The organism is Variovorax paradoxus (assembly GCF_030811855.1).
In the GTDB taxonomy this organism is placed as follows: domain Bacteria; phylum Pseudomonadota; class Gammaproteobacteria; order Burkholderiales; family Burkholderiaceae_C; genus Variovorax; species Variovorax paradoxus_L.
The window spans coordinates 1-114861 of sequence record NZ_JAUSRN010000006.1 but is presented as its reverse complement, the minus strand read 5'-3'; the positions used below and the strand labels follow the sequence as shown (position 1 = coordinate 114861).

Sequence of the window (114861 nt, the reverse complement as noted above, 5' to 3'; positions counted from 1 at the left end):
TCGGCACCAGCGCGGTGTAGACCACGCCGGGGCGGCGGGCGATGCGCTGCATCACCTCTTCGCCGTCGCGCAGCGCCGGTATCGCCTTGGCCGAAGTGAACGAGGTCACCTCGATCTTCGCGTAGCCCAGCATGCTCAGACGGTCGACAAGCGCGATCTTGTCGTCGGTCGGAATGAAGCGGCTTTCCATCTGGAAGCCGTCGCGCGTGGCAACTTCGTTGATGAAGAGCCGCTTGCCCTTGCCTTCTTTCATACGGCCTCTCTTTCCTGGGCGCGGCGCACCGGCCAGCCCGCGCCCCGCAGGTCGCCGGTGTGTTCGCCGAGCCGCGGCGCGGGATGCGCGATGCGTCCCGGCGTGGCGCTGAGCTTGGGCACGACGCCGGGCACCTTGAGCGTTTCTCCATCGGCGGTGGTCGCCTCGACAATCATCTGCCGCGCCAGGTATTGCGGATCGGTGGCGATGTCGGCCACCGTGTAGATGCGCCCGACCGGCACGCCGGCCGCATCGAGCACCGCCAGCACCTCGTCGCGGCTGCGCTGCAGCGTCCAGGCCTCGATGGCGGCGTCGATCTCTTCCACGCGCCGCACGCGGCCATCGTTGTGCACCAGCTCCGGGTCGTTCTCCAGGTCCGTGCGCTCGATGGCCCGCATCAACCGGCGGAAGATGCTGTCGCCGTTGCCGGCCACCAGCACGTAATGTCCGTCATTGCACTTGTAGGCATTGGTGGGTGCGATGCCCGGCAGCGCACTGCCAGCCCGCTCACGCACCGCGCCGAACGCGTCGTACTCGGGCAGCAAGCTTTCCATCACATTGAAGACAGACTCGTAGAGCGCCACGTCGATGAACTGCCCTTGCCCGCCATGCGCCGTGCGGTGGTGCAGCGCCGTCAGCACGCCGATCACGCCATGCAGCGCGGCCAACGTGTCGCCGAGCGAAACGCCCACGCGCACCGGCACCCGCCCCGGTTCGCCGCTCAGGTAGCGCAGCCCACCCATCGATTCGCCGAGAACGCCGAAGCCCGGCTTGTCGCGGTAGGGGCCCGTCTGCCCATAGCCCGAGATGCGCAGCATGATGAGCCGGGGGTTGAGCGCGTGCAGCTGCTCCCAACCCAGGCCCCAGCCTTCGAGCGTGCCGGGTTTGAAGTTCTCGATCAGCACGTCGGCCTCGAGCGCCAGCGCGCGCACCGCCTCCTGGCCTTCGGCGCTGCGCAGGTCCAGGCACACCGAGCGCTTGTTGCGCGACTGCACCTCCCACCACACCGAGGTGCCTTCGCGCAGCAGCCGCCACTTGCGGAGTGGGTCGCCCACGCCCGCGGGCTCGACCTTGATCACGTCGGCGCCGAACTCCGCCAGCGTCTTGCCGGCGAACGGCCCGGCAATGAGCTGGCCGAGCTCCAGTACCTTGAGGCCTTCGAGTGCGTTCATGTCTGCATGTCTCCTGTGGAATGCCTCAACTCTATGAACGAAGAACGAAGATCGGAATTGCTTTGATCGCAGGGGGCCTTCGCAAAACGCGAAGGCTTTCTAGAATGGGTGGATGGCCGTCTCCATCAACCCCGCCCGCATCGACTTCGTCACGCTGCGCCTCTTCTGCGCCGTGGCCCAGTCGGGCAGCATCACCAAGGGCGCGGAGGCCTGCCATCTGGCGCTCTCGGCGGCGAGCCGGCGGCTGTCGGACTTCGAGGCGGCAACCGGATCGAGGCTGCTCGAACGTAGCTCGCAAGGCATCGCTCTCACGCCCGCCGGCCACGTGGCGATGCAGCATGCGATGCGGCTCTTCCAGGGCTTCGAGCAGTTCAGCAACGAGCTTGGCGATTACTCGAGCGGGGTGCGCGGACACGTGCGGCTGTGGGCCAACATGTCGGCGCTGACCGAGTTCCTGCCTGCCACGCTGGCGACCTTTCTCGGACAGCACCCGGACATCCGCATCGAGGTCGAAGAGCAGTTGAGCGGCGACATCGTGCGCGCGCTGGTCGACGGCCTGGCCGACGTGGGCGTGTTCGCCGAGAACACGCCGGCCTACGGGCTGGACGTGGCGCCGTTCCAGACCGACGAGCTGGTGGTGCTGTGCGCCCGGCAGCACCCGCTTGCGCGCACGCGCCGGACGGCTTTCAAGACCTGCCTCGCGCACGAGTTCGTGGGCTTGAACCGCAGCAGCTCGCTGCTCGAACTCACCTCGCGCGCGGCCGAGCAGGCCGGCATTCCGATGCGCCTGCGCGTGCAGGTGCGCAGCTTCGATGCGATGTGCAACATGATCGCGGCCAACCTCGGCATTGGTGTGGTGCCGCTTGCAGCCTGCAAGGCACAGGTGAGCGCGCTCGACCTGAAGGTGGTGCGGCTCAAGGACGCCTGGGCCGTTCGCCGGCTGCTGATGGCCACCAAGACTGGCGAGACTCTGTCGCCAGCGGCGCAGCTGCTGGTGGCGCAGCTGCTCGCGTCGTCGACCTGAAGCGAAGCCTGGGTCAGGCCATCCGCTTCACCGAGCCGATCCACTTCTCGAACGACTTCATCTGGTCGCCGACGAACTTGCGGGTGGTCTCGTCGGTGCAGTTTCCTTGTGCATCGAACTTGCCGCCCGCACCGCCGATGAAGATCTCGGGCTTGACCAGCACCATGGCGTTCACGAACAGCATCACGCGGCGCAGGTCGTACTGAACGCGCGCGCCGCCCAGCGGGCCCGGCGTGGCCGAGAGAATGGCCACGGGCTTGTTCGCGAAAGGCTGGTCTTCGCCGCGGCTGACCCAATCGATCACGTTCTTGAACACGCCGGGGATCGAGAAGTTGTATTCGGGCGTGGCAATCAGCAGCGCGTCGGCGCGGCGGATCCGTTCGCGCAGCGCCTGCACCGGCGCGGGGTATCCGTGGGCCAGCAGGTCGGCGTCGAACGGCGGCACCTCGCGCCATTCGACGACCTCCATGCGCATGGAATCAGGCATCAGCGAACCGGCGAGATTCAGTGCCGCGCGGTTGATGGAACCGCTTCGAAGGCTGCCGCAGAGGCCGACGATGTCGAGTGTGCTCATTGCTTTCCTTGTCCTGTATTCGTTCGCGTGTGTTAAGTGGAGCCGGGGCGCCTGGCGCTACGGCAATTGGAATCCGGCCTTGAGAGTGTCCCTCAAGTGGCTCACGAACAGGTTCACCGCGCGCGGAATGTGCAGCGAGTATGGGCGTATGGCGTAGATCTGGTCCGCGAAGGCGCCCGTCGGTTGCCAGTCGGGCAGCACTTCGACCAGCTTGCCTGCCTGCAGCGCAGACTGAGCGCTGAAGTCGGGCAGCAGCGCGATGCCAAGCCCGGCCTGGGCCGCATCGCGCAATGCCTCGCTGTTGTTTGCCGCCAGCGGACCGGCAATGGGCACGGTGACCCGTTCGCCAAGGCGCGTGCGACCCGAGCGACGCTCGAACGACCAGACATTGGTTTCCTGCCCGCGCGGATAGTGCAGGCAGTCGTGGTCGGCCAGCATGGGCGGCGCCAGCGGCGTGCCCTTGCGGCGCAGGTAAGCACGGCTGGCCACAAGCACCGATCTGGTGTCGCAAAGCCGCCAGGCCACGTGCGTGTCGGGCGGTGAAGCCGCGTGCCGCACCGCGAGGTCGAAGCCCTCTGTGGCGAGCGAACTCAGCCGGTCGGAGAGCTCCATCTCGACGCGGATAGACGGATGCGCCAGAAGAAAGTCGGCCAGCCGGGGCAGCAACTGCTGCCGCCCCAGCGCGACCGGCGCGGTGACGCGTATCAGGCCGCGCGGTTCGCCGGCCTGGTCCTGCGCCTGCAGGAAGCTGTGGGCGATCTGCTCGAAAGGGTCGCGGGTCTGATCGACCAGCTGCTGCCCGGCCTCAGTCAGCCGCATGCTGCGGGTGGTGCGGCGCACGAGGGTGACGCCCACCGCCCGCTCCAGCTCGGCAATGCGCTGGCTCATGGCGGCCTTGCTCACGCCCAGGCGCGCCGCGGCGGCGGTATAGCTGCCCTGCTGGCCGAGCACGATCAGCCAGTGCAGGTGGGCCCAAAGAGATTCGGCTTTTTGCAGATCCATGGCTGGATTGTTCACCATAGCGAACAAACAGTTCAACTTCCGGGTCTAGGCAGCCGCCCTTCACTTTTCTAGACTACGCCTCACTTCATTCTTGGCGGACCCAATGACCCAGCAGATTGCCCATTTCATCGGCGGCCAACACGCCGCCGGCGGCTCCACCCGCACGCAGGACGTCACCAACCCAGCGACCGGCAAGGTCACGGGCAAGGTGGTGCTCGCCGCCCAGGCCGATGTCGATGCCGCTGTGGCCGCCGCGCAGGCCGCCTTTCCCAAGTGGGCCGACACGCCGCCGATCCGCCGAGCCCGCGTGATGTTCAAGTTTCTGGAGCTGCTCAACCTGCACAAGGACGAGCTGGCGCACATGATCACCGCCGAGCACGGCAAGGTGTTCACCGACGCACAGGGCGAGGTCTCTCGCGGCATCGACATCGTCGAGTTCGCCTGCGGCATTCCGCAGCTGCTCAAGGGCGACTTCACCGACCAGGTTTCCACCGGCATCGACAACTGGACGCTGCGTCAGCCGCTCGGCGTGGTAGCGGGCATCACGCCCTTCAACTTTCCGGTGATGGTGCCGATGTGGATGTTCCCGGTGGCCATTGCCGCCGGCAACACCTTCATTCTCAAGCCCAGCCCGACCGACCCGACCCCTTCGCTGCGCATGGCCGAGCTGCTCAAGGAAGCGGGCCTCCCCGATGGCGTGTTCAACGTGGTTCAGGGCGACAAGGCCGCGGTCGACGCGCTGCTCGAGCACCCCGACGTCAAGGCCGTGAGCTTCGTCGGCTCCACGCCCATTGCCAACTACATCTATGAAACCGGCGCGCGCAATGGCAAGCGCGTGCAGGCGCTCGGCGGCGCGAAGAACCACATGGTGGTCATGCCCGATGCCGACATCGACCAGACGGTGGATGCGCTGATCGGCGCCGGCTACGGCTCGGCCGGCGAACGCTGCATGGCCATCAGCGTGGCGGTGCTGGTGGGCGACGTGGCCGACAAGATCATTCCCAAGCTCGTCGAACGCACGAAGACGCTCCAGGTGCTCGACGGCGAGAACCTTGCGGCCGAGATGGGCCCGATCGTCACGCGCGCGGCGCACGAACGCATCACGGGCTACATTGCCCAGGGCGAGAAGGAAGGCGCAAAGCTGCTGGTCGACGGCCGCCAGTTCGACGGCAGCAAGGCCGGCGCCGGCTGCGGCGACGGCTTCTGGATGGGCGGCACGCTGTTCGACCATGTCACGCCCGAGATGCGCATCTACAAGGAAGAGATCTTCGGCCCCGTGCTCTCTTGCGTGCGCGTGGCCAACTTCAAGGACGCGGTCGACCTGGTCAACGACCACGAGTTCGGCAACGGCGTGAGCTGCTTCACGCGCGACGGCAACGTGGCGCGCGAGTTCAGCCGCCGCATCCAGGTGGGCATGGTCGGCATCAACGTGCCGATCCCGGTGCCGATGGCCTGGCACGGCTTCGGCGGCTGGAAGCGTTCGCTCTTCGGCGACATGCATGCCTACGGCGAGGAAGGCGTGCGCTTCTACACCAAGCAGAAGTCGATCATGCAGCGCTGGCCCGAGAGCATCGGCAAGGGTGCCGAGTTCGTGATGCCGACCGCGAAGTAGGCGGCGATTCCTGGTGGCGGCGAGCGCCGCCAAAGAACATGGACGCATTCAGGGTTAACGAAAAGCTGACTTGCCCCCCGGCCGGGGAGCAGCCAGACTTGCGCATGCCCCTGTGCCAGCGTCCATGACAACAAACAAGAAGCCCGCGCGAAGCCTGTCGGCCGTTCCTTCCACACTTCGGATTCCCCTCGCCGCGCGCGCATCGGGCGATGCGATGTTTCCGCAACTGGCAGTACGGGACGCCTATGCCGCATCCATCCTCGAAAAGATCCGCGACGACGGGCAGGCCCTTCCCGAAGACCGGACGACCATCTACGGCATCCTGAACCGCACGCGGCGCTTTCGCAGCCTGGCGCAAGAGTTCCTCAAGCAGCACCCCGGCGCACGCGTGGTGAACATGGGATGCGGGCTCAGCCATTACTTTCAATGGCTGGATGACGGAAAGTGCCGCATGACCGATGCGGACCTGCCCGAGGTGCTCGCGCTGCGCCGCGATCTCATTCCCGACACCAATACGCGCCACGATGCGCGCGCGCTCGACCTCACTTCGCCGCATTGGTGGGACCACCTCGACCTGCCGCGCAAGCGCGAAGGGCAGCCGGTGTTCCTGTTTGCCGAAGGCGTGCTGATGTATCTGGAGCCGCCGCAGGTGCAGGCCGTGCTCGCGACCTTCAATGAGCGCGCGCCAGCAGGCTCGGTGCTGGCCTTCGATGCGATGTGCTGGCTCGGGGTGGGCCGCGCGGCACAGCATCCGTCGGTGCGGGCCACCGGCGCGGAGTTTCGATGGGGCCTGCGCAGCGCCGCCGAGTTGACGCAAGGCCATCCGCGCCTGCACCTCGACTCGAGCTACCGGGTGCTGGAAGGTTTCGGCCTGCCCTACACCTTGTTCGCGCCGCTCATCTTGATGCTGCTTGGCGTGTCGCTCTATGCCGTCTATGCGCTGCGCGCGACAGACGAGGCCGATACATAAACGCACAAATTTCCCGTCCAAGACTCAATTCCCGGCCTTGTCCGGCTCGGGCAGCGCAGGTTGGCTGACGCGAACCGGCCTTCAGCCAAGGCATGCTCGGCGCTCCCAGCCGCGGAAATCCTGGCGCGGGCTGCGCTAGGATAGTTTTCTTCTGAAGCAAGCGACCGGCACCCTCCACCAAATGCCGCGTTGTCCCCGTCCATTGCTTGCATTTTTCCAACGTATTTCCAAGAACTCGCAACCCTCAAGAAACACATGCTTGATCGCCGATCCTTCCTTGCCGCAGGTGGTGCCGCCGCCGCACTCGCCGCCCTTGGACTGCCTGAAGAAGCGTTGGCCGCCAATGGCCTGCAGCTGAGCCAGCCTTCGCCCTTCTCTTTCGACCGCCTCGTGGCACAGGCCAAGCGCCTGGCTTCGCAGCCGTATGCCGCCGCCGCGCCGCTCGCGCCCGACGTGCTGGAGCGCATCGACTACGACGCCCATGGCAAGATCAAGTTCGACCCCGCCAACGCGCTCTTTCGCGATGGTCCCGGCGCCTTTCCCGTCACCTTCTTTCACCTCGGCCGCTTCTTCCAAACGCCGGTGCGCATGCACGTGCTCGAGAACTCCGACGGCGATGCCTTTGCGCGCGAGGTGCTCTATAGCCCCTCTTATTTCTCCATGCCGCCCGACAGCCCTGCGCGCGCCCTGCCGCCCGGCGCGGGCTTTGCGGGCTTCCGCCTGCAGGAGAGCCGCCTCGGCGACCAGGGCAAGCTCGACTGGCAGAAGAACGACTGGGTCGCGTTCCTCGGCGCCTCGTACTTCCGCGCCATCGGCGAGCTGTACCAGTACGGCCTGTCGGCACGCGGCCTTGCGCTCGACGTGGCGGTGCCCGACAAGCCTGAAGAGTTTCCGACCTTCACGCGCTACTACTTCGAAACGCCGGCCGCCAACAACACCACCTCGATGACGGTGTACGCGCTGCTCGAGGGGCCGAGCGTCACGGGCGTGTTCAAGTTCGTGATGCAGCGCGGCAAGGCCGTGATCATGGACATCGACGCGCGCCTGTTCCTGCGCCGCGACGTGTCGCGCCTCGGGCTGGTGCCGCTCACTTCGATGTACTGGTATTCGGAAACCATCAAGCCCACCGCCATCGATTGGCGGCCGGAGGTGCACGACTCCGATGGCCTCGCGATCTGGAACGGCGCGGGCGAGCGCATCTGGCGCCCGCTCAACAACCCCACGCAAACGCGCGCCTCGGCCTTTGCCGATACACGGCCGCGCGGCTTCGGTTTGCTGCAGCGCGACCGGGCCTTCGACCACTACCAGGACGGCGTCAATTACGAGAAACGCCCCAGCCTCTGGATCGAGCCGCTGGGCGACTGGGGCGAAGGCTCGGTGCAGCTGATCGAGATTCCGACCGACGACGAGATCCACGACAACATCGTCGCCTTCTGGGTGCCCAAGGCCGATGCGAAGGCGGGCGCGAGCTACAGCCTGCAATACCGCCTGCACTGGACCGACCAAGAGCCCTTTCCCTCGCCGCTCGCACGGTGCGTGGCCACGCGCATCGGGCGCGGCGGGCAGCCGGGCCAGCCGCGCCCGCCGGGCGTGCGCAAATTCATGGTCGAATTCATCGGCCAGCCGCTCACCACCGTGCCCTTCGGCGTGAAGCCAGAGCTGGTGCTGACTGCGCCGCGCGGCAAGTTCTCCTATGTCTTTGCCGAAGCCGTGCCCAACGGCGTGCCCGGCCACTGGCGCGCGCAGTTCGACTTCACGCCCGAAGGCAACGAGCCCATCGACATGCGGCTCTACCTGAAGACCGGTGACAAGACGCTCACTGAAACCTGGCTGTTCCAGTACCAGCCAGGTTGAGCTTCACTCGGACACGCTGGGCGATCAGCGCTTCTTGACGGACACCAGCTCGACTTCGAAGTTGAGCGTGGCGTTCGGCGGAATCACCCCGCCCGCGCCGCGCGCACCGTAGGCAATGGCCGGCGGGCAGGTCAGCTTGGCCTTGCCGCCCGGCTTCATCTTCTGCACGCCCTCGGTCCAGCAAGGGATCACGCCGTTGAGCGGAAACTCGGTCGGCTCGCCGCGGCTGTAGGAGCTGTCGAATTCCTTGCCGCTGTCGGGGAAGGTGCCGCGGTAGTGCACCTTGACCACGTCGGTCGCCGCAGGCGATGCGCCGGTGCCCTCTTTCAGCGACTGGTAGACGAGGCCGCTTGGCGTGGTGACGGGCGCGGACTGAGCCCACGCGGTGGACACGGCGCACACGGACAAGAAAGCAGCGCAGAAGATCGACGAAGAAGAAAAGGACTTCACTGGAATACCTCGGAAGAATGGGGGAAAGCATGATTATGGCCAGCGGTGGAACAGCCCTTGCTTTGCTGCATGTGCACTGTCAACATCCGCCAAAAGAGAGGAAGCCCCATGCAGTCCATCGAAGCGACACCGGCCGCCATCGCTGCTCCGGCCGGCACCGGTCACCTGAAGAAAGTGCTCGGCCCGGTCCAGCTCTGGGGCATTGCGGTGGGCCTGGTCATATCGGGTGAGTACTTTGGTTGGAGCTACGGCTGGAACACGGCCGGCACGCTCGGCTTCCTGGTCGCCACGGTGCTGGTGGCCACGATGTACACCACCTTCATCTTCAGCTTCACCGAGCTGTCCACCGCCATTCCGCATGCGGGCGGCCCCTTTGCCTATGCACGACGCGCCTTCGGGCCGACCGGCGGCTTCGTGGCGGGCTTTGCGACGCTGGTCGAGTTCGTATTTGCACCGCCGGCGATTGCGCTCGCAATCGGCGCGTACCTCAACGTGCAGTTCCCCGGCATCAACCCGAAGTGGTTCGCGCTGGGTGCCTACATGATCTTCATCGGGCTCAACTGGATCGGGGTGGGCATTGCGGCGGCGTTCGAACTCTTCGTGACGGTGCTCGCGATCTTCGAGCTGTTCGTGTTCATGGGCGTGGTCACGCCGGGCTGGTCGATGGCCAACTTCGTCGCCAACGGTTGGGCCGGCGGCAACGTGCTCAACGGCGCGGCCATTTCGGGCATCTTCGCATCGATCCCCTTCGCGATCTGGTTCTTCCTGGCCATCGAGGGCGCGGCCATGGCGGCGGAGGAAGCGCGCGATCCGCACCGCACCATTCCCATCGCCTACACCACGGGCATCATCACGCTGGTGGTGCTGGCCTTCGGCGTGATGATCTTCGCCGGCGGCGTGGGCGACTGGCGCAAGCTCGCCAACATCAACGACCCGCTGCCGCAGGCCATGAAGGCCGTGGTGGGCGACAACAGCGGCTGGCTGCACATGCTGGTGTGGATCGGCCTCTTCGGGCTGATTGCCTCGTTCCACGGCATCATCATGGGCTACTCGCGCCAGATCTTCGCGCTGGCGCGCGCGGGCTACCTGCCGCGCTACTTCGCGGGCCTGAGCCCGCGCTTCGACACACCGCATCGCGCCTTGCTGGCCGGCGGCGTGATCGGCGTGGTGGCCATCTTCAGCGACGAATGGGTGCAGTTCGGCGGCCAGACGCTCACCGCCAACATCGTGACCATGGCGGTTCTCGGCGCCATCGTGATGTACCTGATCTCGATGGCGGCGCTCTTCAAGCTGCGCAGGAGCGAGCCCGACCTGCTGCGCACCTACCGCGCGCCGTTCTATCCGGTGTTTCCGGCCATTGCGCTCGGGCTCGGCGTGGTCTGCCTCGGCGCCATGGTGTGGTTCAACGCCATGCTCACGCTGCTGTTCCTGGTGCTGATGGCGGCCGCCTACGGCTACTTTCTCTTGACCTCTGCACAACGCAAGGCGGCGGCGCCTGACGAGATGCTTTCCTCGCCTCCGGTCGCCTGAAAGAACGATGCGCTATCGCACCACCATCGCCGGCCAGGTCTTCGCCTTCGACGACCTGAAGCAGGTCATGGCCGTGGCCAGCCCGGCGCGCTCGGGCGACTACCTCGCGGAGATCGGTGCGGCCACGGCGCAGCAGCGCATGGCGGCGCGCCACGTGCTGGCCGAGACGCCGCTCAAGCAGTTCCTGACGGAAGCGCTGATTCCCTACGAGAGCGACAACATCACGCGCCTCATCATCGACAGCCACGACGCACAGGCTTTTGCGCCGGTGTCGCACCTCACGGTGGGCGACTTCCGCAACTGGCTGCTGTCGGAGCAGGCCACTACCGAGACGCTGACGGCGCTGGCGCCTGGCCTTACGCCCGAAATGGTGGCGGCCGTGTCCAAGCTCATGCGCAACCAGGACCTCGTGTCGGTCGCCAAAAAGTGCAGTGTGGTCACGCGGTTTCGCGACACCATCGGCCTGCCCGGCCACTTGGCCGTGCGCCTGCAGCCCAACCACCCGACCGACGATCTGCGCGGCGTGGCGGCCTCCACGCTCGACGGGCTGCTCTATGGCGCGGGCGACGCGGTGATCGGCCTCAACCCGGTGTCAGACAGCATGCAGGTGCTGGGCCGGCTGCTGCACATGCTGGACGAAGTGATCCAGCGCTTCGAGATTCCCACGCAAAGCTGCGTGCTCACGCACGTGACCAACACGCTCAAGCTCGCCGAAGCGGGCGCGCCGATCGACCTGGTGTTTCAGTCGATCGCGGGCACCGAAAAGGCAAACCTCTCTTTCGGCATCACGCCCGAGCTGCTCGACGAGGCCTATGCCGCGGCGCTGGCACTGAACCGGGGCACCGTTGGCAACAACGTCATGTATTTCGAGACCGGCCAGGGTAGCGCGCTGTCGGCGAACGCCAACTTCGGTGTCGACCAGCAGACCTGCGAGGTACGCGCCTATGCGCTGGCCCGCCGCTACAAGCCGCTGCTCATCAACACCGTAGTCGGCTTCATCGGGCCCGAATATCTTTTCGACGGCAAGCAGATCATCCGTGCCGGGCTCGAAGACCACTGCTGCGGCAAGCTGCTGGGCCTGCCCCTCGGTTGCGACATCTGCTACACCAACCATGCCGAAGCCGACCAAGACGACATGGACAACCTGCTCGTGCTGCTCGGCACCGCGGGCATCAACTTCATCATGGGCGTCCCGGGCGCCGACGACGTGATGCTCAACTACCAGAGCACCTCGTTCCACGACGCGCTGTTCTTGCGGCAGACGCTGGGCCTGAAGCGCGCACCCGAATTCGAGGCCTGGCTGCAGCGCATGCAGATCACCGGTGCGGCGGGGCAGCTTGCGCCGCCCTCGGCCAACCGCCTGCTGGCGGACATGAGCGGGCTGACCGCACTCGGGCAATGAGCAGCGACAACAACCCCGTCACGCCGAACCCTTGGGCGCAGTGGCGTGCGGCCACTCCCGCACGGCTGGCGCTGGGCCGCGCCGGTGCGGGCATGCCGACCGACGAGACGCTGCGCTTCGGCTGGGCGCATGCCATGGCGCGCGACGCCATTCATGCGGCACTCGACGTCGACGCGCTCGAGGCCGCGCTGCAAGCACAGAATTGGCAGGTGATGCGGGCGCGCAGCCGCGCCGAGGACCGCACTACTTACCTGCGGCGCCCCGACCTTGGCCGCCAACTCGACCCCGCCGACGCGGAGCGCCTGCGAGCGATTGGGAGCCCCGGTTGCGACGTCTGCCTCGTCATCAGCGATGGCCTGTCCTCGCTGGCCGTGGCACGCCATGCCGCACCCCTGCTGGCTGCGCTGCGCTCGCATCTGCCGGCCGAGACGCGCTTTGCCCCCGTCGTCATCGCCACGCAGGCGCGTGTAGCGTTGGCCGACGAGGTGGGCGAACTGTTCGGCGCCGCTCTCTCGGTCATGCTGATCGGCGAACGCCCGGGGCTCAGCTCGCCCGACAGCCTCGGCATCTACCTGACCCATTCGCCCAAGCGTGGCCGGCACGATGCCGAGCGCAACTGCATCTCCAACGTGCGCCCCGAAGGCCTGCCCTGCGAAGCCGCCGCGTTCAAGCTGGCTTGGCTGATGCGGGAGGCACTGCAAAGGGGGCTGACCGGCGTCGAGCTCAAGGACGAGAGCGATCTCGCGGTGCTCGAGACGGGCCGCCCGGCGTCCTCCTTGCCAGGGTAGCTGGCTTTCCTTTCGCGGAATTAGTCAATAGAATGGTTATTAACCCGTTTAATAGCAATTTTATTGATGCCAAGAAGCGGCAACAGCCTTTCCGCCCTGCCCCAGCAGACCACTGAGCCGTTGAGAAATCTCGGCTTACGCCTTCGTGCGCACCGCGTTCATCGCGGCTGGACGATTGCAGAAGCTGCCGAACGCCTGCTGTGCTCGCCGACCACCTTGCGCTCGCTCGAATCGGGCAGGCCCGGCACCAGCATCGGCTTGCTCGCCCACGCACTGTGGCTCTTCGGCGAGATTGATTCGCTTGACGCATTGGCGCCAGCACCCGCGGGCCTGGCAGCCGGGCGCCGTGTCCGCAGGTCCGCTGCCCGGCCACCGGCCGGGGTGATCGCGGAGGACGAGCGTGAATTCTGACGAGTCTCCGAACGAACGCCGCATCTATGTCGGGCTCGCGCGCCACACAGGCGACGATGTGCAGGCCGCAGGCCTGATGAAGCTGGTTCGCCGCGGCGTCGTGGAATCGGGCGAATTCGCCTACGGCAGACGCTACCTCGACGACTCCGCGGCTTTGCCGCTCAACCCCGAGCACCTGCCGCTGCGCGACGCCGCCTTCGTGCTTGCGGAGCAGCGCATCCGGGACGGCGGCGCCATGCCACTCACGCTGCGCGATGCCCTGCCCGACAGCTGGGGGCGCAAGGTCCTCGAAATCCGCCACGGCAGGCCGCTGTCCGACATCGACGCGCTGCTGTTGACCAACGAGGACCGCATCGGCGCGATGGTGTTCGCCGAGGCCCTGCCCATCCGGAGCGAGGAACCGCCCTCCATGCTCTGGTCGCTCGAGGAACTCGCCGAAGCGTCCCACCGTGTCGAAGCGGGCATGGAGATTGGGCCCGACATGCACCGGCTGCTGCGCGGCGGCAGCCTGGGCGGCGCACGCCCCAAGGCGGCGTTTGCGCACGAGGGCCGGCGCTTTATCGCCAAATTTTCGTCCCGCGGCGACGACCACGATGTGGAGGTGATCGAGGCGGCCACCCTCTGGCTGGCCAGCGCCTGCGGCATTCACGTGCCTGCGTTCCTGCTGCAACCCCTGGCATCCGGCCACGCCTTGCTGGTGGAGCGTTTCGACCGCACCGGCCCCGTGAACGACGAGCAGCGCCTTCACTACCTCTCGGCCTCGGCGCTGCTCGATGTGCCGTATGACTCCAGCCGCGGCAGCTACGTCGAACTGGCGCAGCTGCTGCGGCGCATCTCGGCGCGGCCGCAGGAAGACCTGGCCGAACTGTTTCACCGCCTGGTGTTCAACCTGGCCGTGGGCAACAGCGACGACCACGTCAAGAACCACGGCGCCTTGCGGCAGGCAGACGGCCGCTGGCGTTTGGCGCCGGCCTTCGATCTGGTCATGCAGCTAGGCGGCCACACGGGCTACCAGGAGCTCGCCGTCTTTCCGGGGCAGCATGCGTCGAGCCTCGAACTCGCGCGAAGGGCGGCGCCTCATTTCGGCTTGGCGGCCGCAGAGGCGGACGAAATCATCCGCCGAATCGAAGAGACGGTTTCCGTGCAGGCCACCGCCAGCGTCGAAGCGTCCGGCGGCGGGCGTGAACTCGTGCGCCGCGTGGCGGCCTTCATCGAACAGCAGTACGAACGCATCCGTGCCTAGGGCTTGGGCAGCCCGATGCCGGGGCTGGCATGGCTGATGCGTAGGTCCCTCTCGAAGTGTCACGAGCGCTCTTTACGCTCTGCTTTCCATCAACGCGCACAACAACAGGAAACCCATGCAACGACGCCTGCTTCTTCTCACGCCGCTCGCCGCCGCACTTGCCGCCACGGGCTGCGCCAGCCTGGCTCCCACCGCGTCCACCACGCTGTCGCCCGGCCACTGGGACGCGTTCAACCGGGCACAGATCGAAGGCCTGATTGCCAGCCTCGGCAAGACGAGCCCCGGCTACAGCTCCGCGAAGCCGCCTTACGTGGTGTTCGACTGGGACAACACCAGCGTGTTCCTCGACATCGAGGAAGCCTCGCTGATCTACCAGCTCGAGAACCTGGTGTTCGGCGCCACGCCCGCGCAGCTCGAAGTGGCGCTGCGCAAGAACATCCCGAAGAAGGACTTCCTGCCCGCGCACAACAACGCAGCCGGCAAGCCCGTCAACATCGACCTCCTGGTGCCCGACATCGTGGCCAGCTACACCTGGCTCTACCAAAACTACAGCGGCCTCAAGGGCAGCCAGCCCCTGGCCGCGGTGAAGCTGAACCCGCACTACATCGCCTTCACCACCAAGGTGCGCTACCTCTACGAAGCGATCGGCGACACCTTCGACCACGACACGGCCTACCCCTGGGTGACCTACCTCTTTGTCGGCATGACCGAGGCGCAGGTGCGCAAGCTCACGGCCGAGACGGTGGCGTGGCAATTGAAGGAGCCCGTGGCCAAGGTCAAGTGGACCTCGCCGGCCGCGCTGCCGGGCCAGGCGGGCGTGGTTTCGGTCAGTTGGAAGAACGGCCTTCGCCTGCAGCCCGAAATGCAGGAGCTTTATGCCGTCTTCCGCAACGCGGGCTTCGACGTGTGGGTGTGCTCGGCGTCCTTCGTCGACGTGATTAAGGAAATCTCGTCGAACCCCGCCTTCGGCTACAACAACCCGCCCGAACGCGTGCTGGCCATGGAACTGGAGCGCGACGCCAACGGCGTGATCCAGCCCGAGTTTCGCCGTGGCTATGACCAGACCCAAGGCCCCGGCAAGACCAAGAACATCCAGCGCTTCCTGGTCAGCAAATACGGCTACGGCCCGAGCTTCATTGCCGGCGACAGCGAAGGCGACCAGAACATGATGGCCGACTTTGCCGACACGAAGAAGGTGCTGATCGTGAACCGCCTGCGCGACCCGAAGACCGACATCGGCAAGTTCTCGGCCATGGCGGTGCAGAACTACGGCAAGCCCGACACGCGCTACCTGCTGCAGGGTCGCGACGACAACGCGGGGCAGTGGGTGGCTTCGCAGCTGCACACCCCCCTGGGTGCGGCGCAAGGCAAGGCGCTGAAGTAGGCGCAGAAGCCCTGGCGCAGGGCCAGGGACTGCGGTTGCCTATGATCGTTTCTGGCATTCCACCCAGGAGACGAAAAATGGCCGACCGCTACCCTCTTGCCGAACTGAAAGACCTGCCGGAAGACATCCGCACCGCGATTCTTGCGGTGCAGGAAAAAGCCGGCTTCGTGCCCAACGTTTTTCTTGCGCTCGCGCGCCGCCCGGCCGAGTGGCGCGCCTTCTTCGCGTACCACGACGCGCTGATGCTGAAAGAGGAAGGTTCGCTCACCAAGGGCGACCGCGAGATGATCGTGACGACCACGAGCGCGGCCAACCAGTGCCTCTACTGCGTGGTGGCGCATGGCGCGCTGCTGCGCATCTACGAGAAGAAGCCGCTGGTGGCCGACCAGGTGGCGGTGAACTACCGCAAGGCCGACATCACGCCACGCCAGCGCGCGATGCTCGACTTTGCAATGAAGGTCTGCGACCGCTCGCACGAGATCGACGATGCGGACTTCACCGCATTGCATGTCCACGGCTTCGACGATGAAGACGTCTGGGACATTGCCTCGATCACCGCCTTCTTCGGCCTCAGCAACCGGCTTGCGAGCTTCAGCGGCATGCAACCGAACCCAGAGTTCTTTCTGATGGGACGGCTGCCCCGCGAGAAGAAGTAGAGGACGGCCGCGGCTTCAGGTCTTGTTGCGGCAGGACGCGAGCGCGTCCAGCGCGGGCTTGTAGGTGGAATTGCCCACGTCCATCAACCCCAGCACGGTGTGAAAGAGGTTGTCGTGCGTTAGCGGCGTATCGAGCCCCGCCTCCATGCACGGGCGCGAGAGCTTGCGGCGCTGGCTCATGCCGTCGCTGAACCAGGTGACCATGGGCACGTGCTTCTGCGCCTCCGGTGCAAAGCTGTAGGGCACGCCGTGCAGAAACAGGCCGTACTCGCCAAGCGATTCGCCGTGGTCGCTCACGTAGAGCAAGGCCGGGTCGTACTGGTTCGACTGTGCCTTGAGCCAGTCGATGGTCTGGGCCAGGAAACGGTCGGTCTGGGCAATCGAGTTGTCATACACGTTCTGCAGCTCCGCATGGCCGCATTCGGCCAGCGCGTTGGTCTTGCACTCGGGCAGGAAGCGCTTCACGTCAGGCGCAGAACGCTTGTAGTAGGCCGGCCCGTGGCTGCCCATCTGGTGCATGACCAGCACCACGCCCTTGGCGCGGCGCTCGGCCGGCAGCGCCGCAATGCGCTCGTCGAGTCCCTTGAGCATCACGTCGTCCAGGCATTCCTCGCCGTCGCACAGTGCGCTCTTCTGCGCCGGTGAAAGGGTATCGAATGCAGAGGCATTCGGAATGCGCGTGCAGACGTCCTTGCAGCCGGCCTGGTTGTCGAGCCATAGCACCGCCAACCCCGCAGCCTGGAGCACGTCGACCAGGTTCTCGTAGTCGTCCTTGCGCGATTCGTAGCCCTGCTTGCCGAGGGGCGAGAACATGCAAGGCACGGAGGCCAGCGTATTGGTGCCGCACGAATGCACGTCACGGTAGCTCAGCACGCCGCGCGCGGCCAGCTCGGGCGTGGTGTCGCGCGCATAGCCGTTGAGGCCGAAGTGGTCGGCCCGGGCCGTCTCGCCTACCACCATGACGAACATCGGCGGACGCGCTTGGCCGGCATAGCTTGCGCCCAGCGTGGTTCCGGCGGTGATGGGAATCAGCTTGCGGCTGCGCTTGAACATCGGCTTGATGAGCACGGAGCCGGCCGAATACAGGCTGGCCACCGGGTTCATCATGTAGCGCAGGTGAATGTTGTTGCGCATGAGCGGCGCAAGCTGCCGGTTCATCGACACGGCGGCCACCAGAGCAACGGCCAGGGCCAGCAAGAGCAGCGCGGCATTGCGCCAGAGCTTGGCGACGAAGCGCATCGGCATGATGCGCATTCGCCAGAGCGCCAGGGCCGGGAGCAGCATCACCAGCAGCACGTGAAAGGCCATGCGCCAGCTCATCAGATCGCGCGCCTCGTTCGGGTCGGTCTGCAGCACGTTGGCGATCATGGTCGGGTCCATCACCACGCGGTACTCGAGCATGTAATGCTGCACAAAGGCCGCCAGCAGCACCACCGCGAACCACAGCGGCTTCATCCAGCGCGACCAGGCGGTGAAGGACAGCAGCGCCACCGTGGCGCACACCATGAGCACCGCCATGGCCGCGATGGTGGGCAAGTAGGTGCTGGGCGCGCCGCCGATGCGCGCCAGCTCGTTCCACAGCGGCCAGTTGGCGGCCGCGGCCATGTAGATGGCCAGCCAGACGACGATCTTTTGAGCCGAGCGCGGCTGCGTGAGCCACAGGTCGAAACGCGCCCAGAGCGCGCGCGCAGGCTCCAGATACGGCAGACTGGCCGCCGACGGACCCATGCGGCGCGCGGGCGCGGGTTCGATTCGCGAAAATGACATGCGCCTACTGTAGGAAGCGCAACTGAAGGAAGCCTGAATTGCGCGTTCAGCCGGCGTTCAGGCTCGCGCCCTTCTTGCCCTCAGCCTGGGCCGCATGTAGGCCCTGAGCGCCAGGTTCAGCGGCCGGCTGACGCCGCGCTCCACCATGATGGAGACCACGGCGGCGAGCATGGCGCCAACGACCACGTCGAATGGAAAGTGCAGCCCCAGGAGCACCCGGCTCCATCCGACCACCGCAGCCAGCACCAGCGCCGCGCGCATCGGTGTGCGCCAGGGCAGGCACCACAGCGAGAACGCCGCCGCGAAGGTGCACGCGGCATGCAGGCTGGGGAAGCCCGGCCGGGCGCCCTGCGGCGCCCACTGGATGCCCAGGCCGTAGAACGCGGGCCGGTGAAACGGCATGACCGAGCGAAACACGTTCACGAAGAGCCAGACGGCAATCACGCTCACCAGCGCTGTGAAGCAGGCATAGCGCAGGCGCCGGTCGATCAGGCCGCCGCAGAGAATGGCCGCGCCCAACAGGGCGGGCAGCACATCGGAGACAAAGCGCGCGAAATGAATGCTCCACGCCGGCGCCGCGGCGCTTGCGTTGATCAGTTCGAACAGCGCGACATCAAGGGCCTGCATGCTGGGCAGCAGGTCGGGCCGCTGGCAAACCGGAGGCGCGCGGTGCGGCAACCAGATCGATGGCAAAGCCCGCCACCCAGCAGATCCACGCCGTCCAAAGCGTGTGGCTCATGTAGTGCGCGCCGCGCAGCTGCTGCGACAGCCCCAGCGCCAGGCCCGCAGCCAGCGATACGCCGAGCCACACGAGCGCGGCGCGCGGCGCCACCCGGCGCAGCACAAAATAGCCGCCCGCATAGGCGAACGCGGCCGAGGCGTGGCCGGCCGGAAAACACCCGCCCGCGCCGCCGTCGTAGACCTTCCACGCCCAATGCGACACGTGGCTTGCCACGCCGCCGAATTCCTTCAGGTCCCACGGGCAGCTCGTGTGGCTCGCATGCTTGAGCACGCTGACCGCAAGCACCGAGAGCAGTACGGTGAAGGCCAGCTGCACCCGTCCGCGCACCGGCAGCCGCCGCAACACGCCCAGCGGCCAGCGAATGCCGGCGAACAGCGCAATCACGAACAGCCAGCTCAGGTTCTTGGCGCTTTCATGCATCACATGGACCAGAAAAGCGTTGTCGCGCCAGGGAAAGCCCATGGGCGTACCCGCGAGCCGCGCCAGGGCGAGGTCGCCGCCGGTGGCGTCCCACGCCAGCAGGAGCACCAAGGCCAGGAGGGTCAGCGCCCCCAGGCGAAGATTCGAAGCAACCGGCAGATTCGGGACACGCGTCATGGGCGGGAAACAGGCGGAAATACAAGTCTGGGAAACCTCGCGAGCCTACTTTCCTGGGCTGAACCAAGCCTGAAGCGGGCCTGAACGAAAGCTGACGTGCTCCCGGACCGCCCTGCCGTCGGCGCTAGACTCGGTTTTTTGAAGAAAGATGACCTCGCGTGCGCATATTGCTCGTCGAAGATGACAGTGCGTTGGCAGACGCCGTCTGCAGCTATCTGCTTGCGAAGGCTTTCGTTGTCGACGTGGCGTCCAGCCTCGCCGAGGCCCGGGGTGCCCTGCATGCGGTGCAGTACGCCGCCGTGCTGCTCGACCTGCACCTGGGTGACGGCGACGGCCTCTCGCTGCTGCCGCAGGTGCGCGCGCTGCGCGAGCCCCCCATCGTCATCGTGCTGACCGCGCGCGACCAGGTCACCGACCGCATCCGCGGGCTCGACGCTGGCGCCGACGACTACCTCATCAAGCCCTATGACCCGGCCGAGCTGCTGGCGCGGCTGCGAGCGGTCGAGCGGCGGCGCAGCGCCGGCACTGCGCCGGTGCTGCAACTCGGCACGCTGGAGATCGACCTGGCTCATGACCAGGTCCGCAAGGACGGGAACCCGGTGGTCCTGACCCAGAAAGAATGGGCCCTGCTGCGCGTCATGGCCACGCGGCCCGAGCGCATCCACACCCGCGAGAACCTGGCCGACGCGCTCTACGGCTTCGGCGACGAGGCCGACAGCAACACGCTCGAGGTGTTCATCAGCCGGCTGCGGCGCAAGCTGGGCAAGAGCCACATTCAGACATTGCGCGGCCTCGGCTATCGCCTGTCGACTTCGGCAGACGACGACGAATGAGTGCAGTTTTCGCAAAACAGACCGGCCCCGACACCCTGGCCGGCCGCCTGACTCGCACGCTGATCGTCTGGGTCGGAGGCGTGTGGATGCTGTGCGTGCTGGCCGTGGTCTGGTATGTGGACCGCGAAATCAACCACAACTTCGACAACGAACTGGCCGAGGTGTCGCACCGCATGTTCGACATGGCGGTGCAGGAACTCGACAAGCTGCAGCAGAACGGCACGCCTTCGGCCCTGCCGATGGTCGCGCCCAAGCAGCTGTTCTCGGAAGACGCCGTGAACTACCAGATCGTGGACATCCACGAGCATGTGCTGCTGCGCTCGGCCGAGGCATCCAACGGGGCCTTCGACGTGCCGCTGGCCTCCGGCTTTGCCAACAACCAGACCTGGCGCGTCTACACCGTGCGGCACCCCGTGCGCGGCCTCTACTTCCAGGTGGCCGATCCGCTCGACGAGCGGCGCACCGCGCTCAATCGCACGCTCTATGGCCTGATCATTCCACTGGGCGCAGTGCTGCCTCTCCTCGCGCTGGTGCTGCGCAACGTGGCGCGCACCGAACTGCGCGTGCTGCAAGAGCTTGCGGGCGAAATCCAGAAGCGCAGCGGCACCGACCTGCGGCCCATCACGCTGCCCGGCCTGCCGCGCGAGCTGCGCTCGGTGGGCGACCACGTCAACAGCCTGCTGGAGCGCCTGTCGCAGTCACTGGACGTGGAGCGCGCGCTGGCCGCCAACGCGGCCCACGAACTGCGAACGCCACTGGCCGCGGCACGGCTGCGGCTGCAGACGGCGCTCGAGCACGACCTGCGGCGCAACGACGTGCAGGCCGCCCTCGACGCGCTGCAGATTCTCAGCCACCGCACCGAGAAGCTGCTCCAGCTCTCGCGTGCCGAATCGGGTGCGTCGCTTGCGCGCTCGCAGGTCAATCTGGTGCAGCTTGCGGGTGCGGTGGTGCAAGAATTCTGGAAAGACCCGGAGATCAGCGAGCGCCTGGCGCTCAAGGTGCCCGACGCCGTCGCGCCAGTGGCATCGGGCGACGTCGATGCGCTGGCCATCGCGTTGCGCAACCTGGTGGAAAACGCCCTGCACTACGGCGGCAGCGGCCGCGTGGTGATCGAGGTGATGGCGCCCTGCACGCTCGCCGTGCGCGACTTCGGCCCCGGTGTCAGCGCGGAGCAGCTCGCCACGCTGCAGCAGCGCCACGTGCGGCACAGCTCCGACCGAGCGGGCTACGGACTCGGCCTGTCGATCGTGGGCACCATCGTCGAAAAGCACAACGCGAAACTCGAACTGGCCTCGCCGCCGGCAGGGGCCGCCAGCGGGTTCGAGGCGCGCATCGTGCTGCGGCCTGCCTGAAACGCCGCGCCCGGACCTAGGCGCGGGCAGCTCAGTCGCTCACCAGCGTTCGCAGCCAGTCGGGCAAGGCCAGCGCCTTCTGCTTCGGAAAATCGACCCAGATCGTGGTCGCTCCACCCGCCGCGCAGACGACGTCGGGTGCATCGGCACGCGCCATGGTGGCCCAGCTCTCGAAGGTGGTGCGGCCCGGGTCGCTCACGTACTTCTTGAGCAGCACGTCGCCCGGATATTCGATCTGGCGATAGAAATTGCAGAAGGCATTGACGATCACCATGCCTTCGCCGCCGGGCTCGGGCTCGAAGCCAATGGAGTGCATCCAGTCGATGCGCGCGGTTTCCAGGTAGCGAAAGTAGGTGCCGTTGTTGAGATGGCCCATGGCATCCATGTCGCCCCAGCGGATGGGGATGGACATTTCGTACACGAGCTTCTTCTTTTCGGGGATTTCGATTCGCATCGGTGGGTCTGCTGAGATGGAAAGATCAAAGCGCGAAGCCGTCATCCGCGGCAATCACCGCGCCGTTCACGAAATGGCTCTGCCCGCTGGCCAGCAACACAATCAGGCCGTCCAGGTCTTCGGGCTTGCCCACGCGCTTGCGCGGCAGCATGTTCACGAGCTTGGCGCCCCCTTCGGAAAGCCAGTGGTCCTCGTTGAGTTCGGTCGTGATGTAGCCGGGGCACAGCGCGTTCACATTGATGCCGAAGCGGCCCCACTCGAGTGCCATGGCCTTGGTCATCTGCACCACCGCAGCCTTGCTCATGCAATAGGTGCCAATCTGCGGCATGACCTTGAGCGCCGCCACCGAGGCAATGTTGATGATGCGTCCGCCGATGTAGGTGCCCGGCGCCGAGCCGTCGGCGCGCGCCAGCATGCGCTTGCCCACCTCTTGCGCGACGAAGAAGGAGCCCTTCACGTTGGTGTCGAAGATGTAGTCGTAATCGTCGGGCGTGACGTCCTGCAGGCGCTGGGTGGTGCTCACGCCCGAGTTGTTGACCAGGACGTCGATCGGGCCCACCTCGGTCTCGGCGCGCGCCACGGCGGCCCTGATGCTGCCGATGTCGGTCACGTCGAGCTCGACCACGTGAGCATCGCCGCCCTCGCCCTCGATGCGTGCGCGCAGCTCCTTGAGTTTTTCGACCCGGCGGCTCGCCAGCACCACCGCGGCGCCTGCGCGCGCCAGCGTCTTGGCAAACTGAGCGCCCAGCCCGCTGGAAGCGCCGGTGACGAAGGCCACGCGGCCCGAAAGGTCGATGCTGTAAGCCATGAAAGAGGGTCCTGTTGAGCCGTTGCGGAGTCGCCGAGGCGACGTCCCGCACTCCACATAAAATGTTTCGCGCCCTCGAAGCGTCCGAGCCTCAAATCATTATCGACGAGACCCACATGACCCACGACGAAATCCTCGCCCAGTTCGGCCCCCGCGAATCCATGGAATATGACGTGGTGGTCGTCGGCGGCGGCCCGGCCGGCCTCTCGACCGCCATCCGGCTCAAGCAGCTGGCCGCCCACCACGGAAAGGAAATCTCGGTCGTGGTGCTCGAGAAGGGCTCCGAGCCCGGCGCGCACATTCTCTCGGGCGCCATCATGGACCCGCGCGCCCTCAACGAGCTGCTGCCCGACTGGAAGGAACAGGGCGCCCCGCTGAACCAGCCCGTTACCGATGACGCGATGGTGTTCCTCGGCGAGAAGTCGGGCCTGCGCACCCCCAACGCCTTTTTGCCGGCCTGCTTCCAGAACCACGGCAACTACATCATCAGCCTGAGCGACTTCACCAAGTGGCTGGCGCAGCAGGCCGAGAACCTGGGCGTGGAGATCTTCCCCGGCTTCCCGGCGGCCGAAGTGCTCTACAACGAGAACGGCTCGGTGCGCGGCGTTGCCACCGGCAACCTGGGCGTTGGCAAGGACGGCGAACCCACCGAGAACTTCCAGCTCGGCATGGAGCTCTTGGGCAAGTACACCGTGTTTGCCGAGGGCGCGCGCGGCCACCTGGGCCGCCAGCTGATCGCCAGGTTCAAGCTGGACGCAGGCAAGGACCCCCAGACCTATGGCCTGGGCGTGAAGGAAGTGTGGGAAATCGACCCCAAGCGGCACCAGCCCGGCTTCGTGCTGCATACCGCCGGCTGGCCGATGAAGAGCGACACCTACGGCGGCGCTTTTCTCTATCACATGGAAGACAACAAGATTTCCATGGGCTTCATCACCGGCCTGGACTACAGCAACCCGTACCTGAGCCCGTTCGAGGAAATGCAGCGCTGGAAGCTGCATCCCAACATCCGCTGGTACCTGGAAGGCGACGAAGCCAAGGGTATCAAGCCGGCCAAGCGCATCGGCTATGGCGCGCGCGCCATCACGGCCGGCGGCCTGATGTCGTTGCCCAAGACGGTGTTCCCGGGCGGCGCGCTGGTTGGCTGCGAAGCCGGCTATCTCAACGTGAGCCGCATCAAGGGCAGCCACGCCGCCATCAAGACCGGCATGCTGGCCGCCGAAGCCGCGTACGACGCCGTGCAGGCCGGACGCCAGCACGACGAGCTCACGGCCTACCCGGCCGCCTTCGAAAAGAGCTGGCTCTACACGGAGCTGAACAAGGCACGCAACTTCAAGGCCTGGTTCAAGAAGGGCCTGGGCGTTGCCACCTTCATGAACGGCATCGAGCAGTGGCTGCTCAAGGGCCACATTCCATGGACCCTGCACCGCCACAAGCCCGACCACCTGTACCTCAAGCCCGCGGCGGAGTGCAAGCCCATCGTCTATCCGAAGCCGGACGGCAAGCTCACCTTCGACCGGCTGTCGAGCGTGTTCATCAGCAACACCAACCACGAGGAGCAGCAGCCGGCCCACCTGACGCTCAAGGATCCGACGGTTCCGGTGAACATCAACCTGTCGAAGTTTGCGGGGCCTGAAAGCCGCTACTGCCCAGCCGGTGTGTACGAGTTCGTCGCCACCGAAGGCGGCAAGGAGCGCCTGCAGATCAATGCGCAGAACTGCGTGCACTGCAAGACCTGCGACATCAAGGACCCGACGCAGAACATCGTGTGGGTTACGCCTGAAGGGGGCGGCGGGCCTAACTACGTGGGGATGTAAGCCACGGTCTGTGCGCTTGCTCAGGGCGCTGTTGTTCAGGGCGCGGTCGTTGTACTGGCTGATCAACCAGTGCTCTGAACAACGATCCCGCTGGCGGGGTGCCTTGCGCAGCGAAATAAAGGAGGAGCCCGAAGGGCGGGGGACATTCGCGGAGAAAGGCACCCCGTCGGCGGGATCGCGCCCTGAACGACAGGGACTAAAGATCAGCCCACGCTCTCGCCCCACCCTCCCCCACCGGGTGTCTCGATCACAAACACGTCGCCCGGCTGCATCTGCACCTGTCCGATGTGCTCCAACGACTCCACCGTGCCGTCAGACCGCTCTACGCGGTTGATCCCCACTGCACCGGCCTCGCCACCCGCGCCGCCGAACGCACCGTAGAGCCGGCCATTGCTGAGAATCGATGCCGTCATCGGCGCCAGGAAGCGAACACGCCGCACGCCGCCGTCGCCTCCACGCCAGCGCCCTGCCCCACCCGAACCTGTGCGCAGGCGATAGCTGTCGAGCCGCACCGGGTAGCGGAACTCGAGCACCTCAGGGTCGGTCAGGCGCGAGTTGGTCATGTGCGTCTGCACCACGCTCGTGCCGTCGAAACCGGGGCCGGCGCCAGAGCCGCCCGAGATGGTTTCGTAGTACTGGTGCTCGCCGTCGCCGAAGGTGAAGTTATTCATCGTGCACTGGCTGGCAGCCATGACGCCCAATGCGCCATAGAGTGCATTGGTCACGCAACTCGACGTCTCGACGTTGCCCGCCACCACCGCGGCCGGCGGCAGCGGGTTGAGCATGCAGCCATTCGGCACGATCACCTCGATCGGCTTCAGGCAGCCCGCGTTGAGCGGAATGTCGTCGTCCACCAGCGTGCGGAACACGTACAGCACGGCCGCCATGGTGATCGCGCGCGGCGCGTTGAAGTTGTTGGCCAGCTGCGCGCTGGTGCCGGTGAAATCGACCTTGGCCGAGCGCGCGACTGTATCGACCGTGACCCGCACGCGGATCTGCGCGCCATTGTCCAGCGGCAGCGTGAACTCGCCGTTCTTCAATGCCGTGATCACGCGCCGCACCGACTCCTCGGCGTTGTCCTGCACGTGGCCCATATAGGCGGCCACGGTCTCGCGGCCGAACTGCGCCACCATGGCCTGCAGTTCCTGCACGCCCTTCTCGTTGGCAGCGATCTGCGCGCGCAGATCGGCCAGGTTCTGCTCGATGTTGCGCGACGGATGCGCGCCACTTCCCAGCAGCGCGCGCAGCTCCGCCTCGCGCAGGCGGCCGCCCTCCACCAGCTTGAAGTTGTCGATCAGCACGCCCTCGTCGCCGATGGTGCTGGAGAACGGCGGCATCGAACCCGGCGTGATGCCGCCCACGTCGGCATGGTGGCCGCGCGACGCCACGTAGAACGAAGGCCGCGCATCGCTTGCGTCCAGGTAGACCGGCGTCACCACCGTGATGTCGGGCAGGTGCGTGCCGCCGTGGTAGGGGTCGTTCAGCACGAAGACGTCGCCAGGCTTCATGCCGGGGTTGCCATCGATCACGGTCTTGATCGACTCGCTCATCGAACCCAGGTGCACCGGCATGTGCGGTGCGTTGGCAATCAGGTTGCCCTGCACGTCGAACAGCGCGCAAGAAAAGTCGAGCCGCTCCTTGATGTTGACCGAGTAGGCCGTGTTCTGCAGCCGCAGGCCCATCTGCTCGGCGATGTTCATGAAGAGGTTGTTGAACACCTCGAGCATCACCGGGTCGGCGCTGGTGCCCATGGCCTGCGTGGCCACGCGCGGACGCACCCGGTGCAGCTCGATGCCGGCAGCGGTGGTGCGTGCCTGCCAGCCGGGCTCGATCACCGTGGTGGCATTGCGGCCCGCGAGGATGGCCGGGCCGTCGATGGCCGCGCCGGGCGTGAGGGCCGCCTCGTCGAACAGCTCGGCGTCGCGCCAGCCTGCGGCTTTTTCGTCGGCTTCGCAATACATCCGCACGGCCGCCAGCGGCTCGGGTGAACTAAGGGAAACGTCGGCCTGCGCGGCCGGTGGCGCGCCACGCTCGCCGGCCCCCACGGCTTCGACCGTCACCGCCTCGATCACCAGTGCGCGCTCGGCCATCAGGAAGGCGAAGCGGCGGCGGTAGCCAGTTTCGAATTCGTCGCGCATCGCGGCGATGGCTTGGTTGACCGTGCCCGCCATGGGGAGCGTGCAGGCCAGTGCGGTGTCGGTGCCTTCGTAGCGAAGCTGCACGCGGTGCACCACGGCGATGACCGCATCCGCCACGCCCTGCTCGCGGAGCTCGCCTTTTGCCTGCAATGCGAGGGCGCCGGCGGCATCGCGCGCCGCGGCCAGCCCTTCCGCGTCGAGCCTGCGCTCCAGCGCCAGCTCGCGCATCGCCAGCTGGTCGGCCAGCCCCATGCCGAAGGCCGAGAGCACGCCCGCCAGCGGATGCAGGTAGATGCTGCCCATGCCCAGCGCATCGGCCACCAGGCAGGCGTGCTGGCCGCCCGCGCCACCGAAGCACTGCAGCGTGTACTGCGTGACGTCGTAGCCGCGCGCCACCGAAATGCGCTTGATGGCATTGGCCATGCTGGCGACGGCGATGCGCAGCGCGCCGCTCGCCACTTCTTCCGCGCTCACGCGGCGGCTCGTCGCTTCCGACATGCGGCGCGCCATGGCGTCGAAGCCGCTCCGTGCCGCTGCCAGGTCGAGCGGCTCGTCGGCGTTCGGACCGAACACACGTGGAAAATGCGAAGGCTGGATCTTGCCGAGCAGTACGTTCGCATCGGTGGTGGTGAGCGGGCCGCCACGCCGGTAGCTCGCCGGCCCCGGGTTGGCGCCGGCCGACTCCGGCCCCACGCGCAGCCGCGCGCCGTCGAAGGCGATGACCGAGCCGCCGCCCGCGGCCACCGTGTGGATGCTCATCATCGGCGCGCGCATGCGCACGCCGGCCACCTGGGTCTCGAACGAACGCTCGAACTCGCCGGCGTAGTGCGACACGTCGGTGGAGGTGCCGCCCATGTCGAAGCCGATCACGCGCGCATGGCCGGCATCCAGCGCGGTGCGCACCATGCCGACGATGCCGCCCGCCGGGCCGGAAAGGATTGCGTCCTTGCCCTGGAAGCGGTCGGCCTGCGTGAGCCCACCCGAGCTCTGCATGAAGAACAGCGGCACGCCCGGCATCTGCCGCGACACCTGTTCCACGTAGCGCCGCAAAATCGGGCTCAGGTAGGCATCGACCACCGTGGTGTCCCCGCGCGGCACCAGCTTCATGAGCGGACTGGTCTTGTGCGACACCGACACTTGCGTGAAACCGATGGCCCGTGCGATGCGCTCGGCTGCGAGCTCGTGCGCGGTGTAGCGCCAGCCATGCATGAAGACGATGGCGCAGGCGCGCAGGCCGGCATCGAAGGCTTCTTGCAGCGCGATGCGCAGTGCGGCTTCGTCCAGCGGCTGCACGACGCCGCCTTGCGCGTCCATGCGCTCGCCGGCCTCGATCACGCGTTCGTAGAGCAGCTCGGGCAGCACGATGCGGCGGTCGAACAGCCGCGGCCGGGCCTGCGTGGCGATGCGCAGCGCATCGCGGAAGCCCGCCGTGGTGACCAGCACCGTGGGCTCGCCCTTGCGCTCCAGGAGCGCGTTAGTCGCCACCGTGGTGCCCATCTTCACGCACTCGACACGCTCGGGAGTGACGGGCTCGCCGGGCTTGAGCTTGAGCAGGCGACGAATGCCTTCGACGGCGGCGTCCTTGTATTGTTCGGGGTTCTCGGACAGCAGCTTGAGCGTGTGCAGCTTGCCCTCGGGGTCGCGGCCGACCAGGTCGGTGAATGTGCCGCCGCGGTCGATCCAGAACTGCCAGCGCGGGGGGGAGATGTTGTCTTGCATGGTGTTTCAGCTTGTGATGTTGAATGAATGCCTCCTTGTCCGGGCCGGCCGGGCAAGGCACTGGGATGGCAACTAGCGTTGGAAGTAATACGGTACGAAGATGAGGTTGGCTTCATTGCCGACCGAGCGCACCCATTCACGAGAGAAGCGCTCGCCCAGTCGCTTAAGCTCGGCTTCAAAGCCGGGCGCAATGCGGTCGACCTGCATGCCCTCGGCCTTGAGCTTGCGGGTGGAGCCGGCGGCCTCATCCTGGCTCATGGCCCAGCCACGCAGCTCGGCCTCCCCGGCGGCATTCAGCACCGCCTGTTTGACGGCGGGCTGAAGTGCATCGAACGCCTGCAGGTTGACGAACACGATGTTCTTCGGGAACCAGGCATTGATCTCGTGGTAATGCCGGAACTGGCCCCAGACCTGGTTCTCCACACCGGTCACGGCCGAAGTGATCATGCTGTCCAGCTGGCCGCCGGCCAATGCCTTTTTGACGTCCACCATCGGCACATCCACGGGCGTGGCGCCCAGCATCTCGGCGATGCGCACGGTGGCCTGGTTGTAGGTGCGCATGCGCATACCCTTGAAGTCGGCCGCCGATCGCATTGGCGCGACTGTGTACAACCCCTGCGGCGGCCAAGGCACGGCGTACAGCGCTTTCAATCCTCGCGCTGCAAAGTGCTTGTCGATCAGCGGGCGCTGCAGGTCCCACAGCCGCTTCGCATCGGCATAGTTGCTCACCACGAAGGGAATGGCGTCGGCGCCGGCGATCGGAATCGCCTCGACCAGGCTGCTCATGATGGTCTCGCCCGCCTGCACCTGGCCTGCCTGCACCGCCTGGCGAATGTCGCCCAGCTTGAACAGCGTGTTGTTCGGCCGCACCTCGATGCGCAGCGCACCTGCCGTGGTCCGTTCCACCTCTCCTGCGAACCACACGATGTTCTGCGTGTGGAACGACTCGGCGCGGTAGCCGGTGGCCAGTTGCCAGCGCGTCTGGGCGTGCGTCACCGTCGCTGCGAACAAGGCAGCAATCAATAGCAATTTCATGAGGATTTCCTTGCGTCGGTACGAGCGCTCGTTTCCGCTCGTTCCCGCTTGGATCAGTTCTGGCGCAGGTCGCGTCCACGCGTCTCTGGAAGACAGAGCGCCACCACCACCACCATCGCATAGGCCACCGCCGCGCAAATGCCGATGGCGGTTCCCAGCGGAAGGTGCATGCGGTCGCTCAGGACACCGACCAGCGCCGGAAAGGTGGCGCCGATGCCGCGCCCGAAGTTGTAGCAAAAGCCCTGTCCGGAGCCGCGCAGTTCATTGGGGAAAAGCTCCGCGAGGAAAGCACCCGCGCCGCTGAAGATGCCCGACATGAAGAAGCCGAGCGGAAAGCCGAGCAGCAGCATCAATCCATCGGTGATGGGCAGCAGCGTGTAGGCGTAGACCAGCGATCCGGCGCCCACGGCAAAGAGCATGAACGCGCGGCGGCGGCCGAGGCGGTCCGACAGGTAGGCGCCGCACAGGTAGCCGATGAAAGCCCCGGCAATGAACATGAACTGATAACCGCCCGAGCCCAGCACCGTGAGATGGCGTTCGTTCTTCAAAAAGGTCGGCAGCCAGACGCCGATCGCGTAGTAGCCGCCCTGCATGCCGGTGAACAGCAGGCTCGCGAGCACGGTGGTGCGCAACATGCCCGGCTTGAAGATCGCAAGAAAGTTACCGCTGCGCTCGCCGCGTTCAACGGCAGCGCGGCTTTGCACATAGATCTCCGGGTCGCGAATCGAGCGGCGGATGAAGACGATCAGCAGCGCCGGCAACAGACCCAGCATGAACATCACGCGCCATGAATACTCCGGCGGCAGGAAGGAGAACAGCGCCAACGACACCAGCACCGCAGCCCCCCACCCTATGGCCCAACTGCTCTGCACCAGGCCCACCGCCTTGCCACGGTAGGCCGGTCGGATCATCTCGGCGATGAGCACCGAGCCCACGGCCCATTCGCCGCCGAAGCCCAGGCCTTGCAGCGTACGGGCGACCATCAACTGCCCCGGCGTTTGCGCCAGCCCGCATGCGAAGGTGAAGATCGCGAACACCAGGATGGTGAGCTGCAGGATGCGCACGCGGCCGTACCTGTCGGCCAGGATGCCCGCTATCCAACCGCCGAAGGCGGACGCCACCAGCGTGGCAGTGCCGATCAGCCCCACCTCGGTCTTGCTCATGCCCCACAGCGACAGCAGGATGGGCGTGACCAGCGGCAGCGTGTAGTAGTCGAAGGCGTCGACCGCATAGCCGCTGAACGATGCGGTGAGCGTGCGCTTCTCGTTGGGGTTGAGCGTGCGCAGCCAGCTTCCTTCAGCCTGTGCGCCGTCGCCCGCCTGCGTGGCGTCGATGGTGGTCTTCATGGTTGTCTCCAGGTATTGAAATGGGGGTTTCGGAAATCGGCGGGCTAGAACGCAGCCAGGCTGTGATGCAACAGGTCGGTCACCAGCATCGAGCCCGGCGCATGCGTGATGGCGAACGGCAGCTTGGCGGCAGCCAGCGCGGCCTGGGGCGTGACGCCGCAGGCCCAGAACACGGGAAGTTCGTCAGGCATGACCTCGACCGCGTCGCCGTAGTCGGGATCGGCGAGCGAGCGGATGCCGATCAGCGCCGGATCGCCGATGTGCACCGGCGCGCCGTGCACGGCCGGAAAACGCGACGAGATCTGCACCGCGCGAATGGCATTGGCCGCGCGCAGCGGTCGCATCGTCACCACCATTGGACCGCGGAAAGGACCGGCCGGCGCGGTGGCCACCGAGGTGCGGAACATCGCCACGTTGCGGCCCTGTGCCACATGGCGCAGCGCGATGCCCTCGGCCATCAGTGCATGCTCGAAAGTGAAGGAACAGCCGATCACGAAGCTCACCAGGTCGTCGCTCCACAGGTCGCGCACGTCGGTGGGTTCGTCCACCAGTTCGCCGCCCTGCCACACGCGGTAGCGCGGCAGGTCGGTGCGGATGTCGATGTCCTTGCCGAGTGCCGGCAGCGCCGGGTCACCGGGCTCCGACACGCCGAGCAGCGGACATGGCTTGGGGTTGGCCTGGCAGAAGCGCAGGAAATCGGCGGCGTGCACCCGCGGCAGGATCACGAGATTGCCCTGAGCGTGGGCGCTCGCGAGCCCGCTGGTGTGGGTGCGGAGCGCACCGCTGCGGCAGGCCTGGCGCACAGCCTGCGCGCTGCTGCCAGGGCCCGGCTGTTCTTCGAAGGATGGAGAGTTCGACATTTGGCGTTTCCGATGCCCGATGCATCGCTGTGGTGTGATGCGCCGGATTGTGGGAATCCGCGCTCACAAACGCCAACGCAAAGTTTCTTTCTCAACTCATCGATTTTTTCGATGAACCCGGGCGGTGCGACGCATGCACCACGGCGGAGCTCAGCGCGGCCTCCGGCAGCGGGGACGACGGGTCGTCGCGGTAGCTCGCGTAGATGGGCAAGGGCTCCAGCGTGTCGTCGCAGGGCAGCACGCGCAGCGGCAGGCGCCGCGCCAGCGGCTCGACCACCGCGCGCGGCAGCGTGGCCACGCCGAAGCCCGCCTCCACCAGCTGCGCCATCGCCGAAATCGACGAGATCGCATGCACGCGCGGCGGCGGGCTGCCGGCTTCGCGGAACAGCTCGAGCAGCGCCACGTGCGGCTGCGAGCCGCGCTGAAAGGTCAGCAGGTCGAGCGAGAGCAGGTCCGGCAGGCGGTAGCGCCGCTTAAGGTGCAGCTCGCGGTGGCCGACGAAACACATGGGCATCGGCGGCACGGCCCGCGTGCGCACCCCGTCGCCGGCGGCAGGCAGCGCGGCAAACACCAGGTCCTGCTTGCCTCGCTGGAGTTGGTCGACCAGCACTGGCGTGGTTTCGACGGTGAGCTCCAGCTCGAAGTCCGGGTGCGTCGCCTGCATGTGCTTGAGCCAGCCGGTGAGCCAGCTGTGCACCACCGATTCGATGGCGCCCACGCGCAGCACGGCCTCACGCACCGCGCCCGAACCCATCTCGGCCTTGATGTGCATCTGCATTTCGAGCAGCTTCTGCGCAAAGGCATGAAAGCGCTGCCCCGCCACCGTGAGGCGGAACTGCTTGTCGCGCCGGTCGAGCAGCAGCACGCCCAACTCACGCTCGAGCGCGGCAATGCGGCTGGAGAGCGCCGACTGCGTGATGTGCAGCTTCTCGGCCGCACGGGTGACGCTCTTGAGCGCCACGGCCCAGTGAAAGGCTTCAACGAATCGCAGGTTCATCGTTTTCCGGTCGTCCGGTTCCTTGATTTCGCGAGCCGCGAGTGTCGCCTGAGCCGGGTTGTGCTGCGCTATCCTCGTTGCAGAAGGAGACAAGACACATGCAGATCGTCATCACTGGCGGCGCCGGCTTTGTGGGCGCACGCCTTGCCCGAACGCTGCTGAAGCAGGGACAGCTTTCGCTCGCGGGTGCACCGCCCCGGGCCATTTCGCGCATCACGCTGGTCGACCGCGCCCTGCCGCCGTCAGATCTTGCGGCCGACGCACGCGTTGCCAGCGCACTCGGCGACCTGAACGAACAACTGGCAGCGCCCGATGCGGCGCTCTGGCGCGAAGCCGACGCCATCTTTCATCTGGCCGCAGCGGTGAGCGGCGAATGCGAGGCCGACTTCGACCTGGGCATGCGTAGCAACTTTGCCGCCACGCAGGCGCTGCTCGAAAAGGCGCGCGCCGTGGGCACGCGGCCGCTGGTGGTGTTTGCCAGCTCGCTCGCAGTGTTCGGCCATTCGCCCGAACAGCCGTTGCCGCCGGTGATCGAAGACCACACGCTGCCGACGCCGCAGACGAGCTATGGCATCCAGAAATTCATCGGCGAGCAACTGGTTGCCGACTACACGCGCAAAGGCTTCATCCGCGGCCGCAGCGTGCGGCTGATGACGGTGAGCGTGCGTCCCGGCAAGCCCAACGGCGCGGCATCGGGCTTTTTCAGCGGAATGATCCGCGAGCCTCTCGCGGGCATTCGCGCCGCCTGCCCGGTGCCCGACGAAACGCCCGTGGCCATTGCATCGCCGGCTCGCACTGTCGAAAGCATTCTCCGCGCCGCAGAGGCCAGCGACGCCGAATGGGGCCCGCGCACGGCGCTCAATCTGCCTTCGCTTTCGACCACGGTTGGCGAAATGGCCGCCGCGCTCGAGCGCGTGGCCGGCAAGGCCGCCACCGACCTGCTCGACCGCACGCCCGATCCCGCCATTCAGCGCATCGTGAAAACCTGGCCCGGGCGCATCGAAACCGCGCGCGCCAAACGCCTGGGGCTTTCGGCAGATGCCGATTTCGAGACGGTTATTCGCGAATACGTCCGTGAAAATCCCGACGCCGTGAAGCTTCCGGTTACGGCATAGTCAAGCGGCTATCCGCGGGGGTGCCTTTTTTGGCTTTTGCTTCGCGCCTTCTTTTCTCTGGAGACAACACAATGAAATTGACCCGACTGGCCGCTGGCCTGGTTCTGGGCATGGGCATGGCCTGCGCCGCTTTTGCGCAGACCACCATGAAGATCAGCATTTCGACCGCGCAGAACTCGCACCAGGGCGTCGCGATCGACGTCTTTGCCAAGGAAGTCGAGAAGCGCACCGGCGGCCGCTACAAGGTCCAGACCTTCTACAACGGCGCGCTGGGCGGCGAGCGCGAGTCGATCGAGGCCGTGCAGCTCGGCACCCAGGAGCTGGCGCTCTCTTCCACCGGACCGGTGCCCAACTTCGTGCCGGAGACGAAGATCCTCGACGTGCCGTTCCTGTTCCGCGACAAGGCACACGCACGTGCCGTGCTCGACGGCCCCATCGGCCAGGACCTGTTGACCAAGTTCGACGCCAAGGGATTCAAGGCGCTGGCCTGGGCGGAAAACGGCTTCCGCCACATGACCAACAGCAAGCGCGACGTGAAGGGCCCCGAAGACCTCAAGGGCCTGAAGATGCGCACCATGGAAAACCCGGTGCATATCGCGGCCTACAAGAGCTTCGGCATCGTCACCACGCCGATGGCCTTCCCCGAAGTGTTCACCGCATTGCAGCAAGGCACGGTCGACGGCCAGGAAAATCCGCTCTCCGTCATCATCGCAGCCAAGTTCGACCAGGTGCAAAAGCACCTGTCGCTCACCGGCCACGTCTACTCGCCCTGCATCTTCCTGATGAACAAGGCGTCGTTCGACAAGCTCAGCGCCGCCGACAAGCAGGCCTTCCTCGAGGCCGCAAAAGAAGGCACCAAGGCCAACCGCGCCCGCGTGGATGAAGACGATGCCAAGGGCGTCGCCGACCTGCGCGCCAAGGGCATGACCGTGATCGACAACGTTGATAAGTCGAAGTTCGTGGCTGCGCTGGCACCGGTGAACGCGCAGTTCGAAAAGGACTTCGGCAAAGCCAACCTCGACAAGATCCGCGAGTACAAGTGAACCGGCTGCCGTCCCTTTGACGGCACGCTCCCGCCCGCCCGGATTGGTCCGGCGGGCTTTTTTTGTTTTGAAGACAGGTGCAGATGAAAGAAAAATTTCTCGGCATCGAGCGCTGGACCACCGGCTTCTCGATGATCGCCGCCTGCGTGATGCTGGTCATTGCCTCCGGTCTGGGCGTGTTCCAGATCGTCACGCGGTTCGTGCTCGAACAACCCGCTGAGTGGAGCGAGATCCTGATCCGCATGAGCCTGATCTGGATGGTGTTCCTCGGCATTCCGATGGCCTTCAGACAGGGCGCGATGGTGAGCGTTGACGTGCTCTACCGTTGGAGCCCGCCCAGCATCAAGCGCGTGCTCGACGCCGTGGTCAGCATTGCAGCGCTGGCACTGATGCTGGTCATTCTGTGGTGGGGTTGGGACTATGCGATGCGCGGCCGCGTGCAGTCGATGGCCGGACTCGAAAGCCTGTCGATGATGTGGTCTTACCTGGCGCTGCCGGTCGGCGCTGTCTTCTGCCTGTTCGGCATCGTTGGTAATTTTCTCGATCCGAAGCGGCTCGAACTGGAGACCGCGCAATGAGCGCCGCGCCGGGCCGCCCCAAGCAAGCGAACGGCCCCCTTGGGGGGCAGCGAGGACACGAAGTGCCGAACGTGGGGGCTACATCATGACACCAGTCATGGTTGCAACGATGGTGCTGTGTTTTGCACTGTCGGTTTCGGTGGCCGTGTCCATCGGACTCGCGTCGATCCTGGGTATCCAGGTGGCCAACGTCAACATGCTCATTTCCGTGAAGGAGATGTTCAACTCGATCAACAAGTTTCCGCTGGCGGCGATTCCGTTTTTCATCCTGGCCGGCAACCTGATGGAAACCGGCGGCATCTCTCGCCGCCTGGTCGAGTTTGCCAAGAGCATCGTGGGCGGCGTGCAGGGCGGCCTGCCCATGACCTGCGTGCTTACCTGCATGATCTTTGCGGCGGTGTCGGGCTCGTCGGTGGCAACCACCTTTGCCATTGGCGCCATTCTGATTCCGGCGCTCATCAAGCACGGCTATCCCACCGCATACGCGGCAGCGCTGCAGGCCACGAGCGCCGAGCTGGGCGTGATCATCCCGCCCTCGATCCCGATGATCCTGTACGGCGTGAGCGCCGAGGTTTCGATCGGCGAGCTCTTCATTGCGGGCTTCGGCCCCGGCATTCTCATCAGCCTGGCGCTGATGCTGTTCGTCTGGGTCTACTGCAAGTGGCGGGGCTGGGGCAAGAACGACGGCGAGGGCCGCATGCCTTTCGGCAAAGCGGCGTGGCAGGCGGGCTGGGCACTGCTCATGCCGGTCATCATTTTGGGCGGCATCTACGGCGGCATCTTCACGCCGACCGAAGCCTCGGCGGTGGCGGTGTTCTATGCGTTGGTGGTGGGCGTGGTGATCTACCGCGAGATCAAGCCGAAAGATCTGTACCTGATCCTTCGCAAGTCGGTGCTGTCGTCGGCGGTGATCATGTTCATCATCGCCAACGCGGGCCTCTTCGCGTTCCTGATCACGCGTGCGGGTGTGCCCGACGCCATCGGCCACTGGCTGCAAGAAGTGCTGAAATCGCCCGCGATGTTCCTTTTGGGCGTGAACGCGGCGCTGTTCATCATCGGCATGTTCATCGAAACCAGCGCGGCCATCATCGTGCTCGCGCCCATCCTCGCACCGGTGGCCGTGCACTTCGGCATCGACCCGGTGCACTTCGGGCTCATCATGGTGGTGAACCTCGCGCTCGGCATGATCACTCCGCCCTTCGGCGTGAACCTGTTCGCGGCCTGCACGGTGGCGCGCATTTCGCTCGACCGGATCGTGACGTACCTGGTGCCGTTCGTGCTAGTGATCCTGGCCTGCCTGATGGTGATCACCTACGTGCCGTGGATATCGCTGGCACTGCGCGACCTGGTTTACGCCAAGTAGACGGCGCGGTATCGACAAGACAGCGGGCAGCCTTCACCAGGCTGCCCGCTTTTTTGTTTACCGGTCTGTAATGCAAAGGTTTCACGAAAATGTCACCTCTTGCAACGATGCTGCAGCTCTCGATTTTCCGAAAAGCTGTTGCGCCATGTTTCCCACCAAGACCGACAAGGCACGCGACGAACTCCAAAGCGGCCAACGCACGCTCAGCCAGCGCGAACGCGCGTTGCTGCTGATGGCCGACGGCCGGCGCTCGCTGACCGATTTCAGCCCGCTGTTCGCAAACCGCAGCGAAGCCGAGCAGGCATTGCAGGCCTTGATGAGCCGCGGCTACCTGCACTATCCCCAAGCCACCCCCGCGCCCACTCCCGTGCCAACCGCCCAGGCGGCGGCCATGGACCGCGCGGCCGAACCGGCCCAGGCCGCGACCGCCGCCGACCATTTCGACGGCAAGCGCTCCCTGGCCACCACGCGCATGTTCCTGTTCGACATTTGCGAACGCATGTTCGTGCGGCGCGACCCCAGGTTTGCGATGCAGATGCGCGACGCACTGCGCGAAGCCCGCGACCGCGACGCCATGCTGACGATTGCCGCGCTGATGCTCACCGAGGTCGAGAAAACCGCCGGCGCCGAACGGGCCGAATCGCTGCGCGAGCGTATCGAGAGGTTACTTCCGCTCGCCTCCGAAACCGTCCACTGAGCCCGCAACGCTCGTCGCGGGGGACCGGGGCGCCGCGATCCACTACACTCGCCAGGGTCAGGAGAGAGCTTCGCCATGCGAGGCCGCCGAAGGCGCAGGGGTTTCCCGAACGCTCAGGCAAAAGGACTGACAAGGCGCTGGCGGATGCCGGCGTTTCCTTGCTGGAGAGAGGCTGTCGCCCGCATCAACGCGATGCGGCAGCCCACCGAAGGAGCAAACCCCGATCGTGGGGCGAATCTCTCAGGTAAAGCGGACAGCAGGGGTGGCCCATGGCTTGCGCCATGGAATTCGACTGCCCCTTTGGAGTGCCCCGTGGCCGCTTCCGCTTCATCATCCGACGCCCAATTGCTCAAGACGCCCCTGCACGACCTGCACGTGGAGCTGGGCGCCCGCATGGTGCCGTTTGCCGGCTATTCGATGCCGGTGCAGTACCCCGCCGGCCTCATGGCCGAGCACAAGCACACGCGCGATGCCGCCGGGTTGTTCGACATTTCGCACATGGGCCAGCTGCGCCTGGTGGGCCCAGACGCCGCGGCCGCCTTCGAAACCCTGATGCCCGTCGACGTGATCGACCTCGCGCCCGGCAAGCAGCGCTACGGCCTGCTGCTGAATGACGAAGGCGGCATCCTCGACGACCTGATGTTCTTCAACGAAGGGCACGGGTCGATCTTCGTGATCGTCAACGGCGCCTGCAAGGTGGCCGACCTGGCCCACATCCAGCAGAAGATCGGCGCGCGCTGCGATGTGCAGCCCATGCCCGACCACGCGCTGCTCGCGCTGCAGGGGCCGCAGGCGGCCACGGTGCTGGCTCGGCTGTCACCCGGCATCGAGCGCTTCGTCTTCATGACCGGCGGCGCGGTGCAGATCGGCGGCATCCCCGCCTTTGCCACCCGCAGCGGCTACACCGGCGAAGACGGCTTCGAGATCTCGGTGGCCGGCAAGGATGCCGACGCGCTCGCCCGCCTGCTGCTGGCCCAGCCTGAGGTCAAGCCCGTCGGCCTGGGCGCGCGCAATTCGCTGCGCCTGGAAGCCGGGCTCTGCCTCTACGGCAACGACATCGACACCACCACCACGCCCGTCGAGGCCTCGCTCAACTGGGCCATCCAGAAGGTGCGCCGCACCGGCGGCGCGCGCGAAGGCGGATTTCCGGGTGCGGCCAAGGTTTTGGCCCAGCTCGCGGCCGCCACGGCCGGCGCTGCGGGCCGCACCGACCACGACACGCTGAAGCGCCGGCGCGTGGGCCTCGTGGCACTGGAGCGCATTCCGGTGCGCGACGGCACGGTGCTGCAGTCGTTCGAAGGCCACGACATCGGCTTTGTCACGAGCGGCCTGCTCGGCCCCACGGCCGACCGACCGATCGCCATGGGCTACGTGGCCACCGCATTTTCAGAAGCCGGTACGCGCGTGCAGGCCATCGTGCGCGGCAAGCCGGTTCCGATGGAAGTCTCGACCCTGCCCTTCGTGCCCACCCGCTACTACCGCGGCTAGCCCCTGCGCCATCATCAATTTTTTCCACGAGGAGTTTTTTCATGAGCATCAAGTACACCAAGGACCACGAGTGGGTCTCGGCCGAAGGCAGTGCAGCGACTGTCGGCATCACCGTGCATGCGCAGGACGCGCTGGGCGACGTGGTGTTCGTCGACCTGCCTGAGGTGGGCAAGACCTTTGCCCAGGGCGAAGTGGCAGGTGTCGTCGAATCGGTCAAGGCCGCGGCCGATGTGTTCATGCCCGTGTCCGGCGAAATCACCGAAGTGAACGAAGCCCTGCGCGCCGATCCTTCGCTCGCCAACACCGACCCGCTGGCCGCCGGCTGGTTCTTCAAGGTCAAGCTCAGCGAACCCGCGCAGCTCGATGCATTGCTGGACGCCGCCAGCTACGACAAGTTCGCTGCCGAGTCCTGATCCACCGAGTTCGCAAGCTGCCCTTCCTCATTCCCGATCCTTCACCGCCATGCCGATTTCCGCCTTTCCCTCCTTGCAACAACTGGAGAACGCCGAAGAATTCCTCGCCCGCCACATCGGCATCGATGCGGCGGACGAGGCGCGCATGCTGCCGGTGATCGGTTCGGAAACGCGCGCGGAACTCATCGACGGCATCGTGCCTGCGGCCATTCGCCGCGCCAAGCCGATGCGGCTGCCGGCCGCCATCACCGAGGCCGATGCGCTGGCCGAGCTGAAGGCCATCGCGGCCAAGAACAAGGTGTTCAAGAGCTTCATCGGCCAGGGCTACTACGGCACGCACACGCCGGGCGTGATCTTGCGCAACGTGCTCGAGAACCCCGCCTGGTACACGGCCTACACGCCCTACCAGGCCGAGATTTCGCAGGGCCGCATGGAAGCCCTGCTCAACTTCCAGACCATGGTGTGCGACCTCACGGGCATGGCCATCGCGAACGCATCGATGCTCGACGAAGCCACGGCCGCGGCCGAGGCCATGACGCTTGCCAAGCGCAGCGTGAAAAGCAAGAGCAACGTGTTCCTGGTGTCGGGCGACTGCCATCCGCAGACCATCGAAGTCATCAAGACGCGCGCCGCGCCCCTGGGCATCGAGGTCAAGGTCAGCACCGTCTCCGAGACGCTGCCGCACCTGATGACGAGCTGCGAATTCTTCGGCGTGCTCGCGCAGTACCCCGCCACCACCGGCCACGTGCACGACTTGCGCCCGCTAGCGGGCCATGCGCACCAATGCGACGCTGCCTTCTGCGTGGCCGCCGACCTGCTGGCGCTGACGCTGCTCGCCCCACCCGGCGAATGGGACGCCGACATCGTCTGCGGCACCACGCAGCGCTTCGGCATGCCGCTGTGCAACGGCGGTCCGCACGCGGCCTACCTGGCCTGCCGCGACGAGTTCAAGCGTTCGCTGCCAGGCCGCCTGGTCGGCGTGAGCGTCGACACCCACGGCCAGCCCGCCTACCGCCTTGCGCTGCAGACGCGCGAACAGCACATCCGCCGCGAGAAGGCCACCTCCAACATCTGTACCGCGCAAGTGCTGCCGGCCGTCGTGGCCAGCATGTACGCCGTGTACCACGGCCCCGATGGCCTCACGCGCATCGCGCAGCGCGTGGCTGCACTCACGGCCATCCTGGCGCAAGGCCTTGCGCAAATGGGCCGCGAGCCGATCAACGGCACGGCCTTCGATTCGCTGACCATCCGCACCGGCGAAGACACGCCGAAAATCATCGAGCGCGCGCAGGCCGCGGGTGTCAACCTGCGCCAGCGGCTGCAGCAGCACCTGGGCATTTCGCTCGACGAAACCACTACACGCGCCGACATCGAGACGCTGTGGGCGCTGTTCGTCCCCACCGGTACGCCAATGCCACGCTTCGACGACCTGGCCAACACCGCGCCGCGCCTGCCCGAAGACCTGCGCCGCACCAGCGCGTTTCTCACGCATCCGGTGTTCAACACGCACAAGAGCGAGACGGCCATGCTGCGCTACATCCGCAGCTTGTCGGATAAGGACCTGGCGCTCGACCGCAGCATGATTCCGCTCGGCAGCTGCACGATGAAGCTCAACGCGACCAGCGAGATGATTCCGATCACCTGGCCCGAGTTCGCGAATATCCATCCCTTTGCGCCGGCCGAGCAGCTGGTGGGCTACGCGCAGCTCGATGCGCAGCTGCGCGCCTGGCTCTGCGAAGCCACGGGCTATGCGGGCATCAGCCTGCAGCCCAACGCGGGTTCGCAGGGCGAATACGCGGGCCTGCTGGCCATCAAGTCCTTCCACGAAGCCAATGGCCAGGGCCATCGCAACATCTGCCTCATTCCATCGTCGGCGCACGGCACCAACCCGGCCAGCGCGCAGATGGTGGGACTGCAGGTCGTGGTGACGGCCTGCGACGCGCAGGGCAACGTCGACATGGACGACCTGAAGTTCGCCTGTGAGAAGCACAGCGACAAGCTCGCGGCCGTGATGATCACCTACCCGAGCACGCATGGCGTGTTCGAAACCCGCGTGAAGGAACTCTGCGAACTGGTGCATGAGCATGGCGGGCGCGTGTACGTCGATGGCGCCAACATGAACGCGCTGGTCGGCGTGGCCGCGCCGGGCGAGTTCGGTGGCGACGTGAGCCACCTGAACCTGCACAAGACCTTCTGCATTCCGCACGGCGGCGGCGGCCCGGGCGTGGGCCCGGTGTGCGTGGTCGAAGACCTCGTGCCCTACCTGCCTGGCCATGCGACGGGCGGCATTGCATCGAACGGCGTTGGCGCTGTCTCGGCCGCACCGCTGGGCAATGCGGCCGTGCTGCCGATCAGCTGGATGTACTGCCGCATGATGGGCGCCAAGGGCCTGCAGGCGGCGACCGAAATCGCGATCCTGAGTGCCAACTACATCAGCGCCCGCCTCAAGGACCACTACCCCACGCTGTACGCGAGCCCCAACGGCCACGTCGCGCACGAGTGCATCCTCGACCTGCGCCCACTCAAGGACACGAGCGGCGTCACCGCCGAAGACGTGGCCAAGCGCCTGATCGACTACGGCTTTCATGCGCCCACGCTGAGCTTCCCGGTGCCCGGCACGCTGATGGTCGAGCCGACCGAGAGCGAGCCGCTGGCCGAGCTCGATCGATTCATCGACGCGATGATTGCCATTCGCGGCGAAATCCGCCGCGTGGAAGAAGGCGTCTGGCCGAAAGACGACAACCCGCTGAAGCATGCGCCGCACACGGCGGCCAGCCTGCTCGGAACGGAATGGGCTCATCCCTATTCACGCGAGCTGGGTGCCTTCCCGCTGGCTGAACTCAAGCAAGCCAAGTACTGGCCGCCGATCGGCCGTGTCGACAACGTGTATGGCGACCGCAACCTGTTCTGCAGCTGCGTGCCCGTGGGCGACTACACGGAAACCGAAGAGGCCTGAAGCGCCTCTGAGAACGGGCCGCTGCGCGCCGCCCTGCTACGCACCGTTTGTCGCTTAGGTTTCGCGGCGATACATCGACCACTTGGTGGTCAGGATGTCCGCTGCGATCTTGGCGGCATTGGCTCCGGCGTAATTTTCCGACGGGTCGAACTCGAAGGCCTCCCGGTATTTGACGACTTGCGCGTAGTCCTGGTCGAAGGTCATCGGCCCCATGAGCTCGGTGGGATCGGTGCCCGTTGGAAGCGCCAGGAATTTGGTTGGGTCAGTGGCACTCTGGTAGAGATCGACGCTCATCAGGTTCATACGGGTGTCCTCGATGTCTTTGGGGGATCGCTCTGTCGGGTCGGCAGATCATCCACGCCATCCGCGCCGCACGCAATCGGCCCGCGCCTACAAGGCGCAGGCACAGGAGGGGGTGGATCAGCGCTGCTGCTGCCTCTTCTTCAGCATCTCGCCGGTGGCGATCTGCTCGCGGAAGCCGCGCAAGCTGGCCTTCATCCTTCGCTCGTTCTCCAGCCCCATGCGCACCATGATCTTCTGGCCGGACGAGAGCGCTTCGAGCTGCGGATCGGCGTACTCGTAGCGCACCCACGGCCGCTGCGGCGACACCTTGCCCTTCACCTCGACGAGGCGAACCTGCACCGGGCCGCTCGGCTCGGGCGCCTGCAGCAGATGGTCGATCACGGCAATGAGCCGGTCATTGAAGTAGCGCCCCGGAAAGCCGAGCTCTTCATAAGATTTCTGAAACAGCGGATACAGCTGCGCGTAGGTCTTGGCCGCCTTGGCCGGATTGATCGATTCGGCCAGCTGCACGATAGGCGTGTAGCGCGCGGCATTGGCGGGCGCGATGGTCTGCGCCTCGCCCTTGCCTGCGGTGGTGAAGCGCTGCCGGGTGGGCTGCACGGGCCATGTGCTCGCGGGCGACTGCTCCCGCGGCATGTTGTCGACGGTGGCAACGGTGCGGCGCACGATGCCTTCGAACTGCAGGAAGTCGGCTACGTTCTTGCTGCCCATCAGGTCGACCAGCGCCTTCATCACGCGCGTATCCGAATCCGCGACCGTGGGCAACCCCGAAGCGGGCAGCGCGATCGCATCGATCGGGTTCTGCGGCTCCAGCGATTCGGGCACTGGCGGCGGCACCGGTGCTGGCGCAGGCCCGTCGTTGGGCGCGGTGGTGGCCACGGGTGGTACCGGCTCCACGTGCAGTCGTTGTTGCTGCTGGTACCAGCGCCAGCCAAGGAATGCGGCGGCAATCGCCAGCAGCACGATGACGATGAGGGTTCCGGTCGACGACTCGCGGCGCGGCCTGTTGTACGTGGGTGCATCGCGCAGCTCGGGCACTTCGCGGATTTCGGGCGTGTCTCTGTCGGACATGGAGGCAGTTTCCTTTTGGGAGGATTGCAATGGGAGGCGAGCAGCTATGGTGCATCAACAGTGCCCGCACCACGGCCACGTCCTCGTAACGCCCTGTGACGCGCCAACTACGAGAAAAGTTCAGCCCCTACGGCGCGCCCGCTGTAAGCGAATGCAGCCAGGCCATCGCGCCCTGCAGCTCCACCGGCCGGATCTCGTGCCCGCCCGGAAAATCTCCGCCGGAGAGCGCCAGCGGCAGGCCGCGCGCCAGCTCGCGGGTGGCTTGCGCAGCGCTCGGCGGAATCACGTTGTCCGCGCTGCCATGGCTCACCCATAGCGCCTTGCCTTCGAAGGCTTCGGCCGGTGCGATGTGCGGCACCACCTGCGGCAGCAGCCGGCTGTGCCACACCATTGCGGCGCGCACCTTGGCGGGCTGGGTGAGCAACAGCGACAGTGCCATGATGCCGCCCTGGCTGAAGCCGCCGACCACCACGCGCTCCGGCGGCACACCCAGCTGCTGCGCCGCCAAGACGATCATCTCGCCGACCAGGAAGCGGCTTTCGCGCTCCTGCTCTTCATTGATGCGCCGCTCGCCATCGGCCAGCACCTGGAATTCGAACCACGCATAGGCATCGGGCGAAAGCACATACGGCGCACGCAGGCTCAATACGTGAAACTGCGGCGGCATGAGCCGAGCGAGGCCGAACAGGTCCTGTTCGTTGCTGCCCACGCCATGCATGAGCACCAGCAGCCACGGCTCTCGGACATCGGCCTGGGCGCCGTGCGCCTGGAATTTGAATGGCAGGTGGAGTTGGGTCATGGGTGATTCACAGGGATGCTTGAAAGCCCTGCGCGAGCGCCTGGGTCACCTCGGCCGAAGACACTTCGCGGCATCCCGTCGCGTTCTGGCCCGACCACAACGGAGAAAAATCGCCACTGCCCACTGCCTCGGCCTTGGCGCGCAGCGGGGCGATGGCCGAAGTGGCGAGTGGAAATTCAGGCGCCGCAGAACCGATCGGACCCAGCTCGCGCATCACACGGTTCACGATGCCGCGCGCCGGCCGGCCCGTGAACAGATTGGTGAGCGCGGTGTGGCGCGCGGCATCGCTCTTGAGCGCCGCGCGGTGGATCGCGGACGTCGTGGCTTCCGGCGTCAGCATGTAAGCGGTGCCAATCTGCACGCCCGCAGCCCCCAACGCCATCGCCGCGGCAACGCCATTCGCATCCGCGATGCCGCCCGCTGCGATCACCGGCAGCTTCACGGCGCGCACCACTTGCGGCAACAGCGCAAAAGTGCCGAGCTGCTTCGTCAGGTCGTGCGAAAGAAAATGGCCTCGGTGACCGCCCGCTTCCAGGCCCTGTGCAATGACCGCATCGGCACCGTGCGCTTCAAGCCATACGGCTTCTTCCACCGTGGTGGCCGACGCGAGAACCTTCGAACCCCAGCTGCGCACCTGCGCGAGCAGCGCCTCGGATGGCAGCCCGAAATGAAAGCTCACCACTGGCGGCTTGAACTCGGCCAGCAGGTTGGCTACCTCGGCGCTGAAGGGATTGCGGCCCGGGCCGGTGGGAATGCCGGCCGCATCGATGCCGAATTCGGCGTAGTACGGTGCCAGGGCAGCACGCCACTTCGCCTCTCGTTCCGCACTCGGCTCCGGCGACGTGTGGCAGAAGAAATTGACGTTGTAGGGCTTGTGGGTTCCGGCGCGAATGGCCGCCAATTCGCTGCGCATGGCATCGGGGCTCAGCATGGCGCATGGCAGCGAGCCGAGCCCGCCTGCATTGCTGACCGCGATGGCCATCGCGCTGCCCTGAATGCCGGCCATCGGGGCCTGGATGAGGGGGAGTTCGGTGCCGAGAATTTGCCTAAGCGTCGTCATGCGAAAGGTCTCTTGATGTGTCGATGCCGACCATTGTCTCGCCAAGCCGGGGGTCATATCGGCGGCGGGGTCATGGCCGAGGCGCACCGCGGTGCGGACACTTCGCGCAGCCGCTGATGCGCAGCATCACCCCACGCCACGGGCTGCTGGTTCTTCGCGCGCAGATAGTGGTGCGTGAACACCACCAGATAGGCATACAACGTCTGTTCAGCAACATGCTCGCCTGCCAGGCTCATGCACATCGCGGCCACCTCGCTGGTGCAGAAGTGGTCGTCGCGGCCGGAGTTGCGCAGCTCGTATTGCGTGATCCGCTCCGGCTGCAGGCTCAACACCGGCAGCCGGTCGAGGTAGGGGCTTCTGCGAAACATCTTGCGTGCCTCGGCCCATGTCGCGTCGAACAGGATGAAGAGTGGGCGTTTCGCGGTGCCACTGCCGTTCGGTTCGGGCGCGGGAACGGTCAGGACTACGCGCTCGGGCGCCGCATATTGCCCCGGGAACACCACGTATGGCTGCCACTGCGGATCGTTCAACAGCGCCAGCAGTGCGGGATCGGTTTCGGTGCGGGCCCAGCCGAAGGCGAAGGTATCGGCCACCACGTCGGCGACCAGCCACCCGGTGTTGGTGGGCTTGAGCGGCTCGATGTCGGCCATCAGCAGACACACCCCCGCGCGCGTTGTCACCGAAGGGCGCACAGTGCACATGCAGTGGCTGGGCACCAGGCGGCAGCCCGCGCAGCGCTCGCGCTTGAAGCCACCGCGGGCAAGAAAGGGTTTGGCGCTTCGCGCCAGGCGCGCGGCGCGAAGAAGGGAGACGGCGTGAGGCATGCGCCGATTCTCGACGGTCCCGAGGGCCGGCGTGCCGGATGCTCCGAGCAGCTAAACCAGCTGCAGATCTTTCGGCGCCACACCGTCGAACACCCGCGCGAGCTGTGCCGGCGAGAGGCCGTACATCCGCTTGAACAGCCCGCCAAACACCGCGCGGTATTCGTTGAGCACCGGATAGTCGCGGTTCTGGAACAGCGTGGCCTGCGTCACTTCCTGCCGCTCGCCCACGATGCGCCCGCCGGCCTCTGCCGAGAGTCCGCCGCCGAGCACCCAATAGACGCTGCCATGCCCGTGATCGGTGCCACGGTTGCCGTTCTCGCGGAAGGTGCGGCCGAACTCGCTGATGACCACCACCACGGTGTTGCGCCAGGCCCCCTCGCCCATCTCTTCAGCGAAGCCGGCCACGCCGCGGCCCAGTTCCTCGAAGCGGTTGGCGAGGTAGCCTGCGGCCGCGCCCTGCCCCACATGCGTGTCCCAGCCGCCCACGTCGACAAAGCCGATGTCGAAGCGATCCCGCATGAGCCGCGCCATGCGGCGCGCAACGAGTTCGAAGCCCTTGGGCGTCATGGCGCTGCGGCTGGCGGCGTCCATCTCGGCCTGCATGGCGCGCAGCACCTCGCCTTGCACCTGAAAACCTTCGGCCACGGGCTGCGCGAGCGTGGTGTTTCGGTACATCGCGGCAATCACCTCGCTCTGCCGCGTGTCGATCGACGGGCGTGCGTTGCCCGACAGGGCCATATTGGCCGCCTTGGCCTGGCCACGCATCACGATCGGCAGTTGGTTGGTGAAAGACATGGGCGACACGCTGGCCAGCGGCCCGGCTCCGAGCACGGCTGCAAGCCGGTTGAGAAAGCCCGAGCTGTAGTCGCGCCGCTTGCCGAGCTCCTGGCCGAGCTCGATGGAATCCTGCGTTTCGAAATGGCTTCGCGTGAGGTCGTCGGTGCCGGCAAAGGCGATGAAGGCGGCCTGCTTTTGCTGATACAGCGGCAGCACGCTCCGCGCGAGCGCCGGGTGCAGACCCCATTGGCCATCGAGCGGCAGCGCGCCGTTGGCCTCGCCGGGCCGCGCGATCGCGATGTTGGGCCGCGAGGTGTAGTAGAAGTCGCTCGACGTTGGCACCAGCAGGCTGGCGCAGTCGTAGGCACCGCGCAAGAACACCACCAGCAGCTTGGCGCCTTCGGCCGCGGGCGCCGCCATCAGCTGACCGGCCGAGCCTGCGAGCGGTGCAGCGGCCATGATCTTCAGGAGTTCTCGACGTTGCATGACTGTGTCCTTCTCGTGCCTTGCTCCTTCCCCTCCGGGGGGAAGGTGGGGATGGGGGCAAGCGGCGCTGGTTTCGCCTGGCGCTTCATCGAACGCCGCTTGCCCCCATGTCTGCCCTCCCCCGAAGGGGAGGGAGAAAATCCTTCAGCGCCGCATGAGCTCCGGCGACGCCAGCAGATAGGTGTTCCATTCCTGCGGCGTCTTCGCCTGCGCCAGCGCGGTGCGAGTCTCCGCCGCCAGGCCAGCCTGCATGATGCGCACCGCCGGTGATTCAGCGAGCGGCGGATAGGCCGGACGCTCCAGCGGCGCCTTGTTGTCAGCGGCGCGGAACAGCACAGCGCCATTGCTGCCGATGGCGCGGGCGATCTCGAAGCGGGTGTTCATTTGTCCCGCACTGGCCCATGCGGCTTCGCCGAGCGAATAGCCGTCTGGCGTCTCGTGGCCGTAGAGCGGCTCGCCCATGCGGTTGATCCAGCCGAGCAGCGGATCGACGTTCTGCACCACGCGGTCGTCATACGCCAGCCGCACGCCGGCCATCACGTAGTGCACAGGGTCGCGAAACTTTCGGCCGAGCGAGGCGGCGAATTCGGCAGACTCGAACATGGTTCGCAGCACGGCCGCGATGTTGCCGTCGCTGCGGCTGAAGGTTGCGACCATCCGGTCGACCAGCGAAAAAGGCGGGTCGTCGGCCACGAAGTACATCGCGAGCTTGCGCGAGATGAAGCGTGCGGTGGCCGGCGAACTCGCCAGCCGATCGAGCGCCTCGTCGGCCTCGGGCAGGCCGCGCGCCTTGATCGGCTGGCCGAGCAAGGTTTTGGCGCCGTAGTCGTGGCGGTTCGGATTGAACTCGAACAGCCCCTGGCGCACATGGTCGGCCTGCACCTCGGGGCGCATCTTCGGCGGCGGCGCGTCGGCCGGCTGCAGGCTCATGCCCACGCCGGTGAGCACACGCGCCAGCTCCTGCACGTCCGCCTGCGAGTAGCCGCTGCCCACGCCCATGGTGTGCAGTTCCATCAGTTCGCGCGCGTAGTTCTCGTTGATGCGGTTGGCCGAGTTCTGGGCGTTGTCCAGGTAGCGCAGCATCGCGGGGTGGCGCAGCGTGGCACCGAGCAAGTCGCGGAAGCGGCCGAGCGCATGCGGGCGAATGGCACTTTCTTCGTAATCACCCACCAGGGCGCGGATCGCATCCTTGCGGATGTTGACGTTGAAGTGGTTCATCCAGAACCACGTCATCTGCTCTTGCAGCTGGTCGGGCGAATAGAGCGCGCGCAGCACGAAGCGTTGCTGCGCCTCGCGGGCGAGGCGGTTCAGCTCCTGCTGGTAGGCCTGGCGCGCGGCCTTCTTCTGCTCGTCGTCGGTGAGCGCTTCGGCCGCCTTGCGCTGTGCCTCGAGCGCACGCGCCAGCTCGGGCAAGGGCGTGCGCGAAATGGTCATGGCATCAACTTGGGCTTGCGCGGCCGGTGGCAGCGGCTGCATCCGCGGGCTGAGCTGGCGGCCCATCCATGCCGCGAGGCCGGTGCGCGCCAGCTCGGCCTGGCTGCTGGCGCTGGCACCCCAGGTCACGCGGTCGAGCCAGCGCAACTGGGTTGCGGGGTCTTCGGCGACGCGGTTCAGCGCCGTGAGCGGCTCCGGCCCGGACCGCAGCGTGCCGATGGTGCAGCCTGCCAGCAGCATCCCTGCCATGGCAACCGACAACACCCAAAGACGTCCGGAAAGCTGCATGGATCGCATCATGAACCGATCAACCCGCGCCGTGGTGACGCGGTTGACCGGCACGCGGCTGCGGTCAGGTAAAGCTGGCGCTCAGCCTGGTTTCAGGCCGCAACCACCCTGCTGGGCTCTGCACCGGCAATCTGCCGCAGCGCCCGCTCGAACACCTCGACCGGCTGGCCGCCGGAGATCAAGTGATGGTCGTTGATGATGATTGCAGGCACCGAGTGAATGCCCGCGTCCGTGTACATGCGTTCGCGCTCGCGGGTTTCGCGGGCAAACTCGTCGCCGGCCAGGATCTCGCGGGCCCGTGCCGCGTCCAGCCCGGCCTCGGTGGCCGCGCGGACCAGCACCTCGGGGTCCGAGGGGTTCTGCCTGTCGGTGAAGTAGGCCTTCAGCAGCAATTTCTTGAGCGCTGCCTGCTTGGCCGGGCTTTCGAGTTCGGCCCAGTGCAGCAAGCGGTGCGCGTCAAAGGTGTTGTAGACACGCGGACGCCCTTCGGGGCTGAACTCGAAGCCGACCTCGGCCCCGCGCTGGCGGATCATCTCGCGCGATTGCGCCTGCTGTTCACGCGTGGAGCCGTACTTCTGGTTCAGGTGCTCGAAGGTGTCCTGCCCTTCGGGCGGCATCTGCGGGTTCAGTTCGAAAGGCTGGAAATGCAGCTCCGCGGTGACGCCGGGCGCCACCCGCTGGAGCGCCGCTTCAAGCGACGCAAGGCCGACGGCGCACCAGGGGCAAGAGACGTCGGAAACGAAATCGATCTTGAGATGGGAAGTCATGGGCGCCATTCTTCATGGCGCCGACGCCCTTGGTGCGCGCAAGGTCTTCAGGCGACTGCCTTGGACATGCGGGCGTCCACCAGCGTCTGCTCGCGCATGCGGTCGTATTCGGGCTTGTCGACCGGAACCGCATCGGGCTTGCCCAGGTCGTTCATGTGCACGCGATAGGTTTCACGTGCGGTCAAGGCCGAGATCGCGGCAATGGCACAGATCGCCAGCGTAATGGCACCGACGGTCAGCGGGATGTTGGCAGCGCCGGGGGGCGCGACCGCCACGAACAGCGCCGGCAGCAGCGCAGTGATTGCGGTGCCGATGTTCTGCGAGATCGCCATGCCCGAGACGCGGGTGCGCGTGGGGAACATCTCCGGATAGAAGCTCGGGAACACTGCGTTGTAGCCCTGGTAGACCACGCCCCACATCAGGAGCGACATCACGATGGCCAACGGCACGTTGTGGATGCTGATGGCGTGCAGATACCCGAACGACAGCAGGCCCGACCCGATGGCGCCGACGACGATCGGCAGGCGGCGGCCGACCTTGTCCGACAGGTTGCCGACGAACGGGATCACGATCACGGCCAGGATGTTGCCCATCACCGGAATCCAGAGGTAGATGTCTTTCTCGAAGTTGATGCCGTAGCCTGGCTGCACTGCGTAGGCGGCGCCAAAGATGGTCGCGACCACCGGAATCACGTTCATCAGGGAACACAGCAGCACGCGCACCATGTCCCGCCAGCTCTCGGTCACGGCCTGGATCACCGGCGCCTTCGGCACCTTGCCGCTCTGGTCGACCTCCGTGAAGGCTGGAGTCTCGTCCACTTCCTTGCGGATGATGTAGCCCGCCACGATGACGATGAAGCTCAGCAAAAACGGAATGCGCCAGCCCCAGGAGTTGAAGGCGTCCTTGTCCATGTAGTGCGCGAGCGGCAGGAACACGGCGGCCGCCATGATCTGGCCCGCCTGCACGCCCTGCAGCGTGAAGCTCGCGAAGAAGCCGCGGCGCCCGAACGGCGCATGCTCCAGGATCATCGAACTCGCGCCCGAAATTTCGCCGGCCACAGCAAAGCCCTGGATGAGCCGCAGCACCACCAGCAGCGCGGGCGCCCACAGGCCGACCTGGTCGTACGTCGGCAGCAGGCCGACGGCGATGGTGGAAAAACCCATCAGGAACATGCAGACGATCAGCACCGTCTTGCGGCCGTGCGTGTCACCCCAGTGGCCCAGCAGCAGCGCGCCGATCGGCCGTGCGACGTAGCCCACGCCGTACGTCGCGAGCGACGCGATGATCGCAATCTGCGGATCGCCCTTCGGAAAGAAGATTTGCGGAAAGATCAGCGCCGCGGCGGTGGCGTAGATGAAGAAGTCGTAGTACTCAAGCGCCGAGCCGATCCAGCCGCTTGCGGTGGCCTTCTTGGACTGGTGCTTGCCTTTCGGCTCGTGGGCCGTGGGATTTGCCATGGTTTGTCTCCAGGGTTGACGAAAAAATCTATGCCTGCGCCTGCGATGCCATGCGCGCGGGTGCGTTGAGCGCGCCGTAGGCGTCGTAGCCCGCGGTGCGCTGTGCCAGTTCGAAGAAGAGTCCGCCTTCGATGTTCTCGGTGTAGATGTGCAGGTAGTCACCTGCCGACGAACGGTCGAACAGCACACCCGCCTCGCGCAGCCGTGCGAGCAGCGCCGGATCCAGGTCGATGCGCGTGGCCAGGTCGTCGTAGTAGTTGTCCGAAATGGGCACGAAGCGCGTGCCGGCGGCGCGCAGCCGCGCCACGCTCTCGAAGATGTCATCGCATCGCATTGCGATGTGGTGCACCGCGCCGCCGCCGGTCACGCTCAGCGTGCGCGCGGTGCGGGTGCGCTGGCTCAGCGACACGTTCAGCACCAGCCGCACGCTGCGATCGGCATTGGCCACGCCCCGGCTGCGGATGAGCCCGAAGGGGTCGGCCAGCTCCAAGCTCTCGCCCGGCTCCAGCCCCAGCACGGCGCGCGTGAACAGCACCCAGGTGTCGAGCTGGTCCACCGCCAGGCCCAGCGCCACGTGGTCGATCTGCATCAGGCCCGCATCTGCGGAGGCGGCCGATGCATCTTCCTCGAGGATGAAATCGGCTTCGTACAGGCCATTGGTGCCCAGCGACTCGGCAACGAAATGGATGAGGTTGCCGCCCGGCGCCACGATGGCAGGCACGCGCAATTCGTCAGGTCCGACCGGGCTGTCGTGGCGCTGCGAACGCATGGCCGTTGCGCGGTCGACGGCCGCCTGCGGATCGGCGCAGCGCACGCCCAGCGCGCAGACGGAGGTGCCATGCGCTTCGAAGCGGCTGCGCGCGAACGAATCCGGCTGCGCATTGACGATCAGGTTGATCTCGCCCTGGCGGTACAGCACCACAGCCTTGGAGCGGTGCCGGCCGACACGGCGGAAGCCCAGCTGCCCGAACAGCGTGCCGAGCACGAGGGCCGATGTCTCGTCCGCCGCGAACTCGATGAACGAGAGGCCCGAAAGCGCCGGCACGGCGGGCGGGCTGAACAGCTCGACGCGCTGCGCGTACGCAGGCTCATCGGCGGCTGGCGCCAGCCGCCGCTTCGCCTCGCTTTCGAGGTACAGCAGCGAGCGCATCGCGTCCACCGCGGTGCGGCGGTTGGGCGTTTCGCGGAACACGTCGTTGAAGATCTCCAGCGAGAGCGGCCCGGTGTAGCCCGCGCGCAGCACCTGCTCGAAGAAACCGATCACGTCGAAGTCGCCCTGCCCCGGAAACGATCGGTGGTGGCGGGCCCACTGCAGCACGTCCATCGAAAGCAGCGGCGCGTCAGCCATCTGCAGGAAGAAGATCTTGTCGCCCGGAATGGCCGCGATGCCGGTGGGATCGTCCTTCAGCGACAGTGTGTGAAAGCTGTCGAGAATCAGGCCGAGGTTCGGATGATCGGCCTCGCGCACGATATTCCAGGCCTCGCCATAGAGCGAGGTGAAGCGGCCCCAGGCCAGGGCCTCGAAGCCCACGCGAAGATTGCGGCGGGCGGCGCGCTCCGCGAGTTCATGCAGCTGAGCCGCGGCCAGGGCCGGGTCATCGACGGCCAGCAGCGAGGTGTTGGAGCAGCACAGCATCAACGGCGCGCCCATCGCCTCCATCAGGTCGAACTTGCGCTCCGCGCGTTCCAGGCTGCGCCGGAACTGCGCCTCGGGCATGCCCTCGAAGTCGCGGAACGGCTGGTACAGGTCGATCGAGAGGCCCAGGTCCGCGGTGATGCGGCCCAGCTCGTCGGCGCTGCCCTTGAAGTTGACGAAGTCGGCCTCGAACAGTTCGATGCCGTCGAACCCCGCGGCCGAAACGGCCTCGAGCTTCTGGCGAAGCGTGCCGCTGAGAGAGACGGTGGCAATGGAACGATGCATGGGGTGACTGTAGAAACACCCGCCACCCGCCACAACGCTTGGCACTCAGGTCGCGTTCGATAATCGAACGACTGCGTTCATTGTTCGCACGAAACAGGGGTTACACCTAGGCCACTCGCCCAGGCGGCAAACGGCTTTTTTCAGAGGCTGCGCCAGTAATCGATCAGCAGCTGCGCAAACTCGACCGGCCGCTCCACCGCGCTCAAGTGCGCCGCGTCGATGGTGGCCAGGCGCGCACGGGGGATGGCGGCCACCATGGATTCGGACATTGCGGGCGGCGTTGCTTCGTCCTGCAGGCCGGCAATCACCAGCGTCGGCACGGCGATGCGGTGGTTGCTCTCGCGAAAATCGATGGCGGCCACGGCGTTGCAGCTCTCGATGTAGCCCTGCGGATCGGTGCGCACCAGCACGTCGTTCAGCGCCTGGGCCGCGGCCTTGCCCTCCCCCGTGGTGACGAAACCGTGCGTGAGCCAGCGCGACACCGCGCCCGGCGCAATGGCGGCCACGCCCTTGGCCGCCACCGTTTCGACGCGGGCACGCCACGGCGACTGGTCGGGATAGTGGGCCGACGAATTTGCGATCACCACGCTGCGCAGCAGTGCGGGATGCCGCACCGCCAGCGCCTGCGCGGTCATGCCGCCCATCGACAGGCCGACGAAGTGCACCGGCTCCCCGCCCGCCTCGCGCTGGATGAGCTCGGCCACGTCTTGCGCCAGCGTCTCCACGCGCAGCGTGCCGGGCACCACTTCCGAGCCGCCATGGTTGCGGTGGTCGTAGCGGATCACGGTGTGGGCGCGCGCAAGCTGCTCGGCCACGCCGTCCCACATGTGCAGGTCGCAGCCGAGCGCGTGGCTCAGCACGACGAAGGGGCCGCTGCCTTCGCGGACGACATTCAAACGGGTCATGGTGATTCCTTCTTGATCGGATGTTGAAGACGCGGCAGCCACAGGAATGCGATGGCCAGCAGCACGCAACCCGCGAGCAGCATCGGCACGACCATCGGCCAGGCGCCGTTCGAAAAACCGGTGTCGACGAACTGTGCCGCAAGTTGGCCCACACAGAATGCCACCATCATCATGCCGAAGCCTGACCAGGACACCGCCCGGCCCGCCAGGTGCGGCAGGTCGCCCACTGCGCCAGCCTGTCCGCAGGGCTGGTGGATGCCATGGCCCAGGCAATAGACCGCGTGGCCGGCGAGCAGCGGCAAGGCGCTGTGCGGCGCGAGCCAGCAGCCCAGCGCCTGGATCGCGGCGCCCGCAATGCTCAGCGTGGCGCCGAGCTGAACGGTGTGCACGGGCCCGTGTTTGCGAAGCAGGCGTCGGCAGAGCGTGGTGCTGAAGATGTAGACCAGCGAGCCGCCTGCCGGAATCCATCCGTACATCGCGGGCGACCAGCCCAGATAGCCGATGTAGACCATCGGCGAGAGCAACAAGAAGCAGAACAGGCCGCCGTAGGTTGTTGCGGCCAACGACGCCCAAACGCGAAAGCTGCGGCTCGCGAACACGGCGCGGGCACTGCCGCGCGGTGCGGAAACGTCGCCCGCCAGCGGCCGCCGCGTCTCACCGAATGAACGCCAGCAGAGCGCAAGGAGCACCAGTGCATAGAGCGCCATCGACGCCATCACCCAGCGCCAGCCGGCGCCCTGCACCAGCCATGCACCCAGCAATGGCGCCAGCAGGCCCACCACGCCCAGCCCGGTGAGCCCGCGCGCCATGACGTGCGGGCCTTCGTGCGCGGGGTAGAGGTCGCGCACCGCGGCGCGCGCGCAAACCAGGATGGCCGCCATTGAAAAGCCCTGCAGCGTCCGCCAGCCCGCAAGCACCGGCACGCTGCCGGCGAACGCACCGCCGAGCGCGGCGGCCACATAGCAGCCGAGCCCCGCCAGCAACACCGGCCGGCGGCCGAAGCGATCGGCCAGCGGGCCGCAGAGCAGTTGCGCAAAGCCGAAGGCCAGCACGAACAGCGTGAGGCTGGTGCTGGCCGAGCCCAGTTCTTTGGCGATGGCCGGCAACGCGGGCAGATAGCTGTCAGTGGCCACGGGCTGTGCCGCCAGCAGCAGCGGCAACAGCAGGCCGAAGCCGACCTCGAACCGGCGGCGCTCGCCAAGCGCGGGCCGCGTCACTGCGCAGGCGCGGCCAGCAAGCCCTTTTCGCGCAGGATGCCGGTTGCGATGCCGAAGGCGTGGTTGGCCACCGGCACGCCGCAATAGATGGCCGCCATCATGATGACTTCCTTGATGTCCTCGGGCGTCAGGCGCGACTCGGGGGGCCCGTCAAGCGCCGCGCGCACGTGCATCGCGAATTCTTCATAGGCGTGGATGCCCAGCATCATCGACAGCACCATGTAGCGGCGCGTCTTGTCGCCCAGCGCCGGGCGGCCCCAGATGTCGTTCCACGCATGGCGCGTGATGAGCTCCTGGAACTCTGCGTTGAACTCGTTGCGGTTGGCCAGCGACTTGTCGACCCAGGCATCGCCCAGCACGCGGCGGCGGTTGACGAGCCCGGCTTCGTAGTCGTTCGTGGGGGGAGTGCTTGCCTGGTCGGTCATCGGGATGTGTCTTTCGCAGTCAGTTGGGCGCGCAAGGCCGCCACTTGCCGCAGCGCCGTTTCGCCAGCGGGCCCGGCCAGCGCGGGGTCGAACCATTCGTCGGCGGCTTCGCGCGGCAGCTCGGCGCGCAGGGTGTCGATGTTGGCACGCATGCGCGCCGCGTCGATCTGCAGGCCCGGCAGCGCACCGGCCAGCGCGCGCGCGCTGCCGTGCGCCGACATGAGCAGTTGCGGCCATTCGGCCAGCTCGGCCTGCCAGCCGCCAAGGGCGCGCTCGTGCTCCTGCGGCATGGCGGCCAGCAGCGCGGCCACGCGCTGCGGCGCACGCTGGGCCGCGGCCAGCGCCACCATCGCGGCCACGGGGTTGCGCTTATGCGGCATCGCCGAAGAACCTCCGCGGCCCGGCTCGGTGGGTTCGGCCGCTTCGCCGACCTCGTACTGGCCCATGAGCGAGATGTCGCGCGCGATCTTGCCGAGGCTGCCCGTGAGCAGCCCCAGCTCGCAGCCGAGCGCAATCCATTCGTCGCGCTGCGTGTGCCAGGTGGCACCGGCGTTGCCAAGGCCGAGTTCGTCCGCCACGCGCTGCACGACCGCCGGGCCCTGCTCCTTCATCTGGGCGAGCGTGCCGACGGCACCACCAAGCTGCACGTTCAACGCATGACGCGCGGCCGCTTGCAGCCGCGTGCGGCTGCGCACCAGGGGCGCCGCCCAGCCGGCGCACTTGAGGCCAAAGCTCGTGACCGAGGCGGGCTGCATCAGCGTGCGCGCAAGAATCGGCGTGGTCGCATGCTGCGTGGCGTGCTGCAACAGCGCTTCGATCGCGCGGTCGAGATCGGCTTCGATCAGCGCAATGCCTTCGCGCGTGACCAGCGCCATTGCGGTATCGATCACGTCCTGGCTGGTGCTGCCGAAATGCACGAAGGGCACGGCGGCGGGATTGAACAGGCCCACGGCCTCCTTCAAGGCCTTGACCAGCGGAATTGCGACGCTGCCGGCGCGGCCGCTGTCGCGCACGATCTTCGCCACGTCGAACAGTTCGACCTTGCAGCTGCCGACGATCGAATGCGCGGCCGCTTCCGGCACCAGCCCGAGTGCGGCCTGCGCGCGGGTCAATGCCGCCTCGAAGCGCAGCATCGCATCGACGAAGTTGTGGTCGCTGAAGGCGGAGAGCGTCTCGGATGTGGAAAGAAAGCCTTCGAAAATACTCATGGTGAACGCCTCAGTAGCTGATCTTCGCCGTGGCGCGCAACGCGTCGGCTGTGGCAGTGCCGAAGCCGAAGAATTCGAGGTACGCGGGAATCATTTCGAACAGCATATCGGTGCCCACCTGAACGGCGCAGCCCTTGTCCAATGCTGCGCGCAGCAGGGGCGTGTACTCGGACTTCATCACCACCTCGCCGACGAAGGTCGAAGATGCGATGCGGTCCACGTCGAAAGGCAGCGGATCGCTTTCCTTCATGCCCATTGGCGTGGCATTGACGACCACGTCGAACCCGGCCGGATCGTTCGAACCCGTGGACACGGTTAGTGCCGGATAGTGAGTGCGCAGGCGCCCGGCCAGCGCATCGGCCGACGCCGTGTTGGCGTCATAAAGCGCAATTTCCGCCACGCCGGCCGCCGCGAGCGAGGCCGCAATCGCCGAGCCGACGCCGCCACTTCCGGCCACCAGCACGCGCGCGCCCTCGAGCGCGCGGCCCTTGCGCAGCACGCCGCGCACGAAGCCGGCGCCGTCGAACTGGTCGCCCACCAGCACACCGTCGGCGCGCTTGAGCACCGCGTTGCAGGCACCGGCGATCTTTGCCGTGGGCGTCACCTCGTCGACCAGGCCCATGGTCGTGATCTTGTGCGGCATGGTCACCAGCGCGCCGCGAATGTTCGTGAGCCGGAACAGCGCGGCAAAAGCCGCCGGATAGTCCTCGGGTTTCACGCCCATCGGCACCACGACCGCGTCGATGCCCTGCTTCTCGAACCAGGGGTTGTAAATCATCGGCGCCTTGAAGCTTTCGGTGGGAAAGCCCAGGTGCGCAACGAGGGTGGTCTTGCCGGTGATCATGCTGTGCTTCGCTCGCCTGTTGGATTTACTTGCGGACCTTGGCGATTTCGGCGTACAGCTCCTTCACGGTTGCTTCGCCCACCGTGGCCGTGTACTTGTCGATCACGGGCTTGACCTTGTCGCGCAGCTTGGCCATTTCGGCGGGTGGAAGTTCGGTCACGGTCATGCCGGCCTTCTTGAGCGTGTCGAGCGCGGTGTCGGCCGCGGCACGGGACGCCTCGCGCTGGAACTTGGTGGCTTCGGCAGCGGCATCGCTGATGATCTTCTTCTCTTCGGCGCTCATGCTGTCCCAGGCCTTTTTGCTGATGATCAGCGCCTGCGGGTTGTAGATGTGGCGCGTCTGCGTGATGTGCTTTTGCACCTCGGCAAACTTCGACGATGCGATCACGGTGTTGGGGTTCTCCTGGCCATCGACCGCCTTCTGGTCCAGCGCCGAGTACAGCTCCGGGAAGGGCATCGGCGTGGCATTGGCGCCCAGCGTGTTGAACAGGTCGATGTAGATCGGCGACTGAATCACGCGGATCTTGAGGCCGGCAATGTCGTCCGCCTTGGCGATCGCGCGCTTGCTGTTGGTCAGGTTGCGGAAGCCCAGATCCCAGTAGCCGAGGCCGTGCAGGTTCTTCTCGTCCAGCCTGGCGAGCAGCTTCTGGCCGAAGGGGCCGTCGGTCACGGCGTCGGCTTCCTGCGCGTTGTTGAACAGGAAGGGGAAGTCATAGGCGGCAAACTCCTTGACCTGCGCGGTCAGGATGCCGGCGTTGAGCACCGTGATCTCGACCGTGCCGCCCTGCAGCGCCGAAACTGTCTGCAGGTCGCCGCCGAGCGTGCCGCCCGGGAACAGCTTGACGGTGATCTTCTTGCCCGACTTCTCGGCGACGAGGTCTGCGAACTTCTGCGCACCTTGTGCCTGCGGATGGCCGGTCTGATTCTGAAACGCGAACTTGAGCGTGCGTTCCTTCACCTCGGCGGCAGCGCCGCCCATGGCACAGGCCGCGACCACGGCGATCAGCGTCTTGCGGAAAAAGTTGTTCATGTGAAAGTCTCCTTGGTTGAAATTGGGGAAGCGAATAGCGAATAGCGAACAGCGAACCGCGTGGGGGTCAGCCGCTGAGCAGCCGAGCCGGCCAGATGATGAGCTGGGGAAACAGCACCATCAGGAACATCATTGCGAACTCCGCGATGGCGAAGGGCAGCACGCCGCGCGTGACCTCGTCCATCTTCATGCGTCCGACGCCGGCCACCACGTTGAGCACGGTGCCCACCGGCGGCGTGATGAGGCCGATCGAGTTGTTGATGATGAACAGCACGCCAAAGTAGATCGGATCGATGCCCGCCGCCTTGATGACCGGCATCAGCACCGGCGTGAGAATCAGGATGGTAGGCGTCATGTCCATTGCGGTGCCCACCGCCATCACCAGCACCATGATCACGATCAGCAGCAGCATCGGGCTCGCGATGAGCGGTTCGAGCAGCGCGACCAGCTTGGACGGCAGGTCGGCCACGGTGATGAGCCAGGCCGAGACCATGGCTGCCGCAACCAGGAACATCACGATCGCGCTGGTCTTGGCGGCCGAGACAAACATGGCGTAGAACTGCGAGGGCTTGAGCTCGCGGTAGATGACGGTGGCCACGAAGATCGCGTAGACCGCGGCGACCACGGCCGCCTCGGTGGGCGTGAAGATGCCGAAGCGCAAGCCCACCAGGATGATCAGCGGCAGCAGCAGCGCCCAGGTTGCTTCGCGCAGCGCGGTGAGCATCTCGCTCTTGGACTTGCGAGGCGGCGGCAGCACTTTTTCCTTGCGCACCAGCCACCACCAAGTGAACCAGAGCGAGGCACCGATCAGGATGCCCGGGAAGATGCCCGCGAGAAACAGCTTGGAGATCGACACGTTGGCGGCAACGCCGAAGATCACGAATCCGATCGAGGGCGGGATGATCGGGCCGATCACGCCGGACGCCGCAATGAGGCCGCCCGAGCGCGCCTTGTCGTGCCCGGCGGCCACCATCATCGGGATCAGCAGTGCCGACAGCGCGGCCGCATCGGCCACCGCGGAGCCTGACAGGGCCGACAGGATGCAGGCCGCGACGATTGCCACGTAGCCGAGCCCGCCGCGCACATGGCCCACCACCGCCAGCGCGAGGTTCACGATGCGCCGCGACAACCCGCCCTGGTTCATGGCTTCTCCGGCCAGCATGAAGAAGGGCACGGCCAGCAGCGGAAAGCTGTCGGCGCCGTTGATCACGTTCTGCGCCAGGATCTGTGCGTCGAACAGGTCGAGGTGCCACATCAGCGCGACGCCGCACAGCAGCAGCGAATAGGCGATCGGCACGCCGATGGCCATGGCGCCCAGCAGGGCACCGAGGAAGATGGCGATCGTCATGTCAGTTGCCTCGTGCGTTGTTGCTGCCGCGCTGGCGTGCGATGGCCTCTTCGGCATCGCGGCGCGCGAGTTCGGCGTTGATGCGGTCGATGTCGCCCTGCTCTTCCGACTCGTGCACCATCACGAGGTCGGCGTCGCTGAGCTTCCCGCTCAATGCGAGCCAGAGGTCGTACAGCAGGAACACGATGGCCGAGACGCCGAACACCACGCCGACGAAATAGAAGATGCCGACGGAGGCGCCGGTGGTAGGTGCGCTCACGTCCAGGTTGATCAGCGTCTGCTGCCAGCTGCCCGTGAGCAGCAGGTACGAGGCGAACAGCATCAATCCGTGCGACAGGTACAGGCACAGCTTTTTGCCCCAGGTGGGCAGCTTGGAGATCAGCATGTCGGTGCCCAGGTGGCCATGTTCGCGCACCGCGACGATGGCACCCAAAAAGGTCATCCAGACGAAGAGCCAGCGCGACACTTCCTCAGAGACGGTGATGCCCGAATTGAAGCCGTAGCGCAGTACGACGTTGCCGAACACCATGATCACCATGATGGCCAGCATCAGCGCCATGAGCCCTTCGAGCCCCCGGCAGTACCACGAGAAGATTCTTGTCATTGTTTGTCTCCTGTTGAAATTTTTTCTGCTCGGTCGTGTTGCGCAGGCATTTCAGGCGACGTTGTCCGAGTGATAGCGCAGGGGGGTGGCAATCTCCGCGTGCATGGACGGCGGATAGACGATCTCGCGCAGAAAGTCGGCGTCGTCGCGCACGCCTTGCGCCGCATCGGCATGGCCGAAGTACCCGAGGTAGTGCGGCATCTGCTGAATCAGCATCTCGAAGCCGGCCTGCGCGTTGAGGCCGCGCGCACGCGCCGCGCGCACCAGCGGCGTCGGCTGGTTGCGCAGCAGAATGTCGAAAAGCGCGGCATGGCCGTCCATGCGGGCGACGTCGATGGGCAGCGGGTCGTTCTCGTCCAGGCCCTGCGGCGTGGCGTTGATCACCAGGTCATAGCCCTCGGGCGCGTTGCTGTCGGCGACCGCCACATTGGCGTCGAAGAATGCATCGAGCTTGGCTGCGACCCCTGCGGCCTTGCCGGCCGATGTGTCGTAGAAGGCAATGTGCTCGGCGCCATCGACCGTGCCGCCTTCAGCCAGCGCGACGCCAATGGCGGCGGCGCTCACGCCTGCACCAAGAATCAGCACGCGCTTGCCGCGAAACGGAATGTTGAAGTGGTCCAGCGCACCCACCAGGCCTTCGCCGTCGAACAGGTCCCCCTCCAATTCGTTGTTCTCGGTGCGGCGCACCACGTTGACCGAGCCAGCCACGCGGCCGAACAGGCCGCAGCCGTCGAGCAGGTCGACCACCAGCGGCTTGTGCGGCGGCGCGATCACCATGCCGCGCACGTTGCGGGCAAGGAAGGCCGATTTGAAGAACACCGCGAAGTCGCGCAGCGGCACCTGCATGGGCAGCAGCACCGCGTCGATGCCGAAACGCTCGAAGACGGCGTTGAACAACCTGGGCAGGCGCACGTTGCGCACGGGGTCGCCAGGGATCAGGTACGCGAGTGTGCTGCCGGAGATGGAGGTGGTCATTTCTTGCCTCTTTTGTGCGGCAATCGCTCCAGAGGCATTGCCAAGCCGAACTCTATCCATCTCGCTATGCCAGTCACCCTCGGACTAGGCCTAATTTGCTCGACAATCGTGCTTATGCGTTCGTTTATCGTACAAAAGCCGGGTTTATCCCGATCGAGGCCAGCGGCGATCAAGGCCACCGCGACTGCACACTTCTGGTCATGAGCTCCGACACTGCCGATCTTTCTCCCGCGCCGGCCGGGCTCGACAAGCGCGACTGGATCGCCGGCCTGGAGCGCGGCGTGAGCATCATCGAAGCTTTTGACGACGCCCATCCGCGCCTCACCGCCAGCCAGGCCGGCGAACGCACCGGCATGACGCGCACGGCCGCTCGGCGCTACCTGCTGACGCTGCAGCACATGGGCTACGTGGCGAGTGACGGCAAGCTCTTCTGGCTCACCCCGCGCGTGCTGCGGCTGGGTCAGTCGTATCTCGACTCGGCGCGGCTGCCGCGCATCGTCCAACCCTTCTTGCAGCGCGTGGCGGCGGGCACGCACGAGATCGCCTACCTGAGCGTGATGGACGGCGACGAGGTGGTCTACATCGCCCGCAACGGCCCCAACCGCAGCATGAGCACCGGCTACGTGCTGGGCGCGCGCGTGCCGGCGCAGGTCACTGCCGCCGGCATGCTGATGCTTGCGCTGCGGGGCGAGGCGGAGCTGGCCGAATGGCTGGCCACCCGGCAGTTGCAGGTGTTCACCTCCTACACCATTGGAAGCATGGAGCGCATGAAGCTTGAGCTGGCGCGCATCCGCGCGCAGGGCTGGGCGTTGTCGGAGCAGCAACTCGACCTCAACTCGCGCGGCATTGCGGTGCCGCTGCGCGACCGGCACGGCACGCTGGTGGGCGCGCTCAACATCACCATGCCCATGGGCCACGAAAGCTCCGAGGACGCGGTGGCGCGCGTGCTGCCGGTGCTGCGCGAAACGGCGCAGGCCATGCGCAACCTGATCTGACTGACAGCTTTCCGACAGCCTCCATCGGGCAGGATGCGGCTTTCTTTCAAACAAGCGATGGAGACAAGCACCATGTCCGACAACTTCCTGAACGACCCGCAGCCCACGCGCCGCCAGTGGCTGCAGGGCGGTAGCGCATTGGCCCTGGGTGGCCTGCTGCCATCGATGGCCTCGGCGCAGGCCGGCTGGCCCAGCAAGTCGGTGCGCTTCGTGGTGCCCTTCGCGCCCGGCGGCAGTTCGGAGATCGTGGCGCGCTCCACGGCGGCGGAACTTTCGCGCACGCTGGGCCAGAGCGTCTTCGTCGACAACAAACCGGGCGCGGCGGGCAACATTGCCATGAGCGAGGTGGCGCGCAGCACCGACCAGCACACGCTGATCCTCGGCCACATCGGCACGCTGGCGGTCAATCCGTACATCTTTGCCAAGCTGCCCTACGACGTCAACAAGGACTTCAAGCCCGTGAGCCTGCTGGCCAAAGTGCCGAGCCTTTACGTGGTGCACCCCGACGTGCCGGCAAAGAACCTGAAGGAGTTCATTGCCTACGCCAAATCCAAGCCGGGCCAGCTGAGCTATGGCTCCGCGGGCAACGGCAGCGCGGGCCACCTGGCCTTCGAATACCTGAAGATGACCGCCAACGTCTTCATGCTGCACGTGCCCTACCGCGGCACGGGGCCGATGGTGACCGACCTTCTCTCGGGCCGGCTCGATGCCTCGGCCATCGGTGCGGCCGCCATCATTCCCTTCATCAAGGCCGGCAAGGTGCGCTGCATCGCCACCGGCTCGGCCAAGCGCCTGCCGCAGCTGCCGGACGTGGCCACGGTGGCCGAGCAGGGCTTTCCCGGCTTCGAGATGACCCAGTGGTACGGCATGCTTGCGCCGGCCAACATCGAGCCCGCGAATCTGGCCAAGCTGTCGGCCGAGACGATGAAGGCCGTGAAGTCGCCCGACTCGATGCAGCGGTTGACCGCCGATGCGGCCGAGGCCATCGGCGGCACGCCCGAGCAGTTCGCGCAGTTCATCGCGGCCGAACAAGCCCGTTGGCAGAAGGTCATCGCAAGGGCAAACATCAAGCCGGATTGATCGTTTCAGGCCCTAGCATCGCGCCATGCGCATCCTGCTGGCCGAAGACGAACACACCCTGGGCACCTGGCTCTGCAAGGCGCTGGAGCATGCGGGCATCCAGGTCGAATGGGTGGACGATGGCCGCCTGGCAGACCGGGCTCTGCAGCAGCGCGAACACGATGCGCTGGTGCTCGACCTGGGCCTGCCGGGAATGGACGGCCACACCGTGCTGCAGCGCCTGCGCGAACGCGACCAGCGGCTGCCGGCACTGATCCTCACGGCGCGCGATTCGCTGAGCGAACGTGTGGCTTCGCTCAACGCCGGCGCCGACGATTTCCTGGCCAAGCCCTTTGCACTGGCCGAGCTCGAGGCGCGACTGCATGCGCTGGTGCGCCGCGCGCGCGGTGTCGAGCATCCGCGCCTGGCGTGCGGCCCGCTGGTGTACGACAGCGCACGCCGGCAGTTTGCGCTGAAGGGCGAAACCCTTGCGCTGTCGCCGCGCGAGCAGGCCGTGCTGCGCGTTCTGGTGCAACGCAGCGGCGAGCCCTTGTCGAAGCAGCAGATTCTCGAGCGGGTGTTTTCCGATGACGAGGAGGTGCACCCAGAGGCCGTCGAAGTGCTGGTCTACCGGCTGCGCAAGCGGCTCGACGGCAGCGGTGTTCGCATTGCCACGTTGCGCGGCCTCGGCTATGCGCTGGAAGCGGACTGAGTGAGCGTGTTGACGGGCATGGCCGACCGGTTGCGCCGCGCGAGCCTGTGGCAGCGGCTTGCGCTGCTGCTGTTCCCCGCCCTGCTGGTGGTGACCGGCCTCGAGCTTTGGATGACGCGGCATGACGCGCTGGCCGCCGCCAACGCGGCCTACGACCGCTCGCTGCTGGGCGCGCTCAAGTCCATCGACGCCAACATCTCCACCGCCTCGGGCGGCCTCTCGGTCGAGCTGCCGTACACGATGTTCGAGTTCTTCGAGCTCACGGCCAGCGGCCAGGTGTTCTTCCGCGTGACCACCTCCGACGGCCTCGTGGAATTGGGCAGCGCCGACCTGCCCGCCCCGCCGGACGAGCTGGCCATGGGCATGCCGGCGTTCTACGACGCCACCTATTTCGGAGAGGCCGTGCGCCTTGCGGCCTACCGGCGCGACCTCGACCGCGCATCGGCCGGCAGCAACGGCCGCAGCGTGCTGATCCAGGTGGGCGAGAGCACGCGCTCGCGACAGGAGTTCACGGCCCGCTTCGTGCGCAGCGCGGCTCTGCGCGACGGGCTGGTGCTGGCAATGCTTCTCGTCGGCACCACCATTGCACTGGCTGCGGCGTTGCGGCCGTTGTCGCGGCTGGCACGCGAGGTGCAGGCCCGCACGCCGGACGACCTGACGCGCATTGCCGAATCCGACCTGCCTGCCGACGTTCGCCCGCTGGTGGCGGCGGTCAACCAGCAGATGTCGCGCACGCAAGACCTGGTGGCCCAGCAGCGACAGTTTCTCGACGATGCGTCCCATCAGCTGCGCACCCATCTCACCACGCTGCAGATGCAGGCCGACTATGCGCGGCGCGAGCAGGACCCGGCGCAGGTCCAACTGGCGCTCGATGCGCTGGGTACCGAGATCAGCCGCGCCACGCGCAGCACACAGCAACTGCTTGCGCTGGGCCGCAGCGACACGGTGGCGTTCGACGCCACGGAGTTCGACCTTGCGGCGCTGCTGCGCGAAGTGGCCGTGGACCTGCTGCCCCTCGCGCGCGCCAAGCGCATCGACCTGGGCATCCATTCGCCTTCGCCAGATTTTGTTGCGTCGGCCGACCGCGGCCTGATGCGCGAGGCGCTCGGCAACCTGGTGGCCAACGCCATTGCCTACACGCCGGCCGAAGGGACGATCACGCTATTTGCAGCGGGCGATGCGGCCGGGTGGAGCCTCAATGTCGAGGATGATGGCCCGGGCCTGGGCGAAGAAGAACGTGCATCACTCGGACAGCGCTTCCGGCGCGGCGCCCGTGCGGGCAAGGGCGGCTTCGGGTTGGGGCTGGCCATCGCGCGGTCCATTGCGCACCGGCACCGCGGAGAACTGCGGCTCGAAGCGCGGCCCGGCACCACGGGGCTGCATGCGATCATCTGGTGGCCCCGGCCGGCCGCCGGCTGACCGAGGCCGCACCCGTGCCAGTCAACCGCACGCCCATGCCGACACCTTCCGCAACCCGCCGACACGCCCTGCGCGCACTCGCCGCGCTGTTGCTGCCCGCTGCCGCAGCGCGTTCGGTCGCGTCGGCCGGGGCCGATCCGTCCGAAGCCGCGGCAGACTGCGTGATTCCCGCCAAGGCCGGGGGCGGCTTCGCGCTGACCTGCGCCCTCGCACGCGATGCGCTGCAGTTGGTGCGCCCCGCACGGCCGCCGCTCGCACAGCGCTACCTGCCGGGCGGCATCGGTGCGGTCGCCTTCGACCGCGTGGCCACGGGCCGGCTCGGCGGGCCGGGCACGCTGGTCGCGTTCTCCAGTGGCTCGCTGCTCAACCTTGCGCAGGGCCGCTTCGGCCCGCATCCCCCTTCGGCGGTGCGTTGGATCGCCACGCTGGGCACCGACTACGGCGTGATCGCCGTGCACCGCGATTCGCCTTACCAGCGCCTGCAAGACCTGGTCGCCGCATTGCAGCAGGAACCTTCGCGAATTGCCTTCGGCGCGGGCGGCACGGTGGGCAGCCAGGATTGGGTGAAGGCCGCGCTGCTGGTGCGCGCCGCGGGGCGCGATCACAAGGCGATGCGCTTCGTGTCTTTCGAAGGCGGCGGCGATGCCCTCGGTGCGCTGCAAGGCAAGCATGTGGATGCCTTTCCCGGTGACGCGGCCGAGGCCTTGCAGGCGATTGCCGGCGGTGCGGCTGTACGGCTGCTGGCCGTGCTGTCGGAGACGCGGCTCGGCGGTGCGCTCACCGGCGTGCCGACCGCCCGCGAGCAAGGCGTGGACATCGTCTGGCCGACCGTGCGCGGCCTGTACCTCAGCGCGAACGTGCCCGACCCTGCCGTGCGCGCATGGACCGCCGCGTTCGCGGAGGCCACTGCCGCACCGGGCTACGCCGCGCTGCGCGAACGGCACGGGCTTTATCCTTTCGCGCTCACCGGCGCCACGCTCGACGACTACGTGCAGGCCCGCATCAAGACCTACCAGGCACTCGCGGACGAGCTCGGCTTGCGCCGCTGGAAGCCCTGACCGCACTCACGCCGATGGACGTGACAGCGTTGCCAATTTCTTCTTGGCGCTTTGCAAGAGGCTGACCCGTTCGACGGGCAATTGAGCCTTCGTATCCCCGAGCGCGATGATCTCGAGCGCACAGGGCGCCGCCAGCTTCGACGCGAGTGGATCGCGCGGCGTCAAGCTGTTGAACCTGGCGTGCGAGATGACATGCATCTTCAGATGACGGTGGATGTTCTTCGACAGCTTCTGGCAGGCGGCCGTCATGGCAGCTTCATCGGGCGTGAGCTGCCCGTGCACGACGAGGAGTTCCACGGTGCCGTCCTTGTCCTCTCCCAGAACGAAGGCGCGCAACACTGAATCCCTGAACTTGGTACGAAGCATCGAGCGCACCGGCTCGGCGGCGGCGAATGACTTCAGCGCGATGCTGCGCAGCTCGTCATGGAAGATGAACGCGCGATCGACCGAAACCATTTCGGCCTCTTCCGCCTTCGGCTTTTGCCTCTTGAGGATGCCGCTGCCGACAAGATGCTCCAGGGTGCGCGCGGCATCGGCGGCGTCAAGCTTTGAACGCTGGGCCAGCTCGCTGCAAGAAAACTGTTGGTCCGGCGCCGCGTAGGCGACCATCAGGAGTTTTTGTACCTCAGGTGCGAAAAGAAAATCTGCAGCGCTCATTGTTTCCGGTTCTCGACAAGTGGATCGCATTATCGAGAGCCCGTGATCAGCGCCTGCCGATGAGGTTTTATCCGCGGCGTTTTCGAGACGAATTCCGTAGGGGCGCATGGTGCAGGCCTACAGCTGTGCTCGACACCAGCCCTCAAGAATGCCTGAACACGAACAAGGAGTTTCAGCCATGAGCCTGGAACAAACGGTCGACACGTTCAAGCAAGTGGATGCCGAAAACGGTAGGTACTGGGCCCCTTGCCTGGCCATCGCACTGGTTGCGGTGTTGCTCTTCTATGTGGCATTGAAAGGCCTGGTGAACGAGAGCGCGGCGCGCGCGCCAACCTTGCCACCCGCGGTCATGCCAGCCAACGTCGAGCCCCCCGTGCCGGGCACTGCGACGCGCTCGTCCGAGGAACCGGCCTCGCCCCCACCCCATCGCGCGCCGCTGGCGAACGCGACGCCCGAAGCTCCGGTAATCGCCCCGGCAATCGCCCCGGTGATCGCCCCCGCGGTTGCCGCCGCGGAGCCGCCCGCCAAGGCCGTGCCCGCCTTCGTCGAGGTACACAAGTGCGTGATGCCAGAGGGCGATGCCGGCTACACCGATCGGCCATGTCCGGAGGGCACCCACGCGAGCACACTGCGATTCCCGCGCAGCCTTCACGCAGCGGCGACGCCGTAAGCGGCTCAGGCCGCCTTCAGGAACACGTCGTGATCGGGCGCGAAGTTGGCGTGAAGCGGCAGCATCGCACCGCCGAGCGCGCAGGCCTGCGCACCCGCCCTTCCCCCGTGCAGGCGCGGCTGCCAGATGCCTTCCCAGTTGCACCGGCCCAGAGCCGCGCGTGTCTGCTCCAGCAGGGCCTCCAGCAGCGAACGAGACATGGACCCGTCCATCACCACGTCGCCCAGGTCGAGCACCGCCGTGCCACTTGCAATGGCGTAGGCCAGCGCAACCGAAGCCGATGCAAGCCACGCCTGCGTGGCGGCGGCATAAGGCGCCTCCAACGCGCGGTCGTCGTAGGCGGCGGTCGCATCGAGGCCTTCGCTGCGCAGGCGCTGCTCCAGCTCCCAGAGCGAGGCTTCGGCAATCAGCTGTTGTGCTGGCGCACCGACTCCTGCTGCGGACTGCATGGGCAGCGAGGCCAATGCGCCCGCGTTGCCGTGCGCGCCGGTATGCAGGTGCGAGTCGATCACAAGCCCGCCGCCCACAAAGGTGTCGACGAACACATAGAGAAAACTCTTGAGATCGTGGCCGCGGCCCGTGACCAGTTCGGCCACGCAGGCTGCCACGGTGTCGCGCGCATAACCCACCGGCACGTCGGTGCGCGCCCGCACCTCGGCGGGCAGATCCATCTGGTTCCACACGTCGGACTGCGCCTTCGACAGCCCCAGCGTGCGGTGCCAGCCGCCCAGCTGGAACGGTGCGGCCAGCCCCGCGCCCACGGTGCGCACCGCGAGCGGACCCAGCCCGTCGCGCAGCCGGTGGATGTGCTGTGCAATGGCGGGCAGCAGCTGCTCCGCATCGGGAAACTCGTAGCTGATGGCATGGCGCTCGCGCACGCGTGCGGCAAAGTCGATGAGCAGCCATTCGGCACCCCGCCGCCCGACCTTGATGCCGATGGCAAAGGCCCCGTCGGGGTTGAGCGCCAGAGGCACCGAAGGCTGCCCGATGCGGCCGCGCACCCGGCCCTGCTTCACGATGAGCTGGTCTTCCTCCAGCCGCGCGGTGATGAGCCCGATGGTCTGCGCGCTCAGCCCGGTGAGCCGAGCGAGCTCGGCCTTGGGCAGGCTGGTGTGAACGCGCAGCGCCTGCAGCACCACGCGTTCGTTGAACTGGCGCATGCCGACCTGGTTGGAGCCGCGCGGGCGCAACAGGTCGAGTGGGCGCGCAGCAACAGCTTCTGCATCAGGCATGGGCCTCCGCGGGCAGCTTGTCGGCAGTCATGGCGCCGGTCATCACGGCCACCGTGTCGCTCATGCTGATCTTCTTCGGGTTGAGCACGGCCGCTCGCTTGCCCAGCCGCGCCACGTGAATGCGGTCGGCCACCTCGAACACATGCGGCATGTTGTGGCTGATGAGCACCACTGGCAGGCCGCGATCGCGCACGCGGCGGATCAGCTCGAGCACCATGTTGCCTTCCTTCACGCCGAGTGCGGCGGTCGGCTCGTCCATGATGACCACGTGCCGCGCGAAGGCCGCGCTGCGCGCCACGGCCACGCACTGGCGCTGGCCGCCGGAGAGCGTTTCCACCGCCTGCGTCATCGACTGGATGCCGACCTTCAGGTCTGCCATGCGCGCGCTGCTCTCCTGCAGCATCTTCTTCTTGTCGAGCATGCGCAGCACGTTGCCCATGAAGCCCGGGCGGCGCAGCTCGCGGCCGAGAAAGAGGTTCTCGTAGATGGTCATGGCGGGTGCCACGGCCAGGTCTTGATAGACCGTCTCGATGCCCGCGCGGCGCGCGTCCAGCGGATTGCGAAAGTGCACGGGTGCGCCGTCGAGCAGGATCTCGCCCTCGTCGGGCACGACCGCGCCCGACAGCGCCTTGATGAGCGACGACTTGCCCGCGCCGTTGTCGCCGATCACCGCGAGGATTTCTCCTTCGCGCAGCTCGAAGTCGACCCCGTCGAGCGCCGTGACGTGGCCATAGCGCTTCACCAGGCCCTTGGCCTGCATGATGATTTTCGGATTTGCCACGGTGTTCATCAGCGTGCTCCCCGGCGCGAGAGTTGATCGGCCGCCACGGCAAGAATCACCAGCACGCCCGTAACAAGCACCTGGTAGATCGATGAAACACCCATCAGCGTGAGCCCGTTGCGGAACACGCCGACGATCAGCACGCCGATGAGCGAACCCAGCACCACGCCGCGGCCGCCGAACAGGCTGGTGCCGCCAAGCACCACGGCCGTGATGGCGTCGAGGTTTTCGGTCTGCCCCGCGTTCGGGTCGCCCACGCCGGTGCGCGCCACCGACAGCAGCGAGGCAATGCCATAGAGCACGCCCGCGGCCACATACGCACCCAGAAGCACGCGTTGGGTGGGAATGCCGACCAGGCGCGTAGCCTCGGCGTTGTTGCCCACTGCGTAGATATGCCGGCCCGCCGCCGTCTCGCGCAGCACGAACCAGGCGAGCAGATAGAGCACCAGCATCAGCACCGCGCCCCAGGTCACTTCGGCGCTGCCGATGGTGAAGGTGGTGCCCAGCCCCGTGAGGCCGGCGGGCAGATCGGTGATGGTCTGCGATGACGAATACAGCTGCGTAATCGCGAACGCGATGTTCAGCGTGCCCAGCGTCACGATGAACGGCGGCAGCTTGATGCGCGTGACCAGCAAACCGTTGAGCAGGCCGAACAGCGTCGTCACGCCGATGCCGCACAAGATGGCCACCGGCACCGGCAGCCCGAGCTCGGTGGCGAACTTGGTCATGATGATGCTGCCCAGCGCCATCACCATGCCGCACGACAGGTCGATGCCCGCCGTGAGAATGATCAGCGTCTGTCCGATGGCGATCACGCCAACCACCATCACCTGCTGCATGATCAGCGAGAGGTTGCCGCCCGTCAGGAAGCGGTCGGACTGCGTCGCAAAGAAGATGCATGCGCCAAGCAGGGCCAGCCACGGCCCCAGGGCGCCCCACGGAATGTGGTGCGTCGGAGATTTCGCCATCAAGGTGCCCCGGGCCTTGATTACTTCTTGCCCCAGCACAGCTCGGCTCCCGTCTTGGTGTCCTTGCTGTCGACGCCCGCCACGCTCTTGCCGGCGATGAGCGTCACGCCCGTGTCGACGTAACCCGAGGCCTTCTTGCCCGTCTTGGCGTATTCCACGCCCGCCGCCACGCCCATGGCCGCCATCTTGAGCGGGTACTGCTGCGAGGTGGCCGCAATCACGCCGGCGTTGGTGTCCTTGATGCCCTGGCAGCCGCCGTCAACGGAGACGATCATCACGCCTTTCTCCTTGCCCGCGCGCTTCAGCGCGTTGTAGGCACCGGCCGCTGCGGGCTCGTTGATGGTGTAGACCAGGTTCACGTCGGGCGCCTTCTGCAGGCAGTTTTCCATCGCCGTCTGCGCCTTGGCCTGATCGCCGAAGCTGTCGGCCATGCAGACGATTTCAGGCGACTTCGACAGCTCGTTCGACTTGGCATCGTTGGCTGCCAAGCCAAAGCCCTTCATGAAGCCGTTGTGCCGCTGCGCGCCCACCGGGTGGCCCGGCAACAGGTCGAGCGCAACGATCTTCGCCGGCTTGCCCGCCATCGCGGCCTTGGCGTATTCGCCGATCAGCACGCCGGCGGTGTAGTTGTTGGTGGCAAAAAGCGCGTCGGTTGCGTCCGGCGGATCGGCCGGGCTGTCGAGCGCAATCACCATCACGCCCTTGTCGCGCGCCTTCTTGATCGCCGGCACGATGGCCTTGGCGTCGCTCGGCGTGATGAGGATGGTCTTGGCACCCGCGGCAATCATGTTTTCCATCGCCGTGATCTGCCCCGCGTTGTCGCCGTCGGCCTTGCCCGAGCCCGAAAGCAGCTTGGCGCCGAGCTTCTTGGCCTCTTCCTGCGCGCCCTCCTTCATCTTCACGAAGAAGGGGTTGGTTTCAGTTTTGGTGACAAGGCCGATGACGGGCTGGTCCGCGGCAAAGGCGGCAGACGATGCAGCCAGGGACATGGCCGCCAGGGCCAGGATGGAGCGGGAGCTGAGCATGTTTGTGTCTCCGTGGGCAGACGGCGTGCGCCTGCGGTCTTGTGATCCGGTAGCGGGTCCGGCGAGGGACGCGGCATCCGGGCGCAGGGAGACTATCGGACAGGAGAGCGACTAAATCAAGTGGATTTAGTTATCGGAAACCCGGAGTTCGGGCGGAAGAATCATCCGGTCCGGCTCGCCTTGGCCTGCTGGCTCTTCAGCTGAGTGAGCACCCGGCTCTAATTCCGCGCGAACTCCTTTATGGTCCTTCAACTTCTGTCCAAGGTGGATTTTCGCCATCTATAAACATCCACTGATAGAGTGATTTCGAACCATCGCCAGAACCGGGGATATCGACTTTGAGACTTTTTCCGTCAAGCATCGAAATTCCGTGGGATTTGATAACCTTCAATAGATCAGTCTCTATTTCGTCTTGGGTGTTTTCTCCAACAATTGGCCCCGATGTCGGTCCGCGTCCATTGATCTTGACCAAGAAAGCATAAGGCGCAATCATTGAAATCCTGAGCAAGTAATCACGCTCAGGCGCAAGAGCCAAGACATACCCAAAGCTGACGTCACTGTTTTCGTCGGTATCTTCACTTGTGGGAAATCTCTGTCGAAGATCACCAACAACATTCGAATACGGATTGTTTTTTTTCTTCCAGAACAAAAGAGTAGTCGGGCATCTTAATATTTATATATTTCGCCTCCAACAGGTCGATCCAAATGCGTTCCATAAACTTCCTTAGGGCGTTTCAGGATCAGCTGGTGCTTGCATTTCCCTTCAGCGCTGGCTCGGGCCGTTTCGCTCATCTGGCCACTTCACGGTGCAGATCGTCCCGCTAGCAGCCAAAAGCGCAAGCAGCCTCAATGAGCTTGTAGAACTCGTTCTATCAATTGTCTATTTGCCAACCGATCTCCGTACGCAAGCACCGACTCAAGTACTGCATCGGGGGACTGGTGTGTTCGTGCTGCCTTGGCCTCATCAATCAAACCTGCAATGGATCGCCCAATTAAGACCACTCTTCGAGTGCCACGGTGATCCTCTATGAACACCCCCACGGAAAGGCAGTGAGAGATCAGATGCTTCAAACATTCCGTAAAACTCCCAAACTGAACTGCCTCCTCAACTACCGAATTGACAGCATCTGTTCATCCTTTCGGCGTGAGCCGTCGCCGCTTTGGCTTTGAGCTTTTCGGCGTGTTCTGCGCAGCGCACTACTCGCGTATGTCAACGCCTTGCGGTCCTGCGCTCTTGACCAACTCCACATCCGGGCCGAAGTCTCTGTGCGGCGGCTCCCGGCCAGAAAGCTTTTTGTGCAGGGCACACAAGTAGGCAGGCTTATCCTCAACTTCATCGAGGTCCACTGCTTGGGGCACTACCCAACCCCAGAGCTTCTCAATCTGACCGGACGACCAGATGTACTCCAGGGCTTCAAGAACTCTTTGTTTGCTCACTGGGCCGAAGCTATCGAAGTCCGCCTTCATTGCATCGAACAGCTTGGCGCGACAAGGCTCTTCATTAATGTGGAACTCATCGAGCTCGTCATCGCTCATGGCGAGCAGGTAGTAGTACATCTTGTGGATGTATCGAGGAAATATTTGTGTCGTCATGGATCGAGATCCGGATATGCAGTGATGATCCCTTTGGGACCTCTAACTACAGTTGCATGAGTGGTGGTTTCTGGACAGCCTCCGCCGCCTTTCCTGTAACCCTCACCAATGTCGCGTCCCATATTGATCGTAGCTTCGTTGGCTCCCGTGCGATCCATTGCCGTCTTCCCGCGTTGAATCGCATCGAGCTGATCAATGTTGCTCAGGAAGCGCGTTGAATTGGGGCCGCTTGACTTGGGCTTTTTGCAGGGTTGATCTGGTGGCACCCCCGTCTTGGCACGATCCTGCTGCTGTGGCAGCGTGGTGTGTGCCCCGTGCCGCGAGTACGCATGGCCGCCTGAAGCAGCGTCTTGCTGCTGAAGAATTTGACCGGCCCTGCGGTTGGCCCGATTGCCTGCCAATCCGAGCGGGTCAGTCCAGTCGAGAGGATTCGGCGCGTACTGGTGCAGATTGTTGCCCCCAGCCAGCCTGATTGGATCACTGGATATAAACCTCCCCGCCAGCGGGTCATAGTACCGGTACCGGTTGTAGTGCAGCCCCGTTTCCTCATCGAAATACTGCCCCTGGAACCGAATCGGATTCCTGAACCCCGCCCTTCTCCCCGCCTCGCTGATGGCCTCTCGCGCCTCTCCCCACGCCTTGTACTGCGCCGACCACGCAATGCTCCCCTCATGGTCCGTCAACTCCTGCGGCGTGCCCAGGTGGTCGCACTGGTAGAACGCCATCTCCTTCCTGTCGAACGCACGCGGCACGCTGCGCTGTTCGCCATTCCACAGCGGATCCTGCTCGATGTCATAGACGCCCCCATTTAACTCCATCAGCGCCTTCACGTCCGTCGTCTCGCTCAGCGCCAGCGCTCGGGGCTGCCGGATCTGCACCAGCGGCACGAACGAATTGCGCTCGTGGATATAGTGCACGCTCCATCCCTGCCCTTGCTGCTCGTTCTGCGCGGCAGTGCTTTGGGTGCTCTCGAACGCGAGCACGTCGCCGTCCCAGCCGAACGAGGTGGTCGCGTCGCCTGAACGCTTGGCGATGCGGCGGCCCAATGGGTCGTAGCGGAAGGTGGTCGTGAGGCCGTCGAGGTCGGTAGCCGCCGTCATGCGGTTGAAGCCGTCCCATGCGAAGACGGTCTTGCGCCCGTTCTTTACGCGCTCAACGAGATTGCCGCGCTCGTCATAACGGTAGCTGGTCGACTGAATGCGTGGCAGGGTGTGCGCCGGCCTGTTTGCTACGCAACTACCTGCCCTTTACGGAGGCGCACGGCATGGTTAGATCATTTGCGCGATGGAAAGGAATTTCTATTTTCTGTTCGATGATTGAATTTTGCCACCCTCGCAACGTCTTCATCTTTATCTGTTGATAATTTTTCTAAAATATCGACTGGAGTCTTTTTATTGGCAGCAATTTGCTGTCGAACCGTATTTTTATTTTCAGAAGAACCGAGGATTCTGGAAATTGGATTAAATTTAAAATTAAATCCGAACCAAGAAATAGTCCTTCGAAGCTTCTTTTCTGCAGAAGAGCAAATCTCTTCTCTTGAGCTTTCGTCAGACTAAATCCCATATATTTACCGTTCTTACTTGCTTGCGCCTGAATCCGAATCTGACTAACTGCTGCGCAACCTTTCAGCGGCAAGAGGGAGGAAATTCAGGATAAATGTCAATGCCTCTTCGATATTTGTAAATTGCTTGCGTACATACGCATCATAAAGATCGACCGCATCTTCGTATTTCTCTAGATACTCATCAAATCCAACCGCCACTGTCGATCCCAGCACTTTGACAAAACATTCCCAGTGGAATTTCTCACCTTCCCGGAGATAATCTCCATTGATCCAGAACGATTTTTTGGCCTGAATCAATTGGCTGATCTTGGAAATAATTTCTGCGTCTTTCATTTTTTCTTTGCCGAAGGGCATCTAGTGGGCCGATCCACAAAAATATCGAGCCGATCGCCTTCTGGAGTGATGACGTTTATATGCGGCATGGTTTTATGTGGATGCCCGTTCGGAAGTGACTCGTGCCCATATAGGACACCAGTCGCAGGGTTGGTTTTGAAGTCCATGTGATACGAGGCTCTTCCCGTGTCATTTTGCCGATTTGACTTAAATGCAGCCTTGTCTCTGGCAGTTTTTGCAGGATCCTTATCGCCTGCCCCTGCAGATTTTTGAGCATCTGGAAACGCTCCAAATAGAACTGTTGACGCTTCCTTAAACGAGCAGACGGTGACGCTTCTTCCCGCTTTTACCTGTGCGACTTTCTTGAGGATTTCAATCGGTGAAAGGCCGTTACTGTCGATCCAGCCCGTCGGATTTGGAACTGCTGCATGAAGGTTGGTGCCTCCAAGCAACCCGATCGGATCGCTACTGACAAATCTTCCACTCACCGGGTCGTAGTACCGATACCGGTTGTAGTGCAGCCCCGTTTCCTCGTCAAAGTACTGCCCCTGGAACCGGATCGGATTCCTGAACCCTGCCTTCCTTCCCGCCTCGCTGATCGCCTGCTTGGCTTCGCCCCAGGCCGTGTAGCTGGCCGACCACGCAATGCTCCCCTCATGGTCCGTCAGTTCCTGCGGCGTGCCCAGGTGGTCGCACTGATAGAAGGCCATCTCCTTCCTATCGAAGGCGCTTGGCACGCTGCGCTGTTCGCCGTTCCACAGCGGATCCTGCTCGATGTCATAGACGCCGCCGTTGGCCTCCATCAGCGCCTTCACATCTGTCGTCTCGCTTAGCGCCATGGCGCGCGGCTGCCTGATCTGCACCAGCGGCGCGAAGGAATCGCGCTCGTGGATGTAGTGCACGCTCCATCCCTGCCCTTGCCGCTCGTTCTGCGCGGCAGAGCTTTGCGTGCTCTCGAACGCGAGCACGTCGCCGTCCCAGCCGAACGAGGTGCTCGCGTGGCCTGAATGCTTGGCGATGCGGCGGCCCAATGGGTCGTAGCTGAAGGTGGTCGTGATGCCGTCGTGGTCGGTGGCCGCCGTCATGCGGTTGAATCCGTCCCACGCAAAAGCGGTCTTGCGCCCGTTCTTCACGCGCTCGACGAGATTGCCGCGCTCGTCGTAGCGGTAGCTGGTGCCTGCGTATTCCTTCAGCAGGTTGTCGAGCAGCTTGTTCGCGGTGCGCTGCACAGGGCCTTCAGCTTGCGTCGGATCGACGATGTTGCCCGCGGGATCGAAGGCAAACACTTCGCGGCCCAGGCGGCCGTGGGCTTCGAGCAAGCGGCCGACAGGGTCGTAGCGATAGTCCAGCCGGCCGCGACGGCTGTCGCCAATGGCGGTGAGCTGGCCGGCCTTGTCGTAGGTGTAGCGGCGGCTGAGTTCCAGCGCCTCGATGCTGCCGCGTCCGGTGTTGGAGATGCGCTGCTCCAGCAGGCGGCCGGCGGGGTCGTACTTCTGGCGCTGGCTCAGGCCGTTGCCCTGCTCCCTGGCCACTTCGCGGTGCAGGTCGTCGCGTTCGAAGCCGAGAATGTCCTGTCCGTCGATGAGCAGGCCGTGCACATGGCCGGAGCCATAGGTCAGCCACTGGGTCACGTGGCCATCGGGGCGGATGGTGGCGATGCGCTCGTTGAGCTCGTCGTAACGGTGTTGCCAGACAGCGGTTCGCTTGCGCTCCAGGTAGTGGTGATGCTCGCGCGTGGGGTTGCCCGCGGGGTCGTAGAACCACTGCAGTCGCGCGTCGCGATTGGCGGCTTCCAGCAGGCGGCCGTTGCGGTCGTAGGCAAAGCGCTCGGACTGGCCTTCGCCGGCGTTGCGCTCGACAAGGCGGCCCAGCGCATCGAACTGCAGTTGCGTCGTGCGGCCGGCCTCGGTCACTTCGGCCAGCGTGCCGCTTGTCGCTTCGTGGCGGTACTGGGTCGTCTTGCGGTCGAAGCCGGTTTCTTCGATCAGGCGGCCGACGGGGTCGTAGCGGAAGTTGTAGTGGCTGCCGTTTTCGTTCTGCAGCTCGGTGAGGCGGCCCAGCAGGTCCCAGTGGTACTTGAGCGAGCGGCCGGCGGCATCGGTGCGCCCCGCGATGAGACCCGCACGCGTGTAGCTGTAGCGCGTGCGGCGGCCGAGCGCGTCGGCGTGCGCGAGCAAACGCCCTTCGGCGTCGTGCGTGAAATGCTCGCTCGTTTCGTCGGGCAGCACGATTTCCTCGAGGTGCCCGGCGGCGTAGCGGTAGCTGGTGGTGTTGCCGGCGGCATCGATGGCTTTGGCGACGCGGCCACGTTCGTCGTACTCCCACCGGCTGGTCTTGGCGGAACAATCGGTGTAGCTGGCAAGCTGGCCCGACGGTGTGTAGGCGAGTACCTTGACGCCGCCCTTCGCATCGGTGATGCGCACGGGCCGCCCGGCCTTGTCGTAGGCGTACTCGGTCTTGTGGCCCAGCGGATCGATCTCTTCGGTGAGGTGGCCTTGCGCGTCGTAGTCGCGCTTCCACACGCCACCCTCGGCATCGCGCAGGCCCGTGAGGCGGTGCAGCTTGTCGTACTCGAAATGCACGCGGCTGCCGTCGGCGCGCGTATGCGTCTGCAGGTTGCCGTCTTCGTCGTAGGCGTAGTCGTCGGTGCTGCCGTCGGTGTGCACATGGCGCGTGACGTTCTTCGCGTCGTCGCGAAAGAACCACTCCTCCAGCTTGTCCGGATGGATGATGCGGTAGGTGTAGCCCTGGATGTCGTAGTAGTACCAGGTCTCGCCGCCCAGCGCATCGGTCACGTAGGTCAGGCGGATGTTTGAGTCCCACTCGAGCGTGGTCGCAAAGCTGCCGTCGTCGGACCATTCGCGCACGGCCTTGGCATCGGCGCCGGTGCCGCTGTATTCCAGGTTCATGCCGCGGCCGGTGCGGTCGGTGTAGCGCGTGATCAGGTGGTGGCTGTAGGCGTAGCTCCAGCTCGCGCCGTTCTCGTCCTGTGCCGCGACCAGGTCGCGGTCGGCGTCGTGCGTGTAGGCGGCCAGCTGCCGCACGACCTGGCCGTCCTTCAGCTCCCAGAGCGATTGGATGAGGCCTGTCCGTGCATCGGGCTGCGCGCCGACATGCGCCATGACGACATCGCCCTGCTTGCTGACGATGTCGCTCAGCACCTGCTCGCCGGTGGAGGCGATCACATGGTCGTAGCGCAGGCCGATGGCGGCACCATCCTTGGCTTGCAAGCTCACGAGCCGGAAATGCCGCTGCCCGCGCAGCTCGACCAGTTCATAGATTTCGCGCCATTCGGCCTGCTCGCCGAGGGGCAACGGTTTCCCGAAGTCCAGCGTCAACAAGGTTTCGCTGAGCCGCGTGAGCGTTATTTCTTCGATCGCATCGCGGTGTGCCTGGCCCGGGGCCAGCAGCGGGTAGGCGTGGCTGCGGCCATCGTCGCCGCGGTAGACGAGGCTGGGCTTCCCCTGGCGCCGGCCCTTGGCCGGCGTGGCAAGGTCCACGCGCGTGCTGTAGCGCGTGAGCCATCGCGCCCCCAGGCTTCCCTGGTCGTAAGCGTCGAGGTCGCTGCGATAGGTGCGCGCCCATTCGATGGGCAGCGGCGCCGCAAGCACGAAATCGGTGTGCGTGAAGCTCTCGCTGCCCGTGACGAAGCTGATGGAATTTGGAGTGCTTGAAACTCCGGGGCAGTTCTTGCAAGCCTTGGGATCGTTCTGTCCTGCGGCCTGCTTGTTGATATGCCCCAGTTGGTTCCCCGGCCTGTCCTGCTCCGACACCGCGCCTGAACGCGGCGGCACAATGGCCGCGCGCTGCCCCTTCTTTCGCTTGATGGCCTCCAGCAGCTTGTGCAGCAGCCACATGATGCTGGCTTCAGCTTGCTGGTCTGCCAGCCTTTCGAGCTGTGCCCGGAAGCTGGTCTTGAAATCCTGCAGGCTCCGGATCACATCATTGACCTGTTGCGCCACGCTCTCAGGCAGGTAGTCGGTAGCCTTCTTTGCCACGTAGTTGGCTGACTGCTTTGAGTAACGCACCGCGCTGCCCCACATGCGGCTCCAGGTGCTCTCGGTGTTTGGGTCGTACACCTTGGATTCGGCCACCGGCGGCGTGCCAACGCTGAACAGGTCCTTCTTTCCGAGCACGCGGTTCAGAATGTCGACCAGGTTGTCCACGATGTCGTCGGCCAGGTTCGTGCAGCCTTTCAGCATCTCGCCAAGCAGGCCGATGGCCTTGTCGATGAAGGTCTCCAGTTCGCCGACGATGGTGGCGTTCAGGTGTCCTACCAGCGTGGTGACAATCGCTTCACCCAGATTGGAAGTGGCGGTCTTCAGCTGCTGGCGCACCAGGTGCAGCGTGGGCCGCAGGCTCATGCGGGCCGCCGCCATGGTCGGCGGCGCCGGAATCAGCCCGATCAGGTTGATGCCCAGGCTGACCCAGTTCAGGAACGCGCCAACGCTGTCCTTGGCCTTCTTCTCGACGATGTTGATGAGGTCCAGGAACACGTCCACCAACGCCATGATGTTGCCGACGATGGGCAGGCTGCCCAGCACCATGGTCAGGCGCTCGAGCGTCACATAGCCACCCGTGAACGAACGCAGCCAATCGTCTACCGCCTTGCTCGCCGCCGCGACGTCTTCGTCGACAATGGTGTTCAGCGGCGCCACTGCCGTCTGCGGTTCGCGCTGCGCCGGCGCCTTGCTTTCGTCCGTCCCTGCCATCTTTTTTTACTTCCTTGTCAATTGATGTTCGCGCCCTGGAACTCCAGCTGCTCGAAGGTGCTGTTCGTGAAGTCCACGCTGCGCCCTTGCAGCCCCTGTGCATGCACCACGGTGCCGCTGCAGTTCAGCACGCCGACGTCGTTCCACTGCCCACGCGCAAAGCTGATGTCGTCCCACCGGCACTGCGTGAAGGTGCTGGCGCTGATGCTGCCGCCGTCGAAGTTCGCGCCCGTGAAGCTGCAATTGACGAAGGTGCATCCGGTGATCGAGATGCGGCCGAAGTCGCATTGCGTGAAGCTGCAGCCGGTGAACTGGCAGGCGCTCCAGCCCGCCTGCTTGAAGCTGGTGGCGGTGAAGCTGGTGCCCGCGAAAGTAGAGCCGGCGAACTGCGCCAGGCCCAGGTCGAGCCCCGCGTAGACGAAGCTGTCGGCTTGCCCCACGAGTCCCGCCGGTGCGCCGCCCGCGCCTTTACGCCACATGTCGTGGGCCAGGATGATCAGTTGGGAGCTCATGTCAGCGGACTCCAACCGGATACGACCTTCTCCGTCTCTATTTGCTTCAGCAGCCAGCCGGCTTCGTCGTTGCCGTTTTTCTGGGCCTCCGCCGCCCAATACGCAGCCTTTTCGAGGTCCGTGCCATCCATGTACAGGTCGTAGGCGAGGTTGTGCTGCGCAATGCCATGCCCACCCCGGGCCGCCATCGACAGCCAGTGCATCGCCTGTTCGGCGTCCGAGAAAGTGAAGGTGTAGTGCAGCGAGAGGCGGAAGGCAGACTCGGCGTTGCCGGCCTCGGCCTTCGCGATCAGCGCAAGGCGCTGCTCGTCGGTGAGCGCAAAGCTCTGAGCGCCTGAGATGGGAGAAAGAGACGAGATCGAAGCGGGGGCGTCGTTGTCCATGAAACTGTTCTCCGTTGTGTAAGGCGCTCAGCGGCTTGCTGCTTCGCGCAGGATCTCGCCAGTGGTCTTCGACGCGATGTAGAGAACCGAGCGGCCGAGACGGTTTGCATTGCCCAAGCCCTTTTTCCCCGGCTCCAGCTTTGCCACGAAAGCGATCCCGATGGTGTTCTCGCCGTTCTCGTCCTCGCCGTTCTCGCGCGTCCGCTCGCTGATCTGGATCTCGAAGTTCTTCAGGTCCTGCCCCGTTTGCGCAAAGCGCTCGCAGGCGCGGCTCAGCGCGATGGCGAGGGGTGGGCTGAGCTTCGGATCGACGATCATGAGCAAGATGACAGATCAATAAAACTGCGAAGACAGCGGGCGCAAACAGGTTGCAACGTACCGAGCACTTCGTTGAAAATTTCCTCGTCATCCGCGTGCAATGCACGGTCCTTCAGATGGGTGCCAGGCAACGGGAGCTCCGATCGCAAAGCCACCAGAGGAAAAACGACTTCCTCCCATGTCAGCTCGAGATGAACGATTTCTCCCGCACACGGTCCATCGCAGGCGAACCTCTCCTTCACACCGGCGGTTGTGAGTTCGGCGCCCTGCCAGCCATGTTGCGCACATTTCATCATCGACACGTTCCGCTCAATCGATGTCCTGAAAGACACTCCATCCCGAAATGTCGGCACTGGACTCGTCCTCGAAGTCCTCGCAAATCACCTCGATCGAGTTTCCGGATGGATCCACGATCCTCGCGATGTAGAAGCCGGGGGTGCGTGCGACCAGATCGAACTCCACGCCCTTGCTCTTGAGGCGCTCGCAAAAGCTGGGGAAGTTCTTCTCCACGAAGAACTCGTAGAGCGCTGCGGTTCTCTTGGGGGCCGCGTCCGAATACTTGAAAGTGATCGCAAGGTTCTGATGACCGGGAATCCTCAGCACGTCCATTTCCGGGTCCAGCTCGTAGCCGAGCGCGTTCTCGTAGAACGCAGTCATCTTCTCGGGCATCCCCTTTTTTCGAAGCATGGGGATATGAATGGTGAATGGCCTCATTTTTTTCCGTACCTTCCTTTTGCCTTGGGGCGCTCGCTTTCGCTCGTACCCTCACGAGCCTTTTGGGTAGAGCACTGGTTAGCCCGATAAATCTTGGCATTGGTCCTGCCCAATGCCTTCTTCTCGGCAGCATAGAACGGGCTGCGGTTGGCCGCACCGTCGGTTCCTATGTCGATGAACCCGTAGCCCTCCCCGGCGCGCTGCCTGACCCACGCGGCATTGCCGGCAACGGCCTTCTGCTCCCACTCCTTGCTGCTGAACGCTTCGCGCGATGCTCCCGAGTCCCTGAGAATGCTCATCCAGTCCTTCTTGATGGTCCTGAATTCATCGCATGGGAACTTGATCCGCATGGCGGCAGCATAGGCTTCGACTGCGGCCTGCCCTTCGCCGAGGATCACGTACTTCTGCAGCCCCAAAGGATCGATGAACTCGAGCGGGTTGGGTGCGTACGCCATCGCATGAACGCCGCCGGCCAACCCGATGGGATCTTGCGACACAAACCTTCCGCTTGCGGGGTCGTAGTACCGATGGCGGTTGTAGTGCAGCCCCGTTTCTTCATCGAAATACTGCCCCTGGAACCGGATCGGGTTGCGGAACCCCGCCTTTCGCCCCGCTTCGCTGATCGCTTGCCGAGCCTCGCCCCACGCCTTGTATTGCGCCGACCACGCCACCCGTCCTTCGTGGTCCGTCATCTCCTGCGGTGTGCCAAGGTGATCGCATTGATAGAACGCGACGTCGCTCTTGTCGAAGATCGGCGGTGATTTTTGTTGCAGGCCGTTCCACAACGGGTCCTGTTCGATGTCATAGACGCCGCCATTGGCGTCCATCAACGCCTTCACGTCCGTCGTTTCGCTCAGCGACACCGCACGCGCCTGGCGCAACTGCACCAGCGGCACGAAGGACCCGCGCTCATGGATGTAGTGCGCGCTCCAGCCGTGCTCGCCGCCCTCCTCCAGCGCCGAGCGGCTTTGGGTGCTTTCGAATGCGAGCACATCGCCGTCCCAGCCGAACAGCGTGGCCGAATCGCCTGAATGCTTGGCGATGCGGCGGCCCATCGGGTCGTAGCGAAATGTCGTGGTGATGCCGCTCTGGTCCGTCGCCGACGTCATACGGTTGAAACCGTCCCATTCGAAGACCGTCCGCCAGCCGTTCTTTACGCGTTCGATCAGGTTGCCGCTCTCGTCGTAGCGATAGCTGGTGCCTGCATATGACTTCAGCAGGTTGTCGAGCAGCCTCGGCACGGCCAGCGGCGCTAGGCCGGGGGTGGCAGGCGGGTCGGCGATGTTGCCCGCGGGATCGAAAGCGAACACTTCGCGGCCCAGGCGGCCGTGGGCCTCCAACAGACGTCCAACGGGGTCGTAGCGGTAGTCCAGCCGGCCGCGGCGGCTGTCGCCGATGGCGGTGAGCTGGCCGGCCTTGTCGTAGGTGTAGCGGCGGCTGAGCTCCAGCGCCTCGATGCTGCCGCGCCCGGTGTTTGAGATGCGCTGCTCCAGCAGGCGGCCGACCGGGTCGTACTTCTGGCGTTGGCTCAGGCCGTTGCCCTGCTCCCTGACCACTTCGCGGTGCAGGTCGTCGCGCTCGATGCCGAGAATGTCTTGTCCGTCGATGAGCAGGCCGTGCACATGGCCCGATCCATAGGTCAGCCACTGGGTCACATGGCCATCGGGGCGGATGGTGGCGACGCGCTCGTTGAGCTCGTCGTAGCGATGCTGCCAGACAGCGGTTCGCTTGCGCTCCAGGTAGTGGTGATGCTCGCGCGTGAGATTGCCCGCCCCGTCATAAAACCATTCGAGCCGCGCATCCCGGTTCAAGGCCGCGGTCATTCGGCCGTTGCGGTCGTAAGCGAAGCGCTCGACCTGTCCCTCGCCCGCATCGCGCTCAACCAGCCGGCCCAATTCGTCGAACTGCAGCCGAGTCGCGCGGCCGGCCTCCACCACCTCGGCGAGCACACCGGTGGAGGCGTCATGCACGTAGCATGCGCTTTTGCGGTCGAAGCCGGTTTCCTCGAGCAATCGACCCACGGGGTCGTAGCGGAAGTTGTGGTGGCTGCCGTTCTCGTTGTGCAGTTCGGTCAGCCGGCCCAGCAGATCCCAGTGGTACTTCAGCGTGCGCCCCGCCGCATCGGTGCGTGCGGCGATAAGGCCGGCGCGCGTAAAGCTGTAGCCGGTGCGCCGGCCGAGCGCATCGGTGTGTGAAAGCAGCCGGCCTTCGGCGTCGTGCACGAAGTGTTCTCGCGTGCCGTCAGGCGAGATCACCTCTTCGAGCTGGCCGGGGTGGTTGGCCTCACGATGGTGCGCCACGCCTTCGCCGCCGGGCGTGTAGCGGTAGCAGGTCGTCTGGCCCGCGGCATCGGCGGTCTTCAGCAAGCGGCCGCGGCCGTCGTACTCCCAGCGGCTCGTCTTGTCCGAACAGTCGGTGTAGCTTGTTAGCAGTCCGGCGGGTGTATAGGTGAGCTGCTTGACGCCACCCTTGGCATCGGAGATGCGCACCAGTTGCCCCGCCTTGTCGTAGGCGTACTCGGTCTTGTGGCCGAGCGGGTCTATCTCTTCCGTGAGATGGCCCTGCGAGTCGTAGGCACGCTTCCACACCCCGCCCTCTCCGTCCCGAATGCCCGTGAGCCGGTGCTGCGCGTCGTACTCGAAATGCAACCGGCTGCCGTCCGCTCGCGTGTGCGTCTGCAGGTTACCGTCGAGGTCGTAGCTGAAGTCCTCGATGTTGCCGTCGGTATGTACATGCCGCGTGATGTTCTTCGCCGCATCGCGGAAAAACCATTCCTCCAGACGGTCTGGATGAATGATCCGGTAGGTGTAGCCCTCGATGTCGCAGTAGTGCCAGGTCTCGCCGCCGAGCGCGTCGGTCACATATGTCAGGCGGATGTTGCGGTCCCATTCGAGCTTGAGCGCAAAGCTGCCGTCGTCGCTCCACTCACGCACGGCCTTTGCGTCGGCGCCGGTGCCGTCGTACTCGAGGTTCATGCCGCGGCCGGTGCGGTCGGTGTAGCGGGTGACGAGGTGGTGCGAGTAGGCGTAGCTCCAAGTGGCGCCGTTCTCGTCCTGTGCAGCCACGAGGTCCCTTTCGCCGTCGTGCGTGTAGGCGGCCAACTGACGCACCACTTGGCCGTCCTTGATCTCCCATAGCGATTCGATGAGGCCAGTCTTCGCGTTGGGGCGCGTGCCCATGTGGGCCATCACCGCGTCGCCCCGCTTGCTCACAATGTCGCTGAGCACCTCTTCGCCGGTCGCAGCAATCAGGTGGTCATAGCGAAGCCCGACGGCCAGGCCATCCTTTGCCTGCTGCGCGACGAGGCGGAAGTGCGGGCGCGTGCCGGCCGACCAGTCTGCCCATTCGAAGATCTCGCGCCAGTCCGAGGACCCCTCGGGCATCGGCTTGCCGAAGTCCAGCGCGAGCAGCCGCTCGCTCAGCCGCGTGAACGTGACTTCCTCAATGGCGTCGCGGTGGCTCTGTCCGATTTCCAGCGGCGGGCATGCATGGCTGCGTCCATCGGCCGCGCGATAGATAAAGCTCGGCTGCCCCTGCCGCACGCCGCGCGCTGGCGTCCCGACGTCCACGCGGGCCGCATAGGGCGTGATCCAGCGCGCGCCCAGGCTGCCGTGGTCATAGGCATCGAGATCGCTCGAATACGTGCGCGCCCATTCGATGGGCAGCGGCGCGGCGAGCACGAAATCGGTGTGAGTGAAACTCTCGTTGCCTATTGCCAGGCCGATGGAGCCGCCCTTGCGTGCCGGGGCCGGACAGTTCTTGCACCCCGGCGTTGCACGTGCCGGCGCCTGCCTGCTGATGTGCTCCAGCTGATCGCCGGGCCTGTCCTTGGACGCCTGCGCTCCCTTGGCGGGCGCAACGGTCGCCGTGCGCTTGCCGCGCTTGCGCAGCAGCGCAGCCTTGAGCTTCTGCAGCAGCCACATGATGCTGGCCTGTGCCTCCCTGTCGGCCAGCCGGGTGAGCTGCGCGCGAAACTGGCCCTTGAAGTCCAGCATTTGCACAATGACCGCATTGACGCGCGATGCGACTCCCTCCGGCAGCTGGCTCGCTGCTTTCTTGACCACGTAGTTCGCGGATTGCTTCGTGTAGCGAACCGCGCTGCCCCACATCCGGCTCCACGTGCTCTGGGTCTTCGGGTCGTAAACCTTGCCCTCGGCTGCAACCGGCTTGACCACCGTGAACAGGTCCTTCTGGCCGAGGACTCGCCGCAGGATGTCCACCAGGTTGTCAAGGATCCGATCGGCCAGGTTCGCGCAGCGCTTGAGCATGTCTTCGAGCAGCGAGATCGCTCCATCGATGAACTTGTCCAGCTCGCCCATGATCGTCGCGTTCAAATGTCCAACCAGCACCACGACGATGGTCTCGCCCAGGTTCGACGCCGCCGTCTTGAGCTGCTGCCTCACCAGGTGCAGCGTGGGCCGCAGGCTCATGCGCGCTGCGGCCATCGTCGGCGGCAGCGGGATCAGCCCGATCAGGTTGATGCCCAGGCTGACCCAAGTCAGGAACGCCGCAACGCCGTCCTTGGTCTTCTTCTCGACGATGGTGATGATGTCCAGGAACACATCCACCAACGCCATGATGTTGCCGACGATGGGAATGCTTCCGAGCACCATCGTGAGCCGCTCGAGCGTGACGTAGCCGCCGCTGAAAGAGCGCAGCCAGTCGTCGACTGCCTTGCTCGCCGCCGCGATGTCTTCCGCGCCGATGGTGTTCAAGGGAGCGACCGCGGTCTGGGGTTCTCTCTGCGACGCCTGCTGTTGCGATCCTTGCGCCATTGCGTTGTTTTCCCTCTTGCCTGGACGTTCTTGTTATTCGAAACGCACGCAGCAGTGCCGCATCAACCCATGAAACCGGGCGTACGCCCCGCAAGCGCGGGCTGCGTGGCGGCGGTGGCCATGCCTGACTTGAAGCCGCTCGGCACGCCGCCTCCCGCGACGTTGCCCGCTATGCCCGCGACCGTCGCGCCCATGGGCCCGAGCCGCGCCCCTGCCGCCTGCATCGCCATGCCCGTGGCGGCCTGACTCGCCTGGCCGAGCAGCGCCTTGGCACCGCCCTGCTGAATGGCTTGCGCGGCACCCACGGCTTGCTGCGCCATGCCCGCTGCCTGCGTGACCTGGCCCAGCATGCCCGCGGCCTTGCTGTTCGTGCCCGCAACGCCGGCCAGCGCGCCCGCTGCGCCGCCGGCCGAACCGGCCATGTCGGCAAAGCCGCCCGCGCTGGCCAGAAAGCCCGAGGCCCCCGCCGCATCGGTACCGCCGGCAGTCGGCTCTTTCGCCTTCCAGTCCTTGGGCGTGCCGAAGTAGCTGCCTTCGTCCCATGGATCGCGCGGGTCCTTGCCGAAGGTGACCTTCGCCGTACCGATCGGCAGGCCCGACACGGTCGCGAAGCCGTTGCGGTCGAAGGTGCCGGCGTGCGAGCCGCCTTCCGAATCGACCACGGTGAAGTCGCCCTGCGCGACGCCCTGATGCTTTTCGCCAGTGGGCTTGATGTACTGGTGGTACAGGTCGAGCTGGCCCTTGGGCAGTTGCGGCGGGTTGGGCAGCGAAGGCTTGCCCTCGCTCGCCGGTCCCACGAGGCTGTGCACCGCGGCATGCTCGCGCCAGGTGCCCGAGGTGCCGTGCTCGATGCCGCCCGAGCTCCAGCGGCTGTAGCTGGAGCCGCCGTTGATCACCACCTCTTCCTTCGCGTGGATGGTGATCTTGTTGGCGGTCTGCGTGATGTTGAGCTTGGCCAGCACGTTGACGCTGTCTTTCAGCGCCTTGATGTCGATGTCGGCGCTGGCCGCCACCAGACGCATGCCGGCCTTGGAGGCGAACATGCGGATGGCGCTCTGCACGCTCACAAGAAAGCTCTTGCCCGCGCTCACGCTGGTGTGGCCGCCGCTGGTGAGCGCGTTGTGCTCGTTGCTCACCATGTGGGTGGAGCCCTGCGCCACGGTCTGCAGGCCCTTGGCGCTGGCCAGCGTGAGGTGCGGCTCCTGGAACTCGGGAAAGTCGCCTTGCTCGCGATTGCCGCCCTGGCCCTTGATGGCGTCGTTCTGCTCCTTCAGGCCCTTGGCGACTTCGTCCTGGTCGCCGGTGTCGTGCGCCTCTGCGGCCTGGGCGGCTTCGCTCAGCCCTTCATGCAGGTCGCGCGCCTGCGTGAGCCGGCCGACGGTCTCGCCCATGTCGGTGGTGTGCGCCTGCGCGTTGGGGCGCGGCTCGGTGGTGACCAACAGCCCCTTGGCCGCACGCGCCACGCCATGCCCATCGGTGCGCAGCTCGAAGCCCTGCCCGCGCGGCTCCTTGCGCCCCGCGGTGTCTTCGATGCGGCCGATGTGGCCCACGCTCAGCTGGCTGGCCTGGTGGTCGCTGCGCAGCTGCGCCTGGATCTTTCCGTGCGTATCGTCGAGCACTAGGTGGTTGCCGCGCCCGCCGCCGAGTTCGCGACTGCGAATGCCCGACAAATGTTTTTGCTCCGGCAGCTGCCAGGCCGCCATCGTGTCGGCGTTGTAGACGCATCCCGTCACGATCGGGTAGTCCGGGTCGCCGTTCAGAAAATCGACGATCACCTCCATGCCGATGCGCGGCACCGACACCGCGCCGAAGGTGGCGCCCGCCCAAGCAGTGGACACGCGCACCCAGCAGCTGGAGTTCTCGTCGTCCTTGCCGAGGCGGTCCCAGTGGAACTGCACCTTGATGCGTCCGTACTGGTCGGTCCAGATTTCTTCGCCGGCCGGCCCTACCACCATGGCGGTTTGCGGACCGCGGGTGCGCGGCTTGGGCGTGGTGCGCTGGGGGCGCCAGGCCAGGCTGGTAGGCTGCACGTCGAAGGCAAAGCGCTGCACCGAGCCTTCGGTGGCCTCCGCCCCTTCGCTTGCCTGCAGGTTCTCCTGCAGGTGGTAGCTCACGCTCGTCAGCAGGTACTGCTGGTTCTGGTCGGCACGGGGATGGCCGGTGAGGCGCAGCGTGTGGCCGGTGGCGAGCTCGCGCAGGTTGGAGCGGCCGCTGGCGCGGCTGCGCTGGGTCAGCTGCTCTTCGTTGCGAAGGCGCGCGTAGGTTTCGCCATCGGCGTGCTGCACGAAGCCACCGGGCCACTCGTAGTTCTCGTAGCCGTCGTGGTCGTGGCCGGGCGGCATTTGCCGCAGGTGCGAGAGGTCGGCCTTGGGCTTTTTGAAGTCGTAGTCGTTGTTGTAGTGATGGCCCGCGCGCACCTCTTCCGCGGTTTTCCAGGCATAGATGCGTTCGCGCTGGCCCATGCCGGATTTTTCGAGCGGGTGGTAACGCACCGACTCGCCGCCGGGCAGCGGACCGTGCGAGCTTGCGATGTCGTCCGCAAACACCAGCACATGCTGCGATGCCTCATGCCTGAAGTAGTAATAGATGCCCTCGAACTCGCATAGGCGCGAGATGAAATTGAAGTCGCTCTCGTGGTACTGCACGCAGTAGTCCCAGCGCCGATAGTCTCCGCGGCTGAGCTTCTTCTCGATCGGATAGCCATAGCTTCCGAGCACGTCCATCAATATCTCGGGAACGGTCTTGCCCTGGAAGATGCGGAAGTCGCTGCGCCGCGTGGCAAGCCACAGCCAGGGCCGCAGCTGCAGGCGGTAGAAGGAATGGCGCGCGTCTTCCTGCTGCAGGCCGAACCGGGTCGCGATGCCGCCCAGGTAGCGCACGCCGCCGCTTTCGGTTTCCACCGCCACCGTGGACGCCTTGCCGAGCAAGGTTTTCGGGTCGATGGCGTTGCTGCTGCCCAGCAACTCGATATCGAAGGCGTAGAGCTGGCTCAACGCCTCGCGGCCCACCAACTGGCGAAATTGCAACGCCTCGCCAAGGGGCGTCTGGATCGTGACGCGGCGGCTCATTGCAGATCCGCAGCCAACCAATAAGACAAATTGGCTAATGCCAATTGGCTCAATAAGAATATTGTTTTCAAATTGAGCTTCATGCTCAACTCCCCTTGCATTATTTGACTATTATTTTAAATGTTGATTTAACGTAAGAGCCAATGCAAAGAATAATCTTTGATGATTAAGCATAGGCTCGCCGCTTTGGAGTTCGATCCCAAGCGAGTCGCAGTTATTGGAACGGGATTCCGCAAAAAGATGGGGCGTGGCAGCCACATTCGGGAAATTCCGGATCTTCCAAATTATTACGTTTTCATTCATTCAGTTACGATATAGCGGTCGACTGGCCCTCTCGATAGGGCGGCGACTTCAATCAAAACGGACAAAATGCAATGAAATGGTTTTACTTTTCAGCCACGGCCGCGTTGGTCGGGGCTTTGGGGGGATGTGGAGGAGGAGGTGGTGGTGGCGGAGGCGGCGGAGTGCCATTTCCGATCCTTCCCGCTGCCGCATTGAGCGTGACCGTTCAGGTCAATGGCAGTTCGGCCACAGCCAATGGAGACGGCAGGTATTCCGTCAAACCAGGCGACGTGGTTACGGTGACTCCCAGCCTTGGGTCGGACTGGAGCAGTAGCTCCGAACCCGCCGGCTCCGTGAGCCTACGCAATCCGGACATTTCCAGCGCGAAATGGTCAGCGCAGATCGTCAACAACACCAATGCCGCGAGCTTGTTGACGGTCAACGCGAAGGTGACTTCCAATGCGGCCTTGAGCAAGGACACCGTCTTCAACGTTGCCGCGGGCGACTCCCGGAACCTGGCGTACAAGGTGTTTGCGACGAACGGCACTCAGCAGCGCCTCGCACTCAACTTCGACACCATGTCGTACGCAATGACCGATGAAACCGGTATCGCGGTATCGGATTCGTTCAGCGCCGACGTGTCGCAGTCGGGAACCTACGTGTTCAAGAGTTCGCACACCACGGCGTCTACCAGCCGGTTCCGGCTGACCACGGACACCGTGGTGGGCTCGTTCCCCTTCCAGGTTGCACAGGTTCCGAACACCTACGCCGTCCAGCCGTTCATTGGCTCCCGAGCCATCGTCACGACCCAAAGCGCACTCGACGGAATCTACAACCGGCTGGGCATCAACATGCGGCCGGGCGTGCTCGACTCACAGATTCGCCAGGTGCAAGTGACTGGAGGCGGAACCTTGATGTATTTCTGCAATGAAGTGGGCATCACTTCCATTGCGGCCTGCCCCCCGGGCTCGATAGCCACCTACAACATTTCGGCTGGTTCATCCGCCGAGTCGTGGAGCACCGTGAACGCGGCCAACCCGAACGACAAGGGCGCCTTTTCGGTGATGGTTATCGGAGGAAAGAACGTCTACGTCGCGGCGGGCATCAATACCGTTGCGCCCAACGACTCCATATTCCGCATCGGCCTGCTCGATTCCCCGACCCGGCTCAACACCACGGCGCGCGGCGGCGACAACTACGGAACCTGGGGCACGTTCGGCTTCGATGCGACAACGTACACGGCCGCTCTGACAAGGCCCGACGGAACCATCTCGAACATCAACTACGCCGTGAATTCGGCAAGCCCGACGATTCCGGCACTTGCCAGCATCAACTTCGGAGGCACCGACCGCTACTTCGCTGTGCAGGACGGCACGCTCTCGGCCGTCGTGGGTGCACGCACCAATCCGGTCACCGGTTACCTCCAGATCGGTCTCGTGCCCTGATCGAGCGGCGCCGGTGCATGCCGGCGCCATTCACATTCGCGCACGCCGCGTTGCGCCGCATTTGCGGTGCAACGCGGCTTTCTTTTGCATGAAGGCTAGACGGCGCGAGCTCCCGGCCGCTCCAGCCTCACCACCCGCCACGCACACAGGCTGCCCACTGCCGCCAGCAATGCGGCCAGCGCGAACATGGTCCGGTAGCCGAACTCCTGCGCGACGGCACCGCCCAGCAGTACTCCCAGCACGCCGCCGAAGCCATAACCGATCACCGTAAAGAGTGCCTGCCCGCGCCCGCGCAACCGGCCCGAAAATCGGCGCGACACCACGGCGATGCAGGTGGTGTGGTGCGCCGCGAAGCTCAGTGCATGCAGGCCTTGCGCGACCACCAGCGCTGAGATCCAGCCGCCCAGCCCGGCGGTCAGGCCGAGTCTCGCCACGGCGGCAATGCCGCACACCAGCATCCAGCGCGGCATCGGCAAGAGACCGATGAGCCGGCCCTGCAGAAAGAACCAGACGATCTCGGCCACCACCGAGAGCGCCCAGAGCAGGCCGATGACGCTTTTGCCGTAGCCGAGCGAATCCAGGTACAGCGAGAAAAAGGCATAGACCGAAAAATGCGACATCACCTGGAAGAACAGCGATGCAAAGAACCACCGCACCGCCGGAATGCGCAGCACCGGGCCGATGGGCTCCTTGACCGTGTCGTGCGACGCCACCGGCTCGCGAATGTCGGGCAGCTTCATGGTCGCTACCAGCACGACGGCGAGCGTGCCCGCGGCCCAGGCCGGAAAGTGCTTCATGCCGAAGCGCTCGAACCACTCGCCCGCAAAGAACACCGTCACCAGGAAGCCCGCCGAACCGCACAGCCGGATGCGTCCGTAGCGCCCCCAGTCGCCGGCCACCAACTGCGCCATGGCGGCCTCGGTGAGCGACATCATCGAACTGGTGTGGGTGAACATCACGAGCAGCACCAGCGCCAGCCACCACGCGCCGCCGTGCCACCAGAGCCCGAAGGAGCTGGCCAGCGCCACCGCCGCGCTGAAGCGCAGCAGCTTCACGCGCTGGCCCGTGTGATCGCTGAGCGCGCCCCAGGCATAGGGGGCGAACACCCGCGTGATCGATTGCACCGAGGCCAGCAGGCTGATCGTGAAGATCGGCAGCCCCAGGTCCTTGAGCCACAGCGGCAGGTAGGGGTTGAAGAATCCGATGTGCGCGAAATAGCTGGCCGACAGACCAGCGAACGCCAGCAGGTGGCCGCGTCCGGCGGCCACTGATGGCGGAGGAGGCACTAGAGGAAGGACGCCTGCGGGGACGCGGCTTCGGTCGTTTCGTCTTGCGCTTTTTGCTGTTGCTGCGCGTCGCCGCACTGCGCGCGGTTGCGCAGCGCGTGTTCCATGACCACCAGCGCCAGCATGGCTTCGGCGATGGGTGTCGCACGAATGCCGACGCACGGGTCGTGGCGGCCCTTGGTCACCACTTCGACGGGATTGTTGTGAATGTCGATCGACTGGCGCGGGCTGATGATCGAGCTGGTCGGCTTGATTGCGATGCTCACTTCCAGGTCTTGCCCGGAGCTGATGCCGCCGAGGATGCCGCCCGCGTTGTTGGTGACAAAGCCGGTGGGCGTGATCGAGTCGCCATGCGTGGTGCCGCGCTGCGTGATGCTGTCGAAACCAGCACCGATCTCTACCGCCTTCACGGCGTTGATACCCATCATCGCGTAGGCGATCTCGGCATCCAGCTTGTCGAACAGCGGCTCGCCCAGGCCGATGGGCACGTTAGTGGCCGTCACGCGAATGCGCGCGCCGCAAGAATCGCCGGCCTTGCGCAGGCGGTCCATGTAGGCTTCGAGCTCGCTCACGTCGGCAATGGGCGCAAAGAAGGGGTTGTTGGGCACATGGTCCCAGCTCTCGAACGGAATGGCGATTTCGCCGATCTGCGTCATGCAGCCGCGAAACACCATGCCGTATTTCTCGGCCAGCCACTTCTTGGCGACTGCACCGGCCGCCACCATGGGCGCCGTGAGCCGTGCCGAAGAACGCCCGCCGCCGCGCGGATCGCGGATGCCGTATTTCTTCCAGTAGGTGAAGTCGGCGTGGCCCGGGCGGAACTGCTGGGCGATCTGTCCGTAGTCCTTGCTGCGCTGGTCGGTGTTCTGGATCAGTAGCGCAATAGGTGTGCCGGTGGTCTTGCCTTCATACACGCCGGAAAGAATCTGCACCGCGTCGGGCTCGTTGCGCTGGGTGACGTGGCGGCTGGTGCCGGGGCGCCGGCGGTCGAGGTCGCCCTGGATGTCGGCCTCGCTCAGCTCCATGCCCGGCGGGCAGCCGTCGATCACGCAGCCGATGGCCGGGCCGTGCGACTCGCCGAAATTGGTGACCGCGAAGAGAGTTCCGAATGTGTTGCCGCTCATGACGGGGATTATCCCTACAAAGCGGCGGCCACTCAGTCAGTCGTGTTTTCCATGCGCTTGGTGAGCGTGCCCAGCTGCAGCTCGATGGAGAAGAGCCGCTCGTTCAACACGGCGGTTTGCAGCCGTATGGCCTCGACGATGGCCTTGGTCTGCGGATCGGTGGTGTTGTCGGCCAGTTCCGCCAGGTCGTGCAGCTTCTTGCGAAGTTCGTTGCTCATGGGAGGCTCCGTTCGTCGTCGCGTCGTGGAGCCTGCAGTATGGGTGTTCGCCAACGCCGAGGCAATGCGGGCAAGCAGGTCAGGCGCTCTTTAGCACCAGTTGGCAGCCATTGCCGTCGCGCTCGTGGGTTGATTAGGCAGCCGGTTCGGTTGGGAACGCTTTATGCGTACTGCACCGCAGCACCACCCTCAAAACCCTGCGAAGGAGCGCCATGCTGGACCGAACCACCACCCAGTTCTCCCACGTCAAGCCAGGCGACACCGAGTACATCTCGGGCGGCCTGCGCGATTTCTTTCTGTACCGCGATCTGGGCATTGCCGAGGCGACCAATGGCAAGGTCATCGCGCACCTCGTCAAGGCCAACATGGCACCGGAAACGGGCACCGGCTGGCACCGCCATGAGGCCGATTTCCAGATCGTGATGATGCTCAAGGGCTGGGCCCGTTTCATGTACGAAGACAAGGAAACCTTGGTCGAAGCCGGCGACGTGGTGCATCAGCGGCCCGGCATCCGGCACTTCCTGTTCGACTACTCGCCGGACATGGAATACCTGGAAATCGTCTCGCCGGCCGATTTCAAGAGCATCGACGTGGAGCCGGTGTGCGAGATTCCGCCGCCTACGCCCTGGCCCTGAACGCAGCACTTCACACGCCGTCCAGGGGCTGCTGCGGCGCCGATAAACTCCTCGCGTCTCACAAAAACCGACAACAACCGAGGAGAGAGAACTTGCGTATTCATACCCCTGTGGCCTGCCTGACGGCCGGCCTGCTGTTCGCGTGCGCCCTGACGGCCGCCAACATCGGCAACGCCGCACCGCCCCCCACGTCCACGGCTCCCGCCACCTCCACGGCCAACGCCCTGGAAGCCGAGCAGGAGGCGGCCTTCAAGGCCGCCAAGGCCGTGCAGAAGACCGGCCCCGCCGACATCGCCCTGCGCGACCAGGCTCACCTGCAGCTGCCGGCCGGCTACGTGTGGGTGCCGACGCCGGCGGCCGCGCAACTCATGCGCAGCATGGGCAACCGGACCGACGACACCTTCATCGGCGTGATCTTCCCCGGCGACGACGCCGACTGGATGGCGGTCGTCAAGTTTGTGAAAGAGGGCTACATCAAGGACGACGACGCGAAGGACTGGAACGCCGACGACCTGCTCAAGAGTCTGAAGGAAGGCACCGAGGCCGCGAACGAAGAGCGCGCCAAGCGCGGCATTCCTGGCATCGAGGTCACGGGATGGGCGCAGAAGCCGCAGTACGAAGCCTCGACGCACCGCCTCGTGTGGTCGGCGCTCTCGAAGAACAAGGGCAGCACCGGCGAGAACCAGGGCGTCAACTACAACACCTACGCGTTGGGCCGGGACGGTTATCTGAGCCTGAACCTCATCACCAATGCGAAGGACCTCGAGAAGTTCAAGCCCGATGCGGCCAAGCTGCTCGGCGCGATGCAGTACGACGACGGCAAGAAGTACGCAGACTTCAATTCGTCCACCGACAAGGTCGCAGCCTATGGCCTGGCCGCGCTGGTGGCCGGCGTTGCCGTGAAGAAGCTGGGCTTCTTCGCGCTCGCCCTGGCCTTCCTGGCCAAGTTCGCGAAGATCGCGGTCGTGGCGGGCGGCGCGGCGCTCTGGGGCATCGCCAAGCTCTTCAAGAAGAAGACCTGAAGCGCGGCCCGCCTCAGGTCGAGACGAGCAATCCGCTGACCAACAGCGCCGCGAACAGGGCGGTCACCGCTCGCCACGACGCGGGGCGCACTTCGACCCAGCGGTACAGCAGCAGCGCGGCCACCACCGAAAGACCGAAGGTGGCGGCCATGCCCAGTGCATCGATCCAGGCCGCATGCGGGCCCATCTGGCCGACCGCGGCATTGGTGGCCAGCAGCACCGGAAAGTGGATCAGAAACAGCGAGTACGAAATGCGCCCGAGCCGCTGCAGCGGCTGGGCCGCATCCGGCCAGCGCGCCATCGACAACCAGTTCTGCCGCTGCGCAATGGCAATCAGCAATGCGCTCACCAGCGCAATGGCAATGCGGCTGCGCCAGTCGATGGCCAGTGCGCCCGCGCCGGTCAGCGCCAACAGCACGATGGCGCTTTGCCAGGTGCTGGCGCGGGTTGCGCGCCCGATCCAGAACGCCAGCATGCCGAGCCCGTAGGCGCCGAAGAAATACAGCGCCGTGGTGTCGAGATCGGTGTTCCGGTTGAAGAGCGCGAGCGAGGCCAACGCCACCCCCAGCACCAGCGCCACCGGAATCCAGCGTTGGCGCGAGGCCGGCGTGGCGGGCGTGCGCCGCCACATGGCCGGCAGCGCCATGAGGCTCAGCGCCAGCACGAAGAGCTGGAAGTCGATGGCGACGTACCAGACGCCGGTGGACAGCGCCTCGTAGCCCAGAAGGTCCTGCAGCAGCAATCCGTGCGCGAGCAACTGGCCGATGCTGGGCGATGCCGGCACGTCGTCATTGCCGAGCCACGGGCGCACGAGCGCGGCCACCAGCACGCAAACGATGAGCGCCGCCAGGTACGGCATCACAAGGCGCCCGTAGCGCTGGAGGATGCGCGCAAACGGCCGGTCGACGCGCAGCACGCCGTCGGGCGCCAGGCTTGCCGCCGCCAGGAAGCCCGCGATCACCAGGAACACCTGCACGGCCAAGCGGCCGCTGTCGGCGAGCCAGCCCAGGAAGTCCGGTGCCAGCGCAAAGGCGCCCACCGGCATCGAGCCATAGCGCGACAGGTGATGCCCCACGATGACCGCGCAGGCAAGTCCTTTTGCAATGTCCAGCAGCGGCATTCGCCCGCGCTGCACGGGCTGTGCGGCAGGCGACATGTTGCGCGCGCCGCTCAAAGTGCGAGACGCTGCCTTGCCTCGAAGTATTCGCGCTTGAGCTTTTCGATGAATGCCGCCGCGCTGGCCACTTCGGTCACCGCGCCGATGCCCTGGCCCGAGCCCCAGATGTCTTTCCACGCCTTGGCCTTGCTGCCATCGCCGCCGCCGAAGTTCATGGTCTTGACGTCGCCTTCGGGCAGGTTGGCCGGGTCCATGCCGGCCTTGACGATGCTGGGCGCGAGGTAGTTGCCATGCACGCCGGTGAATAGGCTGGAATAGACGATGTCGTCGGAGGTGCCGTCGACGATGGCCTGCTTGTAATCTTCGCTGGCGCGTGCTTCTTCGGTGGCGATGAAGGCGGTGCCGATGTAGGCGAAGTCTGCGCCCATGGCCTGCGCCGCGAGCACCGCGCCGCCCGTGGCAATGGAGCCCGACAGTGCGATGGGGCCGTCGAACCACTGGCGGATTTCCTGCACCAGCGCAAACGGGCTCTTCGTGCCCGCATGGCCGCCGGCGCCGGCCGCCACCGCGATGATGCCGTCGGCGCCCTTCTCGATCGCCTTCTGCGCGAACTTGTTGTTGATGATGTCGTGCAGCGTGACGCCGCCGTAGCTGTGCACCGCGTCGTTCACGTCGGTGCGCGCGCCCAGCGAGGTGATGACGATCGGCACCTTGTACTTCACGACCATTTCCATGTCGTGATCGAGCCGGTCATTGCTCTTGTGCACGATCTGGTTGATGGCGAACGGCGCGGCGGGCTTGTCCGGATTGGCCTTGTTGTAGGCCGCGAGTTCCTCGGTGATTTCGGCCAGCCAGTCTTCCAGCTGCGCCGCGGGGCGCGCGTTGAGCGCCGGCATCGAACCGACCACCCCCGCCTTGCATTGGGCAATCACGAGCTTTGGGTTGCTGATGATGAACAGCGGCGAGCCGATGATCGGCAGCGGCAGGTTGGCGAGCACTGGGGGCAGCTTGGACATGTCGTCTCCGGAATAGGGTTTCGGTTTTATATAAGAGGAAGGCCGTATCGCCCGTCAGGTGGGCGACACGACGGGCCGCAGGTCAGAACGCGTCGAGCGCCAGTGCCGTGACGCTCTCTGCGCCTTCGACGATGCTGTCGCGAACGCCCGGCACCTTGTTGAGGATGTGCTCGGCGTAGAAGCGCGCGGTGGCCACCTTGGCCTGCATGAAAGCGGTATCGACGCTGCGAGACGCCAGGTCTTCTGCAATGAGCAGCGAGCGCGCGAGCTGCCAGCCGGCAACGAGATTGCCCGCCAGCATCAGGTAGGGCACGCTGCCCGCAAACACCGCGTTCGGCGATGCCTTGGTCTGGCCCGCGACGAAATCGACCACGTCGACGAACGCCAGGCGCGCGGCCTTCAGGCGCTTCAACACGGCTGCCGCCGCGGCGCTGTCACTCTTCGCGAGCTCGGCCTCGGTCTTCTCGATCTGCGCGGCAATCGCCTTGGCCGTCTGGCCGCCGTCGCGCGCGGTCTTGCGGCCCACGAGGTCGTTGGCCTGGATGGCGGTGGTGCCTTCGTAGATCGTCAGGATCTTGGCGTCGCGGTAATACTGCGCCGCGCCCGTCTCTTCAATGAAGCCCATGCCGCCGTGCACCTGCACGCCGAGCGAGGTCACTTCCAGGCTCATCTCGGTGCTGTAGCCCTTGACCAGCGGCACCATGAATTCGTAGAACGCCTGGTTCTGCTTGCGTGCATCCGCATCGGGATGGTGGTGCGCGGCGTCGTAGGCGGCGGCGGCCACGGCCGCCATGGCGCGGCAGCCCTCGGTGTAGGCGCGCATCGTCATCAGCATGCGCTTGACGTCGGGGTGGTGGATGATCGGCGCGCTGGCGTTGATCGAGCCATCGACCGGGCGGCTCTGCACGCGGTCCTTGGCGTAGGCCACGGCGTGCTGGTAGGCGCGCTCGGCAATCGCGATGCCCTGCATGCCCACCGCGTAGCGGGCCGAGTTCATCATGATGAACATGTACTCGAGGCCGCGGTTTTCCTGGCCGACGATGTAGCCCACGGCGCCGCCGTTGTCGCCGTACTGCAGCACGGCGGTGGGCGAAGCCTTGATGCCCATCTTGTGCTCGATGCTCACGCAATGCACGTCGTTGCGTTCGCCGAGAGACCCGTCATTGCCGACGATGAACTTCGGCACCACGAACAGGCTGATGCCCTTCACGCCTTCGGGCGCGCCGGTGACGCGCGCAAGCACGAGGTGCACGATGTTCTCGGCCATGTCGTGCTCACCGTAGGTGATGAAGATCTTGGTGCCGAACACCTTGTAGGTGCCATCGGGCTGCGGCTCGGCGCGGCTGCGCACCATGGCCAGGTCGCTGCCGGCCTGCGGTTCGGTGAGGTTCATGGTGCCGGTCCACTGGCCGCTCACCAGCTTTTCGAGGTACACCGTTTTGAGTTCGTCGGAGCCGGCCGTGAGCAGCGCCTCGATGGCCCCATCGCTCAGGAGCGGGCACAGCGCGAAGCTCATGTTGGCCGAGTTGAGCATTTCGCCGCAGGCCGCGCCGATGGTCTTGGGCAGACCCTGGCCGCCAAAGTCCGCCGGATGCTGCAGGCCCTGCCAGCCGCCCGACACGTACTGCGCGAACGCTTCCTTGAAGCCCGGCGTGGTCGCGACCTCGCCGTCCTTGAAGGACGATGGGTTGCGGTCGCCCGACACGTTCAGCGGCGCGACCACGTCCTGGTTGAAGCGCGCGCATTCTTCGAGCACGGCCTGCGCGGTTTCGAGGCCGGCGTCTTCGAAGCCGGGCAGCTTGGCGATCTCGCCAATGTTGGCCAGGTGTTCGATGTCGAACAGCATGTCCTTGAGGGGGGCGGTGTAGCTCATCTCATGTCTCCAGATACAGCGGATACGAAAAGGGCATCGCGAACGATGCCCTCTGGCTCAGTGCAGCGATGCGATCAGAGCGCCTTGACGAGTTCCGGCACCGCCGTGAACAGGTCGGCCACGAGCCCGTAGTCGGCCACCGAGAAGATCGGCGCCTCTTCGTCCTTGTTGATCGCGACGATCACCTTGGAGTCCTTCATGCCGGCCAGATGCTGGATGGCCCCCGAGATGCCGCAGGCGATGTACAGCTGCGGCGCGACGATCTTGCCGGTCTGGCCGACTTGCCAGTCGTTGGGCGCATAGCCCGCATCGACAGCGGCGCGGCTGGCGCCAAGACCAGCGTTGAGCTTGTCGGCCAGCGGCGTCATCACTTCGGTGAACTTCTCGGCGCTGCCCAAGGCACGGCCGCCAGAGACGATGATCTTGGCGGCGGTGAGTTCGGGGCGGTCGCTCTTGGTGACCTCGCGGCCCACGAAGCTGGACTTGCCGCTGTCAGCCACGCCTTCGGCGGTTTCGACCGCTGCGCTGCCACCGGTGGAGGCCGCTGCGTCGAAGCCGGTGGTACGCACGGTGATCACCTTGGTGGCATCAGTGCTCTGCACGGTGGCAATGGCGTTGCCGGCGTAGATCGGGCGCTCGAAGGTGTCGGGGCTGTCGACCCGGGTGATGTCGGAGATCTGTGCCACGTCGAGCTTGGCGGCCACGCGCGGAGCGACGTTCTTGCCGTTGGCGGTCGAGGGGAACAGGATGTGGCTGTAGTTCCCGGCAATGGCCAGCACCTGGGCGGCGACGTTCTCGGCCAGGTTCTCGGCCAGGCTCGGGCTGTCGGCCACGATGACCTTGGCCACGCCCACGATCTGGGCGGCTGCCTTGCCGGCTTCGGCGGCATTGGCACCGGCCACGAGCACGTGCACGTCGCCGCCGCAGGCCAGGGCTGCGGTCACGGTGTTGAGGGTCGCGGGCTTGACGGTCGCGTGGTCGTGTTCGGCAATAACTAGTGCGGTCATGTCGTTGTCTTCCTCAGATCACTTTGGCTTCGTTCTTGAGCTTGTCCACCAGGGTGGCGACGTCGGGCACCTTGATGCCGGCGCCGCGCTTGGGCGGCTCGCTGACCTTGAGGGTCTTCAGGCGGGGCTTGACGTCCACGCCCAGGTCTTCGGGCTTGAAGACGTCCAGCTGCTTCTTCTTGGCCTTCATGATGTTGGGCAAGGTGACGTAGCGCGGCTCGTTCAGGCGCAGGTCGGTGGTGATGACGGCCGGCAGGCTCAGCTGGATGGTTTCCAGGCCGCCGTCGACTTCGCGGGTCACGGTGGCCTTGCCGTCGGCCACTTCGACCTTGGAGGCGAAGGTGGCTTGCGGCAGGTCGGTCAGGGCGGCGAGCATCTGGCCGGTCTGGTTGGCGTCGTCGTCGATGGCCTGCTTGCCCAGGATGATGAGTTGTGGCTGTTCCTTCTCGACCAGCGCCTTGAGCAGCTTGGCCACGGCCAGGGGTTGCAGCTCTTCGGTGGTCTCGACCAGGATGCCGCGGTCGGCGCCGATGGCCATGGCGGTGCGCAGAGTTTCCTGGCACTTGGCATCGCCGCACGAGACGGCGATGACCTCGGTGACCACGCCCTTCTCTTTCAGGCGGACCGCTTCTTCCACGGCGATCTCGTCGAACGGGTTCATGCTCATCTTGACGTTGGCAATGTCCACCCCAGTGCCGTCGCTCTTCACGCGCACCTTGACGTTGTAATCGACGACCCGTTTGACAGGCACTAGAACCTTCATTGACTTGACTCCATTGGGATTGCAGAAAGGGGGCTTCGAGGGCAACCGGTCATTTTAGGGTCCGGTCTCTGCCGGCTCCGCATTCGTATCGGCATGTACCGCGGTGCAACAAAAAAGAACGGTCGTGCTTTTTCGCGATTATACGGCAGCATCGCGCGGGCCGGAAAGGCCCGGCGGAAGAGATTCCACCCGCACCACGCGCTGGGGATACGGAATGTCCACGCCCGCGCCGCGCAGGCCTTCGAGAATGGCGATGTTGATGGCCGAGCGCACGTTGTCCTTGCCCTTGTCGGGGTCTGCGACCCAGAAGTTCAGGACGAACTCGAGTCCGTCCGGCACGAAGTTGGCAAGAAAGGTCACCGGCTCGGGGTCGCTCATGACGCGCGACTGCGATTTCGCGGCTCCGCACAGGATGGATTGGACCTGCACCACGTCGCTGTCATAGCCCACCACGATGCTGGTCGTGATGTTGAACTTGCGGTCCGCCATCGAGAGGTTCTCGACGCGGCTCGTGATGAGCGATTCGTTCGGCACGATCGCCTCTCGCCCGTTGCCCGCGCGGATGAGCGTGTAGCGGGTCTTGATGTCGGTGATTCGGCCTTCGAAGGTGTCGACCTTCACGTTGTCGCCAATGCGGATGGAGCGCTCGAGCAAGATGACGAAGCCGCTCACGTAATTGGCCGCCAGCTTCTGCAAGCCGAAACCCAGGCCCACACCAAGTGCGCCGCCCAGCACCGAGAGCGCCGTGAGGTCGACCCCCACTGCCGACAGCGCGAACAGCAGGCCGACCAGCAGCAGGATGGCGCGCACCGCGTTCGAGGCGACCTTGCGCATCGAGAGATCGGTGACGGCCTCGCGCAGGATCCGGTTCTCGATGGTGGCCGCAATCCACAGCGCGATCACCAGCACCAAGCCCGCCGACAGCACGCCCTGGAAGATGGTTTGCAGGCTGACGCGCGTCTTGCCGAACGAAAGCGTGATGTTGTCGAGTTCGGCCAGCACCGGTGGCAGCAACCCGACGATCCAGAGAATGGCGGCAATCCAGGCCAGCCACGAGATCGTGCGTTCCAGCAGCCGCACCAGGTTGGAGGTGGGAAACACTGCCCGCATCACGCGCGCGAACAGACGGATGACCAAGAGCGACAAGAAAACCGACACCGCGATGCGCAGCACCAGCACCGGCTGGAAACCGTTCACCAGGCGCCGGGCGAGTTCGGTGAAGACCAGCGCCATTAGCGGGAACAGCACGCCGTCGAAAGTGCGCTCGCCGAACCAGATCGAATCCTTCGGCTGATCGCGCCCGAACCATCGGCTCGCGATCCACGCCAAGGCCACGCAAGCCACCAGCGCCGCCAGTTCGATGCCCAGGCCGCGTGCGTCGACCTGGCCCAGGCGTTGTGTGAAGTCGTTGAAATTCATCTCTTGGGAAAACATGGCGCCGTATTTGCGCCTGCGGCGCTACAGATCGGCAAGAACGCGGATATGGGCTTCCACGCTGCGGGCCAGCGCATCGAGGTTGTAGCCTCCCTCGAGCATCGAGACGATGCGGCCGCGCGCATGGCGCTTGGCAACGTCCTGGATGCGGGCGGTGATCCAGGCAAAGTCGTTCTCGGTGAGGCCGAGCTGGCCCAGGTCGTCCTCGCGATGGGCATCGAAGCCGGCGCTCACGAAGATCATCTCCGGCGCAAACTCTTCGAGCCGGGGCATCCAGATGGCGTCGATCAGCTCGCGCACGTCCATGCCCCGTGTGTAGGCCGGGATTGGCAGGTTCAGCATGTTCGACGCCGGGTACTGGGTGCCGCTGTACGGATAGAAAGGGTGCTGGAAAAAGCCGACCATCAGCACGCGCGGATCGCCCGAAAGGATGTTTTCGGTGCCGTTGCCGTGGTGCACGTCAAAATCGACGATGGCCACGCGCTCCAGGCCATGCACTTCGAGCGCATGCCGTGCCGCAATGGCCACGTTGTTCAGAAAGCAGAAGCCCATGGCCTGCTCGCGGCAGGCATGGTGCCCCGGCGGGCGCACCGAGCAGAACGCGTTCTCGATTTCGCCCGCAATGACCGCATCGGTGGCGGCAATGGCGGCGCCGGCAGCACGGCGCGCGGCCAGTAGCGTGTAGCGCGTCAGGATGGTGTCTGGGTCGAGCTGCGCATGGTCAGGGCCGCCGGCCGGTTCGTCGGCCACCAGGCGCTGATGAAGCTCTTCGAGGTGTTCGAGGTGCGCCTCGCTGTGCGCCCGCGTGATCTGCGACAGTGTGGCCAGCGGCACGTCCCGGTGTTCGAGGGCATCGCCCACCCCGGTAAGCAGCAGCCTGTCTTCGATGGCATCGAGCCGCTCGGGACATTCGGGATGGCCCCGTCCCATGTCGTGCTTCCAGCAGTCGCGATGTGTGAAGTACCCGGTCTTGCCCATGTCTTTGCCGTGTCTCTGTCGTATCTAGACCTCACACAGCATGGGGCCGGGCGGTCTTACGGTATCGTTTGCATATGGATACAAATATGGACGTCGCTGCGAAGCTTGCCACTTTGCTAAGTCAGCTTAACACGGTGATCGTAGGCAAGGAGTCCCAGGTGCGCGACTGCGTGGCATGCCTGCTGGCGGGCGGGCACTTGCTCATCGAAGACGTGCCGGGGGTCGGCAAGACCACCCTCGCCCATGCGCTGTCGCACACCTTCGGCCTTCAGTTCTCGCGCGTGCAGTTCACTGCCGACCTGATGCCGGGCGACCTGTCGGGCGTGGCCATCTACGACAGGGGCCAGCAGGCCTTCGTGTTCCACCCCGGCCCGATCTTCGCGCAAGTGCTGCTGGCGGACGAGATCAACCGCGCCAGCCCCAAGACGCAGAGCGCGCTGCTCGAGGCGATGGAAGAGAAGCAGGTCACCATCGAGGGCGAGACGCGGCCGCTGCCCACGCCGTTTTTCGTGATCGCCACGCAGAACCCTCAGGACCAGCTCGGCACCTTCGCGCTGCCGGAGTCGCAACTCGACCGGTTCCTGATGCGCATCTCGCTCGGCTACCCCGACCGCGCCGCGGAGCGCGAACTGCTCGCGGGCGCCGACCGCCGCGAAATGCTGGCCACCCTCCCCGCCATGCTGACTGCCGGCGAACTCACGGCGCTGCAGCAGCGCGTGCAGCAGGTGCATGCCGCCGAGCCGCTGCTGAACTACGTGCAGGACCTGATCGCCGCCACGCGTTCCGGCCGGTGGTTTCTGCAGGGCCTCTCGCCGCGCGCCGGCATTGCCGTGCTGCGCGCCGCCAAGGCGCAGGCGCTTCTGGCCAACCGCAACTATGTCGCGCCAGACGACGTGCAGTCGATATTGCCGCAGACCATCGCGCACCGCCTGACCCCGGTGGGCGATGCGGGCCGGGGCGCCGTGGAGCAGGTGCGCGCGATGATCGCGGACGTGCCGCTGCCTTGACGATGAACCAGCCCGTGAACCAGCCCCTTTGTCACCGATGATCGCGTCGCTACGCTCGCGCATCGACGGCTGGTTCCTGTCGCGCCGGCCGCCTTCGGACACGCTGGAACTTACGCAGCGCAATGTCTACATCGTGCCGACGCGCGCCGGCTGGCTGCTGGGCGCCACGCTGCTGGTGCTCCTGATCGCGTCGATCAACTACCAGCTCAACCTTGGCTACCTGCTGACCTTCCTGCTCGCGGGCAGCGTGGCCGTGGGCATGCACGTGTGCCACGCCACGCTGCGCGGCCTGGCCATGCACCTCACGCCGCCCGAGCCGCACTATGCGGGCGCCGCCGCAGTGTTTCGCGTGGTGCTGCACAACACGCGGCGCAGCGTGCGCTACGGCATCGGCATGGCGGTGCGCGGCAGCGGCCAATGGGCCTGGACCGATGTGCCGGCCCAAGGCAGCGCCACGGTCGAGATCGCGTTCCAGCCGGAGCGGCGCGGCCTCCATCCGGTGCCTGCGCTCACCGCTGAAACCCGTTTTCCGCTCGGAACCTTCCGCGTCTGGACTGTGTGGCGCCCGGCCGCGCAGATGCTGGTCTATCCGACGCCCGAAGCACATCCGCCACCGCTGCCTCCGGGGGAGCCCCTGTCAGGACCGGCAGCCACAGCAGCCGCCCTGCGCGCCCAGGCCGCCGGCGAATACGACGGCCTGCGGGCCTACCGGCGCGGCGACCCGCTCAAGCTCGTGGTCTGGAAAAAGGCGGCCCGCGCGCAAGCCACCGGGTCGGAAGACCTGGTGAGCCGCGACACGCAGCAAACACAGCGCGAAGAGTTGTGGCTCGATACGCAGGCGGCCAACGTCGCCGACACCGAAGCACGCCTTTCAAGGCTCTGCGCCTGGGTGCTGATGGCTGACCGGCTGGGCGTGGACTACGGCGTCCGCGTGGCCGGCCGGGTGCTGCAGCCGTCGCAAGGCGAGGCACACCGCCGGGCTTGCCTGGAAGCGCTGGCCCTATGCTGAACGCCTGCCCATTGACGTTGGAGCACCGCGCATGAACAAGTTCATGCGCGAAATCTCGGCGTTGCCAAGGGACGCCAGGGACACCCTGTTCCTGCTGATCGTCATCGCACTGATCGTGCTTCCACAGGCCGAGAACCTGCCCTGGTGGTGCAGCGCCATCACAGCGATGGTCCTGGTGTATCGCGGCACGCTGGCCATCGAAGCCCGTCCGCTGCCGGGCAAGTGGGCGCGCGTGGGCCTGTTGGTGTTGACGTTGGCTGCCACTTTTGCCACGCACCGCACGCTGCTGGGCCGCGACGCGGGCGTCACGCTGGTGGTGATCCTGCTGGCGCTCAAGACGCTGGAGCTGCGCGCACGCAGGGACGCCTTCGTGCTGTTCTTCCTGGGCTTCTTCGCGATGCTCACGAACTTCTTCTATTCGCAGTCGCTGATGACCGCGGTGACCATGCTGCTTGCGCTGCTGGGCCTGCTCACCGCGCTGGTCAATGCGCACATGCCGGTGGGCAAGCCGCCGCTGCTGCTGGCCGCGCGCACCGCGAGCTGGATGGCTTTGCTCGGCGCGCCGATCATGCTGGCGCTCTTCCTGCTGTTCCCGCGTTTCGCGCCGCTGTGGGGCACGCCCGCGGACGCTATGGCGGGCCGGACGGGCCTATCGAACACCATGCGCGTGGGCACCATCGCCGAACTGGCGCTGGACGACCGCATTGCAGCGCGCATCAAGTTCGATAACGACCGCGTGCCGCCGCAGAGCCAACTTTATTTCCGCGGCCCGGTGCTCGCTCAGTTCGACGGGCGCGAGTGGACGACGCTGCCGAGCTGGCTGCGCGGCGCGCCGGCAGCGGGCAATCTGCGCATCAGCGGCCAGCCAGTGCGCTACGAGGTCACGCTCGAACCCAGCCAAAAGCCCTGGCTGCTCACGCTCGATGCGGCGCAGAGTCCGCCCGAGGTACCCGGCTTCGAAGTGGTGGGCACGCCGGACCTGCAATGGCTCGCAAACCGCCCCATCTCCGACCTGATGCGCTACCGCGCCGAAAGCTACACACAGTTCGAGAGCGGCCCGACACGGCAGACGCCCGCACTGCGCACTTACCTTGCACTGCCGCCCGGTACGAACCCGCGCACCGCCGCGCTGGCCGCCGAAATGCGCGCCCAGCCCGCCCTGGCCAACGCCGACGCGCAGGCCTTCGTTCGCGCGGCGCTGCAGCGGCTGCGCACCGGCGGCTACACCTATACGCTGGAGCCCGGCATCTACGGCAACGATACGGCCGATGAGTTCTGGTTCGATCGCAAGGAAGGCTTCTGCGAGCACATCGCTTCGGCCTTTGTGGTGCTGATGCGCGGGCTGGGCGTTCCGGCGCGCATCGTGACCGGCTACCAGGGCGGCGAACTCAACAGCGTCGACAACTTCTGGGTGCTGCGCCAGAGCGACGCGCATGCCTGGGCCGAGGTCTGGCAGGAAGGCGTCGGCTGGATGCGCGTGGATCCGACCGGCGCGGTGTCGCCGGGCCGGGTCGGTCAGTTCCAGCGGCTCGTGCCGCAGCCGGGCCTGTTTGCCGGCGCCATCGGCACATTGAGCCCGACGCTCGCGCAGAACGTGCGCGCCGCGTGGGAAGCGGTGAACAACGGCTGGAACCAGTGGGTGCTCAACTACACCCAGAGCCGCCAGCTCAACCTGCTCAAGAGCATCGGCTTCCAGTCGCCGAGCCTCGAAGACCTGGCCTACGTGCTGCTCTACCTGCTGGTGGGCGCGAGCCTTGCCGGCGCCGGATGGGCCTTGTGGGAACGCAGCCAGCATGATCCATGGCTGCGCCTGCTGGCCCAGGCGCGCGCGCGGCTTGCCAAAGCCGGCCTGATGGTGCCCGAGACGGCTCCTCCGCGCCAGATGGCGGCCCAGGCCGAAGCACGCTTCGGCCCCGCAGCCCAGGCGGTGCGCGACTGGCTGCTGAAGCTCGAAGCCCAGCGTTATGCAGAGACTTCGCCCGCATCGCTGGCAGCCCTGCGCAGCGAGTTCCGCCGGCTGAACTGGCCCGCGCCGAGCCCCGAGCGCTGAAACCGCATGTGTCCCGCGAAGGCGGGCTCGCGGCCGGACGGCACAATCGCGCCCATGCGATTTTTTCTACCTGCGCCGCCGCGCGCCGCTGCCGTCGTCCTGCTCGCCGTTTGTTGCGCGTGGTCCCTGGGTGCACAAGCTCAGAAAAACGGCAATGGCCGCGCGGTGAAAACCGTGGCCGGCAGCACTCCCTACGCCAACCGTGAGGACGCCATGCGCTTTGCCGACGACGTGGCCGAACGACGCGGCCTCGATCGCGAATGGGTGCGCGCCACCATCGGCAGCGCCCGCTTCCTGCCGAACGTGCCGCGCCTGATGCTGCCCGGCCCTGTCGGCACCGTAAAAAACTGGCAGGCCTATCGCAGCCGCTTCATCGACGCGACGCGCATCGCCGCCGGCGTGCGCTTCTGGCGCGCCAATGCCGAGACGCTCGCGCGGGCTGAAGAGGTGTACGGCGTTCCGCCGGAAATCATCGTGGGCATCGTGGGGGTCGAGACCATCTACGGCCGCAACATGGGCAACTTTCGGGTGATCGATGCGCTGGCCACGCTGGCATTCGACTTTCCGCAGGCCCACCCGCGCGCAGCCGAGCGCGAAGCTTTTTTCCGCGGCGAGCTGGAGAGTTTTCTCAGCACCGAGAGCCGCACCTCCCACGACCCCCTGCGGCCCGTCGGCAGCTACGCAGGTGCGATGGGCATGCCGCAGTTCATGCCAAGCAGCATCGCCAAGTACGCGGTCGATTTCGATGGCGACAGCCGCATCGACCTGGTCGACAACCCCGCCGATGTCATCGGCTCGGTGGCCAATTACTTCAAGGCCTTTGGCTGGACGCCCGGCATGCCCGCCGTCTATCCCGTGCACTTCGAGGAGGCCCGCCTCAAGAAGGCGGTGCTGCTGGCGCCCGACATCGTGCCGAGCTTCAGTGCCGACAGCTTCGTGGCCGCCGGCGCGGTGCCCGAAGGCGAAGGCCTGCTGCACAAAGGCCTGCTCGCGCTCATCGAACTGCAGAACGGCGCCGACGCACCGCCGACCTATGTGGCCGGCACGCGCAACTTCTACGTGATCACGCGCTACAACTGGAGCAGCTACTACGCGATGTCGGTGCTCGACCTTGGCCAGGAGGTCAAGGCCGCGATGGAGCAGTAGCCCATGACACCTGAGGCATTGCTTGCCAACTGGAACGCCGCGTGGCGCGCGCTGGGTGTGGCGCCCGCCGACGAGGCCCTTTGCATCGAGCTCCAGCGCCGCTACAGCGAGCCGCAGCGCCACTATCACACGCTGCAGCACCTGGGCGAATGCCTGGCCTGGTTCGAGCGCGAGCAAGCGCTGGCCGAGCATCCAGGCGAAGTGGCGATTGCACTCTGGTTCCACGACGCGATCTACGACGTGCATGCGCACGACAACGAGGCACGCAGTTCCGAATGGGCACGCACCGCGATGCTCGCGGCCGGCGTCCAACCCGACGCCGCCGAGCGCGTGCACGCCCTCGTGATGGCCACTCGGCACGATGCGGTGCCAGAAGGCCGGGACGCCGAACTGTTGGTCGACATCGACCTGTCGATCCTCGGCGCCGAGCAGGAGCGCTTCGACGAATACGAACAGCAGGTGCACGCCGAGTACGCCTTCGTGCCCGACGCCGTGCGCTTGCCACGCCGCCGCGCCATCCTGCAGCGCTTCCTGGCGCGCGACGCGATCTACACCACGCCCCGGATACATGCGCTGCTCGAGGCTCGCGCCCGCATCAACCTGGCCCGGTCTATCGCAGCGATGGCCTGATTGCGCCGGCGATGGGCCGGCGCGCAGTGCTTCAGGCGGGCACCAGCCGCCACCATTCGGAGCGCGGCTTTTCGCCATTGCGCTCTTCCTCCACCACGCCGAGCAGCAGGCCGGCGCTGCCCACGCCCAGGCGCGAAAGCCGCAGCAGCTGCTGCGGATCGCGGCACAACGCAAAGCTGGCGTCGCCCTGCCATTCGAGGCAGCGGCAGACCTCAGCCAACATCAACGCGGGCTGGCCTTGCATGAAGGTGAACGGCATCAGCGCGCCCGCATCGAGCTGCGCCAAGCCCGCATGCGTCGCGCCCCAGGCACCGCGCATGCTCGACACGCGCAGTCGGGCGCCCGCGGGCAATGCATGCTCGCCCGCCGCATCGAGGCAGCAGCGCGCGCCGTACATCGCGAGTTCGGTCCAGAGGCCGACGCGACGCGGCCGGCGGCCGAGGCGGTGCGCCAGCCGGTCGCGCCAATCCGCGGGCAGCGGATCGGCGCTGAAGTGCGCGACGGTGCGCCACTCGCTCATGCGGTGCAGTCCTCCAGCACCAGCGAGGCGTGCCCACCACCGAATCCGACCACGTTGAGCAGGACGTTGCGCAGCTTGGCGGGCGCCTGCGAACTCAATGCGATGCCGAGTTCGCCGTCGATCGCATAGCCGGCCGACGGCCACACGCTGGCTTCGATGCAGGCAAGGAGCATTGCGAGCTCGGCCGCACCCGACGCACCCAGCGTATGACCCAGCAGCGACTTGAACGACACCAGCGGCGGCAGAGTACCGAAGACCTGCTTCAGCGCCTGCGCCTCGATCGCATCGTTGACCGGACTGCCCGCGGCCTGCACCTTGATCAGGTCGATGTCCCGCGGGTCGAGCCCGCTCTGCGCCAGCGCCTCATGGCACATGGCGATCACCGCGCTGGCTTCGGTACCCGAGGGGTTGCGCCCGTCGACCACGTTGGATCCGCCCGCAATGCGCCATCGCGCCGCGCGCGAGCCCAGGCGCAACGCAGCCACCGCTTCGCCGAGCACCAGTCCGTTGCGGCCGGCGCCAAAAGGCCGCGCCCCATCGGGGGACAGCAGTTGCATGGCGCCGAAGCCGGCCACGGTGAAGCGGTTACCAAGTTCGGCCCCGATGACCAGCGCCTCGTCGGCTTCGCCGCTGCGAATGAAATCGCAGGCTGCCAGCATCGCATTGAGCGCCGAGGTGCAGGCGGTGGAAATGGTGAAAACCGGCCCCTGCCAGTCGAGCGCGCGGGCCACGAGGCCGGCAAAGTCCTGCAGATCGCCGCCCAGGCGGAGGTCTTGCACTTCGTGCTCCATGTCGCCGATGTCCAGCGAGGACGACGCGACGAAGAGCGGGCCGGCGCGTCCGCCTACACCCTCACCCGCCTCTGCCGCAACGCTGCGCACGGTGCGCTCCAGGCGCTCGGTCCAGCTGCCGTCTTGCGGCGGCAGCATGAACACGGGCCACTGAACGCCTTGCGAGACAGCGACGGGCGTCGGCGGCACGCCGCCCCGCGCAAGTGCTGCCACGGAGGACGCGAGATCGTCGCCCAGCGCACAGGCTAGGCCCATGCCGGCAACATACACGCCCTCGATGCTCATTGAATGACCGGGCGGCGGCTCATGCCTTACCCGCTTGCACCAGGTAGTCGGCAAGGTGCGCAATCGACGTGAGCGCGCGGCGTGTTTCCTTGCTGTCAGGCATGCGCAGGCCAAAGCGCTGCTGGATCGTCATCGACACCTGCAGCGCATCGAGCGAGTCGAGGTCGAGCCGGGCCTCGGGGCCGAAGAGAGGCTCGTCGTCACCAAGGCCACCGGGAGGCGCCTCCTTTTCGACAGCCTCGAGCACCATGGCTTTCAGGCTGGCAATGAATTCAGCGGATACGGAGTCGGTCACGATGCGGGCCTGCGAAACAGAAAGACGGCAAGCAGGAACATGGCGGCCGCGAACACCACGAGCCGGCCGACCTGCGGCAAGGTGTCGGCCACGCCGCCGCCGCGCAACAGCACGGTGAGCAGCGCTTCCAACCCCCAGTTCATTGGAGAAACTTCTACCAGCCGCTGCATGAAGCCCGGCATGACAAACTTCGGCACCATGATGCCGCCCGCGGCCGCCATCAGCACGTTGACCATCGGCCCGACAGTCGCCGCCTGCGCATGGCTGCGCACCAGGCAAGCGAGGGCCAGCGACAGGCTCACTGCGGCCAGGCTCACCGCGGCCAGCGCCAGCACCAGCGCGCCCCAATGGATGCCCGAAAGCGAGAGCGCGTCGCCACCGATGAGCGGCATCAGCCAGATGCCGGCGGCCAGCATCAGCACGGCCTGCAGCGCGTTGACGCCGAGGTAAGGCAGCGCCTTGGACATCAGCAGCATGAAGCGCGAAACGCCCAGGCTGCGCAGCCGGCCCAGCGCGCCCGAACTGCGCTCCTGGACGAACAGGCTCGAGAGCGAGGCCACGACGAAGAACATGCCGAACACCAGCCATGCCGGTACGTTCTGCTGCACCGAGGTGGGCCGCGGCCCGGCCGTGGAATAACGCTCGGCATTCACCAGCGCCTGGATAGAGGCACCGGGCGGCGGGCCGGACGTGCCCGGCACCGCCAACGCGAGGCGCGCCTTCAGTTCGCCGGAAGCACCGACCAGCTCGGCGCGCAAGGCGTTGAACAGGTTGGCATCGATGCCAGGCTCCGCCAGCAGCCGGATATGGGCCTTGGTCGAGAGCGCGGCCGATTCGAGTTCCGCCGACAAGCCGGGCTCCAGCACGATCACGTACTTGAGCGCGCCGCTGCGCAGCTGTGCCTGCCAGTCGGCATCGAGCGCCTGGGGTGCCCCGTGGCCGCGCTGCCAGATCTGCTGCAGCCATTGCGCCGGGGTCTCGGTGTCGCGCATGTCGACGGCATAGCTCAGTTCGGCCAGCGGCGGGCGATAGATGTCCTTCAGCGTGAGCGACATCAGCACGATGAAAATCATCGGCATGAGAAACAGCGCCGCGAGCCCGTGCATGTCGCGTGCGAGTGCGAGCAGTTCTTTCTTGATGAGCGCAAGCAGCATGGTGTTCAGTCGCGCAAGGAGCGATGGGTGAGCGCCATGAACAGCTGCTCGAGGTCGTGGCGGCCGAACTCGGCATGGCGCACGTCAATGCCTTCGGATTCCAGGGCCTGCAGCACGAGGCCGGGCCCAGTGCCTTCGTGGAGGTGAACGCGCCAATGCACGCCACCCGGCTCCACGGTACCGAAGCGCGAGAGCTTGTCTGCGTCGAGCCCGTCGGCCGCCAGCGTGAGCAGCATGGCACTCTTCGACAGCAGCTGGTCGAGCGAGCCTTCGCGCAACACGCGGCCATGGTCGAGGATGGCAACGCGGTCGGCGATGGCCTCGATTTCTTCCATGTAGTGCGAGGCGTAGATCACGGCCGCGCCCTGCTCCGCCAGACTCTTGATGGCGTCCAGAATGAAGGCGCGCGATTGCGGATCGACGCCCACCGTAGGCTCGTCGAACAGCATCAGCTCGGGTTCGGGCAAAAGGGCAATGGCGAGATTGAGCCGGCGTTTCAGCCCGCCCGAGAGGCGCTCGGCGCGCACGCCCGCGAACTGTTCGAGCTGCGAAAAGCGTGTACAGGCGTCAATGCGCGCCTTCTTGCGTGCACCGGCAAGTCCCCCCGCGGCAGCGAAGCACGCAAGGTTTTCGGCGACCGTGAGCATCGGATAGAAGGCCTGGTCCTGCGGCGCGACCGCAATGCGTGTGGGCGCTTTGGCGCGCACGTGTTCGAGCGGTTGGCCGTCGATGAGGATTTCGCCCGATTGCACGGCCAGCGCGCCCGAGAGGTGGGAGATCAGCGTGGTCTTGCCCGCGCCGTTGGGGCCTAGCAGACCCATCACACAGCCCCTGGGTACCGCGAGCGAAACGTCGTCGAGCGCCGCCCGCTCGGCGTGCGAATAGCGGTAGCTCAGGTTCTTCAGTTCGAGCATCGGCGTGTCGCTCGTTCAGTGCACTGCTGTTCAGGGTGCGCTCCCGCCGACGGGGTACCTTTCTCCGCGAATGTCCCCCGGCCTGCGGCCTCCTCCTTTATTTCGCTGCGCAAGGCACCCCATCGACGG

At 65.7% G+C, this 114861-nt stretch carries 102 protein-coding genes and 2 riboswitches (1 of these 104 only partly in view); of the genes, 36 read left to right on the top strand and 66 right to left on the bottom strand.

The annotated features are described in order from the left end of the window. Positions 1-253: the beginning of a hydroxymethylglutaryl-CoA lyase gene (locus J2X92_RS13605; protein WP_307576415.1), read on the bottom strand. The gene continues 731 nt to the left of window position 1, outside the view; only the first 253 of its 984 coding nucleotides appear in the window; its start codon is at positions 251-253; its stop codon lies off the left edge, out of view. After that, positions 250-1425: a CaiB/BaiF CoA transferase family protein gene (locus J2X92_RS13600; protein ID WP_307576413.1), complete on the bottom strand. Its 1176-nt coding sequence runs from the start codon at positions 1423-1425 to the stop codon at positions 250-252. The genes J2X92_RS13605 and J2X92_RS13600 overlap by 4 nt, the downstream gene beginning before the upstream one ends. Positions 1426-1537: 112 nt before the next feature. Between J2X92_RS13600 and J2X92_RS13595 the strand changes: the two genes are divergently transcribed. After that, on the top strand, positions 1538-2449 hold the full coding sequence (locus tag J2X92_RS13595) for a LysR family transcriptional regulator (RefSeq protein ID WP_307576411.1): 912 nt from the start codon (positions 1538-1540) through the stop codon (positions 2447-2449). Positions 2450-2462: 13 nt separating this feature from the next. Here J2X92_RS13595 and J2X92_RS13590 read toward each other — a convergent pair whose 3' ends face one another. Together J2X92_RS13590 and J2X92_RS13585 are read right to left on the bottom strand one after the other, a co-directional pair. Then, positions 2463-3023, bottom strand: a complete 561-nt coding sequence (locus J2X92_RS13590) for an NADPH-dependent FMN reductase (RefSeq protein ID WP_307576410.1) — start codon at positions 3021-3023, stop codon at positions 2463-2465. 57 nt (positions 3024-3080) lie between these two features. Beyond that, on the bottom strand, positions 3081-4025 hold the full coding sequence (locus tag J2X92_RS13585; protein WP_307576409.1) for a LysR family transcriptional regulator: 945 nt from the start codon (positions 4023-4025) through the stop codon (positions 3081-3083). 103 nt (positions 4026-4128) lie between these two features. Between J2X92_RS13585 and J2X92_RS13580 the strand changes: the two genes are divergently transcribed. The 3 genes from J2X92_RS13580 (at position 4129) to J2X92_RS13570 (ending at position 8461) form a co-directional block, all read left to right on the top strand. Then, positions 4129-5637, top strand: coding sequence for a CoA-acylating methylmalonate-semialdehyde dehydrogenase (locus tag J2X92_RS13580; protein WP_307576407.1), 1509 nt, complete (start codon positions 4129-4131; stop codon positions 5635-5637). A 124-nt stretch (positions 5638-5761) separates the two neighbouring features. Continuing rightward, the gene (locus J2X92_RS13575) at positions 5762-6607 is read left to right on the top strand and encodes a class I SAM-dependent methyltransferase (protein ID WP_307576406.1); all 846 of its coding nucleotides are present in this window, start codon (positions 5762-5764) and stop codon (positions 6605-6607) included. 255 nt (positions 6608-6862) lie between these two features. Then, the gene (locus J2X92_RS13570; protein WP_307576405.1) at positions 6863-8461 is read left to right on the top strand and encodes a glucan biosynthesis protein; all 1599 of its coding nucleotides are present in this window, start codon (positions 6863-6865) and stop codon (positions 8459-8461) included. A 24-nt stretch (positions 8462-8485) separates the two neighbouring features. Here the strand turns inward: J2X92_RS13570 and J2X92_RS13565 are convergent, their stop codons facing one another. Continuing rightward, positions 8486-8887 (bottom strand): FKBP-type peptidyl-prolyl cis-trans isomerase, encoded by a 402-nt coding sequence (locus J2X92_RS13565; protein WP_200934342.1) that lies wholly within the window; start codon positions 8885-8887, stop codon positions 8486-8488. Between the two features lie 132 nt (positions 8888-9019). Here J2X92_RS13565 and eat point away from each other — a divergent pair, with 132 nt between their 5' ends. The 7 genes from eat to J2X92_RS13530 all read left to right on the top strand — a co-directional run bounded on the left by eat (position 9020) and on the right by J2X92_RS13530 (position 16325). Then, positions 9020-10441: an ethanolamine permease gene (eat, locus tag J2X92_RS13560; RefSeq protein ID WP_307576404.1), complete on the top strand. Its 1422-nt coding sequence runs from the start codon at positions 9020-9022 to the stop codon at positions 10439-10441. A 7-nt stretch (positions 10442-10448) separates the two neighbouring features. Further along, on the top strand, positions 10449-11843 hold the full coding sequence (locus J2X92_RS13555) for an ethanolamine ammonia-lyase subunit EutB (RefSeq protein WP_307576403.1): 1395 nt from the start codon (positions 10449-10451) through the stop codon (positions 11841-11843). Further along, positions 11840-12631 (top strand): ethanolamine ammonia-lyase subunit EutC, encoded by a 792-nt coding sequence (gene eutC / locus J2X92_RS13550; RefSeq protein ID WP_307576401.1) that lies wholly within the window; start codon positions 11840-11842, stop codon positions 12629-12631. The genes J2X92_RS13555 and eutC overlap by 4 nt, the downstream gene beginning before the upstream one ends. A 120-nt stretch (positions 12632-12751) precedes the next feature. Then, the gene (locus J2X92_RS13545) at positions 12752-13042 is read left to right on the top strand and encodes a helix-turn-helix domain-containing protein (protein WP_307576400.1); all 291 of its coding nucleotides are present in this window, start codon (positions 12752-12754) and stop codon (positions 13040-13042) included. Continuing rightward, a complete protein-coding gene (locus J2X92_RS13540; protein WP_307576399.1) occupies positions 13032-14285 on the top strand; it encodes a type II toxin-antitoxin system HipA family toxin in 1254 nt (417 codons plus the stop codon). The genes J2X92_RS13545 and J2X92_RS13540 overlap by 11 nt, the downstream gene beginning before the upstream one ends. A gap of 115 nt (positions 14286-14400) precedes the next feature. Further along, on the top strand, positions 14401-15669 hold the full coding sequence (locus tag J2X92_RS13535; RefSeq protein ID WP_307576397.1) for an HAD family hydrolase: 1269 nt from the start codon (positions 14401-14403) through the stop codon (positions 15667-15669). Between the two features lie 77 nt (positions 15670-15746). Next, positions 15747-16325, top strand: a complete 579-nt coding sequence (locus tag J2X92_RS13530) for a peroxidase-related enzyme (protein WP_307576396.1) — start codon at positions 15747-15749, stop codon at positions 16323-16325. Between the two features lie 15 nt (positions 16326-16340). On the opposite strand, the gene J2X92_RS13525 is transcribed toward J2X92_RS13530, so the two are convergent. The 3 genes from J2X92_RS13525 to J2X92_RS13515 are packed head-to-tail and all read right to left on the bottom strand — an operon-like array spanning position 16341 to position 19431. Beyond that, positions 16341-18092 (bottom strand): phosphoethanolamine transferase, encoded by a 1752-nt coding sequence (locus tag J2X92_RS13525; RefSeq protein ID WP_307576395.1) that lies wholly within the window; start codon positions 18090-18092, stop codon positions 16341-16343. Between the two features lie 57 nt (positions 18093-18149). Beyond that, the gene (locus J2X92_RS13520; protein WP_307576393.1) at positions 18150-18719 is read right to left on the bottom strand and encodes a phosphatase PAP2 family protein; all 570 of its coding nucleotides are present in this window, start codon (positions 18717-18719) and stop codon (positions 18150-18152) included. After that, the gene (locus tag J2X92_RS13515; RefSeq protein ID WP_307576391.1) at positions 18706-19431 is read right to left on the bottom strand and encodes a phosphatase PAP2 family protein; all 726 of its coding nucleotides are present in this window, start codon (positions 19429-19431) and stop codon (positions 18706-18708) included. Before J2X92_RS13515 ends, J2X92_RS13520 begins: the two co-directional genes overlap by 14 nt. A 158-nt stretch (positions 19432-19589) precedes the next feature. Here J2X92_RS13515 and J2X92_RS13510 point away from each other — a divergent pair, with 158 nt between their 5' ends. Both J2X92_RS13510 and J2X92_RS13505 read left to right on the top strand, forming a co-directional pair. Further along, positions 19590-20264: a response regulator gene (locus J2X92_RS13510; RefSeq protein ID WP_307576389.1), complete on the top strand. Its 675-nt coding sequence runs from the start codon at positions 19590-19592 to the stop codon at positions 20262-20264. Then, positions 20261-21616, top strand: a complete 1356-nt coding sequence (locus tag J2X92_RS13505) for a sensor histidine kinase (RefSeq protein ID WP_307576387.1) — start codon at positions 20261-20263, stop codon at positions 21614-21616. Before J2X92_RS13510 ends, J2X92_RS13505 begins: the two co-directional genes overlap by 4 nt. Before the next feature lie 31 nt (positions 21617-21647). Here the strand turns inward: J2X92_RS13505 and J2X92_RS13500 are convergent, their stop codons facing one another. Both J2X92_RS13500 and J2X92_RS13495 read right to left on the bottom strand, forming a co-directional pair. Beyond that, positions 21648-22070 (bottom strand): acyl-CoA thioesterase, encoded by a 423-nt coding sequence (locus J2X92_RS13500; protein WP_307576386.1) that lies wholly within the window; start codon positions 22068-22070, stop codon positions 21648-21650. A 25-nt stretch (positions 22071-22095) separates the two neighbouring features. After that, positions 22096-22878 carry an SDR family oxidoreductase gene (locus J2X92_RS13495; RefSeq protein WP_307576384.1) on the bottom strand — a complete coding sequence of 261 codons (783 nt, stop codon included), beginning with the start codon at positions 22876-22878 and terminating at the stop codon, positions 22096-22098. 116 nt (positions 22879-22994) lie between these two features. Between J2X92_RS13495 and J2X92_RS13490 the strand changes: the two genes are divergently transcribed. Further along, the gene (locus J2X92_RS13490) at positions 22995-24692 is read left to right on the top strand and encodes an electron transfer flavoprotein-ubiquinone oxidoreductase (protein ID WP_307576383.1); all 1698 of its coding nucleotides are present in this window, start codon (positions 22995-22997) and stop codon (positions 24690-24692) included. Between the two features lie 203 nt (positions 24693-24895). Here the strand turns inward: J2X92_RS13490 and J2X92_RS13485 are convergent, their stop codons facing one another. From J2X92_RS13485 to J2X92_RS13465, 5 genes are all read right to left on the bottom strand, one after another. Then, entirely contained in the window at positions 24896-28549 is a 3654-nt protein-coding gene (locus tag J2X92_RS13485; RefSeq protein WP_307576382.1) for a hydantoinase B/oxoprolinase family protein, read from the bottom strand. Positions 28550-28621: 72 nt separating this feature from the next. Then, positions 28622-29584, bottom strand: coding sequence for a TRAP transporter substrate-binding protein (locus J2X92_RS13480; protein ID WP_307576381.1), 963 nt, complete (start codon positions 29582-29584; stop codon positions 28622-28624). A 53-nt stretch (positions 29585-29637) separates the two neighbouring features. Continuing rightward, positions 29638-30930: an MFS transporter gene (locus tag J2X92_RS13475; protein ID WP_307576379.1), complete on the bottom strand. Its 1293-nt coding sequence runs from the start codon at positions 30928-30930 to the stop codon at positions 29638-29640. Between the two features lie 44 nt (positions 30931-30974). Then, positions 30975-31790 carry a putative hydro-lyase gene (locus tag J2X92_RS13470; RefSeq protein WP_307576377.1) on the bottom strand — a complete coding sequence of 272 codons (816 nt, stop codon included), beginning with the start codon at positions 31788-31790 and terminating at the stop codon, positions 30975-30977. 91 nt (positions 31791-31881) lie between these two features. After that, positions 31882-32787, bottom strand: a complete 906-nt coding sequence (locus J2X92_RS13465) for a LysR family transcriptional regulator (protein WP_307576375.1) — start codon at positions 32785-32787, stop codon at positions 31882-31884. Positions 32788-32885: 98 nt separating this feature from the next. Between J2X92_RS13465 and denD the strand changes: the two genes are divergently transcribed. The 8 genes from denD (at position 32886) to gcvP (ending at position 42440) form a co-directional block, all read left to right on the top strand. After that, a complete protein-coding gene (gene denD, locus J2X92_RS13460; protein WP_307576374.1) occupies positions 32886-33902 on the top strand; it encodes a D-erythronate dehydrogenase in 1017 nt (338 codons plus the stop codon). Between the two features lie 71 nt (positions 33903-33973). Continuing rightward, complete coding sequence (locus tag J2X92_RS13455) at positions 33974-34945, top strand: TRAP transporter substrate-binding protein (RefSeq protein ID WP_307576373.1); 972 nt, start codon at positions 33974-33976, stop codon at positions 34943-34945. Between the two features lie 83 nt (positions 34946-35028). Further along, on the top strand, positions 35029-35523 hold the full coding sequence (locus J2X92_RS13450) for a TRAP transporter small permease (RefSeq protein WP_307576372.1): 495 nt from the start codon (positions 35029-35031) through the stop codon (positions 35521-35523). 85 nt (positions 35524-35608) lie between these two features. Next, the gene (locus tag J2X92_RS13445) at positions 35609-36886 is read left to right on the top strand and encodes a TRAP transporter large permease (protein ID WP_307576371.1); all 1278 of its coding nucleotides are present in this window, start codon (positions 35609-35611) and stop codon (positions 36884-36886) included. A 145-nt stretch (positions 36887-37031) separates the two neighbouring features. Then, on the top strand, positions 37032-37583 hold the full coding sequence (locus J2X92_RS13440) for a hypothetical protein (protein WP_307576370.1): 552 nt from the start codon (positions 37032-37034) through the stop codon (positions 37581-37583). A 48-nt stretch (positions 37584-37631) separates the two neighbouring features. Continuing rightward, positions 37632-37722, top strand: a riboswitch (glycine riboswitch). 12 nt (positions 37723-37734) lie between these two features. Then, positions 37735-37850, top strand: a riboswitch (glycine riboswitch). 45 nt (positions 37851-37895) lie between these two features. Then, positions 37896-39071 (top strand): glycine cleavage system aminomethyltransferase GcvT, encoded by a 1176-nt coding sequence (gcvT, locus tag J2X92_RS13435; RefSeq protein ID WP_307576368.1) that lies wholly within the window; start codon positions 37896-37898, stop codon positions 39069-39071. 41 nt (positions 39072-39112) lie between these two features. Then, a complete protein-coding gene (gene gcvH / locus J2X92_RS13430) occupies positions 39113-39484 on the top strand; it encodes a glycine cleavage system protein GcvH (RefSeq protein ID WP_012748398.1) in 372 nt (123 codons plus the stop codon). Positions 39485-39533: 49 nt separating this feature from the next. After that, positions 39534-42440 (top strand): aminomethyl-transferring glycine dehydrogenase, encoded by a 2907-nt coding sequence (gene gcvP / locus J2X92_RS13425; protein WP_307576364.1) that lies wholly within the window; start codon positions 39534-39536, stop codon positions 42438-42440. A 54-nt stretch (positions 42441-42494) separates the two neighbouring features. Here gcvP and J2X92_RS13420 read toward each other — a convergent pair whose 3' ends face one another. The 19 genes from J2X92_RS13420 to J2X92_RS13330 all read right to left on the bottom strand — a co-directional run bounded on the left by J2X92_RS13420 (position 42495) and on the right by J2X92_RS13330 (position 62183). Then, complete coding sequence (locus tag J2X92_RS13420; protein ID WP_307576363.1) at positions 42495-42743, bottom strand: hypothetical protein; 249 nt, start codon at positions 42741-42743, stop codon at positions 42495-42497. 117 nt (positions 42744-42860) lie between these two features. Further along, the gene (locus J2X92_RS13415; RefSeq protein WP_307576361.1) at positions 42861-43814 is read right to left on the bottom strand and encodes a DUF3014 domain-containing protein; all 954 of its coding nucleotides are present in this window, start codon (positions 43812-43814) and stop codon (positions 42861-42863) included. Positions 43815-43941: 127 nt separating this feature from the next. Continuing rightward, positions 43942-44613, bottom strand: coding sequence for an alpha/beta hydrolase (locus tag J2X92_RS13410; RefSeq protein WP_307576359.1), 672 nt, complete (start codon positions 44611-44613; stop codon positions 43942-43944). A gap of 7 nt (positions 44614-44620) precedes the next feature. Next, positions 44621-45673, bottom strand: coding sequence for an NAD(P)H-dependent flavin oxidoreductase (locus J2X92_RS13405; RefSeq protein WP_307576358.1), 1053 nt, complete (start codon positions 45671-45673; stop codon positions 44621-44623). 53 nt (positions 45674-45726) lie between these two features. Then, entirely contained in the window at positions 45727-46497 is a 771-nt protein-coding gene (locus J2X92_RS13400; RefSeq protein ID WP_307576356.1) for a tRNA-uridine aminocarboxypropyltransferase, read from the bottom strand. 51 nt (positions 46498-46548) lie between these two features. Then, positions 46549-47760: a DUF1501 domain-containing protein gene (locus J2X92_RS13395; protein WP_307576355.1), complete on the bottom strand. Its 1212-nt coding sequence runs from the start codon at positions 47758-47760 to the stop codon at positions 46549-46551. A gap of 144 nt (positions 47761-47904) precedes the next feature. Then, positions 47905-49482 (bottom strand): DUF1800 domain-containing protein, encoded by a 1578-nt coding sequence (locus J2X92_RS13390; RefSeq protein ID WP_307576353.1) that lies wholly within the window; start codon positions 49480-49482, stop codon positions 47905-47907. 92 nt (positions 49483-49574) lie between these two features. Further along, a complete protein-coding gene (locus tag J2X92_RS13385) occupies positions 49575-50258 on the bottom strand; it encodes a DsbA family oxidoreductase (RefSeq protein WP_307576351.1) in 684 nt (227 codons plus the stop codon). A 38-nt stretch (positions 50259-50296) separates the two neighbouring features. Next, positions 50297-51706: an MFS transporter gene (locus J2X92_RS13380; RefSeq protein ID WP_307576350.1), complete on the bottom strand. Its 1410-nt coding sequence runs from the start codon at positions 51704-51706 to the stop codon at positions 50297-50299. A 28-nt stretch (positions 51707-51734) separates the two neighbouring features. Next, a complete protein-coding gene (locus tag J2X92_RS13375) occupies positions 51735-53627 on the bottom strand; it encodes a bifunctional sugar phosphate isomerase/epimerase/4-hydroxyphenylpyruvate dioxygenase family protein (protein ID WP_307576349.1) in 1893 nt (630 codons plus the stop codon). Between the two features lie 140 nt (positions 53628-53767). Continuing rightward, complete coding sequence (locus J2X92_RS13370; RefSeq protein ID WP_307576348.1) at positions 53768-54532, bottom strand: alpha/beta fold hydrolase; 765 nt, start codon at positions 54530-54532, stop codon at positions 53768-53770. Beyond that, entirely contained in the window at positions 54529-55749 is a 1221-nt protein-coding gene (locus J2X92_RS13365) for a Bcr/CflA family efflux MFS transporter (protein WP_307576346.1), read from the bottom strand. The genes J2X92_RS13370 and J2X92_RS13365 overlap by 4 nt, the downstream gene beginning before the upstream one ends. Further along, entirely contained in the window at positions 55746-56174 is a 429-nt protein-coding gene (locus tag J2X92_RS13360) for a carboxymuconolactone decarboxylase family protein (protein ID WP_307576345.1), read from the bottom strand. The genes J2X92_RS13365 and J2X92_RS13360 overlap by 4 nt, the downstream gene beginning before the upstream one ends. Continuing rightward, the gene (gene pcaB, locus J2X92_RS13355; RefSeq protein ID WP_307576343.1) at positions 56171-57382 is read right to left on the bottom strand and encodes a 3-carboxy-cis,cis-muconate cycloisomerase; all 1212 of its coding nucleotides are present in this window, start codon (positions 57380-57382) and stop codon (positions 56171-56173) included. Before pcaB ends, J2X92_RS13360 begins: the two co-directional genes overlap by 4 nt. Before the next feature lie 10 nt (positions 57383-57392). Continuing rightward, positions 57393-58226: a shikimate dehydrogenase family protein gene (locus tag J2X92_RS13350; RefSeq protein WP_307576342.1), complete on the bottom strand. Its 834-nt coding sequence runs from the start codon at positions 58224-58226 to the stop codon at positions 57393-57395. A 25-nt stretch (positions 58227-58251) separates the two neighbouring features. Beyond that, positions 58252-59256 (bottom strand): TRAP transporter substrate-binding protein, encoded by a 1005-nt coding sequence (locus tag J2X92_RS13345; protein ID WP_373424837.1) that lies wholly within the window; start codon positions 59254-59256, stop codon positions 58252-58254. A gap of 67 nt (positions 59257-59323) precedes the next feature. Next, positions 59324-60604: a TRAP transporter large permease subunit gene (locus tag J2X92_RS13340; RefSeq protein WP_307576340.1), complete on the bottom strand. Its 1281-nt coding sequence runs from the start codon at positions 60602-60604 to the stop codon at positions 59324-59326. Position 60605: 1 nt separating this feature from the next. Beyond that, entirely contained in the window at positions 60606-61208 is a 603-nt protein-coding gene (locus J2X92_RS13335) for a TRAP transporter small permease (RefSeq protein WP_307576338.1), read from the bottom strand. Positions 61209-61259: 51 nt separating this feature from the next. Next, positions 61260-62183, bottom strand: coding sequence for a shikimate dehydrogenase family protein (locus tag J2X92_RS13330; protein ID WP_307576336.1), 924 nt, complete (start codon positions 62181-62183; stop codon positions 61260-61262). Between the two features lie 200 nt (positions 62184-62383). Between J2X92_RS13330 and J2X92_RS13325 the strand changes: the two genes are divergently transcribed. The 5 genes from J2X92_RS13325 (at position 62384) to J2X92_RS13305 (ending at position 67426) form a co-directional block, all read left to right on the top strand. Then, entirely contained in the window at positions 62384-63178 is a 795-nt protein-coding gene (locus J2X92_RS13325; RefSeq protein ID WP_307576334.1) for an IclR family transcriptional regulator domain-containing protein, read from the top strand. Positions 63179-63250: 72 nt separating this feature from the next. Continuing rightward, the gene (locus tag J2X92_RS13320; RefSeq protein ID WP_307576332.1) at positions 63251-64258 is read left to right on the top strand and encodes a Bug family tripartite tricarboxylate transporter substrate binding protein; all 1008 of its coding nucleotides are present in this window, start codon (positions 63251-63253) and stop codon (positions 64256-64258) included. Between the two features lie 25 nt (positions 64259-64283). Continuing rightward, positions 64284-64949, top strand: coding sequence for a response regulator (locus J2X92_RS13315; RefSeq protein WP_307576331.1), 666 nt, complete (start codon positions 64284-64286; stop codon positions 64947-64949). Between the two features lie 18 nt (positions 64950-64967). Then, positions 64968-66368, top strand: a complete 1401-nt coding sequence (locus J2X92_RS13310) for a sensor histidine kinase (protein WP_307576663.1) — start codon at positions 64968-64970, stop codon at positions 66366-66368. A 35-nt stretch (positions 66369-66403) separates the two neighbouring features. Continuing rightward, positions 66404-67426: a tripartite tricarboxylate transporter substrate-binding protein gene (locus J2X92_RS13305; RefSeq protein WP_307576330.1), complete on the top strand. Its 1023-nt coding sequence runs from the start codon at positions 66404-66406 to the stop codon at positions 67424-67426. A gap of 6 nt (positions 67427-67432) precedes the next feature. Here the strand turns inward: J2X92_RS13305 and J2X92_RS13300 are convergent, their stop codons facing one another. Then, positions 67433-68083: a hypothetical protein gene (locus J2X92_RS13300; protein ID WP_307576328.1), complete on the bottom strand. Its 651-nt coding sequence runs from the start codon at positions 68081-68083 to the stop codon at positions 67433-67435. Between the two features lie 178 nt (positions 68084-68261). Between J2X92_RS13300 and J2X92_RS13295 the strand changes: the two genes are divergently transcribed. Then, complete coding sequence (locus J2X92_RS13295) at positions 68262-68753, top strand: hypothetical protein (RefSeq protein WP_307576327.1); 492 nt, start codon at positions 68262-68264, stop codon at positions 68751-68753. A 5-nt stretch (positions 68754-68758) separates the two neighbouring features. On the opposite strand, the gene J2X92_RS13290 is transcribed toward J2X92_RS13295, so the two are convergent. From J2X92_RS13290 to J2X92_RS13215, 16 genes are all read right to left on the bottom strand, one after another. Continuing rightward, positions 68759-69985 carry an ROK family transcriptional regulator gene (locus J2X92_RS13290; RefSeq protein WP_307576325.1) on the bottom strand — a complete coding sequence of 409 codons (1227 nt, stop codon included), beginning with the start codon at positions 69983-69985 and terminating at the stop codon, positions 68759-68761. Next, on the bottom strand, positions 69978-70775 hold the full coding sequence (locus J2X92_RS13285) for an ATP-binding cassette domain-containing protein (protein WP_055805505.1): 798 nt from the start codon (positions 70773-70775) through the stop codon (positions 69978-69980). The genes J2X92_RS13290 and J2X92_RS13285 overlap by 8 nt, the downstream gene beginning before the upstream one ends. Continuing rightward, positions 70775-71734, bottom strand: coding sequence for an ABC transporter permease (locus tag J2X92_RS13280; protein ID WP_307576323.1), 960 nt, complete (start codon positions 71732-71734; stop codon positions 70775-70777). Before J2X92_RS13280 ends, J2X92_RS13285 begins: the two co-directional genes overlap by 1 nt. Before the next feature lie 20 nt (positions 71735-71754). Beyond that, positions 71755-72759 (bottom strand): sugar ABC transporter substrate-binding protein, encoded by a 1005-nt coding sequence (locus J2X92_RS13275; protein WP_093017668.1) that lies wholly within the window; start codon positions 72757-72759, stop codon positions 71755-71757. Between the two features lie 238 nt (positions 72760-72997). Then, positions 72998-73408, bottom strand: a complete 411-nt coding sequence (locus J2X92_RS13270) for a hypothetical protein (protein WP_307576319.1) — start codon at positions 73406-73408, stop codon at positions 72998-73000. Positions 73409-73956: 548 nt separating this feature from the next. Beyond that, a complete protein-coding gene (locus tag J2X92_RS13265) occupies positions 73957-74316 on the bottom strand; it encodes a hypothetical protein (protein WP_307576317.1) in 360 nt (119 codons plus the stop codon). Positions 74317-74348: 32 nt separating this feature from the next. After that, positions 74349-75452, bottom strand: coding sequence for an RHS repeat-associated core domain-containing protein (locus tag J2X92_RS13260; RefSeq protein ID WP_444875712.1), 1104 nt, complete (start codon positions 75450-75452; stop codon positions 74349-74351). A gap of 506 nt (positions 75453-75958) precedes the next feature. After that, on the bottom strand, positions 75959-76249 hold the full coding sequence (locus tag J2X92_RS13255; protein WP_307576314.1) for a hypothetical protein: 291 nt from the start codon (positions 76247-76249) through the stop codon (positions 75959-75961). Beyond that, entirely contained in the window at positions 76246-80961 is a 4716-nt protein-coding gene (locus J2X92_RS13250) for an RHS repeat-associated core domain-containing protein (protein ID WP_307576313.1), read from the bottom strand. The genes J2X92_RS13255 and J2X92_RS13250 overlap by 4 nt, the downstream gene beginning before the upstream one ends. Positions 80962-80978: 17 nt before the next feature. Continuing rightward, positions 80979-81473 carry a pentapeptide repeat-containing protein gene (locus J2X92_RS13245; protein ID WP_055805488.1) on the bottom strand — a complete coding sequence of 165 codons (495 nt, stop codon included), beginning with the start codon at positions 81471-81473 and terminating at the stop codon, positions 80979-80981. Then, positions 81470-81856 carry a hypothetical protein gene (locus J2X92_RS13240; RefSeq protein WP_307576311.1) on the bottom strand — a complete coding sequence of 129 codons (387 nt, stop codon included), beginning with the start codon at positions 81854-81856 and terminating at the stop codon, positions 81470-81472. Before J2X92_RS13240 ends, J2X92_RS13245 begins: the two co-directional genes overlap by 4 nt. A gap of 27 nt (positions 81857-81883) precedes the next feature. After that, positions 81884-82174: a hypothetical protein gene (locus J2X92_RS13235; RefSeq protein WP_307576309.1), complete on the bottom strand. Its 291-nt coding sequence runs from the start codon at positions 82172-82174 to the stop codon at positions 81884-81886. Further along, the gene (locus J2X92_RS13230) at positions 82171-82476 is read right to left on the bottom strand and encodes a hypothetical protein (protein ID WP_307576308.1); all 306 of its coding nucleotides are present in this window, start codon (positions 82474-82476) and stop codon (positions 82171-82173) included. The genes J2X92_RS13235 and J2X92_RS13230 overlap by 4 nt, the downstream gene beginning before the upstream one ends. Before the next feature lie 7 nt (positions 82477-82483). Further along, the gene (locus J2X92_RS13225; protein WP_307576306.1) at positions 82484-82861 is read right to left on the bottom strand and encodes a VOC family protein; all 378 of its coding nucleotides are present in this window, start codon (positions 82859-82861) and stop codon (positions 82484-82486) included. A 23-nt stretch (positions 82862-82884) separates the two neighbouring features. Beyond that, positions 82885-87603, bottom strand: coding sequence for an RHS repeat-associated core domain-containing protein (locus J2X92_RS13220; RefSeq protein ID WP_307576304.1), 4719 nt, complete (start codon positions 87601-87603; stop codon positions 82885-82887). A gap of 122 nt (positions 87604-87725) precedes the next feature. Further along, positions 87726-90731: a type VI secretion system Vgr family protein gene (locus tag J2X92_RS13215; RefSeq protein WP_307576302.1), complete on the bottom strand. Its 3006-nt coding sequence runs from the start codon at positions 90729-90731 to the stop codon at positions 87726-87728. A 635-nt stretch (positions 90732-91366) separates the two neighbouring features. Here J2X92_RS13215 and J2X92_RS13210 point away from each other — a divergent pair. After that, on the top strand, positions 91367-92458 hold the full coding sequence (locus J2X92_RS13210; protein WP_307576301.1) for a hypothetical protein: 1092 nt from the start codon (positions 91367-91369) through the stop codon (positions 92456-92458). Between the two features lie 95 nt (positions 92459-92553). Here the strand turns inward: J2X92_RS13210 and J2X92_RS13205 are convergent, their stop codons facing one another. From J2X92_RS13205 to J2X92_RS13195, 3 genes are read right to left on the bottom strand one after another with little or no spacing between them, the layout of a single operon-like run. Beyond that, positions 92554-93726 (bottom strand): MFS transporter, encoded by a 1173-nt coding sequence (locus J2X92_RS13205; protein ID WP_307576300.1) that lies wholly within the window; start codon positions 93724-93726, stop codon positions 92554-92556. 17 nt (positions 93727-93743) lie between these two features. Then, positions 93744-94868 carry a chorismate synthase gene (gene aroC, locus J2X92_RS13200; RefSeq protein ID WP_055805472.1) on the bottom strand — a complete coding sequence of 375 codons (1125 nt, stop codon included), beginning with the start codon at positions 94866-94868 and terminating at the stop codon, positions 93744-93746. 32 nt (positions 94869-94900) lie between these two features. After that, a complete protein-coding gene (locus J2X92_RS13195) occupies positions 94901-95086 on the bottom strand; it encodes a hypothetical protein (protein ID WP_093017646.1) in 186 nt (61 codons plus the stop codon). A 212-nt stretch (positions 95087-95298) separates the two neighbouring features. On the opposite strand from J2X92_RS13195, the gene J2X92_RS13190 reads away from it, so the two are divergent. Both J2X92_RS13190 and J2X92_RS13185 read left to right on the top strand, forming a co-directional pair. Then, entirely contained in the window at positions 95299-95721 is a 423-nt protein-coding gene (locus J2X92_RS13190) for a cupin domain-containing protein (RefSeq protein WP_307576296.1), read from the top strand. A gap of 92 nt (positions 95722-95813) precedes the next feature. After that, positions 95814-96743 (top strand): DUF2167 domain-containing protein, encoded by a 930-nt coding sequence (locus J2X92_RS13185; protein WP_307576295.1) that lies wholly within the window; start codon positions 95814-95816, stop codon positions 96741-96743. 13 nt (positions 96744-96756) lie between these two features. Here J2X92_RS13185 and J2X92_RS13180 read toward each other — a convergent pair whose 3' ends face one another. From J2X92_RS13180 to J2X92_RS13150, 7 genes are all read right to left on the bottom strand, one after another. Next, a complete protein-coding gene (locus tag J2X92_RS13180; protein WP_373424842.1) occupies positions 96757-97863 on the bottom strand; it encodes an acyltransferase family protein in 1107 nt (368 codons plus the stop codon). A gap of 50 nt (positions 97864-97913) precedes the next feature. After that, a complete protein-coding gene (locus J2X92_RS13175) occupies positions 97914-98876 on the bottom strand; it encodes an NAD(P)H-dependent flavin oxidoreductase (RefSeq protein ID WP_093017643.1) in 963 nt (320 codons plus the stop codon). An 82-nt stretch (positions 98877-98958) separates the two neighbouring features. After that, positions 98959-100749 (bottom strand): acyl-CoA dehydrogenase, encoded by a 1791-nt coding sequence (locus J2X92_RS13170; protein WP_307576291.1) that lies wholly within the window; start codon positions 100747-100749, stop codon positions 98959-98961. A gap of 74 nt (positions 100750-100823) precedes the next feature. Beyond that, positions 100824-101756: an electron transfer flavoprotein subunit alpha/FixB family protein gene (locus J2X92_RS13165; protein WP_307576290.1), complete on the bottom strand. Its 933-nt coding sequence runs from the start codon at positions 101754-101756 to the stop codon at positions 100824-100826. Between the two features lie 13 nt (positions 101757-101769). Continuing rightward, positions 101770-102519, bottom strand: a complete 750-nt coding sequence (locus J2X92_RS13160) for an electron transfer flavoprotein subunit beta/FixA family protein (protein ID WP_093014371.1) — start codon at positions 102517-102519, stop codon at positions 101770-101772. A gap of 138 nt (positions 102520-102657) precedes the next feature. Continuing rightward, positions 102658-103938, bottom strand: coding sequence for a mechanosensitive ion channel family protein (locus J2X92_RS13155; RefSeq protein WP_307576289.1), 1281 nt, complete (start codon positions 103936-103938; stop codon positions 102658-102660). Between the two features lie 39 nt (positions 103939-103977). Further along, positions 103978-104931: a histone deacetylase family protein gene (locus tag J2X92_RS13150; protein WP_307576287.1), complete on the bottom strand. Its 954-nt coding sequence runs from the start codon at positions 104929-104931 to the stop codon at positions 103978-103980. Positions 104932-105017: 86 nt separating this feature from the next. On the opposite strand from J2X92_RS13150, the gene J2X92_RS13145 reads away from it, so the two are divergent. From J2X92_RS13145 to J2X92_RS13125, 5 genes are read left to right on the top strand one after another with little or no spacing between them, the layout of a single operon-like run. Continuing rightward, positions 105018-105938: an AAA family ATPase gene (locus J2X92_RS13145; protein WP_307576285.1), complete on the top strand. Its 921-nt coding sequence runs from the start codon at positions 105018-105020 to the stop codon at positions 105936-105938. A 37-nt stretch (positions 105939-105975) separates the two neighbouring features. Further along, on the top strand, positions 105976-106947 hold the full coding sequence (locus tag J2X92_RS13140) for a DUF58 domain-containing protein (RefSeq protein ID WP_307576283.1): 972 nt from the start codon (positions 105976-105978) through the stop codon (positions 106945-106947). Between the two features lie 31 nt (positions 106948-106978). Next, positions 106979-108997, top strand: coding sequence for a transglutaminase family protein (locus tag J2X92_RS13135; RefSeq protein ID WP_307576281.1), 2019 nt, complete (start codon positions 106979-106981; stop codon positions 108995-108997). Positions 108998-109051: 54 nt separating this feature from the next. Further along, positions 109052-110143, top strand: a complete 1092-nt coding sequence (gene mltB, locus J2X92_RS13130; protein ID WP_307576279.1) for a lytic murein transglycosylase B — start codon at positions 109052-109054, stop codon at positions 110141-110143. 3 nt (positions 110144-110146) lie between these two features. Next, positions 110147-110773: an HD domain-containing protein gene (locus tag J2X92_RS13125; RefSeq protein ID WP_307576278.1), complete on the top strand. Its 627-nt coding sequence runs from the start codon at positions 110147-110149 to the stop codon at positions 110771-110773. A 31-nt stretch (positions 110774-110804) separates the two neighbouring features. On the opposite strand, the gene J2X92_RS13120 is transcribed toward J2X92_RS13125, so the two are convergent. The 5 genes from J2X92_RS13120 to J2X92_RS13100 are packed head-to-tail and all read right to left on the bottom strand — an operon-like array spanning position 110805 to position 114732. Beyond that, on the bottom strand, positions 110805-111293 hold the full coding sequence (locus J2X92_RS13120) for a hypothetical protein (RefSeq protein ID WP_307576277.1): 489 nt from the start codon (positions 111291-111293) through the stop codon (positions 110805-110807). Next, positions 111290-112369 carry a beta-ketoacyl synthase N-terminal-like domain-containing protein gene (locus tag J2X92_RS13115; protein ID WP_307576275.1) on the bottom strand — a complete coding sequence of 360 codons (1080 nt, stop codon included), beginning with the start codon at positions 112367-112369 and terminating at the stop codon, positions 111290-111292. Before J2X92_RS13115 ends, J2X92_RS13120 begins: the two co-directional genes overlap by 4 nt. A gap of 19 nt (positions 112370-112388) precedes the next feature. Beyond that, positions 112389-112619, bottom strand: coding sequence for an acyl carrier protein (locus J2X92_RS13110; RefSeq protein WP_373424841.1), 231 nt, complete (start codon positions 112617-112619; stop codon positions 112389-112391). A 41-nt stretch (positions 112620-112660) separates the two neighbouring features. Continuing rightward, positions 112661-113818: an ABC transporter permease gene (locus J2X92_RS13105; RefSeq protein ID WP_307576273.1), complete on the bottom strand. Its 1158-nt coding sequence runs from the start codon at positions 113816-113818 to the stop codon at positions 112661-112663. Positions 113819-113823: 5 nt separating this feature from the next. Next, positions 113824-114732: an ABC transporter ATP-binding protein gene (locus J2X92_RS13100; RefSeq protein ID WP_307576271.1), complete on the bottom strand. Its 909-nt coding sequence runs from the start codon at positions 114730-114732 to the stop codon at positions 113824-113826. Between the last annotated feature and the right edge of the window lie 129 nt (positions 114733-114861).

Coding starts and splice junctions, on each gene's coding strand:
- J2X92_RS13600 (WP_307576413.1), bottom strand. CDS start 1,425: ATGAACGCACTCGAAGGCCTCAAGGTACTGGAGCTCGGCCAGCTCATT.
- J2X92_RS13595 (WP_307576411.1), top strand. CDS start 1,538: ATGGCCGTCTCCATCAACCCCGCCCGCATCGACTTCGTCACGCTGCGC.
- J2X92_RS13590 (WP_307576410.1), bottom strand. CDS start 3,023: ATGAGCACACTCGACATCGTCGGCCTCTGCGGCAGCCTTCGAAGCGGT.
- J2X92_RS13585 (WP_307576409.1), bottom strand. CDS start 4,025: ATGGATCTGCAAAAAGCCGAATCTCTTTGGGCCCACCTGCACTGGCTG.
- J2X92_RS13580 (WP_307576407.1), top strand. CDS start 4,129: ATGACCCAGCAGATTGCCCATTTCATCGGCGGCCAACACGCCGCCGGC.
- J2X92_RS13575 (WP_307576406.1), top strand. CDS start 5,762: ATGACAACAAACAAGAAGCCCGCGCGAAGCCTGTCGGCCGTTCCTTCC.
- J2X92_RS13570 (WP_307576405.1), top strand. CDS start 6,863: ATGCTTGATCGCCGATCCTTCCTTGCCGCAGGTGGTGCCGCCGCCGCA.
- eat (WP_307576404.1), top strand. CDS start 9,020: ATGCAGTCCATCGAAGCGACACCGGCCGCCATCGCTGCTCCGGCCGGC.
- J2X92_RS13555 (WP_307576403.1), top strand. CDS start 10,449: ATGCGCTATCGCACCACCATCGCCGGCCAGGTCTTCGCCTTCGACGAC.
- eutC (WP_307576401.1), top strand. CDS start 11,840: ATGAGCAGCGACAACAACCCCGTCACGCCGAACCCTTGGGCGCAGTGG.
- J2X92_RS13535 (WP_307576397.1), top strand. CDS start 14,401: ATGCAACGACGCCTGCTTCTTCTCACGCCGCTCGCCGCCGCACTTGCC.
- J2X92_RS13530 (WP_307576396.1), top strand. CDS start 15,747: ATGGCCGACCGCTACCCTCTTGCCGAACTGAAAGACCTGCCGGAAGAC.
- J2X92_RS13525 (WP_307576395.1), bottom strand. CDS start 18,092: ATGTCATTTTCGCGAATCGAACCCGCGCCCGCGCGCCGCATGGGTCCG.
- J2X92_RS13520 (WP_307576393.1), bottom strand. CDS start 18,719: ATGCAGGCCCTTGATGTCGCGCTGTTCGAACTGATCAACGCAAGCGCC.
- J2X92_RS13515 (WP_307576391.1), bottom strand. CDS start 19,431: ATGACGCGTGTCCCGAATCTGCCGGTTGCTTCGAATCTTCGCCTGGGG.
- J2X92_RS13505 (WP_307576387.1), top strand. CDS start 20,261: ATGAGTGCAGTTTTCGCAAAACAGACCGGCCCCGACACCCTGGCCGGC.
- J2X92_RS13500 (WP_307576386.1), bottom strand. CDS start 22,070: ATGCGAATCGAAATCCCCGAAAAGAAGAAGCTCGTGTACGAAATGTCC.
- J2X92_RS13495 (WP_307576384.1), bottom strand. CDS start 22,878: ATGGCTTACAGCATCGACCTTTCGGGCCGCGTGGCCTTCGTCACCGGC.
- J2X92_RS13490 (WP_307576383.1), top strand. CDS start 22,995: ATGACCCACGACGAAATCCTCGCCCAGTTCGGCCCCCGCGAATCCATG.
- J2X92_RS13485 (WP_307576382.1), bottom strand. CDS start 28,549: ATGCAAGACAACATCTCCCCCCCGCGCTGGCAGTTCTGGATCGACCGC.
- J2X92_RS13480 (WP_307576381.1), bottom strand. CDS start 29,584: ATGAAATTGCTATTGATTGCTGCCTTGTTCGCAGCGACGGTGACGCAC.
- J2X92_RS13475 (WP_307576379.1), bottom strand. CDS start 30,930: ATGAAGACCACCATCGACGCCACGCAGGCGGGCGACGGCGCACAGGCT.
- J2X92_RS13470 (WP_307576377.1), bottom strand. CDS start 31,790: ATGTCGAACTCTCCATCCTTCGAAGAACAGCCGGGCCCTGGCAGCAGC.
- J2X92_RS13465 (WP_307576375.1), bottom strand. CDS start 32,787: ATGAACCTGCGATTCGTTGAAGCCTTTCACTGGGCCGTGGCGCTCAAG.
- denD (WP_307576374.1), top strand. CDS start 32,886: ATGCAGATCGTCATCACTGGCGGCGCCGGCTTTGTGGGCGCACGCCTT.
- J2X92_RS13455 (WP_307576373.1), top strand. CDS start 33,974: ATGAAATTGACCCGACTGGCCGCTGGCCTGGTTCTGGGCATGGGCATG.
- J2X92_RS13450 (WP_307576372.1), top strand. CDS start 35,029: ATGAAAGAAAAATTTCTCGGCATCGAGCGCTGGACCACCGGCTTCTCG.
- J2X92_RS13445 (WP_307576371.1), top strand. CDS start 35,609: ATGACACCAGTCATGGTTGCAACGATGGTGCTGTGTTTTGCACTGTCG.
- J2X92_RS13440 (WP_307576370.1), top strand. CDS start 37,032: ATGTTTCCCACCAAGACCGACAAGGCACGCGACGAACTCCAAAGCGGC.
- gcvH (WP_012748398.1), top strand. CDS start 39,113: ATGAGCATCAAGTACACCAAGGACCACGAGTGGGTCTCGGCCGAAGGC.
- gcvP (WP_307576364.1), top strand. CDS start 39,534: ATGCCGATTTCCGCCTTTCCCTCCTTGCAACAACTGGAGAACGCCGAA.
- J2X92_RS13420 (WP_307576363.1), bottom strand. CDS start 42,743: ATGAACCTGATGAGCGTCGATCTCTACCAGAGTGCCACTGACCCAACC.
- J2X92_RS13415 (WP_307576361.1), bottom strand. CDS start 43,814: ATGTCCGACAGAGACACGCCCGAAATCCGCGAAGTGCCCGAGCTGCGC.
- J2X92_RS13410 (WP_307576359.1), bottom strand. CDS start 44,613: ATGACCCAACTCCACCTGCCATTCAAATTCCAGGCGCACGGCGCCCAG.
- J2X92_RS13405 (WP_307576358.1), bottom strand. CDS start 45,673: ATGACGACGCTTAGGCAAATTCTCGGCACCGAACTCCCCCTCATCCAG.
- J2X92_RS13400 (WP_307576356.1), bottom strand. CDS start 46,497: ATGCCTCACGCCGTCTCCCTTCTTCGCGCCGCGCGCCTGGCGCGAAGC.
- J2X92_RS13395 (WP_307576355.1), bottom strand. CDS start 47,760: ATGCAACGTCGAGAACTCCTGAAGATCATGGCCGCTGCACCGCTCGCA.
- J2X92_RS13390 (WP_307576353.1), bottom strand. CDS start 49,482: ATGCAGCTTTCCGGACGTCTTTGGGTGTTGTCGGTTGCCATGGCAGGG.
- J2X92_RS13385 (WP_307576351.1), bottom strand. CDS start 50,258: ATGGCGCCCATGACTTCCCATCTCAAGATCGATTTCGTTTCCGACGTC.
- J2X92_RS13380 (WP_307576350.1), bottom strand. CDS start 51,706: ATGGCAAATCCCACGGCCCACGAGCCGAAAGGCAAGCACCAGTCCAAG.
- J2X92_RS13375 (WP_307576349.1), bottom strand. CDS start 53,627: ATGCATCGTTCCATTGCCACCGTCTCTCTCAGCGGCACGCTTCGCCAG.
- J2X92_RS13370 (WP_307576348.1), bottom strand. CDS start 54,532: ATGACCCGTTTGAATGTCGTCCGCGAAGGCAGCGGCCCCTTCGTCGTG.
- J2X92_RS13360 (WP_307576345.1), bottom strand. CDS start 56,174: ATGACCGACCAGGCAAGCACTCCCCCCACGAACGACTACGAAGCCGGG.
- pcaB (WP_307576343.1), bottom strand. CDS start 57,382: ATGAGTATTTTCGAAGGCTTTCTTTCCACATCCGAGACGCTCTCCGCC.
- J2X92_RS13350 (WP_307576342.1), bottom strand. CDS start 58,226: ATGATCACCGGCAAGACCACCCTCGTTGCGCACCTGGGCTTTCCCACC.
- J2X92_RS13345 (WP_373424837.1), bottom strand. CDS start 59,256: ATGAACAACTTTTTCCGCAAGACGCTGATCGCCGTGGTCGCGGCCTGT.
- J2X92_RS13340 (WP_307576340.1), bottom strand. CDS start 60,604: ATGACGATCGCCATCTTCCTCGGTGCCCTGCTGGGCGCCATGGCCATC.
- J2X92_RS13335 (WP_307576338.1), bottom strand. CDS start 61,208: ATGACAAGAATCTTCTCGTGGTACTGCCGGGGGCTCGAAGGGCTCATG.
- J2X92_RS13330 (WP_307576336.1), bottom strand. CDS start 62,183: ATGACCACCTCCATCTCCGGCAGCACACTCGCGTACCTGATCCCTGGC.
- J2X92_RS13325 (WP_307576334.1), top strand. CDS start 62,384: ATGAGCTCCGACACTGCCGATCTTTCTCCCGCGCCGGCCGGGCTCGAC.
- J2X92_RS13320 (WP_307576332.1), top strand. CDS start 63,251: ATGTCCGACAACTTCCTGAACGACCCGCAGCCCACGCGCCGCCAGTGG.
- J2X92_RS13315 (WP_307576331.1), top strand. CDS start 64,284: ATGCGCATCCTGCTGGCCGAAGACGAACACACCCTGGGCACCTGGCTC.
- J2X92_RS13310 (WP_307576663.1), top strand. CDS start 64,968: ATGGCCGACCGGTTGCGCCGCGCGAGCCTGTGGCAGCGGCTTGCGCTG.
- J2X92_RS13305 (WP_307576330.1), top strand. CDS start 66,404: ATGCCGACACCTTCCGCAACCCGCCGACACGCCCTGCGCGCACTCGCC.
- J2X92_RS13300 (WP_307576328.1), bottom strand. CDS start 68,083: ATGAGCGCTGCAGATTTTCTTTTCGCACCTGAGGTACAAAAACTCCTG.
- J2X92_RS13295 (WP_307576327.1), top strand. CDS start 68,262: ATGAGCCTGGAACAAACGGTCGACACGTTCAAGCAAGTGGATGCCGAA.
- J2X92_RS13290 (WP_307576325.1), bottom strand. CDS start 69,985: ATGCCTGATGCAGAAGCTGTTGCTGCGCGCCCACTCGACCTGTTGCGC.
- J2X92_RS13285 (WP_055805505.1), bottom strand. CDS start 70,775: ATGAACACCGTGGCAAATCCGAAAATCATCATGCAGGCCAAGGGCCTG.
- J2X92_RS13280 (WP_307576323.1), bottom strand. CDS start 71,734: ATGGCGAAATCTCCGACGCACCACATTCCGTGGGGCGCCCTGGGGCCG.
- J2X92_RS13275 (WP_093017668.1), bottom strand. CDS start 72,759: ATGCTCAGCTCCCGCTCCATCCTGGCCCTGGCGGCCATGTCCCTGGCT.
- J2X92_RS13265 (WP_307576317.1), bottom strand. CDS start 74,316: ATGTACTACTACCTGCTCGCCATGAGCGATGACGAGCTCGATGAGTTC.
- J2X92_RS13260 (WP_444875712.1), bottom strand. CDS start 75,452: ATGACGGCGGCTACCGACCTCGACGGCCTCACGACCACCTTCCGCTAC.
- J2X92_RS13255 (WP_307576314.1), bottom strand. CDS start 76,249: ATGAAAGACGCAGAAATTATTTCCAAGATCAGCCAATTGATTCAGGCC.
- J2X92_RS13250 (WP_307576313.1), bottom strand. CDS start 80,961: ATGGCAGGGACGGACGAAAGCAAGGCGCCGGCGCAGCGCGAACCGCAG.
- J2X92_RS13245 (WP_055805488.1), bottom strand. CDS start 81,473: ATGAGCTCCCAACTGATCATCCTGGCCCACGACATGTGGCGTAAAGGC.
- J2X92_RS13240 (WP_307576311.1), bottom strand. CDS start 81,856: ATGGACAACGACGCCCCCGCTTCGATCTCGTCTCTTTCTCCCATCTCA.
- J2X92_RS13235 (WP_307576309.1), bottom strand. CDS start 82,174: ATGATCGTCGATCCGAAGCTCAGCCCACCCCTCGCCATCGCGCTGAGC.
- J2X92_RS13225 (WP_307576306.1), bottom strand. CDS start 82,861: ATGCTTCGAAAAAAGGGGATGCCCGAGAAGATGACTGCGTTCTACGAG.
- J2X92_RS13215 (WP_307576302.1), bottom strand. CDS start 90,731: ATGAGCCGCCGCGTCACGATCCAGACGCCCCTTGGCGAGGCGTTGCAA.
- aroC (WP_055805472.1), bottom strand. CDS start 94,868: ATGAGCGGCAACACATTCGGAACTCTCTTCGCGGTCACCAATTTCGGC.
- J2X92_RS13195 (WP_093017646.1), bottom strand. CDS start 95,086: ATGAGCAACGAACTTCGCAAGAAGCTGCACGACCTGGCGGAACTGGCC.
- J2X92_RS13190 (WP_307576296.1), top strand. CDS start 95,299: ATGCTGGACCGAACCACCACCCAGTTCTCCCACGTCAAGCCAGGCGAC.
- J2X92_RS13180 (WP_373424842.1), bottom strand. CDS start 97,863: ATGCCGCTGCTGGACATTGCAAAAGGACTTGCCTGCGCGGTCATCGTG.
- J2X92_RS13175 (WP_093017643.1), bottom strand. CDS start 98,876: ATGTCCAAGCTGCCCCCAGTGCTCGCCAACCTGCCGCTGCCGATCATC.
- J2X92_RS13170 (WP_307576291.1), bottom strand. CDS start 100,749: ATGAGCTACACCGCCCCCCTCAAGGACATGCTGTTCGACATCGAACAC.
- J2X92_RS13165 (WP_307576290.1), bottom strand. CDS start 101,756: ATGACCGCACTAGTTATTGCCGAACACGACCACGCGACCGTCAAGCCC.
- J2X92_RS13160 (WP_093014371.1), bottom strand. CDS start 102,519: ATGAAGGTTCTAGTGCCTGTCAAACGGGTCGTCGATTACAACGTCAAG.
- J2X92_RS13155 (WP_307576289.1), bottom strand. CDS start 103,938: ATGAATTTCAACGACTTCACACAACGCCTGGGCCAGGTCGACGCACGC.
- J2X92_RS13150 (WP_307576287.1), bottom strand. CDS start 104,931: ATGGGCAAGACCGGGTACTTCACACATCGCGACTGCTGGAAGCACGAC.
- J2X92_RS13145 (WP_307576285.1), top strand. CDS start 105,018: ATGGACGTCGCTGCGAAGCTTGCCACTTTGCTAAGTCAGCTTAACACG.
- J2X92_RS13140 (WP_307576283.1), top strand. CDS start 105,976: ATGATCGCGTCGCTACGCTCGCGCATCGACGGCTGGTTCCTGTCGCGC.
- J2X92_RS13135 (WP_307576281.1), top strand. CDS start 106,979: ATGAACAAGTTCATGCGCGAAATCTCGGCGTTGCCAAGGGACGCCAGG.
- mltB (WP_307576279.1), top strand. CDS start 109,052: ATGCGATTTTTTCTACCTGCGCCGCCGCGCGCCGCTGCCGTCGTCCTG.
- J2X92_RS13125 (WP_307576278.1), top strand. CDS start 110,147: ATGACACCTGAGGCATTGCTTGCCAACTGGAACGCCGCGTGGCGCGCG.
- J2X92_RS13120 (WP_307576277.1), bottom strand. CDS start 111,293: ATGAGCGAGTGGCGCACCGTCGCGCACTTCAGCGCCGATCCGCTGCCC.
- J2X92_RS13115 (WP_307576275.1), bottom strand. CDS start 112,369: ATGAGCATCGAGGGCGTGTATGTTGCCGGCATGGGCCTAGCCTGTGCG.
- J2X92_RS13110 (WP_373424841.1), bottom strand. CDS start 112,619: ATGGTGCTCGAGGCTGTCGAAAAGGAGGCGCCTCCCGGTGGCCTTGGT.
- J2X92_RS13105 (WP_307576273.1), bottom strand. CDS start 113,818: ATGCTGCTTGCGCTCATCAAGAAAGAACTGCTCGCACTCGCACGCGAC.
- J2X92_RS13100 (WP_307576271.1), bottom strand. CDS start 114,732: ATGCTCGAACTGAAGAACCTGAGCTACCGCTATTCGCACGCCGAGCGG.